The organism is Actinomadura decatromicini, from assembly GCF_008121305.1.
Classification (GTDB): Bacteria; Actinomycetota; Actinomycetes; order Streptosporangiales; family Streptosporangiaceae; genus Spirillospora; species Spirillospora syzygii.
This window is the reverse complement of the sequence record NZ_VSRQ01000006.1, coordinates 57,672-173,014: the sequence shown is the minus strand read 5'-3', so window position 1 is coordinate 173,014 and position 115,343 is coordinate 57,672. Positions and strand designations below refer to the sequence as shown.

The window sequence follows — 115,343 nt, the reverse complement described above, 5'->3', positions numbered from 1 at the left end:
CGGCCGCCCCCTCACCGAGACGCTCGCCGACGCCTTACGCGCCCCCGCCGCGCTGATCGTCCTCGACAACTGCGAGCACGTCGTCGAGGAGTGCGCCAAGCTCACCGGCATGCTGCTCGCCCGCTGCCCGCGGCTGCGGGTGCTCGCCACCAGCCGGGAGCCGCTGCGCATGGCGGGCGAGAACGTCTGGCGGGTGCCTCCCCTGGAGCCGGACGAGGCCGAGCGGCTGTTCGTCGAGCGCGCGAAGGCCGCCAGGCCCGGCTTCGCCGGGACGGACGCCGTCCACGAGGTCACCCGCGCCCTCGACGGGATGCCGCTCGCGCTGGAGCTCGCCGCCGCCCGCGTCCGCGTCCTGTCGGTGGAGCAGATCGCCCGCCGCCTCGCCGACCGGTTCCGGCTGCTCAGCGCCGGGGAGCGCACCGCTCCCGCCCGGCAGCGCACGCTGCGCGCCGCGATCGACTGGAGCCACGGCCTGCTCGACGAGCCCGAACGCATCCTCCTGCGCCGCCTCTCCGTCTTCGCGGGCTGGACGCTGGAGCAGGCCGAGCTCGTCTGCGCCGACGCGGCGCTGCCCGCCGACGACGTCCTCGACCTGCTCACCGCGCTGGTCGACAAGTCCCTCGTCGCGGTGACCGGCGAGCTGGCGGGGGAGGTGCGGTTCCGGCAGCTCGACAGCATCCGCGAGTACGCCGCCGAGCGGCTCGCCGACGCCGGGGAGGAGTCGTTCCGCGCACGGCACCGCGACGCCGTCCTCGACGCGGCCGAACGGGACGGCCGAACGGCCGTCGCCCACGACCCCGCCCCCTGGGCCGCGAGGGTGGCGCTGTTCAACTGGTACGACGTCGAGCTCGGCAACGTCGTCGCCGCGCTGACCTGGTCGTTCGACCACGGCGACATCGCGGAGGGCCTGCGGATCTGCACCGCGCTCCGCACCTTCTGGATCGTGCGCGGCCGGGTCGCCGAATGGGCCGACTGGACCGACCGCTTCCTCGCCGCCGCGCACGGTCTCGCCCCGGACGTCCTCGGCCCGGCCCTCGCCGGACGCGCCCAGCTCGCCGTCGGCGGCCGCGACTTCGCCCAAGCCGCCCGCTACGCGGAGGAGGCGCTCGCGCCCTGCCGCGGCTGCGGGGACGACTTCATGACCGCGACCGCGCTGATCACGAGCGCCGAGTGCCTGGTCCGCGCCGGGCGGTTCGCGGAGGCCGCAGAACGCCTCGACGAGGCCGACGCGATCGCCGCCGGGCCACGCCAGGAATGGAACCGCGCTTATGCGTCCGCCGCCCGCGGTTACCTGCTGATCCGCGGCTCCCGACTGCGCGAGGCCCGCGAGCACCTGGACGCCGCCGCGTCCGTCATGCGCGACATCGGCCAGCTCTGGGGCGCCTCGCACGCGATGATCGGCCTCGGCCGCCTCGCCGAGCTGCGCGGCGACGCGGCGTCCGCGCGCGGCCACTACGCCGAGGTCCTGCCGATCCTGGCGGAGATCGGCGCCCGTCCCGAGATGGCCCGCGCCCTCGCCGGGCTCGGCCGCGTGGCGCTGGAACAAGGGGATCCGTGCGCGGCCCGCGACTCGCTCTCGCAGAGCCTCACGCTGAGCCGCTCATCCGGCATCCGGCTCGACATCGCCCGGGCCCTGGACGCCTTCGCGGAACTGGTCGCCGTCGAGGGCGACGCCCGCGGCGCCGTGATGCTGGCGGGATCCGCGTCCGCCCTGCGTGAGGCGACCGGCCGCGAGCCGGGCTCGGGCGCCCGCCGCGAACGCACCCTGGAACCCATCCGCCGGAAGCTGGGCGAGCCCCTGGTCGCCCAGTTCTGGGGCGAGGGCCGCGCCATGCCCGCCGACGACGCCGTCGCCTACGCCCTCCGCGCTCCGGACGAAGCCTCCAACGGCGCGACCTCGCCCGTCGGCGTCCTTCCCGACGGAGTGCTGGCGGCGTCCGTCCCGTTGCCGCGCACCGCCGGAGTCGCCGAGCCGTCGACGCCGCCGAGCACGCTCACCCCGCGCGAACGCGAGATAGCCCGGCTCATCGCCCGCGGTCTCAGCAACCGGGGCGTCGCCGACGAACTCGTCATCAGCCCGGCCACCGTGGCACGCCACGTCACGAACATCCTGACGAAGCTCGGCTTCTCGTCCCGCGCCCAGATAGCCGCCTGGGCCGTCGACAACATCCGCGCGGAAGGCCCGTCCCCGCCATCTCCCTGACCACGAGGCGAGAGCGAGCGGAGAAGACTCTGCCGCCGCTGCCACTCCCGATGGTCCTGAGGATGTGTACATAGAGCGGCTCACCATCGCCGGTGCGAATACGACGGTGGTTGCACATTTCGGAGCATGTGCGGCCGCGACCACCGATCTAGCTTCGGCGACATGCTTTCCAGAGGTGTGGACCCGGCGGCCGCCTACCCCGCGGTGACGGTGACGCGCGCCGTACTGGGCGCGGCGGGCGCCGGTTCTGCACGGCCCGCGGTCATCGATGCCGTGTCGGGGAACGCGGTCTCGTACGCAGAACTGACCATCAGGGTCGAGGCCGCAGCGGCGGGCCTTCTCCGCGAGGGGATCGGACCGGGCGATGTCGTAGCGCTGCACCTGCTGGACGGTCCGGAGTTCGCCATCGCCCTGCACGCCGTCATCGCGATCGGCGCGGCGCCGTTCCCGACCGAGCCCGCCGAACCCCTGGATGCGGGGTTTGTGCGCGCAGTCATCACCCAACCTGGTCGGGGCACTGAGGCGGGGGAGGGAGTGCGCCTACTTCATCTCGATGACCTCTTGGCCAGCAACGCCGACCCCCAGGACGTCCACCCGGCGTCCGTGCAGCCCACAATGCTCCCACCTCCCTTAACGCTCCCACCTCCCTCAACACCTGGAACCCCCACGACCCTCGGTGACCGTCCGACACCTGCCGACCCCGGATCATCTGGGAGCCCCGCCTCGCCTGGCGGCCATTCGGGATCCGTCGGCCCCCGAGTACCCGAGGGGCGTCTGTCGCCCGGAGGGCGCTCGCTGTCCGGTGATGTTTCGGTGGCCGGTTCGAGCGCGGCCGACGACAGTGTCGCGGCGGTGGGCGATGACTCTGTGCTGGGCGCGGGTTCCGTGGCGGCCAGTTCTGTCCCGAGCAGTCGGCCTGCTGGGCCTGGCGAACAGGCGATAGCCGGAGGGCTTGCGGAGGGTGGCCGTCCGGCGGGGTCTCGTGGAGATGGCGTAGTCGGCTCTTCCGGCGGGGGCTCGGTTCCGGATGTAGATCTGTCGACCTCTCGGCCTGATCGGGATGTTGCATTGGTTGCTTGGGGGCGGGGCGAGCAGGGGCGGGCTGGGGATGTTGTTCGGCTTACGCATGCCGAGGTCGTCGCGGGGCTGGTGCGGGTCGCGGATTCCGGGCTGCTCGGTGGGTCCGACGTCGTGCTGAGCGCGCTGCCGTTCAGCGATGTGCTCGGCGTCAACGGGGTGCTCAATCCGGCGCTGCGGCTCGGGGCCACGGTCGTCGCGTGCGCGGGCACGAGACGGCCTGATCTGCTGCGCGCCCTGCGCGACCACCAGGTCACCGTCGCGGTGCTGCCGCCCCGGCTCGTCGAGGCGCTCGCGTACGACCGTGCGGTGTCGCGGTACGAGCTCGGGGCGCTGCGGGCGGTCGTCGCCGCGGGCGGTCCGCTCGCAGCGGAGGACGCGCGGGCCGCCGCCGCGCGGCTCGGGTGCCCCGTGCGGCAGGCGTACGGGCTGGCCGAGGCCGCCGGGTTCACCCACCTCAACCTGCGGGCCGTCGAGGAGGGCACGCTCGACTCCGTCGGACGCGGGCTCCCAGGCGTGACGTGGCGGATCGTCCACCCGCGGAGGGGCACGGCGCAGCCGTCCTACCAGCCGGGGGAGCTGTGCGTGCGGCTGCCGGTCGCGCGGACCGCGGCGGTGCCCGTCCGGTGGCTGCCCACGGGCGACTCGGCGTTCGCCGACGACCACGAGCGCGTGTTCATCCTCGGGCGGCTCCCGGCCGTCCGGTCCGAGCCGCCCGGCGAGCCGGAGCCGGTGCTGGCGGCGCATCCCGCCGTCGAGGACGCCGTGGTCGCGCCCGCCCCCGACGACGACCTCGGGCTCGCGCCGCACGCCTTCGTCGTCCTGGCGGAGCGGGCGTCCGAGGACGATCTGCTCGCGTACGTCAACAAGCACGTCCACCGGACGCGGATGGTGTCCGCCGTGCACGTCGTCGACGAGATCCCGCGCGCGCCGGACGGGCAGGTGCGGCGGCGGGCGCTGCTCGAACGCGCCGGGCTCGCCCCGTGAGCTACACATCCGCCTACACAGTTCTTCGGATGTGGCCCGGGGTGCGCGCGGCGTACGTTCGGCGCATGCCCGAGGGAACCAGCGCCCCGGTCACGCTCGCCGGGACGACGATCACCGAGGCCGTCCTGGTCGCGGCCGGGGCCGACGCGGTCCGGCACGGCGACCGGGCCGCCCTCGTCGACCCCGGGAAGCGGCTCGGCTACGCGGAGTTCGCCGACACGGTCACGGCCGCGGCGCACGGCCTGCGGCGGCACGGCGTCCGGCGCGGCGACGTGGGCGCGATCCATGTCTCGGGCGTCTGCGACCTCGCGCTCGCCGTCCACGCGGTGGGCGCGGCGGGGGCGGTCCCGGCTCCGCTGCCGCCGGTCGCGGAGCCCGCCGAGGTCGCCCACCTGATGAACGCCTCGGGCGCCCGGTTCCTGCTGACCGGCGCGGGCACGGCGGCGCGGGCCCTCGCGGGGGCGGAGCGGTCGTACGTCCGGCAGGTCTTCGCGTTCGGGGACGTCCCGGGCACGACGCCCTTCGCCCGCCTCGTGGAGACGGGGCCCGCCGCCGCGTCGCCGCCGCCCGACCCGCTCCGCGACCCGGCGCTGCGGCTGTGCGTCCCGCCGGAGGAGATCACCCACGCCGACCGGCTCGCCGACCTTTACCGGCTCGGCGGCGCGCTGGGCCTGGGCGACGGCGACGTCCTGGTCCTCCCCGGCCAGGACGTCCCCGTTCCCACCTGGGTCGGTCTCGTTGACCTGTGCCTCAGCCAGGGCGTCACCTTGGTCGGCGTCCCCGGGGCCGAGCCCCGCGACGTGCTGGAGGCGATCCGCGAACACCGGGCGACCGCGGCCGTCGTCACGCCCGCCAAGCTCCGCGCCATCGCGTTCGACCCCGCCCGCGTCCCCGTGCCGGACGTCCGCCTGCTCGCTACCGCCGCACCCGCCCCCGAGGCCGTCCACGCCTGCCGGACCCGCCACGGCTGGACGGTCGCCCCCCTGCCCTGAGCCAGGGGCCAAGAGCCCGCCCCAGCGCATCCGCCGCCCCGCGGCGGATGCTCTGGGGCGCGGGACGAACCGTCGACCTCAGAACGCCGTGGCCCGGGGGTGCGGCTGGCGCTAGACCCAGGCGGATGCTCTGGGGCGCGAGGGGCGAATCTTCGGCCTCAGAGTGTGTAGCCCGATGGCGAGGGCGGTGCTCAGGTAGGGAGAGGCTGGGCGCGGGGGCTGACCCCTGGCCTCAGAACGCCGCGGCCCCGGGTTGCTGGGGTCAGGCGGAGGCTCGGGGACGTGGGGGCACCATCGACCTCGGAACGCGGTCGTCCGGGGTGTGGGTCAGGGGGCTGGGGTTGGGCGGGGGATTGATTTGTGTTCCAGGTAGGCGTGGAGGCCCTCTGGGCCTAGTTCGCGGCCCAGGCCGCTGTTCTTGTAGCCGCCGAACGGGGTGTTCGGGTCGAGTGTGTAGAGGTTCACGCCGCAGCTTCCCGTGCGGATGCGGCGGGCTACGTCGACGCCGTGGTCGACGTCGGACGTCCAGACGGAGCCGCCCAGGCCGTAGTCGCTGTCGTTGGCGATCCGCACGGCGTCGTCCTCGTCCTCGTAGGGGATGAGGACGAGGACCGGGCCGAAGATCTCCTCACGGGCGATGCGCATGTCGTTGCCGACGCCGCCGAACACGGTCGGCGCGACGTACCAGCCGCGGTCGTGCGGACGGTCCAGCCCGCCCGTGATCAGCTTGGCGCCCTCGTCCTGCCCGATCCGGATGTAGTTCTCCACCCGCTCCTGCTGCCGCCGGGCGACCAGCGGGCCGATCTCGGTGCCGTAGTCGGACGGGTCGCCGACCGCGAGGCCGCCGACCATGGCCGCGAGCGCGTCCGCGACCTCGTCGTAGCGGCGGCGGGACGCGAGGATCCGGGTCTGCGCGGCGCACGCCTCCCCGTTGTTCATCAGCGACGCCAGCTTGAACCCCTCGATCGTGCTCGCGAGGTCGGCGTCGTCCAGGACGATCGCGGCGGACTTGCCGCCCAGCTCCAGCGTGACCCGCTTGAGCTGCTCCCCGCAGACCGCGCCGATCCTGCGTCCGGCGGCGGTGGAGCCGGTGAAGGAGACCTTGTCCACGTCCGGGTGCGCGACGAGGTGGGCGCCGACCTCGCGGCCCGCCGGGACGATGTTGACGACGCCCTCCGGGATCCCCGCCTCCTGGATCCACTCGCCGAGCAGGTAGCTGTCGAGCGGCGTCTCCGGGGACGGCTTCGCCACCACCGTGCAGCCCGCGATCAGCGCGGGCGCGAGCTTCAGCATGAGCGTGAACTGCGGCACGTTCCACGGGACGATCGCGGCCACCACCCCCACCGGCTCCTGCGTCACGGTCACCGGGCCGAGCATGCCCGGACGCTCGTCCTCCCAGGCGTAGGCGGAGGCGAGGTCGACGTAGTACTGGAGCACCATCTGCGGGATCGCGGCCTGCCCGAACACCGAGAACATGATCGGCGAGCCCATCTCGGCGGTGACGAGGTCGGCCATCTCCTGCTGCCGCTCGGCGTAGATCGCGGACAGCCGTCCGACGATGTCGGCGCGCTCGGCGGGCGCCATCCGGGGCCAGGGGCCGTGGTCGAACGCGCGCCGCGCCGCCGCGACCGCCGCGTCCATGTCGGCCTCCGTACCCTCGGGGACGCGCCCGATGACCTCCTCGGTGTGCGGGGAGACGACGTCGATCGTCGCGGTGCCTGCCGGGGCGGTCCACCCGCCGCCGATGAACAGCCGATCGTGCTCGCGCATGCTGCCGTGCCTCCCTGCCCGACGGGGCCGAACCCGGGTAACCGAATGCTTGCTTGGGCACAGCATCGCACGGCGTCCCCCGGCGTTGGCAAGGGGAATGAGACTCGCGTCTCACGCGGCGGGCGTCAGAGCAGGTGCGCGTTCGGCTCGCGGGCGCGTCCGGCCAGCCCGGGCAGCTCGACGAGTTCGACGCCCGCCGCGGCGAGGACCTCCGCGCCCGTCCCGGCGACGAACAGGGACGGCTCCCGCCAGGCGAACACCACCCGCCGGACGCCCGCCGCGACGATCAGCTCGGCGCACGTCCGCGGCCGCGACGCCCGCTTCCCGCACGGTTCGAGCGAGCTGTACACGGTCGCCCCCGCGAGGTCTCCGGCCGGGAGGGACGCGGTCTTCGCGAGGGCGGCCTCCTCGGCGTGGTCGTGCGGGTCCGACTCGCGGGAGTAAGCGCGGGCGATCTCGCGCCCGTCCGCGCCGACGATCACCGAGCCGACCGAGAACGCGGTCCGGGACGGCGGGCACAGCGCCGCGAGGTCGCAGGCCAGGGACAGCCAGCCGAGGTCATCCACGCCCGGCCCCGACGAGGTAGCGCAGCAGCGCGAGGTCGCCGATGCGGGTGACCTCCGCGAGCCGCATCGGACGCTCCGGCGACTGCGGGAACACCCCGGACTGGACGAACCGCGGCGCGGACGGGTCGCCGACGAAGAACGGCGCGACGACGAGTTGCAGCTCGTCCACGAGCCCGCTCGTCAGGAACAGCGTGTGGACGGCGCCGCCGCCTTCCACCATCAGCCGCCGGACGCCGCGTCCCGCGAGGTCGGCGAGCAGCGCGTCGAGGGAGAGCGGGTCTCCGGCGTCGACGACCTCGGCGACGCCGTCCAGCCTCGGCGCCAGCTCGGCGGCCGTCCCGGACGGCGCGTACACCAGCTTCGGCGACTCGCCCGTGGTGAAGAACCGCGCGCCGGGGTCGAGGTCGCCGCTCCAGGTCAGCGTCACCTTCGTCAGGTCGGCGGGGAGCCCGCGCGCGACCCGCTTGTCGCGCCGCGCGGCCGACCTGACCAGCAGCCGCGGGTCGTCGGCGCGGATCGTCCCGGCGCCCACGAGGATCGCGTCGCAGCTCGCGCGCACCCCGTCCACCCGGTCCCAGTCGGCGGCGCTGGACAGTCGCAGCCGCTCCGGGGTCGCGTCGTCGATGTAGCCGTCCGCCGACATCGCGCAGCTCAGCAGGACGTAGGGTCGCGCGCTCATGCGTCCGTCCCGCGCGGGACGAGCCCGCCGCGCCGGACCCCCGGGCTCACTCCGCTCACGCGATCACCCTACGCGAGCCCCACCCGCGCCCTCACGCGAGCGCCCGCCCCATGACCCCCGCCCGCGTCCCCGCGCGAGTGCGCCCCCGCGCCAGGCCGTCGCGCGGGGTCGAAGATTCGTTCGGGGCTGTGCGGCGTTTCTGCGCGGGATGTGTCGGACGGGGTGCCTATGGTTGCTGCGACATGCGAATCCTGCACACCTCCGACTGGCATCTCGGCAGATCGTTCCATCGTGAGGATCTGCTCTCCGCGCAGGCGGCGTTCGTCGACCACCTCGTCGAGACCGTGAAGGCGGAGCGGGTCGAGTGCGTGCTGGTGTCCGGGGACGTCTACGACCGGGCGCTGCCCGCCGTCGACGCCGTCAAGTTGTGCGACGAGACGTTGCGGCGGCTCGCCGGGCACGCCCGGGTCGTGATCATCGCGGGCAACCACGACTCCGCCCGCCGCCTCGGGTTCGGGTCGGCGCTGATGGACGCCTCGGGAGTGCACGTCCGCACCGACTTCGCGACGGTGGGGGAGCCCGTCGTGGTCGGGGACGCGGCGATCTACGGCGTCCCGTATCTGGAGCCGGAGCTGGTCCGGCACGAGTGGGAGCTGGACGACCGCAGCCACGCCGCCGCCCTCTCGGAGGCGATGCGCCGCGTCCGCGCCGACGCCGCCCGGCGCCCTGAAACGCGCACGGTCGTGCTGGCGCACGCGTTCGTCACCGGCGGGGAGGCCAGCGAGAGCGAGCGCGACATCTCCGTGGGCGGTTCGGCGCACGTTCCCGCGTCGGTGTTCGACGGCGTCGACTACGCGGCGCTCGGCCACCTGCACGGCCGCTGGCGGATCACCGACCGCGTCCGCTACTCGGGTTCGCCGCTCACGTACTCGTTCTCGGAGGAGAAGCACGTCAAGGGCTCCTGGCTGATCGACCTCCGCGCGGACGGCATCGCGTCGGAGTTCGTGGAGGCGCCCGTCCCGCGCCGCCTCGCCCGCGTCCGCGGACGGCTCGACGACCTCCTCGCCGACCCCGCCCTCGACCGCTGCGAGGACCGCTGGCTCCAGGTGACGCTGACCGACGCGCGCCGTCCGTCCGCGGCGATGGAGCGGCTGCGCCGCCGGTTCCCGCACACGCTCGTCCTCGGGTTCGAGCCGGAGGGCGGCGCGGCGGACGCCGTCCGCACCTGGTCCGGCCGCGTCCGCGAGCGCTCCGCGCAGGACATCGCGGGAGACTTCGTCGCCGAGGTCACCGACGGCCCCGCGACCGACGCCGAGCGCGCCCTGCTCGACGAGGCCTTCCAGGCGTGCCGCCGCAAGGAGGCGATGGCGTGAGGCTCCACCGGCTGGAGATCACCGCGTTCGGCCCCTTCCCGGGCACCGAGGAGATCGACTTCGACGCGCTGTCGGACGCCGGGCTGTTCCTTATCCAGGGCCGGACGGGCGCCGGGAAGACGAGCGTCCTCGACGCGGTGTGCTTCGCGCTGTACGGGCAGGTGCCGGGCGTCCGCAATGCGGTGAAGGGCCTGCGCAGCGACCACGCCGCGCCCGGCGCCGTGCCGCGCGTGGTGCTGGAGACGACGATCCGGGGCCGCCGCCTGCGCGTGTCCCGCTCGCCCGCGTGGGAGCGGCCGAAGCTGCGCGGCTCCGGCACGACCGTCGAGCACGCGAAGGTCGTCCTGGAGGAGTTCGAGCACGGCGGCTGGACGGGCCTCACCACGAGGCTGGACGAGGCGGGCGACCTCGTGTCCCGGATGCTCGGGATGACGGCCGTCCAGTTCTGCCAGGTCGCGCTGCTGCCGCAGGGCGAGTTCGCGGGGTTCCTGCGGTCCGGGGCGGACGACCGCCGCCGCGTGCTGGAGCGCCTGTTCGCCACCGAGGTGTTCACCCACGTCGAGAAGTGGCTCGCGGAGCGGCGCGCGGGCACCGGACGGGAGGCCGCCGACCTCGCCGCGCGGGCCGCCGCGCTCGCCGACCGCGTCGCCGAGGCGACCGGGGCGCCGCCGCCGCGCGGGGACGGTCCGCTCGTCCCGCGCCCCCGCCCGGCCGACCGCGGGGCGTCCTCGCGGGACGCCGCGGAGGCCGGGCCGCTGGACGAGGTCGAGACGCTGCCCGCGTGGGCCGCCGAACTGGCGCGCGCCCATGAGGACATCCGCGCGGCCGTCGAGACGCTGCGCGACGAGGCCGCCGTGACCCTTTCCGGGGCCCGTGCCGCCTTGGACGAAGGCCGCGCGCTCGCCGAACGGCAGGACCGCCACGCGCGGGCCGCCGCCCGGCGCGACGCGCTGGCGGAGCGGGCGGAGGAGAAGTCGGCGCTGGCGTCCCGGCTCGACGCCGCCGCGCGTGCCGACCGGGTCGTCCCGCTGGTCAGGGACGTGCGGGCCCGGCACGACGAGGCGGTGCGGGCGCGCCGCTGGGCCGACGAGACCCGTGCCGGGGTGTCCGCGCTGGTGCCGCCGAAGGCGCCGGAGGACGTCCTCGCCAAGGCCGAGCGCGACCGCCGCGACGAGGTCGCCGCGCTGGAGGGCCGCCGCGCCACCGCCGCCCGGCTCCGCCGGGTCGAGAGCGAGCGGGCGGGACTGGAGGAGGAGCTGCGCCGGTTGGAGCCCGCCGACGCGCGCGTCGCCGCCGCGCTGGAGGACCTCCCCGGCGTCGTCGCGGCCCGCCGCGCCGAGCGGGACGAGGCCGTGGTCGCCGCCGCCGCGCGTCCCGGGGCGGCGGCCGCCGTCCAGGACGCGGGCCGCCGCCTCGACGCCGCGCAGCGCCGCGACCAGGTCGAACAGGCCCTCACCGAGGCGGAGGCCACGTACCGGACGGCGGTCGACGCGGCGCAGGACGCCCGGGAGCGCGTCCTCGACCTCCGCCGGGCGCGGCTGGACGGGATGGCCGCCGTCCTCGCCGGGGAGCTGGCCGACGGGGAGCCCTGCCGCGTCTGCGGGTCGTCCGACCACCCGGACCCGGCCGTCGCGCCGGGCCCCGTCCCGTCCGAGGACGAGGTGGACGCCGCCCAGGACGCCGCCGACGACGCGCAGCAGGCCCGCGAGCAGGCCGGGACGGCGCTCGGCGAGCTGCGCACCGAACGCGACAAGCTGATGGAGATCGCGGGGGAGGCACCCGCGCCCGCCCTCGCCGCCGAACTGGCCGAGGCCCACCGCGCGCTCGACGCGGCCGACGCGCGGGCGGCCGACGCCGAACGCCTGGAGGAGATCCTCCACCGGCACGAGCAGGAACTTGAGCGTGTCCGCGTCGAACGCGACGAGGTCTCCCGCGCGCTCACCGAGCACCGCACCGAGGACGCGAGACTCGCCGACGAGCAGGCGCGGCTGTCCGCCGAGCTGGCGGAGGCGCGCGGCGGCGACCCGACGCTGGAGGCGCGGATCGCCCGGCTCGGCCGGGAGGCGGGCGCGCTGGCCGAGGCGGTCGAGGCGCTGCGCGCGTCCGGCCGAGCCGAGGCCGAGCTCACCGCCGCCCGCGCCCGCCTCGGGCAGGAGGCGGCGGCGCAGGGGTTCCGCTCCCCGGACGAGGTCCTCGCGGCGGAACTGGCGGACGAGGAGCAGGGCGTCCTCCGCGACCGGATCCGGCGGCTCGACGACGCCGAGGCCGAGGTCCGCGCCCAGCTCACGGATCCGGCGCTCGTCGCGGCGGCGGCCGAGCCCGCACCCGACCTGCCCGCGCTGGAGGCCGCGCTGCACGCGGCCGACACCGCGCACGCCCACGCCGTCAGCGCCGCCGACCGCGCCGCGCACCGCTGCGACCGGCTCGCCGAGCTGCGGGGAAGGCTCGGCACGGCCGTCCGCGACTGGCGCCCGGCGGCGGAACGGCACGCGGTGGCCGAGCGGCTCGCCGGGCTCACGTCCGGGAAGCACCCGGCGAACCGGCACGCGATGTCGCTGTCGGCCTACGTGCTCGCGGCGCGCCTCGAACAGGTCGTCGACGCGGCGAACGAGCGGCTGCGCCGCATGTCCGGCGGGCGGTACGCGCTCGTCCACACGACGGAGAAGGCGGCGGGCGACCGCACGAAGGGCGCGGGCGGGCTCGGCCTCCGCGTCGCCGACGCCTGGACGGGCCTCGACCGCGACCCCGTCACGCTGTCCGGCGGCGAGTCGTTCATCACGTCGCTGTCCCTGGCGCTGGGTCTCGCCGACGTCGTCACCGCCGAGGCGGGCGGCGCCGAGATCGGCACCCTGTTCGTCGACGAGGGCTTCGGCACCCTCGACGAGGACACGCTCGACGAGGTGATGGACGTCCTCGACGGCCTCCGCGACGGCGGCCGCGCGGTCGGCGTGGTCAGCCACGTCGCGGAACTGCGCGCCCGGATCCCCGCGCAGCTCCGCGTGACCAAGGACCGCACCGGCTCCACCGTGTCCATCACCGTCTGACCGCACCGCCCGTCACGGCCGCGACGCCGCCCGGCGCGGCGGCGGGGGACGGGGCGGGGCGGCCGGACGTGCCGAGTCCGGCCAGCGCGGCCGCCACCGCGAGCCCGGCGATCACCCAGGTCGCGGGGACGAACCCGGCCGCGAAGTCGTCCGGCGAGCCGTAGCCCCCGGACGCGGCGAACACGGCGGCGGTCACCGCGATCCCGAACGCGCCGCCGAACTGGCGCAGCGTGTTGAACGTCCCGGACGCGACGCCGATCGCGGGCACCGCGCCGATCACCGCGTTCTGCGCGGCGGGCATCGCCAGCGACACCCCGATCCCGGCCAGCACCAGCGGCGCGACCATCTCCGGGTAGGCCATGTCAGGCGAGGCGACGACCGCGATCCAGGCGAACCCGGCGGCCTCCAGCAGCAGCCCGCCGGTGATCAGCGGACGTTCCCCGACCCGCGCGACCAGCCGTCCGGCGAGCGGCGCGACGAGGAACAGGGTGACCGTCCAGGGGGCGAGCCGCAGCCCGGTGCCGAGCGGCCCGTACCCGAGCCCGTTCTGCAGGAACTGCGCGAGGAAGAACGCCGCCCCGAAGATCGCGGCGTACAGCAGGAACCCGGCCGCGTTCCCGGCCGCGAAGGCGCGGACGCGGAAGAACCCCATCGGCAGCATCGGCGCGGCGGCGCGCCGCTCCCACCCGGCGAACGCCGCGAGCAGCACGGCGCCCGCGAGCAGCGCCCCGGCGACCTCCGGCGAGTCCCAGCCCGCCGCGTTCCCCCGGACGAGTCCCCACACGAGCCCGAGCGCCGCCGCCGTGACGAGGACGACGCCGCCCGGGTCCATCCGCCGCGCCGCGCCCCTGCTCTCCGGGACGCCGGCCCGGACGAGCGGGATCAGCGCGAGCCCCAGCGGCACGTTCAGCCAGAAGATCCACTGCCAGGCGAGCCCCTGCACGACCGCGCCGCCGACGAGCGGCCCGCCGAGCGTGGCGAGCCCGGTCACGCCGCTGAAGATCCCGAGCGCGCGGGCCCGCCGCTCGGCCGGGTACGCGGCGGCGAGCAGTGCCATGGCGTGCGGCATGACCAGCGCGGACCCGGCGCCCTGCACGGCCCGCGCGGCGATCAGCGCGCCCACGCTCGGCGCGAGCGCGCACGCCGCGGACGCGAGCGTGAACACCGCGAGCCCGGCGATGAGCATCCGGCGGCGGCCGTACCGCTCGCCGAGCGCGGACGCCGTCATCAGCAGCGCCGCGAACGGCAGCGCGAAGGCGGCGACCGTCCATTCGAGGGTCTCGACGGAGGCGCCGAGATCGGTTCTGATCGTGCTGAGCGCGGTGGTCACGACCAGCGCGTCCAGCAGGATCATCAAAGCGGACACCGAGGTCAGGGCGAGTACCCGGCCCTCGGGGGACATCCTGCGCATGTGGCCTCCCGGCCGTCCGGTGACGGTGAGGGCGGTGCGCCCTCGCCGTAGGTACCGGGCGGACGGCCGGAACTCATCGGCCGCGCGGAAACCAGTGCGAAAGTCAGCGTGAGATGAAGTCCAGGATCACGTTGTGGACGTGGTGGCTCTTGTCGCTGCCCCGGAACTCGATCTCGTAGGTCTGCGCGCCGACGTTGATCGCGATCGACCCGGTGGAGAAGTACGATCCGGCCCACGACTTGTTGCTGACCACGCTCACCGAGGTGATCTTCGAGTAGGGCACGCTCGTGATGGCGTACTTCTTGCCCGCGAAGCTCTTGTCCTGGATGATCACGCGGCGGTCGGTGAGGCCGATGAACCCGGTGCCGGTGCCGACCGCGTCGTAGACGGCGACGATCTGCTCGCCGGGCAGCAGCCCGCTCTCGATCTGCTTGAGCTGGCCCGACCTGTCGTGCTGGATGTCCTCGCCCATGCGTCCTCCCTCGGTGCCGCGCGTCCGTCTTGGACGGCCTGGCCGGTCATGCCGGTTCCGTACCGGCCGTCCGCAGGGAGTGTCTCAGGTGCCGCGCGCGGACCGCGACGCTTCCAGGAACCCGACGCAGCGGCCGAGCAGCTCGACCAGCGTCGCGCGCTCGTCCTCGGTGAACTCGGCGGCGAGGCCGCGCTCGACCCGCACGGCGCGGACGTCGGCGTCGGTCAGCACGCGCTCGCCCTCGGCGGTGAGCCGCGTCTCCAGGATGTTGCGGTGCCACTCGTGCGGGGTCCGCTCGATCAGGCCGCGCTCCGCGAGGTTCTTCAGGACGGTGTTCATCGTCGGCGGGGTGACCGCGCAGGCGCGGGCGAGCGCGGCGGCCGACATGCCGGGGTTGTCGGCGAGGTGGAGCAGCGCGGCGTACTGCGGCACGGTGAGCCCGCTCGGCTTGACCGCCGCCTGCTTCGCCCCGCTGAGCGCCTGCTCGGCGCGCTTGAGGTGCGAGCCGAGCCGCTCCTGGAGGGGCATCTCAGTCATCTCCGCATGTTATCGCCGGTCGAAGGAAAAGCCGTTGACGTCTATTAGGACTCTAACTAGCGTATGTGTGCGTTCTAAGCATTCACCTCGAACGGAGATGTGATGTCTCGCTTTGTGATCTCGGCGCGGCTGCGCCGTCCCGCCGCCGTCGCCTCGGCCGTCGCCTCGGCCGTCGCCTCCGCCTCCGCCGTGGCGGTGGCCTTACTGCCCGCGTCGGTCGCCACGGCTCCGGCGGCGGGTGCGGCCGTCCACGCGGCGGCGACGGCGCGGATCTCCCCGGCCTTCGTGCTGCCGGGCGACCGCGTCTACCCGGAGGGGATCGCCGCCGATCCGCGCCACGGGGACCTGTACGCCGGGTCGTTCCAGGACGGCACCGTCTACCGCATGCACCCCGGTCACCGCGTGGCCGAGGTGTTCCTCCCGGCGGGCGCCGACGGGCGGAACACGGCCAACGGGCTGAAGGTCGACGGCGCCGGACGGCTGTGGGTGACCAGCTCCGCGTCCGGTGTCGCCGTGTACGACACGCGCACGCGGCGGCTCCTCGCCCGCTTCGACGTCCCCGGCCCGGGGACGGACGCCCGTTTCGTCAACGACCTGGCCATCACGCCGGACGGGACCGCCTACCTGACCGACAGCTTCCGCTCGGTCGTGTACCGCGTCACGTCCCGCGACCTCGCACGGGCGCGGGCACAGGGCGGGCGCGGCGCGCTGTCCGTCGCCTTCGACCTGGACGACGTCCTCGACCCGCACAAGACCGGCGACTTCACCCTGAACGGCATCGTCGCCGATCCCACCGGGCGCTTCCTGCTAGCGGCGGACGCGCACGGCGGCGACCTGTACCGGCTCGACCTCGCCACCGGCGGGAACAGCAGGACCGTCCTGCATGGGGCCGACATGCTCCACGCGGACGGCCTCGAACTCCAGCACGGACGCCTGTGGACGGTCCACAACGTGGACAACCGCATCGTCCGCTGGAGGGTCGCGCCGGACGGCCGCACCGCCCGCCGGGAGGCGAGCCTGACCGACACGTCCCTCCAGCTCCCGACGACGCTCGCCCGCCTGCGCGGGACGCTCTACGTCGTGCGCTCGCAGTTCGACAAGGGCGGCCCGCTCGGCGACGGGACGCCGGAGCTGCCGTTCACCGTCGCCGCCGTCCGGGGCCTCTGACCCCGGCGGCTCACTCGACGGTGTAGCGGAACGCCGGGACCGCCCGGCCCTGCGCGGCGCGCAGGGCCGGGCGGTCGGGGGCGCTGAGCAGCACCTCCGCGGAGAAGTTCTCCCGGTTCAGGCTCGTGACCTCGAAGCCGTCCGACTCGTAGCCGAACACCACGCCGTCGATCTTCCGCAGCTCGGACGGCGCCGTCCCCCCGGTCACCCGGCCGCTCTCGTGGATCTCGAACGGCAGGAGGCCGTAGAGGCGGCGGGTTTACGGAAACGCGGCGGTGTAACCCGCCCCGCTGGCACGCCGCGGGCGCGGAAGGCAGCCGGAGCACGGGTTGAGCGTCGGGCCCGTCAGGGGTAGGGGCCTGCCAGAGGTAGGGGCCCGTCAGAGGTAGGGGCCCGTCAGAGGTAGAGGCCGGTGCCGTGCTCGGGGCGTTCGCTCGCGATGGCGTGCAGGTCCCGTTCGCGCATGACGAGATAGTTCTCGCCCTGGATCTCGACCTCGTACTGGTCGCCGGGATGGAACAGCACGCGGTCGCCCGGCTTGACCATCCGGACGTGGTGGCCGACGCCGCAGACCTCGCCCCAGACGAGGCGGTTGGCCTGCTCGACCGTGGCGGGTATGACGATCCCGCCGGTGCTGCGGCGTTCCCCGCTGTCCTTCTCGACCTTGATCATGACGCGGTCGGTGAGCATCTGGACTTCGAACTTCGGCTGGGACACGGTGGGGAGTTTATCCGTCTTCGCGGGTCAGGGCGTTCCAGGCGGCGGCGATGATCTCGGGCAGCGCGGACCGCTCCGGCCGCCAGCCGAGCTCGGCGCGGATCGCGCCCGCGTCGCAGACCAGGACCGGCGCCTCCGGCGCGGCCGGGCGGCGCAGCGCCGGGACGCGGCGCCCGGTCACCGCCTCCACGGCCGCGACCACCTCGCGGACGGCGACGCCCGCGCCGCTGCCGACGTTGTAGACGCGGTCCTCGCCCGGCCGGACGTCGGTCAGGGCCAGGACGTAGGCGGCGGCGAGATCGTCCACGTGCAGGTACTCGCGGACGGCCCGCCCGTCCCCGTTGATCTCCAGGTGCGGGGCGCGCCCGGCGGCGACGGCGAGCGCCTTCGGGATCAGCCGGGTCCCGTCCGGGTCGGGCCGGCCGTCCACGGACCCGGCGACGTTGAACGTGCGCAGCACGACGGCGCCGACCGCGCCCGTCCGCGCGTGGAACCGGACGGCCTGCTCGGCGGCGAGCTTCGACGCCCCGTAGGGGCTGCCGGGCGCGGTGTGCTCGGTCTCCGGGATCGGCTGGAGCTCCGGCGTCCCGTACACGGCGGCCGTGGAGCCGAACACGACGCGGGGCGCGTCCACCGCCTCCAGGAGGTTCACGGTGCCCTGCACGTTGGCGGTGAAGTAGCGCAGCGGCGCGTCGAACGACTCGCGGACCCGCGTCAGCGCCGCGAGGTGGCACACGCCGTCGTAGGGGCCGCGCGGCAGCCCGCCGGGGTCGAGGAGGTCGCCGCGGACGGGACGGACTCCCTCCGGTACCACGGCGTCCCGCCGCACCAGCCCGTCCACGTCGTGCCCGGCGGCCGCGAGGCGCCGTCCGACCGCGTACCCGATGTAACCCGCCGCACCCGTCACCAAGACCCGCACCGTCCAAGCATCGCGGCGGGGGAGCGGCGCGGCAACGCCGCCTAGGGCAGCGACCCGAGCCGCGCGTAGACGCCGGGGTACCCCGGACGCGCGCAGCCGTACCCCCAGGAGGTCAGCGCGACGACCCGGCCGCGCACGAGCAGCGGCCCGCCGCTGTCGAACTCGCACGAGTCGGACGTGGCCGATCCCGCGCACAGCATGTCCGCCCCGTCGAACGAGTCGCCGTACGCGCGCTCGCACACCGCGTTCCCGTGGACCGGCACGCCCGCGGCCCGCAACCGGGTGTTGAACAGGTCGTTCCCGGACGTCCCGCCCCATCCGGCGATCTCCCCGACGCGTGCGGAGCCGGGCCGGTCGAGGACGGCGACGCCCCTCAGCACCGGACGCGCCAGCGTCAGCACGGCGAGGTCGTGGTGGCCGACCGTCTCGCCCTTGAAGGAGGTCTCCCGGTAGCCGGGGTGGATCCGGACCGCCTTCACCTGAACGGTCTCGCCGCCCGTCCCGCCGAGGTCGTCGCGGCCGAAGGTGGCCGTCAGCAGCCACGGCACGGCCCGGAACAGGTCGACGCAGTGCGCGGCGGTGAGCAGCCGGTCGGGCGCGGTGAGGACCCCGCCGCAGAACTGCCCGGACGCCCGGACGAGGAACACCGGCGATCCGACGGCGGCGAGCCACGGATACCGCGCGGCGGGCACGGGCGTCCCGCCGACGACCGCCGACGCGGGCGTGGGCAGCGCCCCGACCAGGGAGAACAGGAGGGTGAGGAGCAGGGAGAGAAGTAGGGCGGCGGCGAGCGGGGCCGAGCCGAGGGCCCGGCGGACGGGGAGGGCCATCACGGCAATGTACGTGATCATGACGCGGCGCGCACGCCCTTCCCAGGCCCCATTTCCGGGACCCCGCGCCGGGCCTCCCGGCCGCCCCGCCCGGGTCGGGCCGTGCTCCCTGACCGTCCGCCTAATCGTATTTACGGCCGGTAGTGGACGACATCCGGGAGACCAGCGCGCGCGGCAGCACCCGGGTGAGACCGATGATCGCCTTGTACTGCGGACCCGGAATGCTGACCTGGACGCCGCGCCGCAGATCGCGCAGGGCGGTGTCGACGACGTCGTCCTTGTCGAGCCACATGAAGCCGGGGACGTCCGACATGTCCATCCCGGCGCGGTCGTGGAACTCGGTGTGCACGAAACCGGGGCACAGCGCCATCACCCGGACGCGGCCGCCGGACCGCCGCGCGATGTCGGCCGCGACGCCCTGGCTGAAGTTCACCACCCACGCCTTGGACGCCCCGTACGTGCCGCGCGTCGCGAACGCCGCCGCCGACGACACGTTCACGACGCCGCCCCGGCCGCGCTCCAGCATGCCGGGCAGGGCGGCGTGGGTGAGCCGCAGGACGGCCTCGCAGTGCACCCTCAGCATGGTCAGCTCGTCCGACACGGGAACGTCGAGGAACACGCCCTTGTTGCCGAACCCGGCGTTGTTGACCAGCAGGTCGACGTCCGTGCGGACGCGCTCCTCGGCCGCCGCGAGCCCCTCCTCGGTGGACAGGTCGGCGGGCAGCGGCTCGGCGCGGACGGCGTACTCCTCGCGCAGCCCGGCGGCGGCGCGCTCCAGCCGCGGGGCGTCGCGGGCCAGCAGGACGAGGTCGAATCCGTCGGAGGCGAGGCGGCGGGCGAACGCGGCGCCGATCCCCGCGGTCGCGCCGGTGATGAAGGCGGTCGGCATGGGACCGAGCCTAGATCGCGGGGGCTACCCGGCGGTAGCGCGCCGCGCGCGGAAATGCCGCGGGTCGGGGCGGCGGGTCGCGCGCCGGTAGGCGAACGTGAACCCCGGCCAGTTGTTCACGACCTTGCCGTCCGCCGTCATGTACCAGCTCCGGCAGCCCTTCGCCCACACCGTGGAGCGGAGCCGCTCGCGCATGTCGCGGGTGAAGGCGTCCTGCACGTCGGGGCGGACGTCGATCCAGGCGAGCCCGGCCCGGCGCAGCGCGTCCACGCAGCCGAGGACGTACCGGAACTGCGACTCCAGCATGTAGATGATCGAGTTGTGCCCGAGGTTGGTGTACGGGCCGTAGAGCAGGAACAGGTTCGGGAACCCGCTGACCGTGATGCCGAGATGGGCGTGCGCGCCGTCCCGCCACGCCTCGTTCAGCTCCCGGCCGTCCCGTCCGACGATCTTCATGGGGGAGAGGAACTCGGTGGTGCGGAACCCGGTCGCGTAGACGATCACGTCCACGTCGTAGTGGCGGCGCGCCGTCCGGACGCCGGACGGCGTGACGCCGGTGATCGGGTCGGTGACCAGGTCGACGTTCGGCCGGGCGAGCGCCGGATAGTAGTCGCTGGAGATCAGGATCCGCTTGCAGCCCATCGGGTAGCCGGGGATCAGCGCGTCCCGCAGCCGCGGGTCGTCGACGCCGTCACGCAGCGTGTTCTTGAACCGCTTCTCCAGCAGCGCCAGGAGCCGCGGGTACTTGATGAAGCCGAGCGCCCGCGCCTCGTACAGCGCGTAGATCCGTGCTCGGCTCAGCCCGTAGAGCCCCGGCACGTGCCGCAGGGCGGCGCCCTCCCACCGCCGGTACGCCCGGTCCGGCTTGTCGATCACGTACGGCGCGGACCGCTGGAACAGCCGCAGCTCCGCCGCCTCCGCCGCGACCTCCGGGACGAACTGGACGGCGCTCGCGCCCGTCCCGACCACCGCGACCCGGCGGCCGCGCAGGTCGACGCCGTGGTCCCAGCGGGCGGAGTGGAAGCTCGGCCCGGCGAACGTCTCCCGCCCCTCGACCGGCGGGAGGGCGGGGCGGTTGAGCTGCCCGCACGCCGACACGAGCACCCGGGCCTCCAGCCCGCCGGACGTCGTGGAGATCCGCCAGAGCGCGGCGTCCTCGTCGAAGCGGGCCCCGGTCACCTCCGTCCCGAACCGGACGCACTCCAGCACGCCGTACTCGCGGGCGCAGTGCCGCAGGTAGTCGAGGATCTCGGCCTGCGGCGGGAAGCGGCGCGACCAGTCGGTCTTGGGCTCGAACGAGAACGAGTACAGGTGGGACGGGACGTCGCAGGCCGCGCCGGGGTAGGTGTTGTCCCGCCAGGTGCCGCCGAGGCCGTTCGCCTTCTCCAGGACGACGACGTCGCGGATCCCGGCCTCCCGGAGCCGGATCGCCATCCCGATCCCGCCGAACCCGCTTCCGATGATCACCACGCTGTGCGCCATGGCCGCCCCGAACCTCGTTCTGCCGCGGTACGTCCCGAGCGTAGGCGGCCGTGCGCGCGGTGACCAGGACGCCCCCGGTCTCGTCGGCGACGCCTGCCGCCACGAGTCCATCCCCCGACCTCGTGTCCATCAAGCTCGTCCCGCTGGTCGGGGGTGACGGGCGGGCTCAGGTGAGGAGGCCGAACTCGTGGGCGCGGAGCCCCGCCTGGAAGCGGGAGTCGGCGTCCAGCAGGACGAGGATCTCCGCGACGCGGCGCCGGTAGGTGCGCAGCGACATGCCGAGCCGCCGCGCCGCCGCCTCGTCCTTCAGCCCGCCGCCGAGCAGGGCCAGGATGCGGCGGCTCTCCTCCGACAGCGCGGGCGGGCGGTCGCGCCGGTAGTCGGCCAGCTCGGTGGAGGTCTCCCAGGTCGCGCGGAACAGCGACACGACGCCCCGCACGACGCCCGGCGACCGGACGACCGTGTACTCGCGGACGCCGCCGGGGGCGGCCGGTCCGGCGAGGATCGCGACCCGGCCGTCCACGATGATCGTCTCGTGCGGCAGCGGCGTCGGGCAGATCCGCACCCGCGCCCCGGCCCTCGCGAGTTCCACGAGGTGCCGCTCGGACTCCTCGTCCGCGAGCGCCGCCGGGCCGTACAGCTTGCGGACGGCGGGCCCCGGCCGCGCCCGGCGCCGCTCGGCGACGATGCGCTCCCGCGCCCCGGGCAGCGCCCAGGTGCGCGTGTCGGCCGCCGCGCAGGCGAACTCCTCGCTCGCGAGGAACAGCGGCCCGGCGCGCTCGACCAGCTCCGCCTCGCCGCGGAGCACGACGTTCCGGTCCAGGTCGACGCTCATCGCACCCCAGTCTGCCACCTGGCAGCAAGCTGCCAGCCGGTCGTCCCGGACGTCCCGCCGCAGCACAGTAGGGCCCATGACAGAGGATTTCGACGCAAGCGGTGCAGAACGCGGGCCGGGACGGTTCGACCTCGGCGGCGGCCGGAGTGTCTCGCGGCTCGGCTTCGGCGCGATGCGGCTGCCCGCGAGCCGCCGCGGCGTCCCGCCGAACGACCGGGAGACCGGACTCAAGGTCCTGCGCCGGGCGGTCGAGCTCGGCGTCGACCACATCGACACCGCCGCGTTCTACTACCACCAGGACGGACCGGCCGCGAACGAGATGATCCGCGCGGCGCTCGCCCCCTACCCGGACGACCTGGTGATCGCCACGAAGGTCGGCCCGTACCGGGGGCCGGACGACCCGTTCCCGTCCGGCCAGCTCGACGCGTCGGGGCTGCGCGCCGAGGTGGAGCGGAACCTGACCGAGCTCGGGCTCGACCGGCTCGACCTCGTCTACCTGCGTCCCGGCGGGCTGGAGACGCCGCAGGACGAGCCGATCGGGGAGCGGTTCGCCGTCCTCGCCGGGCTCCGCGAGGAGGGCCTCATCCGGCGTCTCGGGCTCAGCCACGTGAGCGCGGCCCAACTCGAAGAGGCGCGGCGGATCGCGCCGGTCACGGCGATCCAGAACCGGTTCGACATCACCCTGCCGCAGGACGCCGAGCTGCTCGCGATCTGCGAGCGCGACCGCATCGCCTACGCGCCGTACTTCCCGCTCGGCGGGTTCGGCATCCCGGACGACGCGCGGGTGAACGCGGTGGCGGCCCGGCACGGCGCGACCGTCCCGCAGGTGCTGCTCGCCGGGCTGCTGGCCCTCTCGCCGGTGATGCTCGCCATCCCCGGCACCGGCTCCCCGGACCACCTGGCCGAGAACATGGCCGCCGGGCGTCTCGCGCTCACCGAGGCCGACCTCGCCGAGCTGCGACAATAGCCGTACTTCGCCGCTTGTCCCCGGCACGGCCTACGCTGATGCGCACGTTGCGATCAGGGGGAGCGATCAGGGGGAGTGCGATGTCGGCGACGCGGCTGCTGGTGCTCGGCGGCGTGCGGCGGGCCGGGCGGGCCCACGGATACGAGGTCCGCCGCGATCTGATCTCGTGGGGATCGGACGAGTGGGCCCACGTCAACCCGGGTTCGATCTACCACGCGCTGAGGCAGCTCGCCAAGGAGGGCATGCTGCGGGCGCACGACGTGGAGGAGAGCGACGCCGGTCCGCCGCACACCGACTACGAGATCACGGACGAGGGGCGGGAGGAGTTCCTCCGGCTGCTGCGCTGCGCCCTGTCCACCGTCGACGTCCGGCACCCGGAGATGCTGACCGCCGGGCTCGGCTTCCTCACCGAGCTGCCGCGCGCCGAGGCGATCGCGCTGCTGCGCCGCCGGCTGGACGGCCTCGCGGGCTGGCGCTCGTCCGTCGCCCCCCACCTCGCCGAGCAGGACCCGGACGACCATCACCGGGAACTGCTCGGCTGGTGGGTGCACTCGGCCGACGCGGCCACGGCGTGGACGCGCCGGCTGATCGAGCGGCTCGACTCGGGCGCCTACGTGATGGCCGACGACCGCGGCCCGTCGCCGTCCGCCTCCGCCCCGCCGTCCGAGTCGGCGGGGCCGTCCGAGTCGGCCGGTTCCGTGACCGGGTCGGCGGGGTCGCCGGTGAGCCTCCAGCCGCCGCGGCGGCGCAGGACGAGTATGAAGTAGGCCGCCGCCACGACCACCACCGAGACGGTGACGTAGAGGCTCGGCCGTCCGATCTCCGGGTCCTTCGCGTTCTGGTAGATCACGTAGACGAGCGCGAGGAGCGCGGCGACGGGCGCGACCGGGAACCACGGCATCCGGTACCCGGCGTGCGCGGTGGTGCCGTTCCGGCGTCCGGCGATGACCGCGACGCACAGCGCGCCGTACACGACGACGAGGGACGTCCCGGTGACGACGAGCAGGAACTTCTCGTCCAGGAAGCAGGCGGCGGCGCTGAGCGCGCCGGTCAGCAGCGTCGCGATCCACGGCGTGCCGAAGCGCGGGTGGATCGAGGTGAGCGCCCGGTCGACCTTCGGCAGCCAGGTGCCGTCCCGGCCCGAGCTGAAGATCAGCCGCGCGGTGAGCAGCATGATCGCGATGACCGCGTTCAGGATGGCGAGCGCGATGGCGAGGCTCATCACGGTGTTGAGGGTGTCGCTGCCGCGCGCGGTGACGAAGTACTCCAGCATGTTCTCCGAGTGGAACAGCTTGTCGAGGTCGGGCGCGCCGAGCAGGACGGCGGTGACCGGGATCAGCTCGGCGGCGACCGTGATGCCGAGCGCCCAGAGGACCGTCCGCGCGATCGCCTTGTGCGCGTCGTGCGTCTCCTCGCCGAAGTACACGGCGGAGCCGTAGCCGTTGTAGGCGAAGATCGCGACCGCGGTGGCGGCGGCGATCAGCCCGGCGGACGCGGCGGTGACGCCCCCGCCGTCCACCCCGATGACCGGGTCCGTGATCAGATCGGTGATCGGGCGCTCGACGTGCAGGAAGCCGAGCGCGGACAGCACCACCAGCGCGATCATCTCGATCGCGAGGAAGATCCCGGTGACCACCGCGTTGACCTTGATGTCGAAGATCGCGATGACGGTGGCGACGGCGACCGTGATCGCGGCGATCACCGGCCCGTTCAGGCCGTCGATGATCACCCCGAGGTAGGTGCCGACGCCGAGCGCGATCACCGCGAGGATCAGCAGTTGGGTGATGAGGATCAGGCCGAGCACCACGAAGCCGGGCAGCCGGCCGAGGGTGCGGCCGACGATCGCGTACTCGCCGCCGGTCAGCGGGTACGCCGACGCCAGCTCGGCGTAGACGAAGGCCATGAACACCCCGACGACGCCCGCCGCGGCGAAGCTCAGGAACGCGCCGGTGCCCGCCTGCGAGATCACCCCCGGCGCGATGATGAACACCGACGACGCGGGCGTGACCGCGGACAGCACGATGAGCAGCGCGCCGATCGTGCGGAGCCCGCGGTGCAGCGCGGGCGGACGGCCTGCGGCGGCCGGTTGACGGACCTCTGGAGCGGCCATGACGGGCACCTCCTGGGCTGGAAATTCCTTGAATGAGTATCAAAGAACGTCCCGATGCCAGGTCAAGGACCAGGTGTGTTACAAGTTGGTTTCGAGTTTTCCTGCGAAGACTCTGACTTGCATTGTCTGAACGATCTTCGGAGAATGTCGGCATGGCACGACCCAGCAGGGCCCACGAGCGGCGCGCCGACCTCGTCGCCGCCGCCCGCCGAGCGGTGCTCGACCGCGGCATGCTCGACCTGCGGCTGCGGGACGTGGCGGCGGCGGCGGAGATGTCGCCCGGATCCGTCCTGTACTACTACCCGACGCTCACCGACCTGCTGCGGGACGTGCAGCGCGAGGCCGTCGACCGGTTCTGCGCCGCGCGGGAGGAGGCCGTCCGCGACGAGCCCGACCCGCGCCGCCGGCTGGCCGCGATGGTCCGCAGCGGGCTGCCGTCCGGGCCCGGCGACGAGCTGTGCGTGCTGCTGTACGAGCTCGGCACGATCGCCCGGCGGGACGCCTCCTACGCCGCCGAGCACATCCGGCTGTACGAGCGGCAGGTCGGCATCTACGCCGGGATCCTGGAGGTCGGCGCCGCGACGGGCGCGTTCACCCTCAGCCGCGACGCGGGCAGCATCGCCCGCAACCTCGTCGCGCTGGAGGACGGCTACGGCCTGCACATCGTCATGGCCGTGCCCACCGTCGACACCGCGCGGGCCGAGGCGCTGCTGCTCGCCGCCGCCTCCGACGCGACCGGCTGCGACCTCACCGCCGCCGAGGCCCCCGAACCCCTGTCACAGCCCGGAGCCCTGTCACAGCCCGGAGCCTTGCCACGGCCCGGAGCCTTGCCACGGCCCGAAGACCAGTTGGACTAACTCGCCTAGCCGGAGGGGAAGCGATGACCCGTGCCCGCTCGTTCGGACTGCCGCTGCCAGGCACGCCCGGACCGCACAACGCGATCACCGACGTCCCCGGCGTCGAGGTCGGCTACACCACGCTGATCAGCGGCGACGGCCCGCTCCGGCCCGGCGCCGGGCCCGTCCGCACGGGTGTGACCGCGCTGCTGCCGCGCGGCCGGGACGGCGTCCTCGACCCGTGCGCCGCCGGGATCCACGCGCTCAACGGCAACGGCGAGATGACCGGCTCGCACTGGATCGCCGAGACGGGCGCGCTGAGCCTGCCCGTCCTCGTCACCAACACGCACGCGGTCGGCGCCTGCCACCGCGGCGCGATCGACTGGACGCGCCGCGAGCACCCCGAGCACCGCGAGTGGATGCTGCCCGTCGTCGCCGAGACCTGGGACGGCTACCTCAACGACGTCGGCGGCGACCACGTCCGGCCCGAGCACGCCGTCGCCGCGATCGACGCCGCGCGCCCGGGGCCGGTCGAGGAGGGCTCCGTCGGCGGCGGGACGGGCATGAACTGCTACTCCTACAAGGGCGGCAGCGGGACGTCCTCGCGCGTCGTCCCCTACGGCTCGGACGCCTACACGGTCGGGGCGTTCGTCCAGGCCAACTTCGGGTCGCGCGCCCAGCTCGCGGTGTGCGGCGTCCCGCTCGGCACCGACCTGGCGGACGACAACCCGATCGAGGACACCGACTGGCTCGCCCCCGCCGGAGCGGGCTCGGTCATCGTCGTCATCGGGACGGACGCGCCGCTGCTCCCCGGCCAGTGCGCGGCCCTCGCCCGCCGCGTCCCGCTGGGCCTCGCCCGGACCGGCACCTACGGGCAGCACTCGTCCGGCGACGTCTTCCTCGCCTTCTCCAACGCCAACCCGGGCGCGATCAGCGGCGGTTTCCCCGACCCCGAGCCGGGCTACGACACGATGACGTTCGTCCAGTGGAACCAGATCGACCCGTTCTTCGAGGCCGTCGTGCAGACCGTCGAGGAGGCCGTGCTGAACGCGCTGCTCGCCGCCCGCCCCATGACCGGGCGGGACGGCCACCGCTCCCCGGCCCTCCCGCACGACCGGCTCCGCGACCTGCTGACCGCCCGCGGGGTCCTGAAGTAGGGCTCAGGTGTCGACGAACGTGCGCGGGACGATCACCCGCAGCGCGTTGCCGCGCAGCTTGATCGACACCGGGGTCCGACCGCGCACCTCGCCGTCGACGTCCACCCGCATCGGCGGGTCGGTCTCGATCTCCACGTGGTCGGTGGTGAGGAACGCGTCCTCGTCGAGCGACCGCCACGGGCCGGTGAGGACGTGCCGCGCCGTCGCCGACGCCAGCCGCAGCCGCCGCTCGTCGCCCAGCCGGTAGACGGCGAGGAGCCGGTCGTCGGGGCTCGCGTCGCGGGCGATCCGCTGCCCGCTGTGGTGCGCGCCGTTCGCGACGTTGAGCTGGTGCGTGACGAGCTCGCGCGTCTCGCCGTCGATCGTGATCCGGGCGGTGAACGGGGTGTGCCGGGGCAGGATGCCGGCCGCCGTCAGCGCGTAGGCGGGGCGTCCGACGATCCGCTTCAGCGCGTGCGGGACGTGCTCGGCGACCTGCACCGAGATGCCGAGGCTCACCATGTTGGCGAAGATGTGCTCGCGGTCGGCGCCCGGCCCCTCGCCCTGCGGGTCGCCGGTGCTCTCGAACCAGCCGACGTCGACGTCCGCGACCTTGCCGCCGTCGGGTGTCCCGACCGCGAGGGTGCGGATCGCGCCGGGCAGGTCGAGCGGCAGCTCCAGGCTCCGCGCGAAGTTGTTGGTGGTGCCGAGCGGCAGCACGCCGAGCGCGATGTCGCGGTGCGCGAGGTGCCCGACCGCCTCGGCGACCGTGCCGTCCCCGCCGCCGACGACGACGAGGTCCGGCTCCAGGGCGAGGACGTCGGCGAACAGCTCGCGCAGCCGGGACGGGTCGGTCACCGGGAACACGTGCACGAAGTCGATCCCCGACTCGCGCAGCAGGCGGCGCGCCTTGCCGTACAGCCGGCGCCCCCGCCGGGACCGCGAGTTGATCACCAGGACGGCGCGCCCGCCGGCCGCGATCGCCGACTCCAGCTCCGGCTTGCTCCGCATCTCACCGCTCCGTGTTCCGGGCCGCACTGCCCTCCTCGTCCCGCCGTATCGCCAGGCCACCTCGTCCGCGTCACCCTACAAGGGAGGTGAACGAGGCTCTCCAGACCGATATTTCATAAACCCGATACGCGCCGTTGAAACACGCCCGTAAGCGGGGAGCATTACCGGTGACGCACTTTCCATGAGCCACCGGGACGGGACGATGCGGCTGCGCGCCTTGGCTGAAGCGGGACTCATGATGGGGGTGGCCGGGCTCACCGCGTGCATGGCCGCGTCCCTGTCCTCCTCGATCGCCACCTCGATCGCACCGGGCGGCGCGCCGCTCTGGCCCGCGCCCGCCGACGACGGCGCTGCCGTGGTCGGCGAGCGGCGGCCGGGCCGCCGCGTCCTCGACCTGGCGGTGCGCTCGCCCGCGCTGGGCAGGGTCGCGCACGTCCGGCTGCTGCTGCCCCGGCGCTGGTCCCGGGACGCCGCCCGCACCTGGCCCGTCCTCTGGCTGCTGCACGGCGCGCTCGCCGGGCCGGACCGCCACACCGCCTGGAGCGACCACACCGACATCGAGGAGCTGACCGAGGACGCCGACGTGATCGTCGTCATGCCGGACGGCGGCCCGTCCGGCACCTACACCGACTGGTGGAACCGCGGCGACGGCGGCGGCCCGCGCTGGGAGACGTTCCACCTCGCCGAGCTCCGGCAGATCCTGGAGCGCGGCTACCGCGCCGGGCCGGACCGCGCCGTCGCCGGGAACGCGATGGGCGGGCTCGGCGCCCTCGCCTACGCGGCCCGGCACCGGGGGCTGTTCCGGGCGGCGGCGTCGTTCAGCGGGCCCGTCCACACGCTGTACCGCGACCCGTCCGGGCTCGACGTCGCCGACCTCGTCGAGCTGGGCGTCGCGACCGGCGCGCCGTCCCTCGACTGGACGGACGTCTGGGGCGACCCCGGCGAGCAGCGCGTCGTCTGGCGGCAGCACAACCCGTACGACCTGGCCGACCGGCTGACGGGCGTCCGCGTCCACGTGAGCGCGGGCGACGGCGTGCCCGGCGCGTACGACCTCGCCCGCGGACGCTCGGGCGGAGATCCGGTGGAGCGGCTCGTCCACACCGTGTCGCAGGAGTTCGCGGGCAAGCTGCGGAAGATCGGCCTCCCGGTCTCGACGCACTTCTACCGCGGCACCCACACGTGGCCGTACTGGCGGCGCGAGCTGCGCGCCGCGCTGCCCGCCCTGCTCGCGGAGATCGTCTGACCCGTCCGCCGGGCGCGGCTAGGGTCGGGGACGTGGTAGAACCTCGTTCTGATTCGGCCGTCCCGGCGTTCTGGCAGGGGCTCGGGCTGCCCGGCCTCATCGACGCGCACGTCCACTTCATGCCGCAGCGGCTGATGAGCGCCGTATGGGACTACTTCGACGAGGCAGGTCCGCTGATCGGCGCCGAGTGGCCCATCCGGTACCGGGACTCGGAGGAGGAGCGGCTCGCGTTCCTGCGCGGCCTCGGCGTCCGCGCGTTCCCGTCGCTGCTGTACCCGCACCGGCCGAAGATGGCGGAGTCGCTGAACGAGTGGGCGGCCGGGTTCGCCGCCCGCGTCCCGGAGTGCGTCCAGACGGCGACGTTCTTCCCCGAGCCCGACGTCGAGGAGTACGCCGCGCGGGCCGTCGACGCGGGCGCCCGCGTCTTCAAGGTCCACCTCCAGGTCGGCGGGTTCGACCCGCGCGCCAAGGAACTGGACCCGGTGTGGGGGACGCTCGCCGACGCCGGGTGCCCGCGCTCGTCCACGCCGGGTCGGGGCCGGTCGCCAACGGGTACACCGGGCCGGGGCCGTTCGGGGAGGTCCTCGCCCGGCATCCGCGGCTCACCGCGATCGTCGCGCACCTCGGCGCGCCCGAGTTCGAGGGGTTCTTCGCGCTCGCCGACCGGTACGAGCGCGTCTGCCTCGACACGACGATGATCTTCACGAGGTTCGCCGCGCTGGCGCCGTTCCCGGACGCGCTGCTGCCCCGCCTCCGCGACCTCGGCCTGGCCGGGCGCGTCCTGCTCGGCACCGACTTCCCCAACATCCCGTACGAGTACGCGCACCAGCTGGAGTCCCTGGCCGCGCTCGGCCTCGGCGACGACTGGCTCCGCGCCGTCTGCTGGCACGGCCCCGCCCGCCTGTTCGGCCTGACCTGATCACCCGGCCGCTCAGTGGCCGCTCATCGGTCGCGGGGCGTGTCAGCGGGGTGGGTCAGTGGTCGCAGGGCTTGCCGCCCGCGTGCTCGTGCGGGTCGTCGCCGTCCGCCACGTGGCGCGGGCCGTGCGCGTCGTCGCAGTGGACGTGCCCGCCGCCCGGCACCGCGCCGACGTGGTCGACCTCCAGCGTGGTGTGGGTGATCCCGTACGAGGCGCGCAGCAGCTCCTGCAGGTCGCGGCGGACGGCGTGGCAGTCGCCCCCGGTGTCGACGAGCACGTGCGCCGACAGCGCCGGATAGCCGGAGCTGACCTCCCACACGTGCAGGTCGTGCACCTCCTCGACGCAGGGCCGTCCGGCGAGCCTGCCGCCCAGCTCGGACGGGTCGATCCCGGCGGGCGCGGCCTCCATCAGGACGCGGCCCGCGTCGCGGAGCAGCCCGTACCCGGCCTTGAGCATCAGCGCCGCCACCACCAGCGAGGCGATGGCGTCGGCGCGGGCGAAGCCGGTCGTCCACACGACGAGCCCGGCCACCGCCGTGGAGATGAACGCGAACAGGTCGTTCAGGATGTGCTGGAACGCGCCCTCGACGTTCAGGCTGCGCCGGTCGGCCCGGCTGATCAGCACGGTCGCGGCGACGTTGACGGCGATGCCCGCGAGGGCCGTCCAGAACACGAACTGGCCGTGCACCTCGGGCGGCTCGATCAGCCGCCGGACGCCCTCGTACAGGAAGTAGACGGTGAGCAGGATCAGCGTCACACCGTTGAGCTGCGCGGACAGGATCTCGGCGCGGCGCAGGCCGTAGGTGTAGCCGCCCTTCGGCGGGCGCGCGGCGATGCGCATCGCGACCAGCGCCAGCGCGATCGCGAACGCGTCGGTCATCATGTGCGCCGCGTCGGTGATCAGCGCCAGCGACCCGGCGAGGACGCCGATCACGACCTCGCCCGCCATGTAGACGACGATCAGCGCGAGCGCGCCGCCGAGCAGCCGCCGGTCCGCGGTCGGCGAGACGGCGTGCCCATGCCCATGCCCATGCCCGTGGCCGTGCCCGTGCTGCCCCGCTTCGGCCTGCCGCGCCCCGGTCACGAGGCCCCGCTCCTCTGGAGGACGGCCCTCGTGGAGGCCGCCGAGGACCGCCGCATCGCTCCGGTCATCGGGAGTCCTCCCCGTGGCCGATGTGGGTGAGGGCGAGGTCGAGCAGCATCCGGACGTGCGAGTCGTCCAGCCGGTAGTAGGCCATCCGGCCGGACCGGCGGACCCGCACGACCCGGTTGGCGCGCAGCAGCCGCAGCGCGTGCGAGACCGCCGACTCCGAGTGCCCGCAGGACGCGGCGATGTCGCACACGCACATCTCGCCGCCTTCGAGCAGCGCGATGATCACCCGGAGCCGCCCGGGGTCGGACAGCAGCCCGAACACCTGGGCCAGCTCGTTGATCGTCTCCCCGGCCGGGAGCGCGGCCGTGACCAGGGCGACCTTCGCGGGGTCGACGACCCGGACCGCGCACGCGTCCGCCGCGACGACCTCCGGCGCCGCCGCGGCGGGAGCGCCCGAGGTCTCGGGGGCGATATCTGAAGCACTGCTCATATGAGCAAATATACTCCAGGATCGCTCAGGAGACCGTCGGGGCGGGCTCCTCGGACGGCGGCAGCGACACCGGGCCCTGCGTGGCACCGCCGGGCTGCTCGATCCCGCCGCCCGTGCCCGGGTCCCCGCCGCCCGTACCCGGATTCTCGGACGGAACGCCCGGCGAACCCGACGAGACCTCGGGGCTCGGCGTCTCCGTGCCCGGCGACCCGGTTCCGGGCGACTCCGGACCCGGCGAGTCGACGGTCGGCGAGTCCAGCCCGGAGTCGGTCGGCGCCGGCGAGTCGCTCGTCGGGACCTCGGTCTCCGTGGCCGGCAGCTCGGTGGGCGGCCCGTCCGACTCGCCCTCGGTGGCGCGCGGCCGCTCGAACCCCATCGTCGCCTCCGGGTCGACGAGGACGAAGCTCTCGATCGTGCCCTTCCGCGAATCGCGGGGCTTGATCTCCGTCACATTCCGCTTCGTGAATCCCGGCCAGGATCGGCCAGTATAGGACACCTTGCCGGAAGAGATCTTTTCCTTGGGGCGGGTCAGCGGATTTCCGCAATTGCACTTGACCGTGGGCACTCCGTAACCATTGATCAAAACGCCCATTCCGGCCTGGAGGACGGCGGGCGCGGCCGTCGCCTTCCCGTCGTGGTACCCGTGGTTCGTGACCAGCGTGTCGGTGCGCAGCAGGACCGGCGTCAGCCGCGACACGTACCGCGGGATGTCGCTCACCGGAATGCCCTGCACGGCCGCCCAAGCCTTGGCCTTCTCCGGGTTGGCCTGCAAGAACGCCACCAGCTTCCGCTGGTCGCAGGTGGACGTCTGGCGCGTCCCGCCGTACAGGCCGGGGGAGTCGCCGGTCTTCGTCCCGCCCGCCTGGGGCCGGTGCTTGACGTCCGTCTTGTCGGTGTTGGCCACCAGCGTGTACGGGTCGGGGCCCGGCGTCCCCACGGTCAGCCTGGTGATGGTGGCGCCCGCGTCCCCGCAGGCCGACAGCGCGGTCGCCGCCAGCGCCAGGGCCGCCGCGGCCACCGCCGCCGACCGGACCCGGCCCCGGCGCCGCGCAATTCTCGAATGGATCTCAGGCATGCGTCATGTCTCCCGCTGTCTCCCGCCTCGGGCCAGCCGAACCTATACTCTTTGATGCCGGGCGGAGCGGATTTGTGCTCGGCGGAATGCTGGAATTTCCACGGCCGGCCGCGGAGCCGGTGTCGGGGGACCCGACGGGGGTGCGAATGGCGGGTCCGATTCCCCTCTCCGCCGCCGATCCCGTCCGGCTCGGCGGCTGGGAGCTGCTCGGCAGGATCGGCACCGGCGGGCAGGGCGCGGTCTACCTCGGCCGCCCCGTCGAGCCGGGGGCGGGGCCGGCCCGCGTCGCGGTCAAGCTGCTGCACGCGCAGCTGCTCGCCGACGCGGGCGCGCGGGAGCGGTTCGTCCGCGAGCTGGCGCTGCTCCAGCGCGTCGCCGGGTTCTGCACGGCGCAGATGCTCGCCGCCGACATGGCGGGCGACCGGCCCTACATCGTCAGCGAGTACGTCCCCGGGCTGTCGCTGCGGGCCCTCGTCCAGGAGGAGGGGCCGCGCACCGGCGCCGACCTCGACCGGCTCGCGATCAGCTCGGTGACGGCGCTCACCGCGATCCACCGCGCGAACGTCGTGCACCGCGACTTCAAGCCGCAGAACGTCCTGATGGGCCCGGACGGCCCGCGCGTGATCGACTTCGGCATCGCCCGCGCGTTCGACGCGGGCGCCACCATGACCAGCCAGGTCGTCGGCACCCCCGCCTACATGGCGCCCGAGCAGTTCGCCGGGCGCGTCGGGCCCGCCACCGACCTGTTCGCCTGGGCGAGCACCCTCCTGTTCGCCGCCACCGGCCGCGACCCGTTCGCCGGGGGCGCGCTGCCCGCCGTGATGTACCGGATCATGCACGAGACGCCCGACCTGAGCGTCCTGCCCGCCCCGCTCGCCGACGTCGCCGCCGCCTGCCTCGCCAAGGACCCGAAGGCCCGTCCGACCTCGGAGGACGTCCTGCTCTGGCTCCTCGGCGAACGCGAACGCCACGCCCGCCTCGACACCGCCGCCCTCGACGGCGCGCGCCCCGGCACCGCCCGCCTGGACCCGGCGACCGAGCACATGCCCACCCCGCCCCAGCACCCCACCGCCCGCCTCCCCCAAGACACCCCGGCCACCCGCCCTTGGGAACACCCCGGCACCACGCCCCCCGGCCAGAACTCCTTGCACCTCCAACCGAACTCGGAACCGGCCCGGCCAGCTCCTTCCCCCGGCCCACCCGGCAGCGCGACCCCCGGCCAAGACGCCTGGTCGCCCCACCCACAACCACACCCCAGCCACCCGGCCCCCTCGCCCGCATCACCCAGCGAAGCTGTCCCGGGGCAGGACGCCTGGCACGGCCACGTGGAATCGCGTCCCGGGCAGGCGGGTCCTTCGGCCGGTGCGTCCGGCGGTGCGGGGTCCGGGCGGGATGCGTGGCAGCCGCAGGCGGAGCCGCGCTCAGGTCAGGCGGGGGCTTTCGGTGGGCCGTCGGGTGGTGCGGTGCCTGGGCAGGCCGACGCGTGGCGGGGGCAGGCGGCGGCTTGGGGCGGTACCGGGCAGGCGCCGGTGGCGGGCAGGGGGGTGCGGCGGGGGCCCGCGCTGGTGGCCGGGCTGCTGTTCGCCGCGCTGCTGGCCGCGCTGGACGTCCTCGTGCTCGCCATACTCATCGCCCAGCCGTCGCTGAGCCACGGCCGCCGGGGCGCCCTGATGCCGGTGGCGGCGTCCACGTACGTCCTGGTGGCGATCGTCACGCTGGTCGCGGTCATCCTGGCCTGGCGGGGCGGCCGCGCCGCCGTCTGGACGGTCATGGCGGCGCGGGTCGTCCGGGTCGCGATGTTCGCGGCGTGGGGCAAGGTGCTCACGGTCGGCGCGCCCGTGCTGGCCGGGTACGCCGTGCTGACCGCCGTGGTCGTCCTCCTGCTGACCCGCGGCCTGATGCGGTCATCCCGCTGACTCGTGGCGCTCCGACCACCGCTTGAGGTCGCGGCGCTCGATCGCGGCGGCCATCAGGTCGGGGAAGGCGTCCGGGGTGCAGGCGAAGGCGGGCACGCCCATCGCCGCCAGCGCCGCCGCGTTCTCGTGGTCGTAGGCGGGGGCGCCCTCGTCCGACAGGGCGAGCAGCACCACGACCTGGACGCCCGCTCCCGTCAGCGCCGCCACGCGGCTCAGCAGCTCCTCGCGCACGCCGCCCTCGTACAGGTCGCTGATCAGCACGAGGACCGTGTCGTTCGGACGTGTCACGAGGCCCTGGCAGTACGCGACGGCGCGGTTGATGTCGGTGCCGCCGCCGAGCTGCGTGCCGAACAGCACCTCCACCGGGTCGTGGAGCTGGTCGGTCAGGTCGACGACGCTGGTGTCGAAGACCACGAGGGACGTGCGCAGGGACCGCATCGAGGCGAGCACCGCGCCGAACACGCTCGCGTACACCACCGACGCCGCCATCGAGCCGCTCTGGTCGATGGCGAGGACGACGTCCCGCTTGACGGCCTGCTGCCGCCGCCCGTACCCGATCAGCCGCTCCGGGACGAGCGTGCCGTGCTCGGGCAGGTAGTGCCGCAGGTTCGCGCGGATCGTCCGGTCCCAGTCGACGTCGGCGAGGCGGCGCGGCCGGGACGTGCGGGCGGCGCGGTCGAGGGCGCCGCCGACCGCCGACCGGGTCCGCTGGGCGAGCCTGCGCTCCAGGTCGCGGACGACGCCGCGCACCACCGCCCGCGCCGACTCGCGGGCCCGGTCGGGCAGCACCCGGTTCAGCGACAGCAGGGTGCCGACGAGGTGGACGTCCGGTTCGACGGCGTCGAGCATCTCCGGCTCCAGCAGCAGCCGGGTGAGGTCGAGGCGCTCGATCGCGTCCTTCTGCATGACCTGGACGACGCTCGACGGGAAGTAGTCGCGGATGTCGCCGAGCCACCGCGCGACCGAGGGCGCGGAGTCCCCGAGCCCGGTGCTGCGCCGCCCCGGCCGGGGACGGCCCTCCTCGCCCGCGCCGTAGAGCTTCTCCAGGGCGCCGTCCATGCGGACGTCGTCGCCGGTCAGCGTCACGCCGGTGCCGTCGGCGTGCTCCCCGCCGAGCACCAGCCGCCAGCGCCGCAACCGCTCGTCGGTCATCGGGTCTCCGTCCAGCCGAGGATGTGCAGGGTCGTCGCGACGGCGGCGGCCGCGCGGGCGTCGTCGACGTCGTCGTCCGCCGGGCGGGACGGCCCGGACGGCGACCGGCCCCGGCGGCGGAGCCGCTCGCCGATGGCGCGCCGCTCGGCGGCGGCGTACGCGCCGAAGGTGCGCCGCAGCAGCGGCAGGACGTCGGTGAACGAGTCGGCGGGCAGCCCCGAGACCCACTGGTCGACGAGGCGGAGCAGGTCGTCGTCATGGACGAGCAGCAGCGCCCCGCCCGACAGGAAGCCCTCCACCCACGCGGCCGCCCGCGCGGGCGCGGCCCCGACCGACACCGCCCGCGCCATCCGGTCGGGGACGTCGTCGAGGCGGCCCGCGTCCAGCAGCAGGCGGGTGAGGCGGCCCTCGATCAGGCCGTGCAGGGTGTCGGGACGCGCGAGCAGGCCCTCCAGCGTTCGCCGCCAGCGCTCGGTGTGGCCGTCGTCGCCGAGAAGGGCCAGCGCGCCGTGCACGGCGTCGATGTGGGTGAGGAACTCGCGCGCCGCGTCGTCGTCGAGATTCGTCACCGCGGGCGGCAGGCCCACGCAGACGCGGACGATCAGCCCGTCGACCACCGTGCGGAGCGGGCCCGTCGACGTGCCGCGGACGTCGCCGTAACGCAATGCACGCACGAGCGCGGGCAGCGCGGACATCAGGTGCGCGACGTCGGTGTCGACGGCCGCCCGGTCGGCGAGGGCGCGCATCACGTCGGGCAGCGCGTCGCCGAGGTCGGCGAGCAGGCACCGCTCCGCCACGGACGTGAGGTCGGCGAGCGCGGTGGCGTGCGCGGCGGCCGCCTTCGCCCGCGCCGTCGCCGCGCCGCGCACGGTCGTGCCCCACGCGCCCGCCTCGATCAGCTCGACGTCGAACTCGGGACGCCACATCAGCGTCCACGTCTCGCGGAACGTGCCCTTCGACCGGCCCGTGTCGGACGGGACGCCCCAGTCCACGTCCAGCAGGCGGAGGCGGTGCAGCAGGCGGCTGCGCTCCAGGTCGGTGGGCTTGCGGAGGTCGAGGTCCTGCTCCTTGTCGAGCGCGGACGGCTTGAGCCGCAGCCGCCGCTGCTCGGCCTGGAGGTCGCGCTGGAGCGGCACCATCGGCGTCCGCTCGGGGACGGCGCCGAGCCGCTCCCCGACGACCATCCGCCGCTGGATCAGCTCGACGGGCAGGTCGGCGCCCTCGCACAGCACGGCCCGGGTCGCCTCGGTGACCTCGTCCAGCCCGGCGAGCGGGCGGCCGCGCAGCGCGGCGAGCGCCTCCGCCAGCCGGACGGCCTCGATCACGTGCGCGGACGAGACGTGCAGGTCCTCCTCGCGGAGCACCCGGGCGGCGGCGGTGAGCCAGCGCTCGATCGGCCGGTCGGCGGCCGCGAACAGGTGGTGGTACCAGCCGGGGGAGCGGACGCCCGCGCCGTAGCCGGAGCGCCCGGCGAGGCGGCCGTGCGTCCACGGGACCCAGGTCATCGCGACCTTGGCCTTGGGCAGGCCGCGCAGCGTCCGGTCGTCGTGCGCGGCCGGGACCTTCGCCGTCAGCGCCGGGACGTGCCACGCCCCGCACACCACCGCGACCCGCTCGTGGCCCGCCTTCAGGGTGCGGCGGAGCGTCCGGCGCATGTGCGCCTCGCGCTGCTCCTCGCGCCGCGGGTGGCGCGCCGCGTCCATGCGTTCGCGCAGCTCGGCCATCGCCTCCGCGATGGCGGGAAACGGCGACGGGCCCGCGCCGCGGTGCTCGACGACGTCGTCCCACCAGCGCTCGGCGTCGTCGTACCCGGCGGCCTCCGCGAGCCGGCCGAGCGGGTCGAGCCGGACGTCCGCCTCGTCCGGCTCATCGCCCTCGTCCGGCGGGGTCTCCGCCTCCTCGGACGGGACGAGCTGCTGCGCCGCCGGCAGGTCGCAGAACCGGACCGGGACGCCCGCGCCCAACCCGTACTTGATCGCCTGCCACTCCGGGCTGAACTCGGCGAACGGCCAGAACGCGGCCTTGCGGCCGTCCCCGCCCTCCTCCGGGCCCTCCGGCGAGCCCTCCTTCGCCGCGCCGCCGGACGCGGGCGCGTAGGCGAGCAGCGCGACCGGCGGCACCATGCCCGGGTCGCCCGCGAGCTCCACGATCGCGTCGGCCTCGGGCGGGCCCTCGATCAGCACCGCGTCCGGCTTGAACTCCTCCAGGGCGCCGCGCAGCGCCCGCGCCGAGCCGGGACCGTGGTGCCGGATCCCGTAGACCTCGACTCGGCTCAAGACACCTCCCGGCACGCGCGGTAGAAGTCGCGCCACTCGGGCCGGTCGCGGACGACGGCCTCCAGGTACTCCTGCCACACGACGCCGTCGGACACCGGGTCCTGGACGACGGCGCCGACGATCCCGCCCGCGACGTCGGCGGCGCGCAGCACCCCGTCGCCGAAGTGCGCGGCGAGCGCGAGCCCGCTGGTCACGACCGAGATCGCCTCGGCGGTGCTGAGCGTCCCGCTCGGGGACTTGAGCTTGGTGCGCCCGTCGCTCGTCACCCCCGACCGCAGCTCGCGGAACACGGTCACGACGCGGCGGATCTCCTCCAGCCCGGCCGGGGACTCGGGCAGCTCCAGGCCCGCGCCGATCTGGTCGACGCGGCGGGAGACGATGTCGACCTCGTCCTCGACGGTCTCCGGCAGCGGCAGCACGACCGTGTTGAACCGGCGGCGCAGCGCGCTGGACAGCTCGTTCACGCCGCGGTCGCGGTCGTTCGCGGTGGCGATCACGGTGAAGCCCTTGCGCGCCTGGACCTCGGTGTTCAGCTCCGGGACGGGCAGCGTCTTCTCCGACAGGACGGTGATCAGGGCGTCCTGCACGTCGGACGGCATCCGGGTCAGCTCCTCGACCCGGACGACGGAGCCGCGCCGCATCGCCCGCATCACCGGGCTCTCGACCAGCGCCTTCTCCGACGGCCCCTCGGCCAGCAGCCGGGCGTAGTTCCACCCGTAGCGGATCGCCTCCTCGGCCGTGCCCGCCGTCCCCTGGACGAGGAGCGTCGAGTCGCCGCTGACGGCCGCCGCGAGGTGCTCCGACACCCACGTCTTCGCGGTGCCGGGCACGCCGAGCAGCAGCAGCGCCCGGTCGGTGGCGAGCGTCGCGACCGCCACCTCCATCAGCCGCCGCGGCCCCACGTACTTCGGGCTGATCGCGGTGCCGTCCGGCAGTTCGCCGCCGAGCAGGTACGTCGTGACGGCCCACGGCGACAGCCGCCAGCCGGGCGGGCGGGGTCGGTCGTCGTGCTCGGCCAGCCGCGCCAGCTCACCGGCGTGCTCCTGCTCGGCGTGCGGCCGCAGGACGGCGTCTTCGGTCACGTGCTCAGCTCCTTCAGCATCTCGTCGCGAAAGCGCAGGGTGGCGATCAGTTCGGGGACGGCGCGGGGCGCCGCCGCGTCGGGCGCGGCGGCGAGGTCGTCGAGCCGGGCCGCGGCGGACGGGTCGAGCCGCAGGTCGGCGAGGCGGCAGAGCTGGGTGACGAGGTGCTCGTCGCGGCGCGTCGGCCGCTCGGCGGACGCGGCGAGCGCCGCCAGCACCGCCGCCGCGAGCGGCCCCGTCCAGGGGCCGGGGACGTGCTCGAGGACGCGCAGCAGGTCGGGCTGCCCCTCGACCCAGCGGATCAGGTCGGCCGCCGCCGCGTCGCGCTCGCCCTCCGGCAGGACGGACAGCAGGTCGGCGAGGGCCTCCGGCTCGTCCACCATCACGCCGCCCTTGAGCAGCGCGCGGGCCCAGTCGGCGTCGCGCTGGGCGAGCGCGGCGCGGGCCCACCCGATGTGGACGTCCCGCGCGTCCGACGCCCACTCGTTCTGCGCGGACGACCCCCCGGACCCTCCGGGAGCACCGCCGAGGGGCAGGCAGACGATCTCCATGGGCGGGAGGCCGAACAGGTCCGTCCAGGTGGCGAGCGGGGTGCGGGCGAGGATCTCGCGCAGCCACGCCGCCCGCGTGCCCACCGGGCGCCCGCCGCCGCGCGGCGCGAACGACCCGCTCGGATGGAACGGGACGCCGTCGCGCGCCATGTCCTCGTCGTGGGCCCGCGGCGGCTCGACCCGGATCCACGTCTGCCGCCGCCCGCGCGCCGAGCGGCGCTCGGGGACGAGGCAGTCCCGCGCCCGCGCGGCCATCCGCTCCCCGTAGGCGGAGCCGGGCACGCGGGCGAGCAGGTCGGACGCGATCTGCCTGACGTCCTTGCCGCGGTCCTCCAGCGCGGCTTCGAGGAACTCCTCGTCGTCGAGCGACAGGCCGTGCGCGAACGTCGCGAGGAACGCGGCCCGGTCGGGCGCGGGTTCGGCGGCCCACGTCCCGCGCAGCAGGTCGCGCGCCCGCGCCGGGTCGGACCCGCGGAGCATGGTCAGGTAGGCGACGCGCCTGTGGCGCGTGCCCGTCTCCCATACCTCGGCACCGCCGCCGGGGTCGTCGCCCGCGCCGACCAGGTAGGCCCAGTCGGTGTTCTGCAGCGCCAGCCAGACGCCGCGCCGCCCGGCCGCGCGTGCGATCGGCGGCCGCAGCATCCGGTCGGTGCGGCCGCGTTCGAGCAGGTCGGGCAGCGACTGCGCGGGAACCCGGAAGCCGCGGAAGGCGGCGGCGTCCAGCCATTCGGGCAGGACGCGGATCTGCTCGCCCGCGAGGATGCGCCGCAGCCGCGCCGCCGCCGGACCAGGCACGACCGGCACTTCCTCCTCCGGGGCGAGAGCGATCGGCTCCGGCGCCGCGCCGGACGGAACGAGCCCGGCCCGCCGCCGCACCGCCAGCAACGCCGCCGCATCCAGCAACCGCCCCGCCTTGTCGGACGCCCCCGCCCCCTCCTGACCGGAGGGCTCACCAGCCGCCCCGCCGGACGCCCGACCGGCCGCGTCGTCGGGCGTCTCGCCCGGCGTCTGACCGGCCGCCCCGCCGCCCGCCCCGCCGGGCGTCCGACCGGGCGCCTCGCGAGGCGCCTCGCCGGATGGTTCGCTGGGGGCGTATGGCAGGGCGGGCGGGTCGCGGCGTTCGGTGCCCAGTAGGGCGGCGGTGACGAGTTCGTTCCAGGTGCTCTCGTTCAGCCCGGTCACAGGACCACCGTCCCCTCGTCGTCGTGCCAGGCGGCGAGCGGGCGCAGGCCGCGCGGGCCCCATTCCCCGGCCAGCGTCACCGGTCCGCCGCCGGACAGCGCGAGCAGCCGCCACGGGTCGCCCAGCCGGAGCGGCAGCGCGTCGCCGGACGGGTCGGACGCGAACAGCTCGCCCCGCTCGCCCCGCGCGAGCCGGACGCCGGCCAGCACCGCGGGCCAGCGGTCGAGCCACGGGTCGTCGGCGATGGCGGCGGCGTGCCCGTCCAGGAAGCCCCGCACGGACGTCCCGGCGGGACGGGCCGCAGCGGCGGCCCCGTGCCGCTCGGCGACCAGCGCCCGCAGCGGTGGCGACCCCGGATAGAAGGCCAGCTCGGCGTCGACCTCCGTGCCCACGACGAGGGACGCGTCGAGCGACGTGCCCGGCGCGGCGAACGACAGCACCAGCGCCGGACGCCCCGTCCGCCGCCCGAGCAGCCAGACCCGCCGCGTCGTCAGCAGGTCCTGCGCGGTGTCGCGGGCGCCCGTCACGCACCACAGGTCGCGGGCGCGCTCGCCCTCGGCGAGGACCTCCTCCTGCGGCACCGTGAACCCGACCCGGGAGCGGACGGTGCCGCGCAGCCCCGCGGGCAGCTCGTCGCGCCGCCGGTGGGCCCGGACGAGCAGCCGCAGCAGCGCGTACTCCGCCAGTAGAAGGCCGGGCCAGCCGGGCTGCCGGGTGATCGCCGCGCAGCCCCGCACCTGGCCCGCGAGCGCGCCCGCCTGCGCGTCGACGAGCCGCCTGGCCGCGTCGTCCCACATCCGGTAGGGGGCCTTCTCGGCCTGCGCGAGCCCGTGCGCGACCTGGTCGCGGAGCCACTGGTCGAGCTCGGCGAGCCCGTCGTCGACGCGCCGCTCGCGGCGCTCGACCGTGCGCGGGTCGCGGGCCTTGGCGGCGGACGCGGCGCGCCGCTCGGCCGCCTTGTCGGCGCGGGCGCGGCGCTCCTCCAGCCACTCGGCGGCCCAGCCGGGACGCGGCCCCTCGTCGACGGCGGGACGGCCCCCCGCACCCCCCGGTGCGCCTCCGGCGTCCACCCGGCCCTCGCTCCACAGCAGCAGCAGGCCGAGGGCGTGCTTGCAGGGGAACTTGCGGCTCGGGCAGGAGCACCGGAAGGCGGGCTCGGTCAGGTCGGCGCACGTCCGGTAGACGGACGAGCCGCTGCCCCGGCACTCGCCCCACACCGCCTCGCCGTCGCAGCCCGTCGCGCCCCACTTGGCGGGCCTGGCGACGCCGCCCGCCGCCTTCGCGGACGCGGCGTCCGGCGCGAGGCCGAGCACCTGCTCCCGCTCCCATCGATCGCTCACACGTCCGAAACTATCCGCCCCCTCGGACATTCCCCGCGTGACGATCTACCAGCGCCCCGACCAGGCGGGGTCAGGGCGTGGGAAGCCCGGGGAGGTCGGGGAGCGACACGTCCGGGACGAGCAGCGCCCCGCCGGTCACCAGCGCGAGCAGCGCGACCGCCCCGAACAGGCTCACCCAGGCCAGGCCGGGGACGCCGGTGAGGTGCGCGAGCTGGTCGGCGTCGGAGCTCGGCGCCATGTGCCGGGCGCGCATCCGCTGCAGCTCGACCACCGGCCGGACCGCGGCGAGCAGCAGGAACGACGCGGCGAGGTAGGCGAACCCGGCCTGCACCTCGGCGCTGCCCAGCCACGACACGGCGAAGACGACCGCGCCGGTCGCGATCACCGACAGCGCGCCGTAGGCGTTGCGGATCATGACGAGCATCCCGCCGAGCAGCGCGAGCGAGAACCACAGCATCAGCGTGATCCGCCCGCCCGCGAGCAGCAGCGCGAAGAACAGGCCGAGCAGCGGCGGGGTGAGGTACCCGGCCAGCGCCGTGAGGATCATGCCGGGGCCGTGCGGCTTGCCGCGCGAGACGGTCACGCCCGAGGTGTCGGAGTGCAGCTTGATGCCGTCCAGCTTGCGGCCGGTGAGCAGGGCGACGAGCGCGTGCCCGCCCTCGTGCGCGATCGTCACCGTGTTGCGCGCGACCCGCCAGGTGGGGCCGTGGGCCACCGCGCCGAGCGCCACGACGCCGACGAGCAGGACGAGCCACCACGGGGGGTCCGGCTGCGTTCCCGTCACGCGGTCCCACAGGTCGGCGATGCTCACGTTTTCCACGTCCACCTCGGAGTCGTCCTCGCGCTGCCCGAATCGCGCTGCCCAACCTTAGGACGCCGGGGATAACGTTCGCGTTCGGTTCACCATGGTCGCAACGCACGCGAGGCCGGGGGACCGGACACGACCGGACGTGACGGGAGTGACCGGACGCGCCGGGAGGTGTCCGGAGATGTGATCAATGTCATTCCGGTCCGCCCGTAACCGGCAGTGTCACCGTGGATCACCAGGTGAGATCTTCGCGGATCTCGATACGGCGCGCCCCGTGCACCCGTTATGGTGCCCTTCGCACCGGGGATCGCGGCTCCCGATCCCGGCGCGATCGAGAGGGTGTGACGGGGATTGAACGGGGACCGATCCTCCGCGCGGGCCAGGGGGCGGCGCGGAGTCATGGGGTTTTTCCGGCGTGACCGGCTGACGGGGCAGGTCACGGCGGGGCTCGTCGGCGTGCTCTGCGTGGGCGCGCTCGTCTACGGGGTGGGCACGGCGAGTGCCAGGTACAAGTTGTCGGACGTCGGCGCCTGGCTGAGCGCGGGCGCGAAGGGCCTGGTCGTCCACGCCAACGGGCTGGCGGGCAAGGTCGACGGAAAGGCGGCCGTCCCGGCGCAGCTGCGCGGCCACCATATCAAGATCGTTCAGGACGGCACGACCGTCCTGCTCGTGGACGAGGACACCGGCGTCGTCAGCCGGATCGACCCGTCCCAGCTCACGATCACGGGCAGCCGCCCGGTCGGCGGGCCGGGCCTCCAGGTGCTCGCCGGGGCGGGGGCCGCGTACACGGTCGACCTGGTCAAGGGGGTCGTCCAGCAGATCGACCCGGTGCGGCTTACGCCGCTCGGCGCGGCCACGACGCTCGCCGCGCCGCTCGGCCAGGCGGGCATCGACGCCGACGGGATCCTGTGGGTGCCGGAACCGCGGACGGGCAAGGTCGTCCCGTTCCGCGGGTCCGGGCAGGGCGCGCCGGTCGGCGCGGGCGGGCCCGGCGACCGGCTGGCGCTCACCATCGCGGCCGGACGTCCCGTGGTCGTCGACGGCACGTCCGCGACCGCGCTGGTCGTCAAGCCGGAGGGCACGCAGCGGATCACCCTGCCCGCGCCGGTCGCGCGGGCGCGCGACGGGGTCAAGGTCCCGGCGGTGGCGGACGGCCAGCTCGTCCCGATGCTCGGCGACGGCGGCGCCCTGTACCTGCTGAACACCGGCGTCGGCCGCGTCGACTCGGTCGCGCTGCGCATGCCGGATCACGCCTTCGAGCCGCCGCACGTCCTCGGCTCGCGCGTGTACCTGCCCGACCGCACGTCCGGCCGCCTGCTGGTCTTCAACGTCGACGGCAACGCCTGGGAGCGGCCCATCGCCGCGACCCGGCCCGGCGGGACGATCGAGCTCCTCGTCCGCGACCACATGCTCTGGGTGAACGACCCGAACGGCGCGATCGCCCTCGCGTTCGACCCGAGCGGCGGCGTCAGGCGGATCAAGAAGTACGACGACCGCGTCCCGGGCGGCGCGCGGCGGCCGCTGCCCGTCCAGGCGGAGCCGGGCGGCGGGCGCGGCAACCGCAACGGCGCGGGCGGCGGGCCCGGCGGGTCCAGCGGCGTCCCGCCGCGGGGCAGGCCGCCGAAGGCGCCGGTGAAGAAGGACCCGACCGCGCCCGACCCGCCGACGCCCGCCGCGTCCGGCGACGGCGGGTCGGTCAAGGTGCGGTTCACGCCCGCCGCCCAGCCGCCGGGCGTGTACCCGGTGACGCGGTTCGTCCTGCTCGACCAGGCGGGCGCTCCGGTCGCCGGGGCGAGCCCGGCGCGGTTCCCCGCGAACACCCGCGGCGGGACGTTCACGGTCGGCGGCCTCACCTGCGACACGACGACCCACATCTACAAGGTCGCCGCCGAGTACAGGGGCAAGGACGGCAGGGCCGCCTACAGCGAGTCCGGCGCCGTCGGCGCGACCGCGTGCACGGCCCCCGGCCCGGCGACGGCGCTCGCCGCGACCGGCGTCAACCACGGCGCGAACCTCACCTGGGGCGCGTCGTCCGGCTACGACGTCACCTACGACATCGCCTGGGACGGCGGCACGGCCACGTCCAAGGGCACCTCGAAGTCGGTCACCGGGCTGGCCAACGGACGCACCCACACGTTCACCGTGACCGCCCGCAACGGCGCCGGGTCGTCCACGCCGGTGAGCGTCTCCGAGACCCTCGACCCCGCCGCCCACGCCCAGACCTACAACGGGCACCACAACGAGACCACGAACACCTACCTGCACACCGGCCCGGGCACCACGACGCCGCGCGACGGCTCGTTCCCCAAGGGCTTCACGGGAGCGGTGAAGGTGATCTGCCAGGAGACCGGCGACCGGGTCCAGGACCAGCAGGACGGCAGCCTCGTCAGCACCGTCTGGGACAAGATCGAGTACGGGGGCCGGGTGCGCTGGGTCAGCGACATCTACGTGACCACCCCCGGCTCCGACTCCGGGACCTTCTCCTCGACGCTCTGGGGGTGCAGCTGATGACCGAGAACGGGTCGATGAACGGGGCCATGGACGCGGAGGCGCTGGTCGCGCGGTTCGCGCAGATGTTCGCGGCGCTCGCGGGCAACGTCGAGCGGGTGGTGCGCGGCAAGCGGGAGAAGGTGGAGCTGGCGCTCGTCTGCCTGCTCGCCGAGGGGCACCTGCTCATCGAGGACGTCCCCGGCGTCGGCAAGACGACGCTCGCCCGCGCGATCTCGGCGTCCGTGGACGCCAAATGGACCCGCATCCAGTTCACCCCCGACCTCCTCCCGAGCGACATCACCGGCGTGTCGATCTTCAACCAGGGGACGAGCGCGTTCGAGTTCCACCCCGGCCCGATCTTCGCGAACATCGCCGTCGCGGACGAGATCAACCGCGGCTCCCCGAAGACGCAGTCGGCGCTGCTGGAGGTCATGGAGGAGCGCCGGGTCAGCGTGGAGGGCGCGCCGCACCCGGTGCCGCGCCCGTTCATGGTGATCGCGACGCAGAACCCGGTCGACATGGACGGCACCTACCCGCTGCCGGAGGCGCAGCTCGACCGGTTCCTGATGCGGATCTCGATGGGCTACCCCGACCACCAGGCCGAGGTGGCGCTGCTCGCGGGCGCGCCGACCGGCGCGGCGCTCGACCAGATGCCGCCGGTGATGGCCCGCGAGGACCTCGCCCGCATGATCGACTTCGCGCAGCGGCTGCACGTGGCGCCGCCGCTGTTCGACTACCTGGTGCGGGTCGTCGCGGCCACCCGCGAGCATCCCGACCTGCGGCTCGGCGCGTCGCCGCGGGCGAGCATCGCGCTGCTGCGCGCGGCGCGGGCGCGGGCGGCGGCGGCCGGGCGGTCCTACGTCGTCCCGGAGGACGTGAAGGCGCTCGCCGTCCCGGTGATCGCGCACCGGCTGATCGTCACGCCGGAGGCGGAGCTGCGCGGCCGGACCGGCGCGGACGTCGTCGGGGAGGCGCTGCGGAACGTGCCGACGCCGCAGGCCGCCGGTGTCTAGCGGCGGAGTCTGACGTGCTGACGCCGCTCGGATGGGGGACGGCGGCCGGGTCGGTCCTGCTCTACGCGGCGGGCTGGTGGCTCGGCTACCCGGAGCCCGCGATGCTCGCGGTCGCCGGGCTCGTCGCGGTCGGGGCCGCCGCGCTGTGGACGCTGCCGCGCCCGAAGCTGGACGTCCGCCGGGAGATCGCGCCCGCGAAGGTGGAACGCGGCGAACCGGCGGTCGGCGTCCTGCACGTGACGAACCGGGGGCGTTCCGCGCGGGGCTTGAGCGCGCATGACGCGGCGGGGGCGGCGTCGGTGGCGGTGGACGTCCCGCGCCTGCGCCCCGGCGGCACCCGCTCGGTCACCTACCGGCTCCCGACGGACCGGCGCGGCGAGATCCCGGTCGGCCCGCTGCGGCTGGTGCGCGCCGACCCGCTGCGGCTGGCGCGGCGCGTCCGCGAGTACGGGGAGCCGCGGGTGCTGCTCGTCCGGCCGAGGACGGTGCGGCTGCCGCTGCTGCCGTCCGGCCGCGCGCACCATCTGGAAGGGCCGACGAGCGACCGGTCCCCGGCCGGGACGGCGACGTTCCACGCCCTCCGCGAGTACGTGATCGGGGACGAGCTGCGCCACATTCACTGGAAGTCCTCGGCGCGGACGGGCACGCTCATGGTCCGCCAGCTCGTCGACGCGAGCCTGCCGACGACCACGGTCGTGCTGGAGGCGCGCCCCGGCGCGTGGGCGGACCCGGACGACTTCGAGCTGGCCGTCGACGCCGCCGCGTCGGTCGCGGTGGGCGCGGCGGCGGCGAACTTCCCGGTCCGCGTCCTGACCGGCGGCGGGCCGCTCGCCGACACGCGCGGCGGGCCCGACGACGTGGAGGCGCTGCTCGACCGGCTCACGACCGTCGCGCCGAAGGAGGGGCCCCGGTCGGCGGTGGACGCGCTGCGCCGCGTCCGCGCGGGCGGATCGCTCGTCGTGGTCGCGTCGGGCACGGCGGAGCTGGGGCGGATCGCGTCCGTCCGGAGCCGGTTCGACCGGGTCGTGGTGCTGCGGGTGCGGCCGTCCGGGCCCGCGTCCGCGCCGCCCGGCGTGCACGTGATCGACCTCGCCGGCCTGGACGGGTTGGCCGAGTCGTGGCGGCGCCTCGGGAGCGTCCGGTGACCCGCTACGTGACCCGCTACGCCTCCCTCGCCGTGACCGCCTGCCTGGCCGCGGTCGCCGGGCTCGCGTTCCACCGGGTGTTCGGGTTCGGCCCGGTGGCGCCGGTCGCGGCCGTGGCGGCGGTCGTGCCGACGGCGCTGTGCGCGCTGCTGTCCGGCCCTCGCGGCAAGCCGTGGCCGCTGTGGATCTCGGTGGTGCTGACGGTCGTGGCGTGGGCGGCGACCATCACCCTCACGGTGCTGCGCCCGGCGCTCGGCGACGGAACGCTCCCGCAGACGCTCCGCGAAGGCGTCCTCGGGTCGTGGAAGACGATCCTGACCACGCTGCTCCCCGCCCCGGCCGAGCCGGAGCTGCTCGTCCTGGTCAGCCTGGTGGTGTGGCTGGCGGCGTTCGCGTCCGCCGAGCTGGCGCTGCGGACGGCGCTGCGGGCCGTGCCGTGCGTGCCGTCCCTCGCCGCGTGGGCGGTCGCGCTGCTGCTCGGCGTGGACGGCCCCGGCTCCAACGTCCCCCTCGCCGCCGCGACCGTCGTGCTCATCGCGGTGCTCGTCCTGCTGCGCGCGGACGTGTCAGCCACGGGGATGGCGTGGCGTCCGCTGGTCGTCGGCGTCCCGGCCGCCGCCGTGCTCGGCGGGCTGGCGCTCGCGTCCGGGCCGGTCGTCCCGGTCGGCGCCGAGCCGTACAACCCGCGCGAGCAGGTGCGGGCGCCGCCGCCGCAGCAGCGCGACAGCGTCAGCCCGCTCGACCGGGTCGGCGGGTGGCTGCTGAGCCCCGACCAGGTGATGTTCACCGTCCAGTCCAGGCGGAGCGAGATCGAGCGGCTCGCCGTGCTCGACCGTTTCGACGGGGTGACGTGGTCGTCGACGGCACGGTTCGTCCCCACCGGGCGGCGCGTGCCGGAGGGGCCGAAGCCGGAGCGCGAGCACCAGGTCGGGCAGCGGATCACGATCCGCGACCTGCCCGGCGTGTGGGTGCCCGCGGCGGACCGTCCGCGCCAGGTGGACGGCCTGCCCGTCGTCGTCGACCCCGCCAGCGGGGCCCTCGCGGCGGCGCGGCCGCTGCGTCCGGGGCAGGCGTACCGGGTCGACTCGGTCGTCCCCGAGTGGACGGCCGACGACCTCGCGGACGCGACCGTCGCCACCGACGCCGAGGCGCGGGCGGCGCGCGAACTGCCGTGGGGGCCGGGGGCCAAGGAGCCGCCCGTCCAGATCGCGGAGTTCCGGCGGTTCGCGCAGGCGGCGACGCGGGGCGCGGTGTCGCCGATCCAGAAGGCCGCGATGCTCGCCCAGTACCTCAAGCGGTACGCCAGGTACGACGTGACGGCCCCGCCCGGGCACAGCTACCGGCAGCTCGACTACTTCCTCGGCGAGGGCAGGCGCGGGACGCCCGAGCACTTCGCGACCGCCTATGCGCTGCTCGCCCGGACGGTCGGCCTGCCGTCCCGCGTCGTGGTGGGCTTCGACGGCGGGAACCGCGTGGGTGACACCGTCCAGGTCCGCTCCGGGGACGTGATGGTCTGGCCCGAGGTCAAGTTCGGCGGTCTCGGCTGGATCCGCTTCAACCCGATGCCCGACAGCGCACGCCGCTCCAAGAACAACGACTCGGTCGCGGCGGGGGAGACGGAGCAGAAGCTGGAGGAGGCGCAGAAGAACGCGGCGTCCCAGCAGCGCGGGCAGGGGCCGGGGAACACGCCCCAGAAGAAGGCTCAGACGACGGCCGCGTCCGAAGAGGGCTCGCCCATGCCGTGGTGGGTTTTCGCGTCGATCGGGGTCGCCGTCCTTGTGCTCGGCTATGTGCTCGCCGTCCTGCTCGCCCCGGCCCTGCGCAGGCGGCGGCGCCGGACGGGCACGCCCGCAGCGCGCGTCACCGGCGCCTGGCACCAGGCCCTCGACGACCTCGCGGACGTCGGCCTGTCCACCGTCCGGACGCTGACCGCGCACGAGGTCGCGCAGTTCGGCGCGTCCAGCGTCGGCGCGGACGCCCACGGCCATCTGCGCCCGCTCGCCGACCTCGTCAACCGCAGCCGGTTCGCCGCGTCCGGTCCCGCCCCGGACGCCGCCGACCTCGCCTGGCGGCACACCGACGAGCTCGGACGCCTGGTCACCGCGAAGGCCGGGCGGCTGCGCCGGCTCCGCCGCCGCCTCCACCCGCGCTCCCTGCGGGACCGTTCCGTCAGAGACCGCCGGGACGTCACTTCGCCGGGAGGCTGACGGCGATCTCGCCGCCGAGCGCCGCGCCCGCCTCCAGCTCCAGGTCGTCGCCGCTCCAGAACCGCCCCGGGTCGAACCAGTTCGGGCGGCGGCCCTTCCTCAGCAGCCCCATCGCCTGGTACGTCACGGCGACGATCTCCGCGCAGAACGCCGTCTCCAGGGCCTGCTCCCGCTCGGCCGGACGCCGGATCGGCACGCGCCCGCGCACCCACCGCGTCGCCAGCCGGGACGTGGACGGGAACGGCGTGCCGTCGAGCCGGGCCACCGCGCGGAGCGCCGCGTCCTCCATCTCCCGGGTCGGCGGCGGGTCGAGCTGCCGCAGCCACGCCCGCTGCCCGTACCGGTTCCCCCAGACCAGGACGGCGTCGCGCAGGTCGTGGAGCTGCGCGCCGCGGTGCCGCCCGCCCGACCACATGTCGGGGAGGGAGCGGCCGAGCTCGGCGTGCCACATGAGCGGCGGCAGGTCGTCGACGACCAGCGCCATTCCCACGTGGTTGACCGGACTGTTGGTCGTCACTTGGATGGCGCGGTCGGCGACCGTCCGGCCGCGGAAGAGCCACACGTCACCGGTGCGGGTCAGCTCGGCGGCCTCGTCGAGTGGGATGCTCGTACCAGGCATGATCGATACGGTATCCGTATGCGTCTGCTCAAATCCCCTGGTCTGTGGAAGGCACTGGGCGTCGCCGGGTTCCTCGGCGTCGCGGCGACCGGCGTCGTGGTGGTGCGGGCCGAGCGGCGGCGCCGCTCCTACACGCCCGACGAGATCCGGTCGCGCCTGCACCAGCGGGTGGCCGAAGGGGCCGACGAGGGATCCGGCGGAGGGCGCGGGTGAGCGTCCGCGACGTCCGCCCGCCCGACCGGGACGACCTCGACCGCGCCTGGCGCACCGTGTCCGCCGTGCTCCCGCCGACGCCGGTGACGCCGACCGCCCTCACCCCGGACGCGCTGCTCAAGCTGGAGACCTTCCAGCCCATGGGCGCGTTCAAGGTGCGCGGGGCGCTCGCCGCCCTCGCCGCCCTGCCGGACGGCGTGCCCGCCGTCACGGCGAGCGCCGGCAACCACGGGCTCGGCATGGGCTACGCGGCGGCCCGGTCCGGCGCGGACGTCACCGTCGTCGTGTCGACCCGCGCGTCGCGGGCGAAGGTCGAGAAGATCGGCGCGTTCCCGGTGCGGCTCGTCCAGCACGGGACGACCTACGACGAGGCCGAGGCGTACGCGAAGACGCTGCCCGGCCACTACGTCTCGCCCTACAACGACCCGGCGGTCATCGCGGGCCAGGGCACCGTCGGACGCGAACTGGACGAGCAGGCCGGCGACGGCCCGCTCACCGTCGTCGCGCCGGTCGGCGGCGGCGGGCTGCTCGCCGGGCTGGCCCTGTGGGCGCGCGAGCGCGGCGACGTGCGCCTCGTCGGCGTGGAGTCGGCCGTGTCGCGCGGCGTGTCCGCCTCGGTCGCGGCCGGACGGGTCGTCGCGGTCGAGGTCGGTGACACGTTCGCCGACGGCCTGCCCGGCAACCTCGAACCGGGCTGCGTCACCCCGTCCGTGATCGGCCGGGACGCCGTGCTGACCGCCGTCGACGACGACCGGATCCGCGCGGCGATGCGCTGGCTGTTCCGCGAGCACGGCCTCGTCGCGGAGGGCGCGGGCGCGGCCGGGGTCGCCGCCGTCCTCGCCGGGGCGGTCGAGGTCACGGGACGTCTCGTGGTCGTCGTCTCGGGGCGGAACATCACCGTCCCGACGTTCACCGCGGCGATCGCCGCGGACTGATCCGCGCCTTATCTCCCCAAATACCGGTCATTTCGGAACGGTTGCCGCTACGGTATCCCGTCATACGGGGACGGTGATCAAGGACAGTGCGGGCGGGCCTTCGGCGGCTGCTCCGGCGCGACCGGCTGACGGGCCAGGTCGCCGCCGGTCTCGTCGGCGCGCTCGCGATCGCCGCCGCCGCGTACGGGGTGGGCGCGGCGAGCGCCAGGTACCGCCTCGCCGACGTCGGCGCCTGGCTGAGCGCGGGGAGCCGCGGCCTCGTCGTCCACGCCAACGGCCCGGCGGCCAAGGTGGACGGGAAGACGAGCGTGATCCCGCAGATGCGTGGCCACGAGATCCAGGTCGTGCAGGACGGCGCCACCGTGCTGATCGTCGACCTCATCACCGGGGTGGTCAGCAGGCTCGACCCGGCGCAGCTCGACATCGGGCGGAGCCGCCCGCTCGGCCAGGGCATCCAGGTGCTCGCCGGGGCGGGCAAGGCGTACACGGTCGACTCGATCAAGGGCGTCGTGCAGCGGATCGACCCGGTCTCGCTGTCCCCGGTCGGACCGGCGGCGACGCTGCCGCCGCTGCTCGGCCAGGCCGGGATCGACGCCCGGGGCGCGCTGTGGGTGCCGGTGTCGCGGAACGGCGAGGTGTCGGCGTTCGCGGACGGCCGCCTCCAGCCGCCCGTCAAGGTCGGCGGCGCGGGCGACAGCCTCGCGCTGACCATCGCGGGCGGCGACCCCGTCGTCACCGACTCGACCGCCGCGACCGCGACCGTGCTGAAGCCGTCCGGGGCGCGGCTGACCGTCAGCCTGCCGACGACCGTCCGGCGGTCCGGGCGGGGCGGCGTGCTCGCCCCCGCGCGCACCGAGGGGACGACCGTCCCGCTGCTCGTGCCCGGGACCGGCTCGCTGGTCACCGTCGACACCGGCACCGGGCGGTACTCCAGCACCCGCCTCACGATGCCGAGGCACCGCTACCGGCCGCCGCAGATGCTCGGCCCGAAGGTCTACATCCCGGACGAGACCGCGGGCGCGCTCGTCGTGTACGACGCGGCGGCCAACCGGTTCGAGGCGCCGGTCCCGGTGTCGGGACGCCCGTCCCGGCTGGACGTCTTCGTCCGGGACGGCCTGCTCTGGGCCAACGACCCGGGCGGCCCGCACGCCGTCGTGATCGACCGGGGCGGCGCGTCCAAGGGCATCGACAAGTACCGGGACCGGGTCGCGGGCGGCCCGCGGCGCACCGAGCTCCCGCTGCCCGGCGATGTCGGCGACCCGGCGCCGCCGCGCCGGCCCTCGACGCCGCCGCGCCCGCCGCGCCCGGGCGAACCGCCCGCCGCGCCGGCGAACGTGACGGTCACGCCGGGCGCCGGGACGATGCGCGTCGACTACCAGCCCTCGCGCGGCGACGGCGTGCTCGGGTTCGTGCTCAAGGACGTCCCGTCCGGGCTCCGGGCCGCTCCGGCCGCCGCCGGGCCGGGCGGCGCGCCGTTCACGGTAACCGGCGGCGACTGCGCCCGCGAGTACCGGTTCCGCGTCGCCGTCCGCTACCGGGACGCCCGCGGCCGGACGCGCGAGCTGGCGTCCGCGCCGAGCGACCCGGTCCGGCCGTGCGTGACGCCGGGCGCGCCGACCGGCCTCACGGCGCAGGCGACGTCGTCCGGGACGAAGGTCGCCTGGACGCCCCCGCCGGGCGCGGACGCGCCCGCCGCCTACAAGCTGAGCTGGGACGGCCCCGTCAAGGGCAGCCGGACGGTCTCCGCCGCGTCCGCCTCCCTCGGCGACGTGTGGACGAACGGCCTCTACACCTTCACCGTGTCCGCCGTGAACGGAGCCGGCGCCGGCTCCGCCGCGAAGCTGAACACGAGACTCGCCGGCCCCATCGGCAGATATCCGGTCGAGCGCAACGGGAAGTCCACCTCCTACGTGAGGGACATTCCCGACGTCGAGAACGGCAAGACCATCGTCACCATGAACGACAACAACGGCGAGATGGTCGACGTGCACTGCCAGGTGAAAGGCGCGTACTTCGACCGCAACGCCACGCTCAAGGGCGACAAGTACGCCTACATCACCTATCAGGGCAAGCTCGGCTACGTGATCGGCTACCTGGTCGACACTCCGGGCGACTGGAACAGTTTCGCCGGGCCCGCGGTGTGGACGTGCGAGCCGTAGGGGCCGTCCTGCTCAGACCTTCTGCTTCTTCTGCTTCCCCTTCGGGACGCACGCGGGCGCCGACCACGCCACGTCCGGCGCCCGGCCCTGGTTGAGCCGCAGCACCGCGCCGACCTTGAAGCAGTAGGCGGTGTTCGGGCGCAGGCCCGGCATCGTCGCCGAGCGGGACCCGGCCTTCACCGTCACGATCGGGGTCGTCCCGGCGGGCTGCTGCTGGATGAGCAGGGGCAGGTCGCGGGCGGCGGGCGGGAGCGTCCAGATCAGGGCGGCGGCCCGGCCGACCGGCCTGGCGACGACCTTGCGCGGGCGCGCCGCGGCGAGCTGCGCGGGCGTGACCGGCTGCGCCGGGACGTCCGTGGACTGCCCCTGCGGGGCCGGTTCGGAGGTGCCCCCGTTCGGGGACGTCCGCGGCGGGTCTCCGTTCCCGGTCAGCGCGAGCGCCCCGACGCCGAGGCCGAGGCCGCCGACGAGCGCGACGCCCGCCGCGACGATGAGGCCCCGGCGCGGCCCGTCGTCCGCGCGGTGGTCCTGGCCGAGCCGCCGCGGGTCGGCGTGCGGCGTCGTATGGGGGGTCGTGTGGGGCGTTGTATAGGGGTTCGTGTGCGGGTCGGCGTGCGGCGTCGTGTACGCGCCGCTCGCGCGCGGGTCGCCCTGGACGGGCGGCGCCTGCTGGAGCGCGGCAGCGTGCCGCATCGGGGCGTCGTGGGGGAGGAGGGCGTCCGGCGAGCGCGGCGGGGCGGCGGCGTCCGGATGCCACGGGGACGGCGGCGCGGGCGCGGACGGTCCCTGCGCGGTCGGCGCCCACTCCGGGACGCGCGGCGGGCCCGTCCCGGCCGGGGGCGGCGACGGCTGGGAGGTGTCGGGGAACGTCAGCCGTGGCGTGTGCGCTCCCGACGACGAGTACCCGCCGGACGGGAACCCGCCGGACGACGAGCCCGGCCCGCCGTCCACCGGCGCGACCGGCAGGACGGCCCCGCTGCTGTGCGCGACGTCCGTGACCGGGAGCCCCAGCTCGGCCTGCACCCGCTGGAGGTCGCGCGCGAACTCCACGGCGGTCGCGAACCGCTGCTCGGGCGTCTTCGCCATGGCGCGCCCGATGACGTCCGCGACCTGCGGCGGGACGTCCCCGCGCGGGATCGGCGGCGGCGCGTCGTTCAGGATCCGCAGCATCAGCAGGGCGATGCCCTCGCCCGGCGGGCCCTTGAACGCGGGCCGCCCGGCGAGGAGCTGGTACAGCGTGGAGCCGAGCGAGTAGATGTCGCTGCCGACCCCGGGCTGCCTGCCCTCCAGGATCTCGGGCGCCGCGTGGTGCGGGGTGAACGCCTGCGTGTGGGTGGCGTCGAAGCTGTCGACGAGGCGGGCGATGCCGAAGTCGGCGAGCGCGGGTTCCCCGTACCGGGACAGCAGCACGTTCTGCGGCTTGACGTCGCGGTGCAGGACGTCGGTCTCGTGCGTGGCGGCGAGCGCGCCCGCCATCTTCACGCCGATGCGGAGGACGTCCGCGACGGGCAGCGGGCCCTCCCGCGCGAGCCGGTCGGTGAGCGCGCCGTGCTCGAAGTACTCCATCGCGATGTAGGGGCGCCCGGACCGGGTGGTGCCGGTGTCGAGCACGGTCACGATGTTCGGATGGCCGGACAGCCGCCCGGTGATCTTGCTCTCCCGCTGGAAGCGCCGCATCGCCGCGTCGTCGACCGAGCCGATGGACAGCACCTTCAGCGCGACCATCCGGTCGAGGCGCTCCTGGTGCGCCCGGTAGACGACGCTGAAGCCGCCCTCGCCGACCTGCTCCAGCACCCGGTAGCCGGGGACGTCCTCGGTCATGGGCAGGCGGGTCCCTCTCGGTGGCTCGGTCCGGGTCGCGGCGGGGGGCGCGATCTTTCGATGTCAGGCGGCCCGGGGAGGTTCCCCGGCGCTCGACAGCGTAGTACGGGGACGAAACGGGCGCGGCTGATCCCGGTGCGCCGGCCGCCGCCCGGCCGGCCGCCGGCGTCCGCTTCGTCCGAGGGAAACGGGCGGCGATTCCAAGGGCTGATTAATCAGTGTCCCAATTCCGTTCCGGGCCCCGCCGGGCGCGGCCTAGCCTCTGGTTTCGCGACGAAGGAACGGCCCGGAGGGAGCGGCCCGCCGTGACGGAGGACGTCCTGACGCATTCGGCGACGGAAACGCCGGCGGCGAAATCGGTTTATGGAGATCTTGTCCGGATGGCCTATTTCGTGCTGCCGGGACGGGGAAAGCGCGTCTACCGCCTCGCGGTCGCGCGCCGAATTGTGGACGGCACCGCGCGCGGCGCCCGCGACCGCTCGCCCGCCGGGTACGCGCGCCGCCGCACCCGCGTGCTGCGCCGCGCGATGCGGCCGTCCCGGCGGCTGCGCGTCGGGCTCGGGCCGTGGCTGCGGGCGCTGCCGCCGCGGCTGCCCGACCCGGCGCTGACCGCCGCGCTGGCGCGGCTCGACCCCGAGGTCCGGGTCGCCTACGTCCTGCGGCACGTGGAGGGGCTGCCGCGGTACGCCGTCCGCGACCAGCTCATCGAGCTGCGGGTGCGCGACCCGTGGGCGGCGATCCGGGCGGCGGACGCGACCCGGCCGCCGGGCGGACGGCGCCCCGAGCGGTTCGAGCCGGTGCTGCGCCCGGTCCGGACCCGCTCGGCGCTGCCGCTCGTCACCGCCGTCTTCCTCACCGCGGGCCTGGTCGCCGTGCTGGTCTCGACCGAGCACCACGCGCCCCGGCCGCGCGGCCCGCGCGTCGTGGCGGCCGCGCCGGACGCCTGGCGGCACGTCCGCGCGCTCGACGCCTGGCCCGCGCGCGGCGACCTCGTCCGCGACCCGGCGTTCACCGCCCGCGCCGCCCGCGCGTGGGCGGCCCCCGACGACCGGCGCGGCGTCCAGCTCCTCTACGCGGGGCACGTCGACGGGGTGCCCTTGGCCGTGCTGCGGCGCGGCGACCGGCTGGTCCGGTACGCGCGCGGCGACCTGGACGCCGTCGCCGCGCCCGCCGATCCGTCCGCGCCGATCCCGCTCGGCGGCGGGCGCTACCTCCTCGCGCCCTGGGACCCGCGTCCCGAGGCCCTGACCGGCGGCCCGCTCCCGGTCGCGGACGGGGTGACCGCCCCGGCCCGCGCCGCCACCGGCTGCGGGCGCGGCCCGCTCTTCCACGTCGGCGCGCGGACGGTCGGCGACCTCGGCGGCCCGCACCCCGCCGTCCTCGCCTACCACGGGCCGGACCATCGGCCGAGGGATGGGGAGCGTCCCGCCCGCCTGGGCGCGCACGGCCGCCGGGTCTGGAGCCGCCTCGCCTGCCTCGTCCGTCCGGACGCCCGGCCGGTCACCGAGGCGACGGCCTGGAACTTCTGGACGGGCACGCTCCCCGACAGCGGGAAGAAGGCCGACTGGGTGTGCACCCGCCTCGCCTCCTCCGGCGGGGCCGCCACCGCCCGCGCGACGCTGCTCGGCGCGGGCGACCGGGACACCGGGCCCTGCGACGCGCGGCGGCCGGTGAGCGGGACGCGGTGGCGGTCCCCGGCCGGCCGCTGGTACTACCTGGCCGCGGCGGGGCGCGGGCTCGTCCCGCACGCGAAGGGCGTCGCCCGCCCGGACACGCGGAACCGGCTGCTCGTCGCGCCCGGCCCGCGCGGCGCCCGCGTCACCCTGACCGCCCGCTGACGCGGCCCTCTTTCCGGCGCGGCCCCGGATCAGGGCGCGCTTACCGCGATCGGGCACACTAGGGGGACCGAACGAGATTCAGGGAGTCGCAGATGGGCAACGGGCCCCTCGCCGGAGTACGGGTGATCGAGCTGGCCGGGATCGGGCCGGGCCCGTTCGCCGCGATGCTGCTGGCCGACCTCGGCGCCGACGTGATCCGCGTGGACCGGGCGTCCACCGTCCGGGAGGGGGCGGCGTCCGGCGGCACCGACTTCACCAACCGCGGCAAGCGGTCGATCGCGGTCGACCTGAAGAACGACCTCGGCCGGGACGTCGTGCTCCGCCTCGTGGAGAAGTCCGACGTCCTGCTGGAGGGGTTCCGGCCCGGCGTCACCGAGCGGCTCGGCGTCGGCCCGGACGCCTGCCTCGCCCGCAACCCCCGCCTCGTCTACGGCCGGATGACCGGCTGGGGCCAGGACGGCCCGCTTGCCCACACGGCGGGCCACGACGTCGCCTACATCGCGGTCAGCGGCGCCCTGCACGCGATCGGCCGCGCCGGGGGACCGCCGCAGGTCCCGATCAACCTGCTCGGCGACTTCGCCGGGGGCAGCATGTACCTGGTCGTCGGCGTCCTCTCCGCGCTGCTCGAGGCGAAGCTCAGCGGGCGCGGCCAGGTCGTGGACGCCGCCATCGTCGACGGCGCGGCGCACCTTTCCACCTTCGTTCACGGCTTCCTCGCGGGCGGCCTCTGGGAGGACCGGCGCGGCGTCAACATGCTCGACACCGGCGCCCCCTGGTACGACGTCTACGAGACGGCGGACGGCGGACACATGGCGGTCGGCGCCATCGAGCCCCAGTTCTACGCCGAGTTCCTCCGCCTCCTCGGCCTTGCTGACGAGGACCTCCCCGCCCAGCATGACCGCGAGGGCTGGCCCGTCCTGCGCGACCGGTTCGCCGCCGAGTTCCGGACGAGGACCCGCGACGAGTGGACGGAGGTCTTCGTCCCGAGCGACGCCTGCGTGGCGCCCGTCCTGTCGATGACCGAGGCGGCGGAGCACCCGTACAACACGTCCCGCGACGTTTTCCCCGAGCTCGCCGGGCACCGCCAGCCCGCCCCGGCCCCGCGCTTCTCCCGCACGCCCGCCGGGACGGACGGCGTTCCCGTCCTGCCCGGCGGGCAGACCCGCGCCGTCCTGGAGGACCTCGGCTTCGAGGACGCCGAGACCCTCCTCAAGGAAGGCGCCGTGGCCCAAGCCTGATCCGTGTCAGGCCGCTTAGCGCGTTCTTTCCAGTCGAGGTTCCGCGACCACGGAAGCTGAGCCTTCGGCGGCGCGGCGGGGGAGTGCCACGGCGACGAGCGCGGCCAGCACGAACAGGCCCGCGCCGATCGCGAGGCTCAGGGTGAAGCCGTCGTTGAGCGCCGCCGGGGACGTGCCCGTCCCGGTGCGGTGCGCGGCGACGGTGGCGAGCGCGGCGACGCCGACGCATCCGCCGAGCTGCCGGGAGCTGTTCAGCAGGCCGGACGCCATGCCCGCCTCGCGCGCCGCGACGCCGGTCGTCGCGGCGGCGGCGACCGGCGCGAGGACGAGCCCGATGCCGACGCTCCCCACCGCCGACGGGCCGAGGACGTCGGTCAGGAAGCTCCCGTCCGGGCTCGCCAGCGCGAACCAGCCGAGCCCCGCCGCCGCGAGGACCGCCCCCGGGACCAGCGACGCGCGCGGCGACCGCGCCGCGCCGATCCGGGTGGCGGCGACCGTGCCGAGCACGACCCCGGCGGAGAACGGGAGGAAGGCCGCGCCGGTCGCGGCGGCGCCCATCCCGAGCACCTCCTGCATGTACAGCGACACGAAGTAGAACCCGGCGAACTGGCCCGCCGCCGCGAGGAAGACGATCACGTTCGCGCCGCCCACCCAGCGGCTCCGCAGCAGGCCGAGCCGGACGAGCGGCGACCGCGTCCGCGCCTCCACGGCGACGAACGCGGTGAGCAGCGCGAACGCGGCGGCGAGCGTCCCGAGGGTCGCGGCGGACGTCCAGCCCCGGACGTCGGTGCGGACGACCCCGAACACCAGCAGCCCGATCCCGGACGTGGCGAGCACCGCGCCGAGGACGTCCATCCGCTCCCGGGGCCCGGGGTCCCGCGACTCGCGCACGCCCGCCGGGACGAGCGCCAGCGCGACCGCCACGATCGGCAGGTTGACGAACATCACCCACCGCCAGCCCGCGTACTCGGTGAGCACGCCGCCCGCGAGGACGCCGAGCGCCCCGCCCGCCGCGTTCACCGCGCTCCACACGCCGAGCGCGCGGACGCGGGCGCGGCCCTCGGTGAACGTGGTGGCGAGCATCGCGAGGGCGGCGGGCGCGACCGCCGCCGCGGCGAGGCCCTGCCCGGCGCGGGCGGCGATGAGCTGCCACGGCGCCTGCGCCAGCCCGCCCGCGAGCGAGCAGAGCCCGAACAGGGCGAGCCCGCCGACGAACAGGCGGCGCCGCCCGTACAGGTCGCAGGCCCGGCCGCCGAGCAGCAGGAACCCGCCGAAGGCGAGGGCGTAGACGTGCACGACCCACGCGAGGTCGACGGGCGCGAAGCCGAGCGAGGCCCGGACGGCGGGCAGCGCGACGTTGACCACGGCCATGTCCAGCGCGACGACGAACTGGGCGGCGGACGCGGCCGCCAGCACCGCCGCGGGCCGTCCCCGATTATTTTTATACATGTAAGAAAAGTAGCCCGGCCCACCGCCGGTTGTCGAGCGGGAATGATGGAGCGCATGCCGCAGCCGCCCGTCCAGCCGCCGTCCGCGCCGCGCGGCAGGCCGCCGCGCATCTCCCGCGCGGAGATCGTCGCGGCCGCCCGCCGGATCGTGGACGAGGAGGGCGTGGACCGCCTGACCATGCGCCGCCTGGCCCGGGACGTCGGAAGCACGCCCATGGCCATCTACCACCACGTCCGCGACAAGGAGGAGCTGCTCGTCCTGCTGCTGGACGACTACGCCGCCCGGTCGCTGCGCAGGCCCGAACTGCCCGCCGACCCGCGCGAGCGCGTCATCGTCCTCGCCACCGCGATCCGCGACGTCCTCGCCGCCTACCCGTGGGTCGTGGAGCTGCTGTCCGCCGACGACCTGATGGCGCGGTCGGCGCTCTGGTACGTCGAGCGGATCATCGACGCGCTCGTGGAGTGCGGGCTCGGCGTCGAGCGGGCCGTCCACGCCTACCGGGCGATCTGGTACCACATGGCGGGGGAGCTGATGATCCGCGCGTCGTCCGGCCGCAGGCGCGACCGCGACGGCCGTCCCACCTACCGCGACCGCGTGTTCGCCGACCTCGACCCGGACGAGCTGCCCAGGCTGGCCTCGCTCGGCGGGCGCTGGGCGTCCCTCACCGCCGAGGACACCTACCTCGACGGCCTGCGCGCCCTCGTCGACGGGCTGGTCCGGGCGGGCTGAGACCCGGTTGCACGCCGGAAAGGCGGACGCCGCCTCCCCGGCCCGTGCTCACAGCGGTGGCACGGAGTGGGAAGGCGGCGTCGCACCCTCGGGCGGTGTCAGCCGACCGCGTCGGAGACCGCCGCGGACCACAGCCCGAGAGCCTCGTCGACCTGCTCCGCGGTGACGATCAGCGGCGGGATCATCCGCACGACGTTCCCGTACGCGCCGCAGGTCAGCAGGAGGAGGCCGCGCTCGGCGGCGGCCTTGTGCGCGCGCTGCGCGGCGGCCGCGTCGGGCTCGCCGTCCGCGCCGGTGAACTCGCTCGCCTGCATCAGCCCGAGCCCGCGCACGTCGCCGATCACGGGGTGGTCGGCGGCGACCTTGCGGAGCCCGTCGCCCAGCCGCGCGCCCTGCCGGGCCGAGTTGCCGACGAGGTCCTCGTCCTGGACGACCCGCAGCGTCGCGAGCGCGGCGGCGCAGGACACCGCGTTGCCGCCGTAGGTGCCGCCCTGCGAGCCCGGCCACGCCTTCTCCATCAGCGCCGCCGGGGCCGCGATCGCCGACAGCGGGAACCCGCTGGCCAGCCCCTTCGCGGTGATCAGGACGTCGGGGCGCGCCGCCGAGTGCTGGTGGCCCCAGAAGCGCCCGGTGCGGCCGAAGCCGGTCTGGACCTCGTCCACGATCAGCAGGACGCCGTGCCGGTCGGCGCGCTCGCGCAGCCCTTCGAGGAACGCGGGCGGCGCCGGGATGTAGCCGCCCTCGCCGAGCACCGGCTCGACCATGAACGCGGCCGTGTCGGACGCGGGGCTCACCGTCGCGAGCAGGTAGTCGAGTTCGCGGAGCGCGAACCGGACGGCCTCGTCCTCGGACCAGCCGTACCGGTACGCCTGCGGGAACGGCGCGACGGCGACGCCCGGCATCAGCGGGCCGATCCCGGCGCGGAACTTGGTGCCGGCCGTGGTGAGCGCGGCGGCGCCCATCGTCCGGCCGTGGAAGGAGCCGTGGAAGACGACGATGTTCTGCCGTCCGGTGGCGTGCCTGGCCAGCCGGATGGACGCCTCGACCGCCTCGCTTCCGCTGTTGAGGAAGAACAGGGAGTCGAGGCCGTCCGGGAGCACCTCGCCGAGCGCGTCGACGAGCCGCAGCAGCGGCTCGTGCATGACCGTCGTGTACTGGCCGTGGATCAGCTTCGCGACCTGCTGCTGCGCCGCCTCGACCACGCGCGGGTGGCAGTGCCCGGTGTTGGTGACGCCGATGCCCGCGGTGAAGTCCAGGTGGCGGTTGCCGCCCGTGTCGTAGAGGTACACGCCCTCGCCGCGCTCGGCCAGGACGGGGGTCGCCTGCTTGAGCAGGGGTGAGAGCGTCGCCATGCGTCCCTCCGATGATCAGGTCTGGCGGTAGATTGTCGACAATCTGCAATGTAGGTGGTCGGTCGGCCGACTGTCCAGTGGCCCGCGCGCTAGGTGACGCGGAGCCGGTCGATGGAGTCGGTCATGTGCTCCTCGATGAGCTTCAGCAGCCGCTCCTCCTCGCCGTCGCCGATCGCGTCGACCAGCCTGCGGTGCTCCTCGACCAGCTCGGACGGCTCGGGATAGGTGTCCTGCAGGGCGTTCAGGCACATCCGCGTCTCGACCAGCAGCGTGTGCGCCATCCGCTCCAGCCGCTGGCTCCCGGACGAGCTGACCAGCACCTCGTGGAACGCCTGGTCGGCGTCGCTCATCGCGACCCGGTCGCGCTGGCTCGCGGCGTCCACCAGGGCGTCGAGGGCGTCGGTGAGGCGGGCCACCGCCTCGCCCCGGTTCCGCTCCATGATGAGGCGGCACGCCTCCCGCTCGATCGCGAGCCGGGCGAGGTAGACGTCCTCGACGTCGCCCTCGTCCAGCGTGATCACGAAGAGTCCGCGGTGCGGCTCGCTGACCAGCAGCCCCTCCTGGACGAGCCGCTGCATCGCCTCGCGCAGCGGGCCGCGGCTGATGCCGAGCCGCCCGGCGAGCTCGGCCTCGCCGAGCTGGGCGCCGGGCGGCAGCGAGCCGTACATGATCGCCGAGCGCAGCTCGTCCGAGACGATCTCGACGGTGGACTTCCGGGGGACAGGTTCCAGCTCACCCAACTGGCCCATTGCTGCGGGCCCCTTTCGTTTTATCGCTGCGGGGTACTGCTTCCCCGCTCGTCATCAGACGCGGCGCCGGGGACGGGGGCGGGCACCGCGAACAGCCTGCCGAACCCGGTGCGCGGCGCGAGCCCCGCCGGGCCCGCCGCGAGGCGCAGACCCTCCCACACGCTCACCTGGTTCGCGGTCAGCACGGGCTTGCCGACCCGCGCCTCCAGCTCGTCGAGCCAGGACACGGTGTGCAGCGCGGTGTCGGGCACCAGCACCGCCTCGGCGTCCGGGTGGTCGTTGGCCGCGACGAAGTCGAGCACCTCGTCCCGGCCGAGGGTGCCGACCTCGGCGGCGGTGACGATGCCGCGGCAGGACAGCGCCACGACCTCGATCCCGGCGTGGCCGAGGAAGGCGACGAACCGCTCCGCGACGTCGGCCGGGTAGGTCGCGGCGACCGCGACCCTCGTCAGGCCGAGCGCCTGGGCGGCGTGCACGAACGCGAAGGACGTGCTGGACGCTGGCACCCCCGCGGCCTCCGCGACGCCCGCGACCTGCTGGGCCGCGCCGTCCCAGCCGAAGACGAAGCTCCCGCTGGTGCACGCCCACACGGCGGCCTGGACGCCGGTGCCGCGCAGCGTCCGGGCCCCGTCGCCGAGGACGTCGGCGCCGCCGATGTCGAGCAGCGCGTCGACGCGGTGGGCGTCCTCCCGCATGAGCGTGTGCACGACCGGCAGGCTCACCCCGCCGAGGGCGCGCTCGATGGCCGGGTAGTCGTCCTCGGCGCTGAAGCCGGGGTAGAGGAAGCCGGCGCTCAAGGAGTTCTGACGCATGGGATCGCTCATCCTAACGCTCGTGTCGATCATGCCGCGGTGGACGGGGCGAGCCGCACCAGCGACTGCCCGGGACCGGCCGCCGAGCGGCCCATCGCGCGCAGCGCCGTGCACATCGTCACCTGGTTGGCGGTGAGGACCGGCTTGCCGATCATCTGCTCCAGCGGCGCGATGATGTCGTAGGTCGGCACGTTCGTGCAGCTGATGTAGACCGCGTCGGCCTCCGGTCGGTCGACCGACGACACCGCTGAGACGATCTCGCCGTAGCCGACCTTCCAGATGTGGCTGAGCAGCCCCATCCCGACCGACGACACGACCTCGATGCCGTACTCGTCGAGAAACGACACCAGCCGCTCGGTGACGGCGTCGATGTACGGGGTGACGACCGCGATCCGCCGGACGTCGAGCAGCCGCAGCGACTCGACGAGCGCCCCGGACGTCGTCGTCGACACGGGCGCGCCCGCGGCCGTCATGGCCTGGTTGAGCTGCAGCTCGCCCGCCTTGCCGCGGATGAAGCTGCCGGACGCGCAGGCGTAGGCGACCGCGAGCGGCTCCGGGGCGAGCACGTCCCGGGTCGCCTGCCGGACGATGGACTGGTCCGACAGCGCGGACGCCATCTCCACCGTGACCGGCACCGGCACGTAGGGGAGGCGGGTCATGAAGAGGGACACGTCGTCGGGAGTCCACCGCCACAGCTCGCGGTCGAGGGCGAAGTCGAAGGGCGCGACCACGCCGATGCCGTGCTGGGCGAGCAGCTCGGGGCCGACGACCAGCGTGGGGTCGAATGCCATCTGCGGGGCCACCGCTCTAGGACTCGGCGCGGCTGTAGACCAGCCGCTCGCCGACGCCGCCGGACCGCCACACGTCGTTGCACGCCTCGGCCATCCGGTCGAGACCGTCCACGATCGTCGCGTAGACGTTGCCGGGCACCCAGCCGACGTCCCCGTTGAGCAGCAGGTTGTTGCGCCCGTAGAAGATCGCGAGATCGATGACGCCGGGCAGCCCGTGGATGCCCTTCTCCTCCTTGAACCGCCGGTCGAGCATGCCGCCGGCGAACGAGAAGAACACGACGTCGCCGGGGATCGGCGTGACGGTGGGGTTCTCCAGGCCGACCTCGTCCTCGGTGAACCGCTCGACCATCGTGTAGACCTCGTTGCGGGCGTACTTGGCGTGGTAGGCGTCGCCGCCGAGGGGCAGGGAGCGCCACACGGCCTCGCACGTCCGCGGCGCGTCCTTCTCCAGCAGTTCCGCGACGCATGAGACGCCGCGGCGCTCCAGAGTGATGGTCATGAGCTTGGGCATGCTGGGACCTCCCCGTGCACAGGGGTGGGCGAGAGCGTCGCCACCCGAAGGACTCTCCGTGTTTCGGTGGGGGAGATCCCCCACGGCAGTTAGAGCGCTCTGGGATCCGTCCTGGCCTCATGGCAGCGGTTGCGACGGTCTTACAGCACACGATCTCGTTGCGGTGACCGGGGCTGGCGGGGCACCGCGCTGATTGTTGACAATCCTACGAACGCTTCCTAGCGTGTCAATGCCTCCCCGAGTTGCCTTCACGTAAATTCACCACTCCCTGAAAGTGGCGCCGATGGAGCATGCCCTGCCCACACCCGCCGCGCCGCCCCGCGTGGTGGTGCTCACGGGGGACGTCCGGCCCCGCGAGATGGCCGAGGCCGAGCGGCTCGGCCGCGTCCGCTACGTACGCGAACCGCAGCTCGCGGACGCCCTGCCGGACGCCGACGTGTTCTTCATGTGGGATTTCTTGTCCGACGCGGTGGCCGGTTCGTGGCCGTCCGCGGGCGGCCCGTCCTGGGTCCATATCGCGAGCGCCGGGGTCGACCGGCTGGCCTTCCCCGCCCTCACGGAAAGTGATGTGGTTGTCACCAACTCGCGAGGCGTCTTCGACGAACCGATCGCAGAATACGTCCTCGGGCTGGTGCTCGCGTTCGCCAAGGACCTCGGCACGACCGTCCGGCTCCAGGGGGAGCGGCGCTGGCGGCACCGCGAGACCGAGCGGATCACCGGCGCCCGCGCGCTCGTCGTCGGCACCGGGCCGATCGGCCGCGCGATCGCCCGCCGGCTGTCGGCGGCGGGCCTCGCCGTCTGCGGCGCGGGCCGCACCGCCCGCGACGGCGACCCCGACTTCGGGGTCGTGAAGTCGGTGGCGGCGCTCGGCGAGGCGCTCGCCGAGGCCGACTACGTCGTGCTGGCGGCGCCCCTGACCGCGCAGACCCGCGGCATGGTCGACGCCGCCGCGCTGGACCGGATGCGGCCGTCCGCCCGGCTGATCAACGTCGGGCGCGGCGGGCTGGTCGCCGAGCCCGACCTCGTCAAGGCCCTGTCCGCCGGGCGCATCGCGGGCGCGGCGCTCGACGTGTTCGAGGACGAGCCGCTCCCGCCCTCCTCTCCGCTGTGGGACATGCCGAACGTGATCGTCTCCCCGCACATGTCCGGCGACGTCGTCGGCTGGCGGGACGAGCTGGTCCACCTGTTCACCGAGAACCTCGGCCGCTACGTGTCCGGGCGTCCGCTCCGCAACGTCGTCGACAAGCGGCTCGGCTACGTCGGCTCCGACGCCGGACCGAACCACGGGGGACCGAACCACGAGGGTCAGAACCAGAGGGGGTAGCCATGACCGACGCGGCCGACCTGACCGCGACCGAACTGCTCGCGGCGTATGAGGCGGGGGCGCTGTCCCCGGTCGAGGCGGCCGAGGCCGTCCTCGCCCGGATCGACCGCGACGATCCGGAGCTCGACGCCTTCTGCCTGGTCGACCCGGACACCACCCTCGACATGGCCCGCGCGGCGGCCGACCGGAGGCGGCGCGGCGCGGCGCTCGGCGCGCTGGACGGCGTGCCCGTCTCGATCAAGGACGTCTTCCTCACCCGCGGCTGGCCCACCCTGCGCGGCTCCACCACGATCGACCCGGCGGGCCCCTGGGACGAGGACTCGCCCGCCGTCGCCCGCCTCCGCGAGCAGGGCGCCGTGTTCGTCGGCAAGACGACCACGCCCGAGTTCGCGTGGAAGGGCGTCACCGACGGCCCGCTGACCGGCGTCACGCGCAACCCGTGGGACCCGTCCCGCACGCCCGGCGGGTCGAGCGGCGGCGCGGCCGCGGCCGTCGCGGCGGGCATGGCGCCGCTCGCGCTCGGCACGGACGGCGGCGGCTCGGTCCGCATCCCGGCCGCGTTCACCGGCACCTTCACGATCAAGCCGACGTACGGGCGCGTCCCGCACTACCCGGTGAGCCCGTTCGGCACGCTCGCGCACACCGGCCCGATGACCAACACCGTCGCGGACGCGGCGCTGCTCCTCGACGCGATCTGCGGCGCGGACGGCCGGGACTGGTCGGCGCTGCCGCCGCCGGACGTCCTGTTCGCCGAGGGCGGACCGGACGACCTGACCGGCCTGCGCGTCGCGTTCAGCCCCGACCTCGGGTTCGCGCGGGTCGACCCCGAGGTCACGGCGTCCGTCGCGGCGGCGGCCGAGGCGTTCGCGGCGCTGGGCGCGAAGGTCGAGCAGGCCGATCCGGGCTTCGCCGACCCGGTCGAGGCGTTCGAGGTGCTCTGGTTCGCGGGCGCGGCGAAGGTCGTCGAGCACCTGTCCGCGGCGGAGCGCGAGCGGCTCGACCCGGGGCTGCGGGAGATCTGCGAGCAGGGCGCGCGGTACTCGGCCGTCGACTACCTGACGGCGACGGCCCGCCGGATGGACCTCGGCCGCCTGATGGGCCTCTTCCACGAGCGCTACGACCTGCTGCTCACCCCGACGATGCCGATCGCCGCGTTCGAGGCGGGCGCGGAGGTCCCGGCGGGCTCGCCGTCCCCGCGATGGACGAGCTGGACCCCGTTCACCTACCCGTTCAACATGACGCAGCAGCCCGCCGCGAGCGTGCCCTGCGGCTTCACCTCGGAGGGACTGCCGATCGGCCTCCAGGTCGTCGGCGCCCGGCACGCCGACGCCCTGGTCATGGCCGCCTGCGCCGCCTACGAGCGGGCCTACCCGTGGAAGCGGTTCAGCCGAACGTGATCACGGCGCGGCCGCCGCGGTGCGCGCCCTCGTCCATCGCGGCGAGGACGCGCGGCGCGTCGTCCAGCGTGACCGGGGTCACCTCGGGGACGATCCCGTGCGCCACCGCGAACGCGAGCGTGTCCCGCAGGTCGTGCGGCGAGCCGGACGGGACGCCCATGATCCGCTGCCGGTTCATCACCAGCGCGACCGGCGGGACGCTGATGTTCTCGGCGCCGACGCCGAGGAAGAGCAGCGTGCCGCCGGGGCGCAGGCCGCCGAAAGCGGCGAGCCCGGCGGCGGTGTCGGGCGTGGTGTTGACCACCACATCGGCGCCGCCCCAGCCGTTCAGCGCGTCGGCCGGGTCTTGGTCGGCGGTCGCGACGAACAGCTCGGCGCCCGCGTCCAGCGCGGCCTTCTCGGCGCGGTCGGAGCGCGAGACGACCGCGACCCGCGCGCCCATCGCGGCGGCGAAGCGGAGGGCCATCGTCCCGACGCCGCCGGTGCCGACGACGGCGACCTTCGACCCGGCCGCGACGCCCGCCTGCCGCAGGCCGTTGAAACCGGTGATCCCGGCGCACATCAGCGGCGCGCCCGCGACCGGGTCGAGGCCCTCCGGGAGCGGGGTGACGAAACCGGCGCGGGCGACGAAGTACTCGGCGTAGCCGCCGTCGGTGGTGACGCCCGTGATCTGCTTCGGCGCGCCCGTGCACAGGATCTGGTCGCCGCGGACGCACTGGTCGCAGTGCCCGCAGGACCCGTGGATCCAGGCGGCGCCCACGGGCGTGCCGACCCCGGGCCAGTCGACGCCCGTGCCGAGCGCGGCGACGACGCCGCTTATCTCGTGCCCGGGGACGGCGGGGAACGCCGCGAACGGGTAGTGGCCCTGGAACTGGCTCACCTCGGAGTAGCACATCCCGCAGGCGGTCACCTTGACGAGGATCTCGCCGGGGCCGGGCTCGGGGACGTCCCGCTCGACGATCTCAAGCGGCTTGCCGGGGGCGGAAAGCACAGCGCTGCGCATGGCGCATCCCTCTCGGTCGTCAGGTGTGGTGCCGCTGTCTTTAACGGCGGTATAGCAACGACTATAGCTCTGCTAATCACGATTGCAAACGGCGCTCGACCGATGTCTGTAACATTGATTTCGTGACCGCTCCGAAGGACCCCGACACGCGCGCCCGGATCGTCCGCGCCGCCGCGCGGCTGCTCGCCGAGGCGGGCGGCGGGGACGTCTCGACCCGCGCCGTCTGCGCCGCCGCGGGCGTCGGCGCGCCGACCCTCTACCACCACTTCGGCGACAAGGCCGGGCTGCTCGACGCGGTCGCCGCCCACGGGTTCGAGCGGTACCTGGCGAGCAAGCGCGCCCAGGCCCCGACCGGCGACCCCGTCGACGACCTGCGCCAGGGCTGGGACGTCCACGTCGAGTTCGGCCGGACGCACCCCGAGCTCTACACGCTGATGTACGGGACGCCCCGCCGCCCGCCCATCGCGAAGGAGGCGCACGCCATCCTGCTCGGGCTGGTCGAGGCCGTCGCCCGCGCCGGGCGGCTGCGCGTGCCGGTCGGCACCGCCGCCGGGATGATCGGCGCGGCCGGGGCCGGGGTCACGCTCCTGCTCATCTCCGGCGAGGGCGGCGCGGACCTCTCCGAGCGGACGCGCGAGGCGGTCCTCGCGGCGATCACCGTCCCGGCGGGGGAGCCGGAGGAAACGGCGGCCTCGTCGGCGGCCCAGCGCGCCGTGGCGCTGCGGGCCGCGCTGCGGGCGGACCCGCCGTCGCGGCTCAGCGGTCCCGAGGCGGCGCTGCTCGGCGAATGGCTCGACCGGATCGCCGCGGGCGAGCCCTAGCGGACGTCCGGGGAGCTACTCGTCGCCGGAGTCGCGCTCCAGTTCCTTCTGCCGCTTCGCCAGCTCCTTCTGCTGCTTCGTCCGGCGGCGCTTCACCCCGACGCCGCCCCAGAACGCGAAGCCCCTGACGACGACCGTGGGCGCGCCGGGCACGCCGGGGCCGCTCGCCCGCTGGTCGAACCCGCCCATGATGCCGATGCCGTTGACGTGCACGGTCACGTCGTCCGGGACGATGATCTCGAACCCGCCCATCAGCGCGAGCGCGGTGATCGTGGTCACCGGCTCGGTGAACCGCGCCTCCCGCAGGTCGATCTTGCCGCCGCCCCAGAACGCGAACGCGCGGAACCGCCGGGGCACGTTCCACACGCCCGACCTGCGGAAACCGCTCATGACGCCGATCCCGGTCGACCAGGACGGGGCGCCCTCCACCGGCCGCCGGTCCGGGGCGCCGGACACCGGGGCGGACGACGGCGGGACCGCGTCGCCGGGCGACGGCAGGTCGCGGGTGATCGGCGCCAGGTCCGCGTAGGTCTTGGCCGCGTACACCGCGTCCAGCCGCTCGTCGAGCTCGGCGAGGGTCAGCCGCCCGTCGCCCGCCGCGTCCCGCAGCACCTGGGCGACCCGCTCGCGGTCGGCGTCACCGGCCCGCATCTCCGGCGTCCCGGACGCGCCGGAGGGCTCGGGGAGGTTCGTCATGCGCCGAGCCTAGACCGCCCCCGCACCGCCCGGCGAGCCGCTCTCCAGACGGACGACGACCGACTTCGACGTCGGCGTGTTGCTGACGTCGGCGGTGCTGTCGAGCGGGACGAGGACGTTCGTCTCCGGGAAGTACGCCGCCGCGCAGCCCCGCGCGGTCGGGTACGACACGACGCGGAACGACGGCGCCCGCCGCTCCACGCCGTCCGACCACTCGGAGACGAGGTCGACCACGGCGCCGTCGTCCACGCCGAGCGCGGACAGGTCGTCGGGGTTGACGAACACGACGCGGCGCCCGGCCTTGATGCCGCGGTACCGGTCGTCCAGGCCGTAGATCGTGGTGTTGTACTGGTCGTGGCTCCGGACGGTCTGGAGCAGCAGCCGCCCCTCCGGGACCCGCAGCACCTCCAGCTCGTTCACCGTCATGTTCGCCTTGCCGGTCGCGGTCGGGAACCGGCGCTCGTCGCGCGGCGCGTGCGGCAGCGTGAACCCGGCCTTCCCCCGGATCCGGGGGTTGAAGCGCTCGAAGCCGGGCACGACGCGTGACACGTGGTCGCGGATCACGTCGTAGTCGCGCTCCATCGCGTCCCAGCCGATGCCCGAGTCCGGCAGCGCGGCCTTCGCGAGGCGGCAGACGATCGACACCTCCGACAGCAGGTCGGCGGACGCGGGCGCGAGCCGTCCCCTCGACGCGTGCACCATGCCCATCGAGTCCTCGACGGAGACGAACTGCGTCCCGGAGCCCTGCTCGTCGCGTTCGGTGCGGCCGAGCGTCGGCAGGATGAGCGCCATGTCCCCGGTGACGGCGTGCGACCGGTTGAGCTTCGTCGACACCTGCGCGGTCAGCCGGCAGGAGCGCAGCGCCGCCTCGGTCACCGCCGAGTCGGGGGTGGCGCGGACGAAGTTGCCGCCCATCCCGAGGAACACCTTCGCCCGGCCGTCGCGCATGGCGCGGATCGCGTCCACCGTGTCGAGGCCGTGCTCGCGCGGCGGCTCGAACCCGAACTCGGCGGCGAGCGCGTCCAGGAACTCGGGCTTGGGCTTCTCCCAGATGCCCATCGTCCGGTCGCCCTGGACGTTGGAGTGCCCGCGCACCGGGCAGACGCCCGCGCCGGGGCGCCCGACGTTGCCGCGCAGCAGCAGGAAGTTGACGACCTCCCGGATCGTCGGGACGGAGTTGCGGTGCTGGGTGAGGCCCATCGCCCAGCACACGATGATCCGCTTCGCGCCGAGCACGTCGCCGAGCACCGCCGCGATCTCGCCGCGGGTGAGGCCGGTCGCCTCCAGCACGTCGTCCCAGTCCAGGCCGAGGACGTGCTCCCGGAACGCCTCGAACCCGTGGGCGTGCTCGTCGAGGAACTCGTGGTCGACGGCGTCCGGCGCGTCCGATTCGAGGAGCAGCCGGTTGAGGGCCTGGAACAGGGCGAGGTCGCCGTTCAGGCGGATCTGGAGGAACCGGTCGGCGAGCGGGGTGCCGCGTCCGGTCACGCCGGACGGGCGCTGCGGGTTCTTGAACCGCATCAGCCCGGCCTCGGGGAGCGGGTTCACGGCGATGATCCGCGTCCCGGCCCGCTTCGCCCGCTCCAGCGCGGACAGCATGCGCGGGTGGTTCGTCCCCGGGTTCTGGCCCACGACGAAGATCAGGTCGGCCTTGTCGAGGTCTTCGAGCAGGACGGAGCCCTTGCCGACGCCGATCGTCTCGCCGAGCGCCGACCCGGACGACTCGTGGCACATGTTGCTGCAGTCCGGGAGGTTGTTCGTGCCGAACGCCCGGACGAAGAGCTGGTAGGCGAACGCGGCCTCGTTGCTCGTCCGGCCAGAGGTGTAGAAGACGGCCTCGTCGGGCGAGTCGAGCGCGGTCAGCTCGGACGCCAGCAGGCGGAACGCCTCGTCCCACGGCACCGGCTCGTAGTGCCCGGACCCGGCCCGCTTGAGCATCGGCTCGGTCAGCCGGCCCTGCTGCCCGAGCCAGTGGTCGGACCGCTCCGCCAGCTCCGCGACGCTGTGCCGGGCGAAGAACTCGCGGGTGATCCGCCGGGTCGTCGCCTCCTCCGCGACGGCCTTCGCGCCGTTCTCGCAGAACTCGGCGACGTGCCGCCGTTCGCCCTCCGGCCACGCGCAGCCGGGGCAGTCGAACCCCCGCTTCTGGTTGACGCGCAGCAGCGCGAGCGCGGTGCGCCGCACGCCCATCTGGTCGTAGGACTGGCGCAGCGCGGCCGTCACGCCGGGCACGCCCGCGGCCCACTCCTTCGGCCGGGAGACCCGGATTCCGGTGTCGTCGAAGTCGTCGTCGGGCGCCTTGCGGCTCATCGCACACATCCTCGCGGTCGGCTGGGCATGCCCTACTTTCGCATGCCGCCGCACGTCACTGCGGGGGGCCTTCCGTCAGGCGGACCGGTGCGACCGCCCGGACGCCCTGCCGGTCGGCCCATTCCAGCTGGACGACGTCCCCCGGACGGCGCGCGAGCATCAGGTCGGTGAGCGTGCCGGGCGAGTCGACGACCTGCCCGCCGAGCCCGAGGACGACCCCGCCGACCGGCACGCCCGCGGCGTACGCGGGCGTCCCCGGGACGACCTCGGCGACCAGCGCGCCGGACGACCGCCCGTTGGCCCGGACCTTCACGCCGAGCAGCGCCGTCGGCCCGATGTGCACGGTCGCCGACGCCTCGCCGCGCTCGATCCGCCGCGCGACGGCGAGGGCCCGGTCGGACGGGATGGCGTAGCCGCGGTGGTCCTTCTTGCGCTCGCCGCCGTCCATCGTGAACCCGGACGACGCGGCGGTGTTGATCCCGATGACCTTCCCGGACGTGTCCAGCAGCGGCCCGCCCGAGTCGCCCGGCTTGATCGGCGCGTTCGTCTCGATCAGGCCGGTGAGCCGCTCGGACGTCCCGGTGCTGTCGTCGCGCGCGGTGACGGACTGCTCCAGCGCCGTCACCAGCCCGGTGACGACGGTGGGCGTCCCGCCCTTGCCGCCCGCGTTGCCGACCGCGGTGACCGGGTCGCCGACCGCCACGCCCCCGGCCGACGCGAACGCGGCGGGCTCCAGCCGGGCCGCGCCGGTCAGCCTGATCACCGCGATGTCCCCGGCGCGGTCGTAGCCGACGACCTTCGCGGCGTAGCCCCGCCGGTTGTCGGTGTCGGTGCCCTTGATCTGGGTGGCGCCCTGGATGACGTGGTTGTTGGTCAGCACCAGGCCGTCCGGGGTGAGGACGAGGCCCGTCCCGGCGGCGCGGGTGCCGTCCAGGGACTGCTCGGTCTCGATGTTCACGACGCCGGGGCGGCGGCCGCTGGGCTTGCCGTGCTTGGTGGCTGTGGCGGTGCCGGGCGGCGGGGCGTCCGCCGGGCCGGCGCCCTCGGTCAGCCGGCAGCCGGGGACGAGCAGGGCCAGCAGCGCGAGCAGGAGCATCGGGATCGCGGCCCGGGCCGCGCGGCGCACGGGGTCCTCGCTCACCTCGACCTCCTCCTGGTTTCCCCCAATGATTCCCGATTCCCCGGGATTAGTCCGGACGACGGCGCAGCCTGGTTCGATGGCCGAACCGACAGGGCGCGATTCTCCCCGGCCCGAGGCCATACCGACCGGTCGGTCCCTGGCAAGCTAGGGGGGTCGGGACGGGAATGAGGAGGCGGCGGATGAGCGAGCGGGCGGTTGCGGAGTCCGTGGCGCCCGTCCGGCGGAGCGCGGTGGAGCGGCGCATCCTCGCCGCCGCGCTGCGGCTGTTCGCCGAGCGGGGCTTCGACGGGACCTCCGTGCAGGGCATCGTGGACGCCGCCGAGGTCACCAAGGGCGCCCTCTACCACTACTTCGACTCCAAGCACGACCTCCTGTACGAGATCCACCACTCGCTGATCGCCCGGCAGCTCGCCGACCTCGGCGCCGTCCTCGACCGGGGGCTGCCGCCGCGCGAGGCGCTCCGCGCCGCGCTGACCGGGCTGATCGTCAGCACCGCCGAGCACATCGACGAGGCGAAGGTGTTCACCCGCGAGATGCACCGGCTGGACGACGCCCGCATGCGCTCCGTCCGCGAGGACCGCCGCCGGTACCACCTGACGTTCCGGACGCTCGTCGAGCGCGGCCAGCGCGACGGGGCGTTCGGCCGCGCCACGCCCGCCGACACCGTCACGATCGTCGCGCTCGGCATGGTGAACCAGATGCCCGCCTGGTACCGGGCGGACGGGCCGAAGTCCGCCGAGCGGCTCGCGGACGAGGTCGCCGACTTCGTCCTCGCCGGTCTCGGCTAGCCGCGCGCCTGTTTCGGTCGACGGGGCGCGCGTCCGGCGGACACGGTGGCGGCGCCCGCGAGCAGCGCCACGACGGCGATGGTCAGGGCCATCGGGACGGCGGTGTCCGGCCCGGCGATCCCGGCGAGCGGCGCGGCGGCCCCGCCGAGCGCGAACGTCGCGACGCCGAGCAGCGCGGACGCGCTCCCGGCGACGCGCGGCGGGCGCCCGGACAGCGCCAGCGCCGTCGCGTTCGGCCCGATGAGCCCCTCCCCGAACGCGACGAGGAACAGCGCGGGCAGCACCCCGCGCAGGCCCAGGCCCGCGAGCACCGCGACGAGCAGCCCGGCCCCGCCGAGCGCCACGACGACGAGCCCGGCGGCGAGCAGTCTGCGCAGCGCCACCCGTCCGGCGAGCGTGCCGCTGAGCTGCCCGGCCGCGACGATCCCGAGGGAGTTGACGCCGAAGACGACGCTGAACTGCTGCGGGGACAGCCCGTAGATGTCCTGCAGCACGAACGGCGACCCGGAGATGTAGGTGAACAGCGCGGCGAACGCCATGCCGAGCGTGAGCGCGTACCCGACGAACGCGCGGTCGGCGGCCAGCTCGCGGAACGTCCGCGCGGTCGCGCGCAGCCCGCCCGTCTCGCGCTCCCCGGGCGGCAGCGTCTCGCGCAGCCCGAGCAGCGCGCCGAGGAACAGCGCCACCCCGATCCCGGCGAGGACGGCGAACACGCCCGGCCACGGCATCAGCCGCAGCAGCTGCCCGCCGATGACCGGCGCGAGGATCGGCGCCAGCCCGTTCACCAGCATCAGCGCGGCGAAGAACTTGGCCGCCGCGACGCCGTCGTAAAGATCTTGGACGATCGCCCGCGCGATCACGATCCCGGCCGCGCCCGCGAAGCCCTGCACCAGCCGGAGCGCGATCAGCGTCTCCACGGTCGGCGCGGCGGCGCACAGCAGCGACGCGGCGGCGTAGGCGGCGAGCCCGATCAGCAGCGGCCGGCGGCGGCCGAACGCGTCGCTCAGCGGTCCCGCGACGGCCTGCCCCGCGGCCAGCCCGACGATGCACGCCGTCAGCGTGAGCTGCGTCTGCGCCGCGCCGGTGGACAGGTCCGAGGTCAGCCGGGGCAGCGCGGGCAGGTACATGTCGATCGACAGCGGCGCGAGCGCGGTCAGCGCCCCGAGCACGCCGATCAGCACCAGCCGACGGTCCGCCGGACGGCCCTGCGAGGTCTCGGACACCGATCCGGCGGTCTGCGTCATGGGGGGTCTCCAGATGTGGGCGAGCGCGCTACAAACCAGTAATCCAATGACACACCGTTATCTTCCACGTCAGGGAGTGGTGTGCGTCACACTTCGCTCCGCGAGCGGATCAGAACGGGAATCGCTGGGCCGCCGCGACGACGGCGCCCGTCAGGGTGGCCGCCGTCAGCACCGACAGGCCGGAGAGGACGGCCCAGCGGCCTACCGTGTAGCCGACCGGGACCCGGGACGAGTCGCGGCCGCGTACCGGCCAGGGGGCGCGCAGGGGCGCGGTGCCCGGTGGGTCGGGCGGGACGTCGGCGACCGTTCCGGCGCCGTTCGCGGCGAGGCCGGTCACCCAGCCGAGCAGCTCGGCGACGTCGGCGGGCTCGGAGCCGAGGCCGGACGCGAAGTACCGGACCTGCCCGGCGACCTGGTCGAGCGTCCGGACGGTGTTGCCGAGCCCGACGCGGCCGAGCCATTCGCGCAGGTCGGCGTCTTCGGCGAGGCAGCGGCCGATCTCGGTGCGGGCGAGCAGGTCGGTCTTCGTGACGATGACGGCGACGCGCTTCTGCCGTCCCTGGTCGGGACGCGACCGCAGCTCGTTCAGCACCCGCTGCAGCGTGTCGGCCGGGTCCTCCTCCGACGACCCGGCGGACCGCTCGACGAACCGCCGCTCGTCGCCGGTCAGCGCCCGGCGGAGCTGGGGGAGCGCGAACGGGTCGACGACGAACAGCAGCGCCTCGCCGTGGTCGAGGTAGCGCAGCGACTCGACCTCCGTCGCGCCCGTGTAGTGCTCCCCGGCCGGGTCGAACAGGTAGAGGATGCGGCGGGCGCGGCCGGGCAGCTCGACGTCCACCATGGTGGCGAGCGGCAGCTCCGGGCCGGTCTTGGCGAGCCGCCCGCCGCGCTGGAACTCGCGGATCGCGCCCGCGTACGCCTGCGCGTGCCGCCGCTCGACGAACGCGAGCCGCCCCTCGACGGCGCGGACCCGCGCGTGCAGCGCCCGGATCCCGAGGACCATGAACGTGGTCTTCCCGGCCGCCGGGCCGCCGACGAACGGCAGCGGCTCCACGCGGACCCGCCCGATCCGCTCGGGGAGCCGCCCGCCGCAGTGCGGGCAGTAGGCGGCGAGGCGGAACCGGCCGAGCGGGACGGTCGTCGGCAGCCGCGCCCCGCACCGGCACACGTGCCGGAACGCGCCGCCGGACCCCGGCGTGAGACGCGGATGGCGCGCGCCGCAGCCGGGGCACTCGTACTCGGGCAGCCCGATCCGCTCGTAGCAGAACGGGTGCGGGCAGGTCTGCAGGATGCGCCCGTACATCATGAACAGGCGCTCCACGGCGGCGAGGACGAGCACGCACGCCAGCCACACGGTGAGCCCGCTCGCCGCGGCCACCCCGTACAGGACGGTCAGCGCCAGCACGAACACCGCCGCGGGGACGGCGGCCGCGACGATCCCCGCGCACAGGCCCAGCCAGACGGGGAAGAGGAAGAACCCCCAGAAGCCGCCGAGCAGGACCCGCGTCAGCCTGACGACGACGCCCCGCGCCGTCCGGTACACCTGCGGGACGACGGTGCGGCTGATCGTCCACCAGTCGCGCCACACCTGGCCGAGCAGGTAGTGCCGGTAGGAGATCGTCGGCTCCGCGACCGGGGACGGCCCGTCCAGCGTGGACGGCGCGAGCGTCCGGCAGGCGTGCAGGTAGTAGAGGCCGAGCGCGGCGGCTCCGGCGGCGACGATCGTCCCGGCGAACAGCACCGGGAACACGTAGATGAACCCGAGCCACATGGCGGCGGCCCAGACGACGATCAGCAGGACGACGATGACGGGGTTCACCGGCTCACCCCCCGCCTTCGGCGAGGAGGTCGCGCAGCTCGGCGCGCAGTTCGGGGCTGCGCGCGAGGTGCGCGTCGAGCTGCTTCGCGGCGAGCCAGCGTCCGGCGGCGGTCCGCGTCCACGCCTCCAGGCCGGGGTCGCGCGCGCCGCGCGCCCGCAGCCGCAGGACGACCTCGACCAGCTCGTTGCGCCGCTCGGCGTCGGCGGGGCGCAGCGGGGCGCGGCCCGCGCGGGCGCGGCCGGGCAGGTCGGCGGTCCACCGCGCGCCGAGCCGGGCGCGGACGGGCGCGGGCAGGGCGGCGAGCAGCTCCGCCCGGAACGCCGGGGGCCGCTCCGCCAGCCGCTGCGCGGCGCCGATGAACGCCTCCCCGGCGAGCTGCGGGGTGGCGCCCGCGTCCGCGATCTCCGCCAGGGCGCGCGCGGCGCGGGCCGGGCCGGCGGTGATCGCCGCCGCGTACGCCTGGACGGCGGCGGCGTCGCGTCCGGCGCGGCCGTCCGGGAGCAGCTCGCGGACGCGTCCGGCGAGCCGCAGCGCGGCGGGCTCGGCGAGCCGGTCGCCGCCGGGGAAGGCGAGCCTGGTCAGCGTCCGGGACGGCAGCCCGGCGAGCGCGGGATGCGCGGCGAGCGCGGCGCCGTGCGCGTCCAGCAGCGCGGCGCACTCGTCGACGGTCGGCGGCGCCGCCCACACCTCGCGGAGGGGACGGTCGAGGTCGGCGCCGTCCAGCCGGAGCAGCTCGCCGGTGACGGGGACGCGGCGCGCCGGGTCGCGGCGCCCGACGGACGCCAGCACGGCGCACGCCACGCCGGGCGCGGCGCGGGCGAGCCCGGCGCGCTCGTACAGGAGGTCGCAGTTCGCGGGCGTGAGCACCGTCGCCCGCTCGCGCTCCCCGGCGTCGGAGAGGCCCTTGAGCACGCCGCCGAGGAGGGCGCCGCGCAGCCCGTCCGGGCAGCGGGACAGCGCCGCGCCGACGTCGGCCGCGCCGTGCCGCGCGCAGCGCGCCGCCCCGGCGGCGACCCGCGCGGCGTCGAGCGGCAGCCCGGCTCGGTCCGCGACACGTGCGGCGGCGGCCACCGCGGAGAGGTCGCGGGCCGTGGACAGCGCGTCCGAGAGCCGGTCGGCGACGCGCACCGCGCACTGCCGCGCGACCTCCGCCGCGCCCGCCTGCCGCGCCCGCTCGTGCACGGCCAGCGCCAGGTCGAGCCCCATGGACGGGACACCCGGCACGAGGTCGCGCCACACCCACTCCGGGATCCCGGAGCCGCGCCGCGACAGCAGTTCGGCCGCCGCGCCCTCCTCGTCCGGCGTGACCGTCGCGTCGCCCCGGCACAGCGCGAGCAGCGCGCCCGCGCCCTCCCGCGCCGGGTCGCTCGGCGGGGCCAGCTCGCCGAGGGCGTCCAGGCCGCCGAAGTCGGCGTCGCGCCAGCACCCGGCGACGGTGCGGGCGAAGCGGCTCGGCGGCCCGTCCGGGACGCGCCCGCCCAGCCGGAACGCGCGGGCGTGCGACGCGCGGTGCCGCACCGCCGCCCAGATCGCCGGGGTGGTGCCGACGAGGCGCTGCGCGGCGCCGTCCGGGTCGCCGGTGTAGGTGACGAACGACAGCCGCGCCGCCGCCGCGACCGGCAGCGAGTACGACACGACCGCGATCCACCGGGCGATCAGCTCGACGTCGTCGGCGACCAGCACGACCCGGCCGTGGCCCCGGCCGAGGACGTCCGCGACCGCGTCCACCAGGTGCGCGAGCAGCGCGTACGGGTCACCGGGACAGGACGCGAGCCACGCCGCGAGCGCCTCCGGGTCGAGCGCCGCGCCCGGCGTCAGCTCGTCCAGGGCGTCGAGGACGCTCTCCGGCGCGGGACGCTGCGTCCAGTGCGGGGCGTGCCACAGCTCGGCGGGCCGCAGCCCCTCCAGCTCGTCGGGCTCGGCGACGACCGCGTGCGCGAAGAAGTTGCCGAACCGGCCCGAGTAGTCGCGGCCGAGGTAGCGACAGCGCAGCAGCAGCGGACGGCCGTCCACCTGGTCGTAGAGCAGCGACACCGGGAACTCGCCCAGCTCCGCGTCGCCCGGCGACGGCGGCGCGTCCGGCGGCGGGCGGTACGACAGGTACGGCGTCACCCCGGCCCGGACGCCGTCCGGCAGCCCCGGCGTCTCGGCGACGAACTGGAACCCGGCCCGCCCGGTCGGGCCGCGCCGCGCCGACGTGTAGTGCAGCTGCCAGGCCATCGCTAGGCGTCCCCAGCGCGGACGCCGTCGAGCATCCCGAACCGGTACAGCAGCCACAGCAGCGGGTCTTCGGCCCGGTAGGGGCGGACGCCGCCCGCGCCGACGCGGTCGCCGTCCGGGACGCCGCCGAGCGCCGACAGCCCGAACAGCGCGTGCTCGGCGTACTGCTGCCCGAGGTAGGTGTCGAGCTGCCCGGCCTGCCAGTCGTGCAGCAGCGCGCGGACCTGCTCGTTCACCGCGTCCCTGTCGTCCAGGTCGAGCACCCCCTGCCCGGACCGGGACCGGTGCAGCGCCGACTGCCTGAGCAGCCCCGGACGCAGCACGTCGATCTTGGTGAGCGCGACCGCGACCGGGACGGGCAGCGGCTCGCCGGGCCGCGTCCCGTGCCGCTGCCGCAGCGCGTCCGTCACGCGCGCGATGACGTTGAGCGGCTCGCTGTCGGGGTCCTCCCCGGCGCCGCGCGGCGCGGGCACCGCCTCGCGGACCCCCGCCCGCGCGCCGGGCAGCTCCAGCGGGTCGACGAGGAAGACGATCGCGTCCGCCGCCTCCAGGTACCGCAGGTGCAGGTCGGTGACCTCGCGGCTGCGCAGGTCCTCGCCCGCGGTATCGAACAGGACGAGGGCGAGCGAGTCGTTGCGGGCCCGCGCGAAGCGTCCCCGGCGGGTGCGGGTCAGCAGGTAGACGAGGGGCTCGCGGGGCCCGGTCGCCGCGCTCGCCGTCGTCGGCAGCAGCCGCCGCTCCTCCAGCAGCGGCCGCGCGAAGTCGCGCTTGTACCGCTCGATGGTGCGGTCGTCGCAGGCGACGAGGGAGGCGTCCAGCTCCGTCCCGACCCGGTTCATCAGCTCGTGCAGCAGGACGGCGATGTAAGTGCTCTTGCCCGCGTTCTTCGCGCCGACCAGCGCGACGATCCGGCCCGGCGAGTCGCAGTACGCGGACGGCAGCGGGTTGTGGCACTCCGGGCAGGCCCGGTTGCCGGTCGGCACCCCGCAGCCGGGGCAGTCCGCGCGGCCCCGCCGCCCGGACGAGCGTCCGGGCGCGGCGAACACCGGCGGCAGCGACGCGCCCGCCGTCGAGCCCGTGTACTCGGCGAGGGCCTCGTCCAGGACGGGCGCGCAGCCCTTCCGCCGCCCCGCCTGGCCCCGGCAGCGGAACAGGATCCGCGAGGGCGCGACCGACGCGAAGCAGTACGGGCACGTCACGCCCTGCCGGGACGCGCCCCGGCCGGACGCGCGCTGCCCGGACGCGATGCGCGGGATCGCCACCCGGGCGAGCGGCCTCGTCATCACGGCACCCGCAGCCGGCGGACGGGCGGGTCGCTCAGCTCGACGACGTCGTCGTCGGCGAAGCAGCGCAGCCAGTACGGGCCGGACGCGGCCGGCGCCGCGAGGGACAGCTCGCCCGGCACGGGCACCTGCTCCCACGCGCCGAGCGTCTCCCCGTCGGCGGCGCGGTGCGGCATGACCCGCCCGGCGCGCAGCACCAGCGACAGCCGCGCCACCCGCAGCGGCCGGGACGAGGTGAGCCGCACCGTCAGCGACCGCCGCCACGGCGGCCCCGCCCGCAGCACGTCGTACCGGACGATCGCGCGGGCCGCGACCGCGGCGCTCACCGGCGGCCCGGTCACCCGCGCGCCGCCGACGGTCCCGGCGGCGGCGACCGTCAGCTCGACCGGCGCGTCCTCCGGGGCGGGCACCCGGATCCCGCCCTGCGTGTCGTAGGCGGCGCGGGTCACCACGGCCTCCGCCGGCGGCTCGCCCATCCGGATCGCCTCCCCGCCGACCCGGTAGGCGAGCGCGACCTCGGCGACGTCCGGCGGCCAGTCGAACCCGACGTGCACGTGGTCGCCGCGCCGCTCCGCGACGAGGCGGCGCGGCGGCGGCAGGTTCACGTGGTGGTGGTAGCCGCCGATGGCGGCCGTGTCCTCGGCGACGGACACCGCGAGCAGCCAGCCGCTCGCGCCCGGCCGCACGTCGAGCCCGCCGGGGACCGGCGCGCACGCCAGCCGCCGCGTCTCGCGCCGCACCTCCGCCAGCGGGACGAGCGCGCTGCGCGGCCACGGCGGCGGCGTCTCGGACAGGACCAGCTCGGCCGTCCCGGTCCCCGGCGGGACGAACCGGACCCGGACGAGGCCCGGGTCGTCCGGCGCGGTCTCGGCGGTCAGCTCGAACACCGGCTCGGGCGGCGCGGTCGGCGTCACCGAGGCGGGCACGCCGTCCGTCACGGTCTCGGCTCCCGCCGCGTCGACGTAGACGGCGGAGACCCGGTAGTGCAGGGTGCGGCCGTTCGGGACGCGCTCGCGGAACCCGTCGCGGCCGCCGGGCACGGGCGTCCCGTCCCGGACGACGACGACCCTGGCGGCCTCGGGCGGGCACCGCCACCGGCCGGTGACCTGGCCGTCCCCGGCGACGAGCACGACGTCGGCGGGCTCGGGCCGCACGACCACCGGCTCCGCCACGGCGGGCGGGGCGGCGGCGTCGCCGCGCGCCGCCACGACCGCGTAGTACAGCGGGACGTTCACCGGCGGCCGCCGGTCGCGCGTCCCGGCGACGGGCGCGCCGTCCCGCGCGTCGCGCGGCGGCCGCCCCTCCCGCCGCACCGCGTGGTAGGACACCTCGCCCTCGGCGGACGGCGACGGCTCCCACGACAGCCGCACGGCGGGCCCGTCCGCGTCCGCGTCGACGTCGGCGCGCACCGCCGGGACGGGACGCGGCGGCAGCCGCCGCTGGTGCGCGCGCGCCCCCGGCAGGTCGCGGACGAGCCGCAGCGCGTCGTCGAGCAGCCGGTACGCGCGGTCGGGGTCGGGCTCGGCGGCGGCGGACTCGCGCAGCCGCAGCGCCGTGTCGAGGCGGTGCCGCGCCTCGGCGGCGAGCACCTCCTCCTCCGGCGGGCCGGCGTCCCCGGCGGGCCGGGGCGCGGCCGGGCGCGGGACGCTCGCCGCCTCGGCCAGCTCCGCCGCCGCGTACACCTCGCCCGCGTCGAGCAGGGCCCGCAGGCGTCCGGCGAGGCCGCCGCCGCCCGCGGGCCCCGTCTCGCGGACGACCGCGAACACCATGCGCCGCGCGTCGCCCTCGTCGACGCCGAGGTCCTCGGTCGCGAAGCGGAGCAGCGCCCGGTCCGACGCGCGCTGCCGGAGCCGCTCGCGGAGCCGGTCGACCACGTCGAACAGCGCCAGCGCCGACAGGTCGGCCCCGGAGCGCAGGGCGGCGAGGACGGTGTCGGCGTGCGTGGTGCTGGTGTCGCGTCCCCGGCGGGCCCACTCGGCGCCGACGGCGGCGACCGCGTCCGCGTCGAGCCGGGGCCCGCCGCCGGGCGCGGCGAAGCCGTCCAGCAGCCGGACCGGGCCGACGAGCCGGCCGCCGAACACGAACGCCGCGAGGTGCCTCTCGCCGAGGACGTCCAGCGACTCCCGCACCTTCCGGTAGGCGGGGTAGGGCGCGGCGGCGGGCAGCGGGTCCGGCTCGCGGACCTCGACGCCGTCGGCGGCGGCGACCCGCTCCAGTTCGGCGCGCGGCACCCCGCAGGTGCGGGCGATGCCCTCGATCTCGGCGGGCGTCGCCATCCGCAGCGCCCCGGCGGCGTCGGCGAGCCGCGCGCGGGCCTCCGCGGCCCGCCGCTCGGCGCGCTCCCGGCCGCCGCGCAGCCGCGCGGACAGCGGCCGCAGGTCGCCGCGCTCGGCGGCGGCGAACAGCGCCGCCAGCTCGCGGTGCTCGGCCTCCAGCCGGTCGATCAGCTTGCGGTACTTCAACTGGCCGCGGGCCCGCCGCCAGCACTGCCGCACCTGCCTGACCCGCGCCGCGACCGACTCCGCGGTGAGCGGGTCGGCCAGCGCGTACCGGACGCGCAGGTCCTCGGGAGGCTGGTCGCCCGCGGCCCGCGCGGGCTCCAGCACCTCCCGCCGGTAGTCGTCGTCGAACGCCACGGGCGCCTCCCGGCTCAGCTCACCTGGACCCGGGAGAGGGTCTTCCGGGAGCGCTCGACCTCCTCCTCGGACATGCCGCCGACGTCCACCTTCAGCTCGAGCCGCTCGCCGGTCTCCTTCTCCACGGCCGTGACGTTCAGCAGCCCGGACGCGTCGAGCTCGAACGTCACCCGGATCGGCCAGCCCGCCTTCTTCCCGTGCGGGACGCGGATCTCCCCGGTCGCGATCTCGGTGTTGTCGGGCAGCTCGGCGGACTCCACCACCCCGGCCTGCTCCATGACCCGGATGTCGGCGGACGCCTGGTCGTCGTAGACGGTGAAGAAGTCCTCGGTCCGCGCGGCGGGCAGCGAGTCGTTGGTGTGGACGAGGTGCGCGACGCCCTCCGCGCCGCTCTCCCGGTCGACCACCACGATCCCGAACGCGTGCGACGCGACCGTCTTGATCTGCCGCGCGGCGATCTGCTTCTGCTGCTCGGCCGACAGCCCCGCCCGGTTCGCCATCTCCACGGCCCGCTCGGCCGCGCCCTCCCGGACGAGCCGCCGGTAGGTCTCCTCGAACGCGTACAGGGCCGCGCCCTTCGCGACCGCGAGGTCGGGGTCCTGGAGGCGGGGCGCGAGGCCGAGCTCGGTCTCCAGCCGCGCCGCGACCACCGGCATCTTCGTGGACCCGCCGACGAGGACGAGGTCGTCGTAGTCGTCGACGCCCTTCTCCGCGGCGGTGGACAGCGTCCGGCCGGTGATCTCCACCGTCCGGTCGAGGAGGTCCTTGGTCAGCTCCTCCAGCTTCTCGCGCGTCACCTCGACGGCCGCGACCCGCCCGGCGTGCATGACCCGGACGGTGTGCGAGGTCCGCGTGGTGAGGGCCTTCTTCGCGTCCTCGGCGTCGCGGCGGAGCTGCTGCTCGGTCTGCTTGTCGTCCAGCGGGTCGCCCGCGTCCGGGTGCTCGGCGCGGAACCGCTCGGCGAGGTGCTCGACGAGCCGCGCGTCCCAGTCGGCACCGCCGAGCTCGTGGTCGCCGTCGGTGCACACCACCTCGATGTGGCCGCCGCGCAGCGAGATGACGGTGGTGTCGAACGTCCCGCCGCCGAGGTCGTAGACGAGGATCGTCCGGTCGGCGTCGGGGTTCAGCACGCCGTAGGTGATCGCGGCGGCGATCGGCTCGGACACGATGTCGATGACGTTCAGCCCCGCGATCCGCCCGGCCTTGCGGGTGGCGTCGCGCTCGGCCGCGCCGAAGTACGCCGGGACGGTGATCACAACGTCCCTGGCCTCCTCGCCGGTCGTGGTGCGCGCGTCCGTCGCGAGCTTCAGCAGGATGAACGCCGACAGCTCCTCGGGCGTGAAGTCGATCCCGTGGATGGGACGGGTCACGTCCCGGCCCATGTCGCGCTTGACGAGGCTGACGACGTTGTCGGGCTCCAAAACCGCGGTGTCCTTCGCGGTGGCGCCGACGACGACGTTCTCGCCGCTCTCGAAGTACACGACGGACGGGGTGGTGTCGGTGCCCTCCAGGTTGCGCAGGACCGCCGGGCGCCCCACGTCGTCGATGGAGGCAATGCAGGAGTACGTGGTTCCCAGGTCGATCCCGTAGACAGCCATGTCCCTCTCACCCATCGGTGTTCGTCGTCGTCTCGCCGCCGCCCGTCCGGCGGCGGGCGTGACCCGAGCCGTTCGCGGCGTGCTCCGCCGCCGCGCCCTCCTCCGCGTTCCCGCCGGTGCGCCGCGCCCCGCCCGCCGACGGGCCCGCGGACAGCCGCCCGACGCCGACCTCGGCCTTGCGAAGCACCTTCCCGCCCTGCTCGAACCCGTCCGACTCGACGGCGGTGACCGTGTCGGCCCGCAGCGGGTCGTCGACGGGCGTGACCGCGACCGGGCGGTGCCGGGACGCGTCGTACGGCTGCCCCGGCTCCACCGTGAACCGCTCGACGCCGAGCCGCGCCAGCGCGTCCGCGACGTCGTCGGCGACCGCCGCGAGCAGCAGCGCCGTCCGGCGCGGATCGGGCGGGTCGGCCGGGTCGGGCGCGGCGAGCCGGCGGGACTCGCGGCGCGTCCGGTCGTGCAGCCGGTACAGCGCGGCGCGGACCGGCTCCAGCATCGCGTCCAGCTCGCCGCGGCGCAGCCGCTGGTTCTCCGCGTGCAGCCGGTCGATGACGGCCTCGCGGTGCGCGGCCCGCTCGTGCTCGCGGTCGAGGCGCGCGGCGAGCCCGGCGAGGGCGTCCAGCACCCCCTGCCGGGAGGCTCGGGCAGGCTCCGCGGGCGTCTCCGGCACGGACTCCGGCTCGGCCGCGGAGTCCTCGCTGACTCGGGGTTCCCCGTCCCTCGACACGTGCAGTCACCTTAATGCTGGGCGGCAAGAGGCGATAGGTCGGCTGATGACCTTCACTGGACTCTAGTTTGACCCCCGCCCCCCGTTCCAGCACCGACGCAGGCAGCGTTTTCTCCGTCCGACACGATTGCGTAACACGGTGGAAACGGCTTTCGCCGACCCTGGGGGGAACGTGGGGGAACGGGAGGTGGCGATGTTGCTGCGGATACGCGTCCGGCTGCCGGACCGTCCCGGCTCGCTGGGCCGGGTGGCGCGGACGATGGGCGCGGCGGGCGCGGACGTCGTGCAGATGGCGGTGCTGGAGCGCGGCCACGGCCGGGCGCTGGACGACTTCACCGTCGCGTGGCCCGCGGGCGCGGCCGTGGACCGGCTGGCGGACGGCCTCGGCTCGGTGCCCGGCGTCGAGGTCGTCGCGGTCTGGCCGACCGCCGAGCCGCTCGGCGCCCACCCGGACGCCGCCGTCATCGGGCAGGTCGCGGCCCTCCCGGAGCGCGGCGCGGAGATCCTCGCGGACGCCGTCCCGGCGATCCTCAGCGCCGACTGGGCGTGCCTCGCCCAGCCGGGCCCCGCCGGTGAGGCGGTGGTCGTGCACGCGAGCACGTCCGCCGTGCGGGCCGTCCTCCCGCCGGAGCTGCCGCCGCTGCGCCCGCGCGCCTTCACCGGCCCGGACGGCGTGCACTACGCGCTCTGCCCGCTGGCGAGGGGCGCGCTCGCGCTCGTCGTGGCGCGGACGTCCGCGCCGCCGTTCCACCGGTCGGAGGTGTCGCGGCTGGAGCAGCTCGCGGGCGCGGCCGACGCCGTCCTCGCCGGGGCGGTGCCGACCGGGGGCCGGGCGGTCTGACCCGCCGGGTCAGTTGAGGAGGGCGAGCACGGCGTCCAGGCCGGTGAGGCAGGCGTCGGAGCCGAGGCCCTGCGCGACGGTCGCGGCGGCGGCCGTGCCCCAGCGCGCCGCCTCCAGGACGTCGCGCCCGTGCGCGAGGCCCGTGATGAACCCGGCGCAGTAGGCGTCGCCGCAGCCGGTGGTGTCGACGACCTCGACGGGCAGGGCGGGCAGCCGGTGCGCGCCCGCGGCGGTCGCGACGATGCTGCCCTCCCCGCCGAGCTTCACGACGACCGTGGACGGGCCGCGCGCGAGCAGGGCGCGGGCGGCTTTCTCTGGGTCGTCCTCGCCGGTCATCGCCGCCGCCTGCTCCTCGTTCGGCAGGAAGTGGTCGACGTGGGGCAGGAACGAGGCGGCACTCTGGAGCAGGTCGGGACGGTTGGACAGGAGGTCCAGGGTGACCACGGTGCCGGACTCGCGGGCCGCCGCGAGCATCGCGAAGAACGCCGGGTCGTTGAGCCCGGCCGTGACGTCCGGCCCGCCGACGTGGACGACGCCCGCCGCGCCGAGCAGCCCGGGCCCGACCGAGCCCGCGGTGAGCGTGAGGTTCGCGCCGGGCAGGTGGAGGCTCGGCCGCCCGCCGTCCGGCCGGATCGGCAGCACGGACGCGCTCGTCGGGTCGGCGGTGCGGCGGACGAGCCCGCGCACGTCCACCCCGTTCCTGGTCATGATGGCGACGAGCAGGTCGCCGAGGTCGTCGTCGCCGATCGCGCCGACCGAGATCACGTCGTTGCCGAGCCGGGCGAGCGCGACGGCGGTCCCGGCGGCGGCGCCCGCCGCGGTGACCCTGATCTCGTCCACCACGACGGCGTCCTGCCCGTCCGGGATGCCCCGCACGGGGCGGGCGAGCACGTCGAGGATGTGCGCGCCCACTGTCACGACCGTCATGACCAGACCTCTCGAAGATCGTCAGGGCCGTAGCCTAACCGGCGGGTAAGTTGAACGTGAAAGGCATTCGTATGCTCTTGGCGCAGGAAAGGGACGAAATAGTCGCGACCGGGAGGCGGCTGGCCGAAACCGGTCTGGTCGCCGGGACGTCCGGCAACGTCAGCGTCCGCGCGGGCGACCTCGTCGCGGTCACGCCGGGCGGGATGATGCTCGACCGGATGGAGCCCGCCGACTGCCCGGTCGTGTCGCTGTCCGGCTGCGTCGTCGAGGGGGAGCGAGCGCCGTCATCCGAGACGCCCATGCACCTCGCCCTGTACGAGACGACCCCGGCGGCGGCCGTCGTCCACACGCACTCGACCTACGGCGCGGTCGTCGCGACGACGATGACCGAGCTGCCGCCGATCCACTACAACACGCTCCTGCTTGGCGGCGTGGTGAAGGTCGCCGAGTACGCCACCTACGGGACGCCGGAGCTGGCGGAGAACGTCCGCGCGGCCATGGCCGGGGGCAGGCGGGCCGCGCTGATGGCGAACCACGGCGGCGTCGCGATCGGCCGCGACCTGGCGGAGGCGTTCGAGAACGCGCGCCTCCTGGAGTGGCTGTGCGGCGTGTACGTGCGGGCGAAGGCGATCGGGGAGCCGCGCGTCCTGACGGAGGACGAGCTGGCGAAGGTGGTGGAGCGGGGCCTCGCCCCGCCCGGCCCCTGGTGATCGTCGGGGCCGGGCGTGGCACGCTGGGGACGTGCCGAAGCTGTCGTCCGGCGAGGCGCGCCGGCTGCTGACGACGGTCCCGGTCGCGCGCCTCGCGACCGTGGCGGAGGACGGGCGGCCGCACCTCGTCCCGGTGACGTTCGCCGTCCACCGCGGGGCCGTCTACACGGCCGTCGACCACAAGCCGAAGGGCACGCGGGACCTGCGGAGGCTCGCCAACATCCGCGCCAACCCGCGCGTCGCGCTGCTCGCCGACCACTACGAGGACGACTGGGACCGCCTCTGGTGGGTCCGCGTCGACGGGCACGCCGCCGTCGTCGACGACCCGGCGCGGACGGCCGAGCCCGTCCGCCTGCTCGCCGACCGCTACCCGCAGTACCGGGACCGCCCGCCGGACGGCCCGGTCATCGCCGTCACCATCGACGCCTGGACCGGCTGGACGGCGTCTTCGTAGCCGTCTCAGTCCCAGGCCGCGCCGATCCTCGCGAGGTCGTCGGCGTACTCGATGCGGGACGCCCACTCCTCCGGCCAGGCGGCGAGGCCGAGGCGCGCGCCCGCGAACGCGCCCGCCAGGCAGGCGATCGAGTCGGAGTCGCCGGAGCTCGCCGCGCCGCGCCGGATCGCCTCGACCGGCTCGTCCGGGAAGAGGAGGAAGCAGAGCAGGCCGGTGGCGAGGGCCTCGTCCGCCGTCCAGCCCGCCCCGGTGATCTCGCACGGGTCGGACGACCGGTCGGCGCGGGCGAGGGCCGCGTCCAGGGCGTCGAGGCGGCCGAGGCACTCGTCCCAGCCGCGCGCGGCGAACGCCTCGGGGGAGTCCGCGCCGGACCGCCGCCACAGGCCGCCGAGCCACCGCTCGTGGTAGACGCCGCGCTGGTCGTGGCAGCGTTCGCGGAGCGCGCCCGGCAGGTCGGACGGGTCCATGCCGTCCGCCAGCCACCGGACGGCGAACGCGGTCAGCTCGCTGGCGGCGAGCCCGGTCGGATGCCCGTGGGTCAGCGCCGCCTGGAGCTGGGACGCGCCCGCCCGCGTCGCGTCCGACAGTCCCGGCGCGAGGCCGACCGGCGCGACCCGCATGTTCGCGCCGCAGCCCTTCGACCCCGCCACGGTGGCGTCCACCCACGGCTTCCCGGCGGCCAGCCCGCGGCAGGCCCGCAGGCAGGTGTCGCCGGGCGCGCGGTCGTTGTCCGGGCTGTTCAGCCAGTCGACGAACCGCCGCCGCCACATCGGCGCGATCAGGTCCGGGGTGAACGGCGGGTTCTCCAGGGCGTCCAGGAGCGCGAGGCCGACCGCGATCGCCATCTGCGTGTCGTCGGTGACGAGCGCCGGGTCGCCGTCGAGCCGCGCCGGGCCGTGCTCGCCGAAACGCTTCCGGATCTGCTTCATGGTGAGGAACTCGGTCGGCGCGCCCAGGGAGTCGCCGTACGCCAGCCCGAAGATCGCCCCGCTCGCCCGTCTCATGGGCGGCATTCTTCCTTAATCGCCTGATCGCCTAGTCGGTACGAGCGCCCCGGAAGCCGCCGGGCGTCATGCCGTAGCAGCGGACGAACCACCGCGTCAGATGGGCCTGGTCGGCGAACCCCGTCGCGGCGGCCACGTCGCCGATCGCTTCGCCGCGCGCCAGCAGCCGCCGCGCCGCGCGGAGGCGGAGCTGGCGCCGGTAGTCGCTCGGCGCCATCCCGTACGCGCGGCGGAAGCCCCGGTACAGCGCGAACCGGCTGCATCCCGCGGCCCGCGCGAGGTCGTCGGCGCCTACGTCGTCCAGGTAGGAGTCCTCCAGGCGCCGCCGCGCCCGCTCCACCGCGCCGGTCGCGGCCGACGCGCGCAGCCGCCGCGTCGACGCCCGCGCCGCCATCGCGCCGACCGTCGCGGTGAGCAGCTCGTCCCTGCGCAGGGCGGACGCCCCGTCAAGCAGCGCCGCGTGCAGCCCGCGCAGGTTCCGCGCCAGGACGGGATCGGCCACGACGGGCGAGTCGAACAGCGGCAGCCCGGCCGGACGGTCGGAGATGTCGGCCAGCACGTCGGTCACCAGCTCGGGGCCGATGTGCACGATCCGGTAGGTGAAGCCCAGCTCGTCGGCGGGATGGCCGTCGTGCGGGTCGTCCGGGTTGAACGCGATGACCATCCCGGCCGCGCTGGTGTGCGCGCCGCCCCGGCAGCGGAACGCCTGGTAGCCGTCTTCGGTGACGCCGAACGAGTACGTCTCGTGGCTGTGCCGGTGGTAGGCGTGCCGCTCGAAGCGCGCGTGCATCGCCTCCAGCGGGCGGTCGGCCGACCGCCAGTACCTGCTCCACTCCACTACCCGCTCCATTCCACGCCGTCCAGTCTGGCGCACGAGCGTTCAAGACGGCCCGGCGGGCGCGGCGCGACCCTGGACGGCATGCGTTTCGACACCAAGATCGGGATCGTCGTCCGGGACGACCTGGCCGCCTGGCAGCGCCTCAACGTGACGGCGTTCCTGGCGAGCGCGGTCGCCGGGGGCGTTCCCGGGATCATCGGCGAGCCGTACGAGGACGCCTCCGGCAACGCCTATCTCGCGATGTTCCGGCAGCCCGTCCTGGTCTACGAGGGCGCCGCCGACGCGATCGCGGCCGCCCACGCGCGGGCCCGCGCCCGCGAACTGCCGACCGCCGTCTACATCGAGGACATGTTCAAGACCGGGCACGACGACGCGAACCGGGAGGCCGTCCGCGCCGTGCCCGGGGACGCGCTGCCGCTCGTCGGGTTCGCCGTCCACGGCCCGAGGAACGGCGTGGACAAGGTGCTCAAGGGGCTGCGGCTGCACCCGTGAGCCCGGCCAGCGCGGCGAGGCGCTCCCGGTGCTCCGCGGGCGCGCCGAACAGCTGCCGGGACGCCTGCGCCCGCTTGAAGTAAAGGTGCGCGTCGTGCTCCCACGTGAACCCGATGCCGCCGTGCAGCTGGATCGCCTCGCCCGCCGTGTGGAAGAAGGCGTCCGAGCAGTACGCCTTGGCGAGCGCGGCGGCGGCGGGCAGGCCGTCCGGGTTCTCGTCGGCCACCGCCGCCGCGTTCAGCACCGCCGACCGCGCCGACTCGACCTGCACGAACATGTCCGCGCAGCGGTGCTTCACCGCCTGGAACGATCCGATGGGACGTCCGAACTGGTGCCGCACCTTCGCGTACTCCACGGTCATGTCGAGGGTCTTCTGCGCGCCGCCGAGCTGCTCGGCCGCGAGCGCCACGGCCGCGACGTCCAGGGCCCGCCGGACGGCGTCCCGCGTCCCGACCTTCCGGGCGGGGACGCCGTCGAACGCGACCCGGGCGAGCTTGCGCGTCTGGTCGACGGTCGGCAGCAGGCTCCGCGTCACCCCGGCCGTCTCGCCGTGGACGGCGTAGAGCCCGACGCCGTCCTCGGCGCTGTCCACGTCGCGGGCCGCGACGAGGAGCAGGTCGGCGATGTGGCCGTCCAGGACGAAGTCCTTGGCGCCGCGCAGGCGGCCGTCCTCGACCCTCGTCATGAGGCCGTCCAGGTCCCAGGAGCCGTTCTCGGCGACGGCGAGGGTGGCGATCGTCGTCCCGTCCGCGATGCCGGGGAGCAGGTCGCGGCCGCCGTCCCCGGCCTCCAGCGCCGCCGCCGCCGTGATCGCCGCGAGGAACGGGGCGCACACGACGGCCCGTCCCATCTCCTCGAACACGACCGCGAGCTCCCGCATCCCGAACCCGGCGCCGCCGTGCTCCTCGGAGATCGCGAGCCCCTGGAGCCCGAGCTGGTCCGCCATCAGCGACCACAGCGCGGGGTCGTACCCGGCGCGCGTCCCCATCAGCCGCCGCACCTCGGCGGACGGCGACCGCTCCGCGAACAGGCGCCGCAGCGCGTCCCGCAGCTCCCGCTGCTCCTCGGTGGGCTTCATACCGGGACATCCTGCCGCACGCCCGTCGCCCCACCGGCGGGCTCCCACCCAGCGGGACGGCTCAGGGCGCCCAGTCGTGCGGCCCGAGCACGTACCCGTCGCTGGTCGAGTGGACGTGGTTGATCGCCACGAGGTGCCCGAGCGCGGCCCACAGGTCCTCCTCGGGCCCGCCTACCAGCCGTCCGATCGTCTCGAAGTCCGCGGCCCCGCCCTCCTTGTCGATCTCGGCCACGGTCTCGTACACGATCAGCTCGAAGTCCGACAGCTCCTGGACGTCCCCGCGACGTTCCTCTCGCTCCTCCATAAGACGAGCGTGCCCGCTCCAGAACGTTCTATCTGCCTGAGCCGGACACGTCGGAGGCCGGTGGAGTGTCACGCCGGGTGAATGGTGCATCGTCTTCCTAAGGGCTGTGCACCTACGTATGAACGGATACTCCATGAGAGCTGTACGGATTCATGAGCGCGGCGGCAGCGACGGTCTCGTGCTGGAGGACGCACCGACGCCCTTCGTCGCGACCGGTGAGGTGCTCGTTCGGGTGCGGGCGGCGGGGTTCGTCCCGGACGAGCTGGAGTGGCCCGGCACCTGGGTCGACCGGGCGGGACGCGACCGGACGCCGTCGGTCCCCGCCCACGACGTGGCCGGGGAGGTCGCCGAGGTCGCGTACGGCACGACCGGGTTCGCCGTGGGCGACCGCGTCTTCGGCCTGACCGACTGGCACCGCGACGGGGCGGCGGCCGAGTACGCGGCGATCGAGGCGCGCGACCTCGCGCCGATACCGCCGTCCCTGTCGTTCGCGGAGGCGGCCGCGCTGCCGCTCGCCGGGCTGACCGCCTGGCAGGCGCTGTTCACGCACGGCGGCCTGACCGCCGGGCAGACCGTCGTCGTGCACGGCGCGGGCGGCGGGGTGGGCGTCCTCGCCGTCCAGCTGGCGCGGGAGGCCGGGGCGCACGTCATCGGCACCGGCCGGGGCCGCGCCGCCGACGTCGCGCGGGAGATGGGCGCGCACGCCTTCGTCGACCTCGAACGGGAGGCGTTCGAGGACGCCGTCGACCCCGTCGACCTCGTCTTCGACACCGTCGGCGGCGAGCTGCTCGCCCGGTCGGCGGGCAGGGTCAAGCCGGGCGGCGCGCTCGTGTCCGTCACCGCGCCGCCCCCGGTCGAGCCCGAGGGCGGACGCGCCGTCTTCTTCATCGTCGAGCCCGACCGCGCCCAGCTCGCCGAACTCGCGGAGCGCGCCGGGTCGGGCGCCCTCCGCGCCCACGTCGGCGCGGTCTACCCCCTGGCCGAGACGCGCGAGGCGTTCCAGGCCAAGCACAAGGGCATTCCCGGCAAGGTCATCCTGGAGACCTGAACGTCGGCTCGTTCAGGAGATGGGGATGCACACGGCGTAGACCGTGTAGGTCCCCGTGGTGCCCGCTGAATTGTTGAAGGACACGGTCCACGTGCTCTCGGTGGACGGGAAGGACTCGTACTGCTGCGCGGTGAGGTTGTTGCCCCCAAGGGGCGTCACCACGCCACCGCCCGTGATGACGGTTCCGGCCGGGCAGGTCGCGGTTCCCGTGTTGAGCCCGGACGTCAACGTGTAGGTCTGCCGGACGATCTCGGTCGGCTGGGTCGGTCCGGCGGGCCCCGTCGCACCTGCCGGACCGGTGGCACCCGTTGCTCCTGCCAGCCCTTCCGGGCCGGTGGGGCCAGTTGCTCCCGCCTGTCCTTCCGGGCCGGTGGGGCCCGTCGCTCCCGCGGGTCCCGTCGGTCCCGTGGGCCCGGGCTTTCCCGGCGGGCAGCCGTGCTTGCAGGGGTGCCTTCCGTCACCGCCGCCGGCCACCGCCGCGTGGGCCGTCGACGCGGCTCCCGCCAGCAGCGCGGCGGTCACCGCCGCCGGTACGGCGACATGTCTCAGAAAGGCTGTGGGCTTCCGTCTCATTTCCGTCCCCCGTGGATTGTTCGGCTGAATGCGGACGAACCCCCTCGTCCGCATGCGGATGACGGGGTGCGTCGTTGATCAACACGGTACGGATCCAGCCGACCTATGTCACGGTCAGTGACGACGGATTGACGCACTGAGCGAAGAGATGACCAAAGGTTCGGCGCGGGTTGGTCCGTCGAGGGCACGGCCGGGTGGTCATTGGGCCGTCCAGCCGCCGTCCACCGCGAGCAGCGCGCCGGTGATGAAGCTGGACGCGTCCGAGGCCAGGAAGGCGACGGTTTCGGCGACCTCGTCCGGGCGGCCGATGCGGCCGATCGGGTGGGCGGGGCCGAAGGAGGCGAGCATCTCGCGGCCGTTCTCCACGACGCCCTCCATGATGTCGGTGTCGATCACGCCGGGCAGGACGGCGTTGGAGCGGATGCCCTTCGGGCGAACGCCTCGCGGGCCTGGACGAAGTCGCCGCCCGCGTTGACGCGCAGGATGCCCTCGAAGTCGTCGACGCTCGTCTCGGTGATCGGCTTGTTGAGGGTGCGCCCGGCGTTGTTGACCAGGATGTCGAGGCGTCCGAAGCGGTCGCGGGCGAGGCGCATGGTGGCGCGGGCGAGGTCCTCGACGGCGGGGGAGCGGTCGGCGACGACGCCCGCGGCCACCTGTTCCGGCTGGCCGGGCTCAGCCCCCGCGTCCGCGCCGCCGCCGCCGACGACCGCGTCGACCCGAGCCTCCTCCAGCTCATGGACGCCTGGCCCGGCAACCCGGCGATCGTCTACAACCGGGCGTACGACGTGCTGGCGTCCAACGCGATCGCCGACGCGCTCTTCCACGACTGGGCGCACTCTCGCAACCTGATGCACGTCGTGTTCACCGACCCGGCGGCCCGGACGTTCTACCGCGACTGGCACGAGGTCGCCCGCAACAGCGTCGCCGGGTTCCGGCTCGGGCACGGCGAGGCGCCCGGCGATCCGCGGATCCGGCGGGTGCTGGCCGACCTGCTGGCGGACGGCCCCGAGTTCGCGGAGCTGTGGGCGCGGCACGACGCGCGCGGCAAGGCGCTCGAACGCAAGCGGTTCCGGCACCGCGAGGCCGGTGACGTCACGCTGACGATGCAGACGTTCGACGTCCGGTCGAGCCCGGGGCAGGAGCTGGTCGTCTACCACGCGGAGCCGGGCTCCGCGAGCGCCGGGGCCCTCGCCCTCCTCGGCGCCCTCAGCGCGACCGCGCGTCAGCCGTAGCGGGCCATGTCGTGGAAGAAGCCCGGGATGGTCTGGAGTTCGCCTGAGGCAGCGACCTCGTCGTAGACGTGGCGGGCCACGGCCAGGTCCAGGACGCCCAGGCCGAACGGTGAGAACACGACCGGGCGGTCAGGGGGCGGGGACGTCTTTCCGGTGAGGACGTCGTAGAGCGTCCCGGCGACGAAGCCGCGGTGTCCGACCCGCTGCTCGGCCAGGTGCGGGGACGTGTTCGCCTTCAGGCAGTGCTCGACGTCGTCCACGATGTTGTACGCGGCCAGGACGACCTCGGGGGACAGGTCGCGCAGGGACACGTGCAGCACCAGCGGGGCGTGCGCGAACCAGCCCGGGTCGGCGACGTGCGGCTCCCCGGCGACCGTCGCGAACACGACCAGGTCGGACGACCGGATCAGCGCCTCCGCCGACCCGTGCACGGTGACCGGCCCGTTCTCCGTGCGCTCCAGGTACCCCTTGAAGCCGTCGGCGTGCTCGGCGGACAGGTCGTGCACGCCCAGCTCGTCGAACGCGAAGCCGTTCGCGGCAAGGTAGGTGTGGACGTAGCGGGCGATCAGCCCGGCGCCGACGAACCCGACCCGGCGCGGACGGTCCCCGCGCCGGTCGGCGAGCGCGGCGGCGGCGAGCGACGCGGACGCGGCCGTCCGGGCGGCGGAGATGATCGAGCTCTCCAGGCACGCGAACGGGTACCCGGTCCCGGCGTCGTTGAGGATCAGCACGGCGGACGCGCGCGGGATCCCGGCCGCGACGTTGCCGGGGAAGCTGGAGATCCACTTGACGCCGTGCACGCCGACGCCGCCGTTCACGCCGCCCTTGATGGAGGCAGGCAGCGCGATGATCCGGTCGGCCGGACGGTCCGGGAACCGCAGGAAGTAGGAGTCCGGGTTGACGGTGAGCCCCTCGCCGTGGAGCCGGTAGGCCGCCTCGACGATCCGGACGACGCGCGCCTCCCGTCCGGCGAGCGCCGCGTGGACCTGGGCGCCGGGGATCACGGCGAATGCGGGGGCCTGGCTCATGAGGGGACGCTCCGGATGATCAGTGGCGGTGGATTTCGGCGAGGCCGGGCAGCAGTTCGGGGAACAGCTCGCGGAGCCAGCCGTCCTCGTAGATGGAGTCCAGATAGCGCTCGCCGAGGTCGGGCGCGATCGCCACGGCGACCGGGTCCTCGCCGGGGTACTTCGCCTCCAGCCAGCGGGACGCGCCCGACACGACGGTGCCGGTGGAGCCGCCGAACAGGAACCCGCGCGCGGACAGCGCGTGCGCGGTGCGGATCGTGTCCGGCTCGGCGACGTGGACGACGTCGTCGACGAGGGACTCGTCCACCAGGTCGGGCCTGCTGCTCGTGCCGAGGCCCGGCACCATCCGGCGCTCCGGGAGGCCGCCGAACGTGACCGACCCGACCGCGTCGACCGCCACGATCGTCACCGGGCGGCGGCGCTCGCGGAAGTACCGCGCGCAGCCCATCAGCGTGCCGGTCGTGCCCGCCCCGACGAAGAGGATCTCCAGGTCGGGGAAGGCGCGGTCGATCGCGGGGGCCGTCTCCCGGTAGTGGGCGAGCCAGTTGTTCCGGTTGGCGTACTGGTTCAGCCACACGTACCCGGGGTCGGACGCGCACAGCTCCCGGACGTACCGGACGCGGGCGCCGAGGTGGCCGCCGTTCGCGTCCGTCTCCGCCACGACGCGGACGTCCGCGCCGAGCGCCCGCATCACCCGCATCGACGCCGGGTTGCAGCGCGGGTCGGTGACGCACACGAACCGCAGCCCGCGGCTCGCCGCGATCAGGCCGAGCGCGATCCCGAGGTTGCCGGACGACGACTCGACGAGGGTCGAGCCGGGGGTGAGGACGCCGTCCGCGGCGGCGGCCTCGACCATCGCGGCGGCCGCCTTCAGCTTCACCGACCCGGCGAAGTTGAAGCCCTCGCATTTCAGGTAGAGCGGCCGGTCGATAACCTGCCTGAGATCGACGTAAAGGTCGTCGACATTGAATTCCTGCGGCGAGGTGATTATCGGCACGCTGGCATCCTGAAAGGAAGATTCAATTCCCTCAACGTCTCCCGTGCATCGTCCCACGAGTTGTCCGCGGGCTGCGCGCCGGAGCCGTGGCGGAGCTTCACCGTACCCGCGCGCATCTGCCAGCCGCAACCCCCCGACTTACCGTCTGGTAGCGAAGAATGCGAGAAGGTTCGGCAAGGCGCTGTATAAGCTATGCGGTCCGCTTGTTTCGGTGATGACAGCGGATAAGTCTCAGCTCACGGAGAGTAATGATGGACGCTCGCGGCCCCGCCGCCGACCGGCTGCTCCCGACCGCCGGACTGCCCGCCCTGGACGTGCCGCCGGAGCAGGCGGCGCGGGCCCGGGAGCTGGCCGCCCGGCACGGGATGCTCCGCGAGCACCCCGTCGACCTGGACGATCCGGTCATCGCGCGGGTGGAGCGGTTCGCCGCCGAGCGGGACCGCCCGGCCGTCACGGACGCTGGCCGGACGCTCGGCTACGCCGGGCTGGCGGCGGAGGCCCGCCGGATCGCCGCGCTGCTGGTCGGCGAGGGCGTCGAGCCGGGCGCGGTCGTCGGCGTCGGCGGCGGGCGGAGCGCGTCGGTGATCGCCGCGTTCCTCGCGACCGAGCTGGTCGGGGCGCTGTACGTGCCCGCCGACGAGAGCTGGCCGGCCGGGCGCGTCCGGGACGTGCTCGCGCGGGCGGGGGCGTCCGTCCTGGTCATGGCGGGCGCGCCGGGCCCGGCGCTGGCGGCGGGCGCCGCCGAGGCCGGGTGCAGGGTCGTCGACGCCGCGCGGGCCGACGGCCTCGCGCCCTGGACCGGCGCACCCCGTCTCGACTCCCTCGACCAGCCCCGGTACGTGCTGTTCACGTCGGGCTCGACGGGACGTCCGAAGGGCGCGGTCGTCGAGCACCGGGGCATGCTCAACCACCTCTGGGCCAAGATCGTCGACCTGGGCCTGACCGGCGGCGACGTCCTCGCGTTCACCGCCCCGCTCGGCTTCGACATCTCGATCTGGCAGATGCTCTGCCCGCTGCTGGTCGGCGGCCGGGTGGACGTCGTCGGCGACGACGTCGCGCACGACCCGGCGGCCTTCGCGCGGCGTTGCGACGCGAACGGGACCACGGTCGTGGAGCTCGTCCCGGCCATGGTCGGGCACCTGCTGGACGGCCTGCCGCCCGGCGCGCTGCCCCGGCTCCGCTGGATGATCGCGACCGGCGAGGAACTGCCCGCCGAGCTCGCCCGCCGCTGGCTGGACGCGATGCCGCACGCCCGCCTCCTCAACGCCTACGGCCCGACCGAGTGCTCCGACGACGTCACGCACCACGTCGTCGCGTCCGGCGACCTGCGGCTCACGCGGCTTCCGATCGGCACGCCGATCGTCAACGCGTGCCTGTACGTGCTCCGCGAGGAGGACGACGGGACGTGGTCCGCGTGCGACGCGGGCGAGCCGGGCGAGCTGTTCGTCGGCGGCGTGGCCGTCGGCCGCGGCTACCTCGGCGACGCCGAGCGCACCCGGCGGGCGTTCTACCGCGACCCGTTCGCCGCGTCCCCGACCGGGCGGCTCTACCGGACGGGCGACGCGGTGCGCCTGCTGCCGGGCCGGTCCCTCTCGGCGGGCGTGGGGCCCGCGGGAGACCGCCCGGTGCTCCAGTACCTCGGACGGGTCGACCGGCAGGTCAAGATCGCCGGGGTGCGGATGGAGCCGGGCGAGGTCGAGGCCGTCCTGCGGCGGCATCCGGGGGTGCGGGCGGCGGCGGTCGTGGTGCACGAGTACCCGGCCCGCTAGACGGTCACCCTGCGTAATTGCGCGAACAGAATGCGTCGCCGTTTTTTGTCGTGCGGTGCGCGTCCCGTCCCGCGAACGGCTGAGGACCGACCGATGGTTTTGTCACTTCCGTGAGCAATGCCGCGGTCCAACTTCTGCTTTTGAGGGGATTGCGGGCCCCTGGGCGGGCTGGTTGACTGTGGCTTCGCTACTCCCGAGTAGAACATGGTGAGTCCCGGGTGCGCGCGGGCCGATCGCGGTCCCGGTCGGAACTGAGGGCGAAAGGGGACGGGGAACGGCCCGATTCGCTGTGGCGGTCCGTTTTCCGGACGTCGCGGCCGGGCGTGCAGGAGACCATCTTCGACCGGGAAAGTGCCGTTTGATGTCCACCGAGTTCGTCCCTCTTTCGGCCGCGCAGCGGAGCGTCTGGTACGCGCAGCAGCTCGCCCCGGAAACGCCGATCCACATGGCGCAGTTCATCGAGATCGAGGGCCCGGTCGACCACGGGCTGCTCGACCGGGTGGCGCGGATCGCCGCGCACGAGGCGCTCGGCATGAACGCCCGGCTGGCCGAGCGGGACGGCGTCCCCGGCCAGCTCCTCGACCCGGCGGCGACCGCCACGATCCCGCTGGTCGACCTGTCCGGCGCGGCCGACCCGGACGCCGCGTCCCGCGCGTGGATGCGGGAGCGGACGGCGGCGCCGCTGCCCCTGGACGCCGACCCGCTGTACGTCACCGCCCTGCTGCGGCTGTCGCCCGTCCTGCACCGCTGGTTCATCCGCGCGCACCACGTGATCCAGGACGCCTACAGCGGCTCGCTGATCAGCCGCCGCGCCGCCGAGGTCTACACCCTGCTCGCGGGCGGCGGCGAGTACGAGCCCGCCGAGCTCGGCGACTACCGCGCGGTCCTCGCCGAGGAGGAGGCGTACCGGGCGTCGGAGCGGTTCGAGCGCGACCGCGCCTACTGGACGGAGCGGTTCGCCGACCGCCCGCTCGCCGTGTCCCTCTCCGACGGGATGGCGGAGCCGACCGCCGACTACCTGAGACTCGGCACCCTCGTCCCGCCCGAGGAGGCCGCCGCGCTCGCGACCGGCGCCCGCCGCCTGCGCACCGCGACGCCGGGCCTCGCGATCGCCGCGACCGCCGCGTACGTGGCGCGGATGGCCGGCACGGGCGACGTGATCCTCGGCCTCGCCGTCTCCGGCCGGACGACGCAGGTCGCGCTCGGCACCCCGGCGATGCTCGCGACGGTCCTGCCGCTGCGCGTCCGGGTCGGCCCGGACATGACGGTGCACGACCTCGTCCGCGCCGCGACCCGGGCGAGCGCGCGGGCGCTGCGCCACCAGCGCTACCGCCGCGACGACCTGGTGCGCGACCTGCGCCTGCTCGGCGAGCCGCGCCGCCTGTACGGGCCGGTCATCAACATCATGGCGTTCGACTACCGGCTCGACTTCGCGGGCCTGCCCGCGCGGATGCACCCCCTCACGACCGGCCCCATCGACGACCTGTCCATCAACATCTACGACAACTTCGACGGGGCCGGGATGCGGGTCGACTTCGACGCCCACCCCGACCTCTACACCGAAGGCCAGGTCGGCGCGCATCTCGACCGGTACGTCCGGTTCCTGCGGGCGCTCGGGGACGCCGACCCGTCCACGCCGCTCCGCGACGTCGACCTTCTGGACGACTCCGAGCGCGCCCTCGTCCTGGAGAAGTGGAACGACACGGCGTCGCCGGTCGACCCGGCCGCCGTCGTCCCCGAACTGGTCGAGGCGCAGGTCGCGCGCACTCCGGACGCCCCCGCCGTCACGCACGACGGTTCCACGCTCACCTATCGGGAGCTGAACGAGAGGGCCAACCGGCTCGCGCGCCACCTCGTCGGGCTCGGCGTCGGCGCCGAGGACTTCGTCGCACTCGCCCTGCCGCGCGACGCCGGGCTGGTCGTCGCCGCGCTGGCCGTGCTGAAGGCGGGCGCCGGATACCTGCCGCTCGACCTGGCGTACCCGGCCGACCGCGTCGCCTACATGATGGCGGACGCGGCTCCGGCCTGCGTCATCACCACCCGGTCCGCCGTCCTGCCCGGTGGGACGCTTCGCGTCGAACTCGACGGCCTGTCGCTGGACGGGCTGAGCGGCGCGGACGTCACCGACGCCGAGCGCGTCCGGCCGCTCCGTCCCGGCAACCCCGCGTACGTGATCTACACGTCGGGGTCGACGGGACGGCCCAAGGGCGTTGTGATCTCGCACGCGAACGTCGTCGACTTCTGCGCCCAGGCGATGGCGGACTACGGGCCCGCGCGGCTCGCCCGCGTGCTGTTCTCCACCTCGCTGAACTTCGACGTGTCGCTGTTCGAATGGCTGGCACCGCTGACGGCGGGCGGCGAGATCGAGATCGTGCGCGACCTGCTGGAGGTCGCCGAGCGCGGCGGCTGGTCCGGGACGCTGGTCAGCGGCGTCCCGTCCGCCGTGTCGGCGCTGCTCGCGCGGGGCGGGCCGCGCCTCGACGCCGGGGACGTGGCGCTCGGCGGGGAGGCGCTGCCGCCGCAGCTCGTCCGGGACGTCCGCGCGCTGCTCCCGGACGCGCGGATCTCCAACATCTACGGCCCCACCGAGGCGACGGTCTTCGTCACCGGCTGGTACGACGACGGCAACGCCGAGGGGCGCGCCCCGATCGGCCGCCCGATGGCCAACACGCGGGCCTACGTGCTGGACGGCGCGCTCAAGCCCGTCCCGGTCGGCGTGCCCGGCGAGCTGTACCTCGCGGGCGACGGCCTCGCGCGCGGCTACCTGAACCGCCCGTCGCTGAGCGCCGAACGCTTCGTGGCCTGCCCGTACGGCGGGCCGGGCGAGCGCATGTACCGGACGGGCGACCTCGTCCGCTGGAACCAGGACGGGCACATCGAGTACCTCGGCCGCCTCGACCACCAGGTCAAGGTGCGCGGCTTCCGGATCGAGCTCGGCGAGATCGAGGCAGCCCTGGCCGAGCACCCGGACGTGACGCAGAGCGTCGTCGTCGCCCGCCGCGACGCCGCCGGGGACACCGTCCTCGCCGGGTACGTCGTCGGGTCCGCCGACCCCGCGGCGCTGCGCGCGTTCGCGGCGCGGACGCTGCCCGGCCACATGGTGCCGTCCGCGATCGTCGTGCTGGACGCGATGCCGCTCACCCCGAACGGCAAGCTCGACCGGGACGCGCTTCCCGAGCCGGAGTTCACCGCGTCGTCCGCCGCCCGCGCGCCGCGCGACGCCCGCGAGGAGATCCTCTGCGGGATCGTCGCGGACGTCCTCGGCCTGGACCGGGTCGGCGTCGACGACGGCTTCTTCGACCTCGGTGGCGACTCCCTCAAGGCGACCCGCGTCGCCGCCCGCGCCCGCGCCGCGCTGGGCGTGGAGCTGCCGGTCCGCGCGCTGTTCGAGACGCCGACCGTCGCGGGGCTCGCCGGTTTCGCCGCGTCGGCGGGCGGCGCCGCGCGTCCGGCGCCGCGGGCGGGGGAGCGGCCGGCGCCGCTGCCGGTGTCGCCGGCGCAGGAGCGGCTCTGGTTCCTGAACCGGCTCGAAGGGCCCACCGCGACCTACACCATGCCCATCCCGCTGCGGCTCACCGGCGCGGTCGACGCGGACGCGATGCGTTCCGCCCTGCGGGACGTCGTCGCCCGGCACGAGTCGCTGCGGACGCTGTTCGCCGACGCCGACGGGGAGGCGTGCCAGGTCGTCCTCCCGCCGGACGAGGCCGACCCCGTGTTCACCGTCGCCGAGACCGGTGACGTGCGGGGCGCGCTGTTCGCCGACGCGACGCGCGGCTTCGACCTGGCGCGCGAACTGCCCGTCCGCGCGCACCTCTACCGGCTCGGGCCGGACGAGCACCTGCTGCTGATCGTCCTGCACCACATCGCCGGGGACGGCTGGTCGATGGCGCCGCTCGCCCGCGACGTCATCACCGCCTATCTCGCGCGCCGCGACGGGCGGGCGCCGGAGTGGGCGCCGCTGCCCGTCCAGTACGCCGACTACGCGCTCTGGCAGCGGGAACTGCTCGGCTCCGAGGACGACCCCGGCAGCCTCGCCGCCCGCCAGCTCGCCTACTGGACGCACGCCCTCGCCGGGCTGCCCGACGAGATCCGGCTGCCGTCCGACCGGCCACGCCCCGGCCGCGCGTCCTACCGGGGCGGCCAGGTCGCGTTCGACGTCCCGGCCGGGGTCGCGGACGGGCTGCGCGCCCTGGCCCGCGACCACCAGGTCAGCGTGTTCATGGTGCTCCAGGCCGCGCTGGCCGCGCTGCTGACCCGGCTCGGCGGCGGCACGGACGTGCCGATCGGGTCGCCCGTCGCGGGCCGCACCGACGCGGCGCTCGACGACCTCGTCGGCGTCTTCGTCAACACGCTGGTGCTGCGCACGGACACGTCCGGCGACCCGGCGTTCGCCGAGCTGCTCGCCCGCGTCCGGGAGGCCGACCTCGCCGCCTACGCGCACCAGGACGTGCCGTTCGAGCGGGTCGTGGAGGCGCTCAACCCGGCGCGGTCGCTCGCGCGGCATCCGTTGTTCCAGGTCATGCTGACGTTGCAGAACAACCCGGAGGCGTCCGTCGAGCTGCCGGGCCTGGACGTCGCCGTCGAACCGGTGGACGCCGGGGTCGCCAAGTTCGACCTGGAATTCCTGCTGGAGGACGCCGGTGGCGGCGGGTTTTTGGGAACGCTCGAATACGCCCTCGACCTGTTCGACCGGGAGACCGCCGACCGGCTCGCCGGGTGGTACCGGGGGACGCTTGAGGCGGTGGTCGCGTCCGGCGGGTCGGTCACCGTCGAAGGACTCGACCTGCCCGGCGTGCCTGAGATCGTGGACGGGCCGGTGGAGAAGCGGCTCGTCGCGTACGTCGTCGCCGCGCCCGGCGAGATTCTGGATCCGGAGGAACTGCGCGCCCACGTCCGGGAGAGCCTGCCCGAGGCGATGGTGCCCGCCGCCGTCGTCGTCCTGGACGCGCTGCCGCTCACCCCGAACGGGAAGGTCGACGTCAAGGCCCTGCCGAAACCGGAACTGGCGGCCGTCCCGGCCGCCGCGTACCGGGCGCCGTCCGGGGCGGCGGAGGAGGCCGTCGCCGCCGTCTTCGCGGACCTGCTCGGCGTGGACCGGGTCGGCGCCGACGACGACTTCTTCGCCCTCGGCGGCAACTCGCTGGTCGCGATGCGGGTGGTCAGCCGCGTCCGCCGGGCGCTGGACGCGGAGCTGCCGGTCCGCGCCCTGTTCGAGGCGCCGACCGTGGCGGGTCTCGCCGCGCTCGTCGGCGGCGCTCGGCCGGGGCGTCCCGCGCTGGCGCGGCGGGAGCGGCCCGGCGCGGTCCCCCTGTCGTACGCGCAGCAGCGGCTATGGTTCCTCAACCGGTTCGAAGGGCCGTCCGCCACGTACAACATGCCCGCGGCGCTGCGTATCCGAGGCGCGCTGGACGTCGCCGCCGTACGGGCCGCCGTCGGGGACGTCGTCGCCCGGCACGAGTCGCTCCGCACGATCCTGCCGGACGACGGCGGAGTCCCGAAGCAGGTCGTGCTGGACCCGGCCGCCGCACGTCTGGAACTGGAGTTGACGGAGACGACGGAGGCGGAGCTTCCGGCGCGGCTCGCCACGGCCGCCGGGTACGCGTTCGACATCTCCGCCGAGCCGCCGCTGCGCGCCCACCTGTTCCGCGTCGCGCCTGACGAACACGTCGCGCTGCTGCTCATGCACCACGTCGGCGGCGACGGCTGGTCGATGGCGCCGCTCGCCCGCGACTTCATCACCGCCTACGCGGCGCGTGCCGAGGGGCGGGCTCCGGGGTGGGCGGAGTTGCCCGTTCAGTACGCCGATTACGCGCTCTGGCAGCGTGAGCTTCTGGGGTCGGAGGACGACCCGGAGAGTGTGATCTCGCGGCAGATCGCGTATTGGCGAGGCGCTTTGGAGGGGTTGCCGGAGGAGCTTCGGCTTCCGGCGGACCGGCCGCGTCCGGCGCAGGCGTCCTACCGGGGCGGGACCGCGCGGTTCCGGCTCGGCCCGGACATCCGGACGGCCCTGAACGACCTCGCGCGCGCTACAGGCGCGAGCCCGTTCATGGTCGCCCAAGCCGCGTTCGCCGCGTTGCTTTCCCGTTTGGGCGCCGGGACGGACGTGCCGATCGGTTCCCCGATCGCCGGTCGGACGGACGAGGCGCTCGACGACCTGGTCGGCATGTTCGTGAACATGCTCGTCCTGCGCACGGACACGTCCGGGGACCCGTCGTTCCGGGAATTGGTGGGACGGGTGAAGGAGACCGATCTCGCTGCTTATGCCCACCAGGATGTTCCGTTCGAGAGGCTCGTGGAGGTTCTGAATCCGCCGCGCCATCTGGGACGGCATCCGCTCTTCCAGATCGGCCTGACGTTCCAGAACAATCCGGAAGCGCGATTGGATATGCCCGGATTCAGCGCGGAGTTGGAGCCGCTCAGCGCCGGGGTCTCGCGCTTCGATCTGCTGATGGTCCTCACCGAGCGGGAGGACGGGCTCGACGGCGAACTGGAATACGCACTCGACCTTTACGACCCGTCCACGGCCTGGCAGTTGGTCGGACGATTCGAGCGGTTCCTCTCAACCCTGCTCGCCGACCCGGACGCACCCATCGGCACCGCCGAGATCCTTTCTCCGGACGAGCGCTCGAAGGTGCTCGAAGAATGGGCCGGAGGGCGTGCGGCTCCGGTGGAGCGGACGACGATTCCGGCGTTGTTCGAGGCGCAGGTGGCGGCGCGTCCGGGCGCGTTGGCGGTGACGTTCGAGGGTGTGTCATGGACGTATGCGGAGGTGAACGCCAGGGCGAATCGTTTGGCGCGGCGGTTGGCCGCTGAGGGGGTTGGTCCGGAGCAGTTGGTGGCGTTGGCGTTGCCGCGTTCGGCTGATCTGGTGGTGGCGGTGCTTGCGGTGTTGAAGGCCGGTGCTGCCTATGTGCCGATCGATCCGGACTATCCGGCGGATCGGATCGCGCACATGCTGAAGGACGCCAAACCTGCCTTGACGCTGGGCCCGGATGACCTGGACGCGTCCGGCTACGACGATTCCAACCTTGGGGTGGAGATCTCTCCGGATAATCCGGCGTATGTGATCTACACCTCTGGGTCGACGGGGCGGCCGAAGGGCGTGGTGGTGCCGCATCAGAACGTGGTGCGGCTGCTGCGCTCCACCGAGGACTGGTTCGGGTTCGGCCCGCACGACGTGTGGACGCTGTTCCACTCGTACGCTTTCGACTTCACCGTCTGGGAACTGTGGGGATCGCTGCTTTACGGTGGTCGTCTCGTTGTCGTGCCCTATTTGACGTCTCGCTCGCCCGCCGAATTCCTTCAACTCTTGGAGGCGGAGCGGGTCACCGTCCTGAACCAGACGCCATCTGCGTTCTATCAATTGATGGCTGCGGATAAGGACGCTCCGGGGTCCGATCTGGCGCTGCGGTATGTCGTGTTCGGCGGCGAGGCGCTGGATCTTGGGCGGCTTGAGGATTGGTATTCGCGGCATCCCGAGGACGCTCCAACGCTGGTCAACATGTACGGCATCACCGAAACCACAGTGCACGTCTCCCATCTGACGTTGGATCGCGCTCATGTCGCAAGTGCATCTGGCAGCGTCATCGGTGTCGGCATTGCCGACCTGCGCGTGTACGTGCTGGATTCGCGTTTGCAGCCCGTCCCGCCCGGCGTTGTGGGTGAGCTGTTCGTGGCGGGTGCGGGGTTGGCGCGCGGGTATTTGAACCGTCCAGCCCTGTCGGCTGAGCGGTTCGTCGCCGATCCGTTCGGTGCGCCCGGCACCCGCATGTACCGCACCGGCGACCTTGGGCGCTGGCTGAACGACGGCACGCTCGAATACCTCGGACGCGCTGACCAGCAGGTCCAGGTGCGCGGCTTCCGAATCGAGCTGGGCGAGATCGAAACGGTCTTGGCCAGGCACGAGACGGTCTCCGATGTCGCCGTCATCGTCCGCGACGAGCGCCTGATCGCCTACGTGACCGGCACCGATATCGACCCGGCGGAACTGCGCCGCAGCGCCGCCAATGTCCTCCCCGATTACATGGTCCCGGCAGCCGTCGTAGAACTGGACGCCCTCCCGCTCACCGTCAACGGGAAGCTGGATCGCAACGCGCTACCCGATCCACGCAAGACCGCGAAAGTGTCGTCCCGCGCACCACGCACCACCGAAGAAGAGATCCTCGCAGCGCTGTTCGCTGAGGTTCTCGGCCTGGAACGAGTCGGCGTCGACGACGGTTTCTTCGACCTCGGCGGCGACTCCATCATCGCGATCCAACTCGTCTCCCGCGCCCGCCAATCCGGCTTGGTCATCACCCCACGTGACGTCTTCCAACACCAAACAGTCGAAGAACTCGCCGCAACAGCCAAACCCATCGGCGAAGCGAACACGATCGAACCGGAATCGCCGGGCGCCGGGATCGGGCCCGTGCCGGTCACGCCGATCGTCGCGTGGCTGCGCGACCGAACCGGCGGCGACGCCTCGCTGATCCGCGGCTTCCACCAGGCGATGCTTCTCCGCACCCCGCCCGACCTCGGCGTGGAGAAACTGACGGCGGCGCTTCAAACCGTCCTTGACCACCACGACATGCTCCGCCTCCGCCTGGACGTGGACGCGGACGACTGGCGTCCCGTCGTCCGGCCGCGCGGGTCAAGCGACGCCGCCGGCCTGGTCACCAGGGTGGACGTCGCCGGGCTCGACGCCGACAAGCTCCGCGCCGTGATCGCCGAGCAGGCCGCGAACGCCCGCGACCGGCTCGACCCGGCCGCCGGGACGACGGCACAGCTCGTCTGGTTCGACGCGGGCCGCGAGCAGGGGCGCCTCCTCGTCGTCCTGCACCACCTCGTCGTGGACGGCGTCTCGTGGCGGATCCTGCTGCCCGACCTGGTAACGGCCTGGGCCGGGGGAGACCTTGACCCCGTCTCGACCTCGTTCCGGCGCTGGGCGCAGAAGCTCACCGCCACCGCCGTGGACGCCACCGAGCTGGACGAATGGCTCGACATCGTCGAAGGCCCCGCCCCCGACCTCGGGAGTCGCCCGCTCGACCCGCGCGTGGACATCGCGGCCCGCGCCCGCTCCGTCACCCTCGAACTCCCGGCCGACGTCACGAACCCGCTGCTCACCGACGTCCCCGCCGCGTTCCACGGGCGCCTCAACGACGTCCTCCTCACCGGCCTGGCGCTCGCGGTCGCGGCGTGGCGGCGCAGGCGCGGCGGACGCGGCACCGGCGTCCTGATCGACCTGGAGGGCCACGGCCGGGACGCCGGGGTCCCGGGCGCGGACACCTCCCGGACGGTCGGCTGGTTCACCTCCATCCATCCCGTCCGGCTGGACGCGGGCAACGCGACCGGAGGCGCGGCCATCAAGAAGGTGAAGGAGCAGCTCAGAGCGGTGCCCGGCACCGGCATCGGCTACGGCCTGCTCCGCTACGGCGGCGACGGCGCGGCGGCCGCCGAACTGGCCGAGCCGTCACCTCCACAGATCGCCTTCAACTACCTCGGCCGGATCGACCCGGGCGGAGAGGGCGGCGACTGGACGCTCGCCCCCGACGAACTCCCCGCGGGCGAGGACCCGCGGATGCCGATGGCGCACGTCCTGGAGATCAACGCGGTCACCCGCGACCTTCCGGACGGTCCCGTGCTGTCCGCGACCTGGACATGGCCCGGCGGCGTCCTCGACCCGGACGACGTCCGGGAGCTGGCGGAGGGCTGGTTCACGGCGCTGCGCGGACTCGCCGCGACCGGCGCCGCCGGGACGGACGCCGGGTTCACCCCGTCCGACCTGCTCGTCGACCTGGACCAGAGCGAGATCGACGGGTTGCAGGACGCCTGGAGGCGGCGGTGAACCGGGGGGACATCGACGACATCCTCCCGCTGTCCCCGCTCCAGCAGGGGTTCTTCTTCCACGCGGTCGTCGACGCCCGGGACTCCGACGTGTACACGGCGCAGCTCGTCCTCGACCTGGACGGGCCGCTGGACGCCGCCGCGCTGCGCGCCGCCGCCGAGACGCTGCTGCGCCGCCACGCCAACCTGCGCGCCGCGTTCTGGCACGAGGACCTGTCGCGTCCCGTGCAGGTCATCCCGCGCACGGTCGAGCTGCCGTGGACGGAGGTCGACGCGGACGATGCGGAGGCGGACGCGATCGTCGAGCGAGAGCGGGCACGCGGGTTCGATCTCACCTCGCCGCCGCTGCTGCGGTTCGTGCTCGTCCGGACGGCCCCCGGGCGCCACCGGCTGATCCTCACGAACCACCACATCCTGCTGGACGGCTGGTCCACGCCGCTCCTCGCGACCGAGCTGTTCCTGCTGTACGTGCAGGGCGGCCACGACACGGGGATGCCGCGCGTCACCCCGTACAAGACCTACCTGGCATGGCTCGCGAAGCAGGACCGCGCCGCCGCCGAGGACGCCTGGCGCCGCGCCCTCCACGGCCTGGACGGGCCGAGCATCGTCGCCCCGCAGGCGGCCGGACGTCCCCCGCGCCCACCGGAGCGCACCGCCGTCGAGCTGGACGAACGCGCCACCCGCCGCCTCACCCGCGCGGCCCGCCGGCACGGCGTCACGCTGAGCACCGTCCTGCAAGGCGCGTGGGGCCTGGTCCTCGGACGGCTGCTCGGCTCGGGCGACGTCGTGTTCGGCGCGACCGTGTCCGGACGCCCGCCGGAGCTGCCCGGCGTCGAAGAGATGATCGGGCTGTTCATCAACACGCTGCCGGTCCGCGTCCGGTACCGGCTGGACGAGCCGCTCGCCGCCCTGGTGGAACGCCTCCAGGACGAGCAGACCGAACTCCTCGCCCACCACCATCTGGGCCTCACCGACATCCAGCGGATGGTGGGCCACGGCGGCGCGCTGTTCGATACGGTGACCGTTCTGGAGAACTACCCGTTCGACCCGTCCTCAATGGACGGCTCTCTCAACGGCGTCCGCATCGCCGCGACCGACTCTTACGACGCGACCCATTTCCCTTTGTCCTTCGTGGCCGTTCCTGGGGAGCGGCTGTCGCTGCGTCTGCATTACCGGCCGGACGTTTATGAGCGTCCCGTCGTGGAGGCGCTGCTCGGACGTGTCCGCCGTTTCCTGGAGGCGTTCGCCGACGATTCCGGGCGCCTGATCGGCGCCGTCGGCCTAGCGAGCGACGCCGAACGGGCCACCCTCGCCGCCTGGAACGACACTGGCAGGAGCGAGCCGTCCCGTTCGATTCCCGAGCTGTTCGAGACGCAGGCCGCCCGTACCCCGGACGACGTCGCGCTCGTCTGCGGCGACGCCCGCCTCACCTACGCCGAGCTGGACGAACGCGCCGACCGGCTCGCGCGCGAACTGACCGCGCGCGGGATCGGCCCGGAGGACCGCGTCGCGCTCGTCCTGCCGCGCACGCCGGAGATCGTCGTCGCGATCCTCGGCGTGCTGAAGGCGGGCGCGGCGTACGTGCCGATCGACCCGGAGCTTCCGGCCGAGCGCGTCCGGTTCATGCTGGACGACTGCCGGCCCGCACTGACCATCACGGAGGGCGGCTTCCCGGCCGGCGCCGGAGGGCACGCACACGACCCGTCCGGCGCCGACCGGGTTCCCCCGTCCCGCCCCATTCATCCGGGGAACGCCGCCTACGTCATTTACACGTCGGGTTCCACCGGGCGTCCGAAGGGCGTGACCATTCCGCACGGCGGCGTCCTGACCTATTTCGAGGCGCACCGGGAACGGTTCTTCGATCCCGTCGTCGAAGCCGCCGGTGGACGCCGCCTGCGCTTCGCGCACCTCGCGTCGTTCTCGTTCGACACGTCCTGGATGGGCCTGCTCTGGATGATGTACGGCCACGAGCTGCACCTCGTCGACGACGAGACCCGCCGCGACGCCGCCGCGTACACCGCGTACGTCGCGCGGGCCCGGATCGACCTGGTGAACACGACGCCGTCGCATTTCGCGTCCCTGCTCGAAGCCGGCCTCCTGGACGACGACGGGCGGCACCGTCCGGCGCAACTCCTCCTCGGCGGCGAAGCGATCCCCGACGCGCTGTGGGAGAGGCTCCGCGCCGTTCCCGGCGTCACCGCGCGCAATTTCTACGGGCCCACCGAATCCACCATCGACACCATGAGCCAGGTGGTCGCGGACCGCGACCGGCCGTCCGTCGGCGGGCCGTACCGGAACGTCCGCGCCCACGTGCTGGACGCCGCGCTCCAGCCCGTCCCGGTCGGCGTCCCCGGCGAGCTGTACCTCGCGGGCGCGCAGCTCGCCCGCGGCTACCACGACCGGCCGGGGCTCACCGCCGAGCGGTTCGTCGCCGACCCGTCCGGCGCGCCCGGCGACCGCATGTACCGCACCGGCGACCTCGCCCGCCTGCTCCAGGACGGGACGGTCGAGCACCTCGGCCGCGCCGACGACCAGGTCAAGATCCGCGGCTTCCGGGTCGAGCCCGGCGAGATCGAGCACGTCCTCGCCGGGTGCCCGGACGTCGCTCGGGCCGCCGTGGTCGTCCGCGAGGACAGTCCCGGCGACCGGCGGCTCGCCGCCTACGTCGTCGGCGGCCCCGGACTCGACGCGGCGGCGGTCCGGCGGTACGCGGCCGAGCGGCTGCCCGGCCACATGGTCCCGGCGGTCGCCGTCCTGGACGCGCTGCCGCTCACCGTCAACGGCAAGCTCGACCGGGCCGCGCTGCCCGCCCCCGGCGGCGCCGCACCGGGGGCTTCTCGTGCGGCGCGGACGCCTCGGGAGGAGATCCTCTGCGGGCTGTTCGCGGAGGTGCTGGGCGTGCCGCGGGTCGGCGTCGACGACGGGTTCTTCGCGCTCGGCGGCGACTCGCTCACCGCCACCCGCCTGGCCGCCCGCGTCCGGTCCGCGCTGGGCGTCGAGATGACCGTCCGCACGCTGTTCGAGGCGCCGACCGTCGCGGGCCTCGCGGCGCGGCTCGCGGACGCCTCCGGCGACGTGCGGCCGCCGCTGGTCCGCGCGGACCGCCGTCCCGCCGTGGTCCCGCTCTCGTACGCGCAGCGGCGGCTGTGGTTCCTCAACCGGTTCGAGCGCGCGGCGGCGACGTTCAACCTGCCGGTCGCGCTGCGGCTCACCGGCGCGCTCGACCTCGACGCGCTGCGCGACGCCCTCGGCGACGTCGCCGCCCGGCACGAGTCGCTCCGCACGATCTTCCCGGACGCGTCGGGGAGCCCGCGGCAGCTCGTCCTCGAACCGGGCGACGCGCGTCCCCGCCTCGACGTCGCCGAGATCGGCGGGGCGGAGCTGCCGATGGCGCTGGCCGCTATGGCGGGGGAGGGCTTCGACCTGTCCGTCGAACCGCCGGTCCGGGCGCGGCTGTTCGTACTCGGCGGCGGCGTCCACGTGCTGATGCTCGTCCTGCACCACATCGCGGCGGACGGCTGGTCGATGGCGCCGCTCGCCCGCGACGTGATCCGCGCCTACGCGGCGCGTTCTGAGGGACGGGAGCCGGGGTGGGCGGAGTTGCCCGTTCAGTACACCGATTACACGCTTTGGCAGCGGGAGTTGCTGGGGTCGGAGGATGACCCGGAGAGTGTGATCTCGCGCCAGATCGCGTATTGGCGGGAGGCGTTGGAGGGGTTGCCGGAGGAGCTTCGGCTTCCGGCGGACCGGCCGCGTCCGGCGGAGGCGTCCCATCGGGGGCGCACGCACGTCTTCGAGTTGGACGCCGACCTGCACGCCGGGCTGCTCGCCGTCGCCCGGCAGAGCGGCGCGACCCTGTTCATGGTCATGCAGGCCGCGTTCGCCGCGCTGCTTTCCCGGTTGGGCGCCGGGACGGACGTGCCGATCGGCTCCCCGATCGCGGGTCGGACGGACGAGGCGCTCGACGACCTGGTCGGCATGTTCGTGAACATGCTCGTCCTGCGCACGGACACCTCCGGGGACCCGTCGTTCCGGGAATTGGTGGGCCGGGTCAAGGAAACCGACCTCGCTGCTTATGCCCACCAGGACCTTCCGTTCGAGCGGCTTGTCGACGTTCTCAACCCGGCCCGGTCCATGGCACGGCATCCGCTGTTCCAGGTCGTCCTTTCGTTCCAGAACAATCCAGAAGCGCGGCTGGAACTCGACGGGCTCAGCGGAGGCGCCGAGCCACTCGGATCCGGGATCGCGAAATACGACCTTTCTCTGTATCTGGAAGAACGGCACGGCGACGACGGAACGCCGGACGGGATACAGGCGGCGCTCGAATACGCCCTCGACCTCTTCGACCCCGGCACGGCGGAATCGATCGCGGGACGGTTCGAGCGCCTCGTCCGCGAACTCGTCACCGACCCGGACGCGCCCATCGGCGCCGCCGACATCCTCGACCGCCGGGAACGCCGCACCCTCCTGCGCCAATGGGCCGGAGGGCGTGCGGGTCCGGTGGAGCGGGCGACGATTCCGGCGTTGTTCGAGGCGCAGGTGGCGGCGCGTCCGGGCGCGTTGGCGGTGACGTTCGGGGGCGTGTCATGGACGTATGCGGAGGTGAACGCCAGGGCGAATCGTTTGGCGCGGCGGTTGGCCGTTGAGGGGGTTGGTCCGGAGCAGTTGGTGGCGTTGGCGTTGCCGCGCTCGGCTGATCTGGTGGTGGCGGTGCTTGCGGTGTTGAAGGCGGGCGCCGCGTATGTGCCGATCGATCCGGACTATCCGGCGGATCGGATCGCGTACATGCGGGAGGACGCCAAGCCCGTTCTGACGCTGGGCCCGGACGATCTGGACGCGTCCGGCTACAACGATTCCAATCTTGGGGTGGAGATCTCTCCGGATAATCCGGCGTATGTGATCTACACGTCTGGGTCGACGGGGCGGCCGAAGGGCGTGGTGGTGCCGCATCAGAACGTGGTGCGGCTGCTGCGCTCCACCGAGGACTGGTTCGGGTTCGGCCCGCACGACGTGTGGACGCTGTTCCACTCGTACGCTTTCGACTTCACCGTCTGGGAATTGTGGGGATCGCTGCTGTATGGCGGTCGTCTCGTCGTCGTGCCCTATTTGACGTCTCGCTCGCCCGCAGACTTCCTTCAACTCTTGGAGGCGGAGCGGGTCACCGTCCTGAACCAGACGCCATCTGCGTTCTATCAATTGATGGTTGCGGATAAGGACGGTCCGGGGTCCGATCTGGCGCTGCGGTATGTCGTGTTCGGCGGCGAGGCGCTGGATCTTGGGCGGCTTGAGGATTGGTATTCGCGGCATCCCGAGGACGCTCCAACGCTGGTCAACATGTACGGCATCACCGAGACCACGGTGCACGTCTCCCATCTGGCGTTGGATCGCGCTCATGTCGCAAGTGCATCTGGCAGCGTCATCGGTGTCGGCATTGCCGACCTGCGCGTGTACGTGCTGGATTCGTGTTTGCAGCCCGTCCCGCCGGGCGTTGTGGGTGAGCTGTTCGTGGCGGGTGCGGGGTTGGCGCGCGGGTATTTGAATCGTCCGGCCCTGTCGGCTGAGCGGTTTGTCGCCGATCCGTTCGGTGCGCCCGGCACCCGCATGTACCGCACCGGCGACCTCGGACGTTGGCTGAACGACGGCACGCTCGAATACCTCGGACGCGCTGACCAGCAGGTTCAGGTGCGCGGCTTCCGGATCGAGCTGGGCGAAGTCCAAGCCGCACTGACCAAGCACGAATCCGTCCGGGACGCCGCCGTCATCGTCCGCGACGAGCGCCTGATCGCCTACGTGACCGGCACCGATATCGACCCGGCTGAACTGCGCCGCAGTGCCGCCAATGTCCTCCCCGATTACATGGTCCCGGCAGCCGTCGTAGAACTGGACGCCCTCCCGCTGACCGTGAACGGCAAACTGGACCGCAACGCGCTACCCGATCCCCGCAAGACCGCGAAAGTGTCGTCCCGCGCACCCCGCACCACCGAAGAAGAAATCCTCGCAACGCTGTTCG

88 protein-coding genes and 2 pseudogenes (2 of these 90 cut by a window edge) are annotated in these 115,343 nt (G+C 74.6%); 37 read left to right on the top strand and 53 right to left on the bottom strand.

What is annotated here, in order from left to right; translation table 11 throughout:
* The 3 genes from FXF68_RS27065 to FXF68_RS27055 form a co-directional block, all read left to right on the top strand.
* On the top strand, nucleotides 1–2,203 hold the 3' portion of the coding sequence (locus tag FXF68_RS27065; RefSeq protein ID WP_246178963.1) for a helix-turn-helix transcriptional regulator. It extends 347 nt beyond the left edge of the window; the window shows 2,203 of its 2,550 coding nt (coding positions 348–2,550); its start codon lies beyond the left edge, outside the window; it ends in the stop codon at nucleotides 2,201–2,203.
* A 126-nt stretch (nucleotides 2,204–2,329) separates the two neighbouring features.
* Nucleotides 2,330–4,267, top strand: coding sequence for a class I adenylate-forming enzyme family protein (locus tag FXF68_RS44545; protein WP_148763985.1), 1,938 nt, complete (start codon nucleotides 2,330–2,332; stop codon nucleotides 4,265–4,267).
* 65 nt (nucleotides 4,268–4,332) lie between these two features.
* Entirely contained in the window at nucleotides 4,333–5,259 is a 927-nt protein-coding gene (locus FXF68_RS27055; RefSeq protein ID WP_246178961.1) for an AMP-binding protein, read from the top strand.
* A gap of 327 nt (nucleotides 5,260–5,586) precedes the next feature.
* Here FXF68_RS27055 and FXF68_RS27050 read toward each other — a convergent pair whose 3' ends face one another.
* The 3 genes from FXF68_RS27050 to FXF68_RS27040 form a co-directional block, all read right to left on the bottom strand.
* Nucleotides 5,587–7,029: an aldehyde dehydrogenase gene (locus tag FXF68_RS27050; RefSeq protein WP_148763981.1), complete on the bottom strand. Its 1,443-nt coding sequence runs from the start codon at nucleotides 7,027–7,029 to the stop codon at nucleotides 5,587–5,589.
* 125 nt (nucleotides 7,030–7,154) lie between these two features.
* Nucleotides 7,155–7,595 (bottom strand): deaminase, encoded by a 441-nt coding sequence (locus FXF68_RS27045; RefSeq protein ID WP_148763979.1) that lies wholly within the window; start codon nucleotides 7,593–7,595, stop codon nucleotides 7,155–7,157.
* Entirely contained in the window at nucleotides 7,588–8,274 is a 687-nt protein-coding gene (locus tag FXF68_RS27040; RefSeq protein ID WP_148763977.1) for a RibD family protein, read from the bottom strand. The genes FXF68_RS27045 and FXF68_RS27040 overlap by 8 nt, the downstream gene beginning before the upstream one ends.
* 242 nt (nucleotides 8,275–8,516) lie before the next feature.
* On the opposite strand from FXF68_RS27040, the gene FXF68_RS27035 reads away from it, so the two are divergent.
* Entirely contained in the window at nucleotides 8,517–9,647 is a 1,131-nt protein-coding gene (locus FXF68_RS27035; RefSeq protein ID WP_148763975.1) for an exonuclease SbcCD subunit D, read from the top strand.
* Nucleotides 9,644–12,691: an AAA family ATPase gene (locus FXF68_RS27030; protein ID WP_148763973.1), complete on the top strand. Its 3,048-nt coding sequence runs from the start codon at nucleotides 9,644–9,646 to the stop codon at nucleotides 12,689–12,691. Before FXF68_RS27035 ends, FXF68_RS27030 begins: the two co-directional genes overlap by 4 nt.
* Here the strand turns inward: FXF68_RS27030 and FXF68_RS27025 are convergent.
* The 3 genes from FXF68_RS27025 to FXF68_RS27015 all read right to left on the bottom strand — a co-directional run bounded on the left by FXF68_RS27025 (nucleotide 12,681) and on the right by FXF68_RS27015 (nucleotide 15,111).
* Entirely contained in the window at nucleotides 12,681–14,102 is a 1,422-nt protein-coding gene (locus FXF68_RS27025; protein ID WP_148763971.1) for a DHA2 family efflux MFS transporter permease subunit, read from the bottom strand. The genes FXF68_RS27030 and FXF68_RS27025 overlap by 11 nt on opposite strands.
* A 103-nt stretch (nucleotides 14,103–14,205) precedes the next feature.
* Complete coding sequence (locus FXF68_RS27020; RefSeq protein ID WP_067889934.1) at nucleotides 14,206–14,574, bottom strand: PH domain-containing protein; 369 nt, start codon at nucleotides 14,572–14,574, stop codon at nucleotides 14,206–14,208.
* 84 nt (nucleotides 14,575–14,658) lie between these two features.
* The gene (locus FXF68_RS27015) at nucleotides 14,659–15,111 is read right to left on the bottom strand and encodes a MarR family winged helix-turn-helix transcriptional regulator (RefSeq protein WP_222870112.1); all 453 of its coding nucleotides are present in this window, start codon (nucleotides 15,109–15,111) and stop codon (nucleotides 14,659–14,661) included.
* A 102-nt stretch (nucleotides 15,112–15,213) separates the two neighbouring features.
* Here FXF68_RS27015 and FXF68_RS27010 point away from each other — a divergent pair, with 102 nt between their 5' ends.
* Nucleotides 15,214–16,278 carry an SMP-30/gluconolactonase/LRE family protein gene (locus tag FXF68_RS27010; protein ID WP_148763969.1) on the top strand — a complete coding sequence of 355 codons (1,065 nt, stop codon included), beginning with the start codon at nucleotides 15,214–15,216 and terminating at the stop codon, nucleotides 16,276–16,278.
* Nucleotides 16,279–16,288: 10 nt separating this feature from the next.
* Here FXF68_RS27010 and FXF68_RS27005 read toward each other — a convergent pair whose 3' ends face one another.
* The 7 genes from FXF68_RS27005 to FXF68_RS26975 all read right to left on the bottom strand — a co-directional run bounded on the left by FXF68_RS27005 (nucleotide 16,289) and on the right by FXF68_RS26975 (nucleotide 21,950).
* Entirely contained in the window at nucleotides 16,289–16,486 is a 198-nt protein-coding gene (locus tag FXF68_RS27005; protein WP_148763967.1) for a hypothetical protein, read from the bottom strand.
* Nucleotides 16,487–16,674: 188 nt separating this feature from the next.
* Complete coding sequence (locus tag FXF68_RS27000; RefSeq protein WP_148763965.1) at nucleotides 16,675–16,995, bottom strand: GroES family chaperonin; 321 nt, start codon at nucleotides 16,993–16,995, stop codon at nucleotides 16,675–16,677.
* Nucleotides 16,996–17,005: 10 nt separating this feature from the next.
* Nucleotides 17,006–17,914: an NAD-dependent epimerase/dehydratase family protein gene (locus tag FXF68_RS26995; protein WP_148763963.1), complete on the bottom strand. Its 909-nt coding sequence runs from the start codon at nucleotides 17,912–17,914 to the stop codon at nucleotides 17,006–17,008.
* A gap of 41 nt (nucleotides 17,915–17,955) precedes the next feature.
* Nucleotides 17,956–18,744 (bottom strand): serine protease, encoded by a 789-nt coding sequence (locus tag FXF68_RS26990; RefSeq protein ID WP_148763961.1) that lies wholly within the window; start codon nucleotides 18,742–18,744, stop codon nucleotides 17,956–17,958.
* 121 nt (nucleotides 18,745–18,865) lie between these two features.
* Nucleotides 18,866–19,633 (bottom strand): SDR family NAD(P)-dependent oxidoreductase, encoded by a 768-nt coding sequence (locus FXF68_RS26985; protein ID WP_148763959.1) that lies wholly within the window; start codon nucleotides 19,631–19,633, stop codon nucleotides 18,866–18,868.
* Between the two features lie 24 nt (nucleotides 19,634–19,657).
* Nucleotides 19,658–21,115, bottom strand: coding sequence for a flavin-containing monooxygenase (locus FXF68_RS26980; protein WP_148763957.1), 1,458 nt, complete (start codon nucleotides 21,113–21,115; stop codon nucleotides 19,658–19,660).
* A 166-nt stretch (nucleotides 21,116–21,281) separates the two neighbouring features.
* Entirely contained in the window at nucleotides 21,282–21,950 is a 669-nt protein-coding gene (locus FXF68_RS26975; protein ID WP_148763955.1) for a helix-turn-helix domain-containing protein, read from the bottom strand.
* Between the two features lie 76 nt (nucleotides 21,951–22,026).
* Here FXF68_RS26975 and FXF68_RS26970 point away from each other — a divergent pair, with 76 nt between their 5' ends.
* Nucleotides 22,027–22,917 (top strand): aldo/keto reductase, encoded by an 891-nt coding sequence (locus FXF68_RS26970; protein WP_148763953.1) that lies wholly within the window; start codon nucleotides 22,027–22,029, stop codon nucleotides 22,915–22,917.
* 80 nt (nucleotides 22,918–22,997) lie between these two features.
* Entirely contained in the window at nucleotides 22,998–23,684 is a 687-nt protein-coding gene (locus tag FXF68_RS26965) for a PadR family transcriptional regulator (RefSeq protein ID WP_222870111.1), read from the top strand.
* A 23-nt stretch (nucleotides 23,685–23,707) separates the two neighbouring features.
* On the opposite strand, the pseudogene FXF68_RS44085 reads toward FXF68_RS26965, so the two are convergent.
* Nucleotides 23,708–25,027: pseudogene (locus tag FXF68_RS44085) on the bottom strand (APC family permease); the annotation flags it as partial.
* A gap of 152 nt (nucleotides 25,028–25,179) precedes the next feature.
* Between FXF68_RS44085 and FXF68_RS26955 the strand changes: the two are divergent.
* Complete coding sequence (locus FXF68_RS26955; RefSeq protein ID WP_148763949.1) at nucleotides 25,180–25,884, top strand: TetR/AcrR family transcriptional regulator; 705 nt, start codon at nucleotides 25,180–25,182, stop codon at nucleotides 25,882–25,884.
* A gap of 23 nt (nucleotides 25,885–25,907) precedes the next feature.
* Nucleotides 25,908–27,020: a DmpA family aminopeptidase gene (locus FXF68_RS26950; protein ID WP_148763947.1), complete on the top strand. Its 1,113-nt coding sequence runs from the start codon at nucleotides 25,908–25,910 to the stop codon at nucleotides 27,018–27,020.
* Between the two features lie 3 nt (nucleotides 27,021–27,023).
* On the opposite strand, the gene FXF68_RS26945 is transcribed toward FXF68_RS26950, so the two are convergent.
* Complete coding sequence (locus tag FXF68_RS26945) at nucleotides 27,024–28,010, bottom strand: diacylglycerol/lipid kinase family protein (protein ID WP_148763945.1); 987 nt, start codon at nucleotides 28,008–28,010, stop codon at nucleotides 27,024–27,026.
* Nucleotides 28,011–28,191: 181 nt separating this feature from the next.
* Here FXF68_RS26945 and FXF68_RS26940 point away from each other — a divergent pair, with 181 nt between their 5' ends.
* The 3 genes and pseudogenes from FXF68_RS26940 (at nucleotide 28,192) to FXF68_RS44905 (ending at nucleotide 30,172) form a co-directional block, all read left to right on the top strand.
* A complete protein-coding gene (locus FXF68_RS26940; protein WP_246178960.1) occupies nucleotides 28,192–29,253 on the top strand; it encodes an alpha/beta hydrolase in 1,062 nt (353 codons plus the stop codon).
* Between the two features lie 119 nt (nucleotides 29,254–29,372).
* A pseudogene (locus tag FXF68_RS44910) lies at nucleotides 29,373–29,720 on the top strand (amidohydrolase family protein); the annotation flags it as partial.
* A gap of 17 nt (nucleotides 29,721–29,737) precedes the next feature.
* On the top strand, nucleotides 29,738–30,172 hold the full coding sequence (locus tag FXF68_RS44905; RefSeq protein WP_483902917.1) for an amidohydrolase family protein: 435 nt from the start codon (nucleotides 29,738–29,740) through the stop codon (nucleotides 30,170–30,172).
* 55 nt (nucleotides 30,173–30,227) lie between these two features.
* Here FXF68_RS44905 and FXF68_RS26930 read toward each other — a convergent pair whose 3' ends face one another.
* The 3 genes from FXF68_RS26930 to FXF68_RS26920 form a co-directional block, all read right to left on the bottom strand.
* On the bottom strand, nucleotides 30,228–31,256 hold the full coding sequence (locus FXF68_RS26930; RefSeq protein ID WP_148763943.1) for a cation diffusion facilitator family transporter: 1,029 nt from the start codon (nucleotides 31,254–31,256) through the stop codon (nucleotides 30,228–30,230).
* Nucleotides 31,257–31,320: 64 nt separating this feature from the next.
* Nucleotides 31,321–31,755, bottom strand: a complete 435-nt coding sequence (locus FXF68_RS26925) for an ArsR/SmtB family transcription factor (protein WP_148763941.1) — start codon at nucleotides 31,753–31,755, stop codon at nucleotides 31,321–31,323.
* A 25-nt stretch (nucleotides 31,756–31,780) separates the two neighbouring features.
* Nucleotides 31,781–32,830, bottom strand: a complete 1,050-nt coding sequence (locus FXF68_RS26920; RefSeq protein WP_148763939.1) for a DUF6777 domain-containing protein — start codon at nucleotides 32,828–32,830, stop codon at nucleotides 31,781–31,783.
* Between the two features lie 146 nt (nucleotides 32,831–32,976).
* Between FXF68_RS26920 and FXF68_RS43190 the strand changes: the two genes are divergently transcribed.
* Nucleotides 32,977–34,746 carry a serine/threonine-protein kinase gene (locus tag FXF68_RS43190; protein WP_222870110.1) on the top strand — a complete coding sequence of 590 codons (1,770 nt, stop codon included), beginning with the start codon at nucleotides 32,977–32,979 and terminating at the stop codon, nucleotides 34,744–34,746.
* Here FXF68_RS43190 and FXF68_RS26910 read toward each other — a convergent pair.
* From FXF68_RS26910 to FXF68_RS26885, 6 genes are all read right to left on the bottom strand, one after another.
* Nucleotides 34,735–35,898 carry a VWA domain-containing protein gene (locus FXF68_RS26910; protein WP_148763937.1) on the bottom strand — a complete coding sequence of 388 codons (1,164 nt, stop codon included), beginning with the start codon at nucleotides 35,896–35,898 and terminating at the stop codon, nucleotides 34,735–34,737. The two genes, FXF68_RS43190 and FXF68_RS26910, sit on opposite strands and share 12 nt — an antisense overlap.
* Nucleotides 35,895–38,174: a DUF5682 family protein gene (locus tag FXF68_RS26905; protein ID WP_222870109.1), complete on the bottom strand. Its 2,280-nt coding sequence runs from the start codon at nucleotides 38,172–38,174 to the stop codon at nucleotides 35,895–35,897. The genes FXF68_RS26910 and FXF68_RS26905 overlap by 4 nt, the downstream gene beginning before the upstream one ends.
* Nucleotides 38,171–39,256 carry an ATP-binding protein gene (locus FXF68_RS26900; protein WP_148763933.1) on the bottom strand — a complete coding sequence of 362 codons (1,086 nt, stop codon included), beginning with the start codon at nucleotides 39,254–39,256 and terminating at the stop codon, nucleotides 38,171–38,173. The genes FXF68_RS26905 and FXF68_RS26900 overlap by 4 nt, the downstream gene beginning before the upstream one ends.
* Nucleotides 39,253–40,989: a DUF5691 domain-containing protein gene (locus tag FXF68_RS26895; RefSeq protein ID WP_187438132.1), complete on the bottom strand. Its 1,737-nt coding sequence runs from the start codon at nucleotides 40,987–40,989 to the stop codon at nucleotides 39,253–39,255. The genes FXF68_RS26900 and FXF68_RS26895 overlap by 4 nt, the downstream gene beginning before the upstream one ends.
* A complete protein-coding gene (locus FXF68_RS26890; protein WP_246178959.1) occupies nucleotides 40,986–42,329 on the bottom strand; it encodes an SWIM zinc finger family protein in 1,344 nt (447 codons plus the stop codon). The genes FXF68_RS26895 and FXF68_RS26890 overlap by 4 nt, the downstream gene beginning before the upstream one ends.
* Before the next feature lie 70 nt (nucleotides 42,330–42,399).
* Complete coding sequence (locus tag FXF68_RS26885; RefSeq protein WP_148764852.1) at nucleotides 42,400–43,149, bottom strand: M50 family metallopeptidase; 750 nt, start codon at nucleotides 43,147–43,149, stop codon at nucleotides 42,400–42,402.
* 387 nt (nucleotides 43,150–43,536) lie between these two features.
* Here FXF68_RS26885 and FXF68_RS26880 point away from each other — a divergent pair, with 387 nt between their 5' ends.
* From FXF68_RS26880 to FXF68_RS26865, 4 genes are read left to right on the top strand one after another with little or no spacing between them, the layout of a single operon-like run.
* A complete protein-coding gene (locus FXF68_RS26880) occupies nucleotides 43,537–45,645 on the top strand; it encodes a fibronectin type III domain-containing protein (RefSeq protein WP_148763929.1) in 2,109 nt (702 codons plus the stop codon).
* Nucleotides 45,636–46,640, top strand: a complete 1,005-nt coding sequence (locus FXF68_RS26875) for an AAA family ATPase (RefSeq protein WP_425458618.1) — start codon at nucleotides 45,636–45,638, stop codon at nucleotides 46,638–46,640. Before FXF68_RS26880 ends, FXF68_RS26875 begins: the two co-directional genes overlap by 10 nt.
* Before the next feature lie 14 nt (nucleotides 46,641–46,654).
* A complete protein-coding gene (locus FXF68_RS26870; protein ID WP_148763927.1) occupies nucleotides 46,655–47,785 on the top strand; it encodes a DUF58 domain-containing protein in 1,131 nt (376 codons plus the stop codon).
* Nucleotides 47,782–49,992, top strand: coding sequence for a transglutaminase TgpA family protein (locus tag FXF68_RS26865; RefSeq protein ID WP_148763925.1), 2,211 nt, complete (start codon nucleotides 47,782–47,784; stop codon nucleotides 49,990–49,992). Before FXF68_RS26870 ends, FXF68_RS26865 begins: the two co-directional genes overlap by 4 nt.
* On the opposite strand, the gene FXF68_RS26860 is transcribed toward FXF68_RS26865, so the two are convergent.
* Nucleotides 49,973–50,611 carry a hypothetical protein gene (locus tag FXF68_RS26860; RefSeq protein WP_148763923.1) on the bottom strand — a complete coding sequence of 213 codons (639 nt, stop codon included), beginning with the start codon at nucleotides 50,609–50,611 and terminating at the stop codon, nucleotides 49,973–49,975. The genes FXF68_RS26865 and FXF68_RS26860 overlap by 20 nt on opposite strands.
* 18 nt (nucleotides 50,612–50,629) lie before the next feature.
* Here FXF68_RS26860 and FXF68_RS26855 point away from each other — a divergent pair, with 18 nt between their 5' ends.
* From FXF68_RS26855 to FXF68_RS26845, 3 genes are all read left to right on the top strand, one after another.
* Entirely contained in the window at nucleotides 50,630–50,824 is a 195-nt protein-coding gene (locus tag FXF68_RS26855; RefSeq protein ID WP_148763922.1) for a hypothetical protein, read from the top strand.
* The gene (locus tag FXF68_RS26850) at nucleotides 50,821–51,759 is read left to right on the top strand and encodes a threonine ammonia-lyase (RefSeq protein WP_148763919.1); all 939 of its coding nucleotides are present in this window, start codon (nucleotides 50,821–50,823) and stop codon (nucleotides 51,757–51,759) included. The genes FXF68_RS26855 and FXF68_RS26850 overlap by 4 nt, the downstream gene beginning before the upstream one ends.
* Before the next feature lie 86 nt (nucleotides 51,760–51,845).
* Nucleotides 51,846–53,918, top strand: coding sequence for a fibronectin type III domain-containing protein (locus tag FXF68_RS26845; RefSeq protein WP_148763917.1), 2,073 nt, complete (start codon nucleotides 51,846–51,848; stop codon nucleotides 53,916–53,918).
* Between the two features lie 12 nt (nucleotides 53,919–53,930).
* On the opposite strand, the gene FXF68_RS26840 is transcribed toward FXF68_RS26845, so the two are convergent.
* On the bottom strand, nucleotides 53,931–55,739 hold the full coding sequence (locus tag FXF68_RS26840) for a serine/threonine-protein kinase (protein WP_148763915.1): 1,809 nt from the start codon (nucleotides 55,737–55,739) through the stop codon (nucleotides 53,931–53,933).
* Nucleotides 55,740–56,119: 380 nt separating this feature from the next.
* Between FXF68_RS26840 and FXF68_RS26835 the strand changes: the two genes are divergently transcribed.
* Nucleotides 56,120–57,577: a hypothetical protein gene (locus FXF68_RS26835; RefSeq protein ID WP_148763913.1), complete on the top strand. Its 1,458-nt coding sequence runs from the start codon at nucleotides 56,120–56,122 to the stop codon at nucleotides 57,575–57,577.
* Between the two features lie 92 nt (nucleotides 57,578–57,669).
* Nucleotides 57,670–58,815, top strand: a complete 1,146-nt coding sequence (locus tag FXF68_RS26830; RefSeq protein WP_148763911.1) for a CaiB/BaiF CoA transferase family protein — start codon at nucleotides 57,670–57,672, stop codon at nucleotides 58,813–58,815.
* 15 nt (nucleotides 58,816–58,830) lie between these two features.
* On the opposite strand, the gene FXF68_RS26825 is transcribed toward FXF68_RS26830, so the two are convergent.
* Nucleotides 58,831–60,264: an MFS transporter gene (locus FXF68_RS26825; RefSeq protein WP_148763909.1), complete on the bottom strand. Its 1,434-nt coding sequence runs from the start codon at nucleotides 60,262–60,264 to the stop codon at nucleotides 58,831–58,833.
* A gap of 54 nt (nucleotides 60,265–60,318) precedes the next feature.
* Between FXF68_RS26825 and FXF68_RS26820 the strand changes: the two genes are divergently transcribed.
* Entirely contained in the window at nucleotides 60,319–60,993 is a 675-nt protein-coding gene (locus tag FXF68_RS26820; RefSeq protein WP_148763907.1) for a TetR/AcrR family transcriptional regulator, read from the top strand.
* Between the two features lie 98 nt (nucleotides 60,994–61,091).
* Here the strand turns inward: FXF68_RS26820 and FXF68_RS26815 are convergent, their stop codons facing one another.
* From FXF68_RS26815 to FXF68_RS26795, 5 genes are all read right to left on the bottom strand, one after another.
* Nucleotides 61,092–62,345, bottom strand: coding sequence for an aspartate aminotransferase family protein (locus tag FXF68_RS26815; protein ID WP_148763905.1), 1,254 nt, complete (start codon nucleotides 62,343–62,345; stop codon nucleotides 61,092–61,094).
* Nucleotides 62,346–62,434: 89 nt separating this feature from the next.
* Nucleotides 62,435–63,094 carry a GntR family transcriptional regulator gene (locus tag FXF68_RS26810; RefSeq protein WP_148763903.1) on the bottom strand — a complete coding sequence of 220 codons (660 nt, stop codon included), beginning with the start codon at nucleotides 63,092–63,094 and terminating at the stop codon, nucleotides 62,435–62,437.
* 20 nt (nucleotides 63,095–63,114) lie between these two features.
* Nucleotides 63,115–63,906, bottom strand: a complete 792-nt coding sequence (locus tag FXF68_RS26805; RefSeq protein WP_148763902.1) for a maleate cis-trans isomerase family protein — start codon at nucleotides 63,904–63,906, stop codon at nucleotides 63,115–63,117.
* A 29-nt stretch (nucleotides 63,907–63,935) separates the two neighbouring features.
* The gene (locus FXF68_RS26800; RefSeq protein ID WP_148763900.1) at nucleotides 63,936–64,697 is read right to left on the bottom strand and encodes a maleate cis-trans isomerase family protein; all 762 of its coding nucleotides are present in this window, start codon (nucleotides 64,695–64,697) and stop codon (nucleotides 63,936–63,938) included.
* A gap of 16 nt (nucleotides 64,698–64,713) precedes the next feature.
* The gene (locus FXF68_RS26795) at nucleotides 64,714–65,196 is read right to left on the bottom strand and encodes a DUF3830 family protein (RefSeq protein ID WP_222870134.1); all 483 of its coding nucleotides are present in this window, start codon (nucleotides 65,194–65,196) and stop codon (nucleotides 64,714–64,716) included.
* Between the two features lie 295 nt (nucleotides 65,197–65,491).
* Here FXF68_RS26795 and FXF68_RS26790 point away from each other — a divergent pair, with 295 nt between their 5' ends.
* Both FXF68_RS26790 and FXF68_RS26785 read left to right on the top strand, forming a co-directional pair.
* A complete protein-coding gene (locus FXF68_RS26790) occupies nucleotides 65,492–66,532 on the top strand; it encodes a D-2-hydroxyacid dehydrogenase (protein ID WP_148763896.1) in 1,041 nt (346 codons plus the stop codon).
* Nucleotides 66,533–66,534: 2 nt separating this feature from the next.
* Nucleotides 66,535–67,929 carry an amidase gene (locus FXF68_RS26785; RefSeq protein WP_148763894.1) on the top strand — a complete coding sequence of 465 codons (1,395 nt, stop codon included), beginning with the start codon at nucleotides 66,535–66,537 and terminating at the stop codon, nucleotides 67,927–67,929.
* Here the strand turns inward: FXF68_RS26785 and FXF68_RS26780 are convergent.
* Nucleotides 67,916–68,932 (bottom strand): alcohol dehydrogenase catalytic domain-containing protein, encoded by a 1,017-nt coding sequence (locus FXF68_RS26780; RefSeq protein ID WP_148763893.1) that lies wholly within the window; start codon nucleotides 68,930–68,932, stop codon nucleotides 67,916–67,918. The genes FXF68_RS26785 and FXF68_RS26780 overlap by 14 nt on opposite strands.
* A 122-nt stretch (nucleotides 68,933–69,054) precedes the next feature.
* Here FXF68_RS26780 and FXF68_RS26775 point away from each other — a divergent pair, with 122 nt between their 5' ends.
* Entirely contained in the window at nucleotides 69,055–69,753 is a 699-nt protein-coding gene (locus FXF68_RS26775) for a TetR/AcrR family transcriptional regulator (protein ID WP_148763891.1), read from the top strand.
* A 15-nt stretch (nucleotides 69,754–69,768) separates the two neighbouring features.
* Here the strand turns inward: FXF68_RS26775 and FXF68_RS26770 are convergent, their stop codons facing one another.
* The 3 genes from FXF68_RS26770 to FXF68_RS26760 are packed head-to-tail and all read right to left on the bottom strand — an operon-like array spanning nucleotide 69,769 to nucleotide 73,900.
* Entirely contained in the window at nucleotides 69,769–70,449 is a 681-nt protein-coding gene (locus FXF68_RS26770) for a DUF1707 SHOCT-like domain-containing protein (protein ID WP_246178958.1), read from the bottom strand.
* A 9-nt stretch (nucleotides 70,450–70,458) separates the two neighbouring features.
* A complete protein-coding gene (locus FXF68_RS26765; RefSeq protein WP_148763889.1) occupies nucleotides 70,459–72,759 on the bottom strand; it encodes an FdhF/YdeP family oxidoreductase in 2,301 nt (766 codons plus the stop codon).
* 55 nt (nucleotides 72,760–72,814) lie between these two features.
* Nucleotides 72,815–73,900 carry a S1C family serine protease gene (locus FXF68_RS26760; protein WP_246178957.1) on the bottom strand — a complete coding sequence of 362 codons (1,086 nt, stop codon included), beginning with the start codon at nucleotides 73,898–73,900 and terminating at the stop codon, nucleotides 72,815–72,817.
* Between the two features lie 179 nt (nucleotides 73,901–74,079).
* On the opposite strand from FXF68_RS26760, the gene FXF68_RS26755 reads away from it, so the two are divergent.
* Nucleotides 74,080–74,688, top strand: a complete 609-nt coding sequence (locus FXF68_RS26755) for a TetR/AcrR family transcriptional regulator (protein WP_148763887.1) — start codon at nucleotides 74,080–74,082, stop codon at nucleotides 74,686–74,688.
* Here the strand turns inward: FXF68_RS26755 and FXF68_RS26750 are convergent.
* From FXF68_RS26750 to grpE, 7 genes are all read right to left on the bottom strand, one after another.
* Nucleotides 74,685–75,932, bottom strand: a complete 1,248-nt coding sequence (locus tag FXF68_RS26750) for a multidrug effflux MFS transporter (protein WP_148763885.1) — start codon at nucleotides 75,930–75,932, stop codon at nucleotides 74,685–74,687. The two genes, FXF68_RS26755 and FXF68_RS26750, sit on opposite strands and share 4 nt — an antisense overlap.
* 109 nt (nucleotides 75,933–76,041) lie before the next feature.
* The gene (locus tag FXF68_RS26745; RefSeq protein ID WP_148763883.1) at nucleotides 76,042–77,751 is read right to left on the bottom strand and encodes a TRAFAC clade GTPase domain-containing protein; all 1,710 of its coding nucleotides are present in this window, start codon (nucleotides 77,749–77,751) and stop codon (nucleotides 76,042–76,044) included.
* A gap of 4 nt (nucleotides 77,752–77,755) precedes the next feature.
* The gene (locus FXF68_RS26740) at nucleotides 77,756–79,972 is read right to left on the bottom strand and encodes a GAP1-N2 domain-containing protein (RefSeq protein ID WP_148763881.1); all 2,217 of its coding nucleotides are present in this window, start codon (nucleotides 79,970–79,972) and stop codon (nucleotides 77,756–77,758) included.
* Between the two features lie 2 nt (nucleotides 79,973–79,974).
* Entirely contained in the window at nucleotides 79,975–81,255 is a 1,281-nt protein-coding gene (locus tag FXF68_RS26735; protein ID WP_222870106.1) for a TRAFAC clade GTPase domain-containing protein, read from the bottom strand.
* On the bottom strand, nucleotides 81,255–83,891 hold the full coding sequence (locus tag FXF68_RS26730) for a SaeA-related protein (RefSeq protein ID WP_148763879.1): 2,637 nt from the start codon (nucleotides 83,889–83,891) through the stop codon (nucleotides 81,255–81,257). The genes FXF68_RS26735 and FXF68_RS26730 overlap by 1 nt, the downstream gene beginning before the upstream one ends.
* A gap of 14 nt (nucleotides 83,892–83,905) precedes the next feature.
* Entirely contained in the window at nucleotides 83,906–85,489 is a 1,584-nt protein-coding gene (locus tag FXF68_RS26725) for an Hsp70 family protein (RefSeq protein ID WP_148763877.1), read from the bottom strand.
* Nucleotides 85,490–85,496: 7 nt separating this feature from the next.
* A complete protein-coding gene (gene grpE / locus FXF68_RS26720; RefSeq protein WP_148763875.1) occupies nucleotides 85,497–86,216 on the bottom strand; it encodes a nucleotide exchange factor GrpE in 720 nt (239 codons plus the stop codon).
* A 193-nt stretch (nucleotides 86,217–86,409) separates the two neighbouring features.
* Between grpE and FXF68_RS26715 the strand changes: the two genes are divergently transcribed.
* A complete protein-coding gene (locus FXF68_RS26715; protein ID WP_148764842.1) occupies nucleotides 86,410–87,057 on the top strand; it encodes an ACT domain-containing protein in 648 nt (215 codons plus the stop codon).
* Between the two features lie 9 nt (nucleotides 87,058–87,066).
* Here the strand turns inward: FXF68_RS26715 and FXF68_RS26710 are convergent, their stop codons facing one another.
* Nucleotides 87,067–87,984: a carbohydrate kinase family protein gene (locus FXF68_RS26710; RefSeq protein WP_148763873.1), complete on the bottom strand. Its 918-nt coding sequence runs from the start codon at nucleotides 87,982–87,984 to the stop codon at nucleotides 87,067–87,069.
* A gap of 71 nt (nucleotides 87,985–88,055) precedes the next feature.
* Here FXF68_RS26710 and FXF68_RS26705 point away from each other — a divergent pair, with 71 nt between their 5' ends.
* Together FXF68_RS26705 and FXF68_RS26700 are read left to right on the top strand one after the other, a co-directional pair.
* Nucleotides 88,056–88,694, top strand: coding sequence for a class II aldolase/adducin family protein (locus tag FXF68_RS26705; RefSeq protein WP_148763872.1), 639 nt, complete (start codon nucleotides 88,056–88,058; stop codon nucleotides 88,692–88,694).
* A gap of 31 nt (nucleotides 88,695–88,725) precedes the next feature.
* Nucleotides 88,726–89,148, top strand: a complete 423-nt coding sequence (locus FXF68_RS26700) for a TIGR03668 family PPOX class F420-dependent oxidoreductase (RefSeq protein WP_148763869.1) — start codon at nucleotides 88,726–88,728, stop codon at nucleotides 89,146–89,148.
* A gap of 5 nt (nucleotides 89,149–89,153) precedes the next feature.
* On the opposite strand, the gene FXF68_RS26695 is transcribed toward FXF68_RS26700, so the two are convergent.
* Entirely contained in the window at nucleotides 89,154–90,152 is a 999-nt protein-coding gene (locus FXF68_RS26695; RefSeq protein ID WP_148763867.1) for an ADP-ribosylglycohydrolase family protein, read from the bottom strand.
* Nucleotides 90,153–90,183: 31 nt separating this feature from the next.
* Nucleotides 90,184–91,002: an AraC family transcriptional regulator gene (locus FXF68_RS26690; protein WP_148763865.1), complete on the bottom strand. Its 819-nt coding sequence runs from the start codon at nucleotides 91,000–91,002 to the stop codon at nucleotides 90,184–90,186.
* A gap of 69 nt (nucleotides 91,003–91,071) precedes the next feature.
* On the opposite strand from FXF68_RS26690, the gene FXF68_RS26685 reads away from it, so the two are divergent.
* Nucleotides 91,072–91,482, top strand: coding sequence for a DUF2000 domain-containing protein (locus FXF68_RS26685; RefSeq protein WP_148763863.1), 411 nt, complete (start codon nucleotides 91,072–91,074; stop codon nucleotides 91,480–91,482).
* Here the strand turns inward: FXF68_RS26685 and FXF68_RS26680 are convergent.
* A complete protein-coding gene (locus tag FXF68_RS26680) occupies nucleotides 91,457–92,560 on the bottom strand; it encodes an acyl-CoA dehydrogenase family protein (protein ID WP_148763861.1) in 1,104 nt (367 codons plus the stop codon). The genes FXF68_RS26685 and FXF68_RS26680 overlap by 26 nt on opposite strands.
* Before the next feature lie 61 nt (nucleotides 92,561–92,621).
* A complete protein-coding gene (locus FXF68_RS26675; protein ID WP_067890137.1) occupies nucleotides 92,622–92,864 on the bottom strand; it encodes a hypothetical protein in 243 nt (80 codons plus the stop codon).
* 133 nt (nucleotides 92,865–92,997) lie between these two features.
* Between FXF68_RS26675 and FXF68_RS26670 the strand changes: the two genes are divergently transcribed.
* Nucleotides 92,998–93,912 carry an NADP-dependent oxidoreductase gene (locus FXF68_RS26670; protein WP_148763859.1) on the top strand — a complete coding sequence of 305 codons (915 nt, stop codon included), beginning with the start codon at nucleotides 92,998–93,000 and terminating at the stop codon, nucleotides 93,910–93,912.
* A gap of 12 nt (nucleotides 93,913–93,924) precedes the next feature.
* Here the strand turns inward: FXF68_RS26670 and FXF68_RS43185 are convergent, their stop codons facing one another.
* From FXF68_RS43185 to FXF68_RS44535, 3 genes are all read right to left on the bottom strand, one after another.
* On the bottom strand, nucleotides 93,925–94,071 hold the full coding sequence (locus FXF68_RS43185; RefSeq protein ID WP_222870145.1) for a hypothetical protein: 147 nt from the start codon (nucleotides 94,069–94,071) through the stop codon (nucleotides 93,925–93,927).
* Nucleotides 94,072–94,683: 612 nt separating this feature from the next.
* Nucleotides 94,684–94,881, bottom strand: a complete 198-nt coding sequence (locus FXF68_RS44540) for an SDR family oxidoreductase (RefSeq protein WP_222870104.1) — start codon at nucleotides 94,879–94,881, stop codon at nucleotides 94,684–94,686.
* Nucleotides 94,878–95,138 carry an SDR family NAD(P)-dependent oxidoreductase gene (locus tag FXF68_RS44535; protein ID WP_222870103.1) on the bottom strand — a complete coding sequence of 87 codons (261 nt, stop codon included), beginning with the start codon at nucleotides 95,136–95,138 and terminating at the stop codon, nucleotides 94,878–94,880. The genes FXF68_RS44540 and FXF68_RS44535 overlap by 4 nt, the downstream gene beginning before the upstream one ends.
* Here FXF68_RS44535 and FXF68_RS26655 point away from each other — a divergent pair, their 5' ends adjacent.
* On the top strand, nucleotides 95,139–95,717 hold the full coding sequence (locus FXF68_RS26655) for an MmyB family transcriptional regulator (protein WP_222870133.1): 579 nt from the start codon (nucleotides 95,139–95,141) through the stop codon (nucleotides 95,715–95,717).
* Here the strand turns inward: FXF68_RS26655 and sbnB are convergent.
* The gene (gene sbnB, locus FXF68_RS26650) at nucleotides 95,708–96,745 is read right to left on the bottom strand and encodes a 2,3-diaminopropionate biosynthesis protein SbnB (RefSeq protein WP_148763855.1); all 1,038 of its coding nucleotides are present in this window, start codon (nucleotides 96,743–96,745) and stop codon (nucleotides 95,708–95,710) included. The genes FXF68_RS26655 and sbnB overlap by 10 nt on opposite strands.
* Before the next feature lie 19 nt (nucleotides 96,746–96,764).
* Nucleotides 96,765–97,742, bottom strand: coding sequence for a 2,3-diaminopropionate biosynthesis protein SbnA (sbnA, locus tag FXF68_RS26645; RefSeq protein WP_148763853.1), 978 nt, complete (start codon nucleotides 97,740–97,742; stop codon nucleotides 96,765–96,767).
* 251 nt (nucleotides 97,743–97,993) lie between these two features.
* On the opposite strand from sbnA, the gene FXF68_RS26640 reads away from it, so the two are divergent.
* From FXF68_RS26640 to FXF68_RS26630, 3 genes are all read left to right on the top strand, one after another.
* Nucleotides 97,994–99,511, top strand: a complete 1,518-nt coding sequence (locus tag FXF68_RS26640) for an amino acid adenylation domain-containing protein (protein WP_148763851.1) — start codon at nucleotides 97,994–97,996, stop codon at nucleotides 99,509–99,511.
* A 361-nt stretch (nucleotides 99,512–99,872) separates the two neighbouring features.
* Complete coding sequence (locus FXF68_RS26635; RefSeq protein ID WP_148763849.1) at nucleotides 99,873–109,334, top strand: non-ribosomal peptide synthetase; 9,462 nt, start codon at nucleotides 99,873–99,875, stop codon at nucleotides 109,332–109,334.
* Nucleotides 109,331–115,343, top strand: partial view of a non-ribosomal peptide synthetase gene (locus FXF68_RS26630; protein WP_148763847.1) — the 5' portion only. The gene runs 1,697 nt beyond the window's last position; the window shows 6,013 of its 7,710 coding nt (coding positions 1–6,013); its start codon is at nucleotides 109,331–109,333; its stop codon lies off the right edge, out of view. The genes FXF68_RS26635 and FXF68_RS26630 overlap by 4 nt, the downstream gene beginning before the upstream one ends.

Bases quoted from the DNA above. Each gene is read 5' to 3' on its own strand.
- FXF68_RS26805 (WP_148763902.1), bottom strand. From the start codon at position 63,906: ATGCGTCAGAACTCCTTGAGCGCCGGCTTCCTCTACCCCGGCTTCAGC.
- FXF68_RS27010 (WP_148763969.1), top strand. From the start codon at position 15,214: ATGTCTCGCTTTGTGATCTCGGCGCGGCTGCGCCGTCCCGCCGCCGTC.
- FXF68_RS26680 (WP_148763861.1), bottom strand. From the start codon at position 92,560: ATGAAGCCCACCGAGGAGCAGCGGGAGCTGCGGGACGCGCTGCGGCGC.
- FXF68_RS26950 (WP_148763947.1), top strand. From the start codon at position 25,908: ATGACCCGTGCCCGCTCGTTCGGACTGCCGCTGCCAGGCACGCCCGGA.
- FXF68_RS26780 (WP_148763893.1), bottom strand. From the start codon at position 68,932: ATGCGCAGCGCTGTGCTTTCCGCCCCCGGCAAGCCGCTTGAGATCGTC.
- FXF68_RS26985 (WP_148763959.1), bottom strand. From the start codon at position 19,633: ATGCCGACCGCCTTCATCACCGGCGCGACCGCGGGGATCGGCGCCGCG.
- FXF68_RS26695 (WP_148763867.1), bottom strand. From the start codon at position 90,152: ATGAGACGGGCGAGCGGGGCGATCTTCGGGCTGGCGTACGGCGACTCC.
- FXF68_RS26880 (WP_148763929.1), top strand. From the start codon at position 43,537: ATGGGGTTTTTCCGGCGTGACCGGCTGACGGGGCAGGTCACGGCGGGG.
- FXF68_RS26825 (WP_148763909.1), bottom strand. From the start codon at position 60,264: ATGTATAAAAATAATCGGGGACGGCCCGCGGCGGTGCTGGCGGCCGCG.
- FXF68_RS26685 (WP_148763863.1), top strand. From the start codon at position 91,072: ATGCGTTTCGACACCAAGATCGGGATCGTCGTCCGGGACGACCTGGCC.
- FXF68_RS26640 (WP_148763851.1), top strand. From the start codon at position 97,994: ATGGACGCTCGCGGCCCCGCCGCCGACCGGCTGCTCCCGACCGCCGGA.
- FXF68_RS27055 (WP_246178961.1), top strand. From the start codon at position 4,333: ATGCCCGAGGGAACCAGCGCCCCGGTCACGCTCGCCGGGACGACGATC.
- FXF68_RS26920 (WP_148763939.1), bottom strand. From the start codon at position 32,830: ATGCCTGAGATCCATTCGAGAATTGCGCGGCGCCGGGGCCGGGTCCGG.
- FXF68_RS26965 (WP_222870111.1), top strand. From the start codon at position 22,998: ATGTCGGCGACGCGGCTGCTGGTGCTCGGCGGCGTGCGGCGGGCCGGG.
- FXF68_RS26725 (WP_148763877.1), bottom strand. From the start codon at position 85,489: ATGGCTGTCTACGGGATCGACCTGGGAACCACGTACTCCTGCATTGCC.
- FXF68_RS26770 (WP_246178958.1), bottom strand. From the start codon at position 70,449: ATGACGAACCTCCCCGAGCCCTCCGGCGCGTCCGGGACGCCGGAGATG.
- FXF68_RS27025 (WP_148763971.1), bottom strand. From the start codon at position 14,102: ATGCGCAGGATGTCCCCCGAGGGCCGGGTACTCGCCCTGACCTCGGTG.
- FXF68_RS26990 (WP_148763961.1), bottom strand. From the start codon at position 18,744: ATGGCCCTCCCCGTCCGCCGGGCCCTCGGCTCGGCCCCGCTCGCCGCC.
- FXF68_RS26980 (WP_148763957.1), bottom strand. From the start codon at position 21,115: ATGGCGCACAGCGTGGTGATCATCGGAAGCGGGTTCGGCGGGATCGGG.
- FXF68_RS26810 (WP_148763903.1), bottom strand. From the start codon at position 63,094: ATGGGCCAGTTGGGTGAGCTGGAACCTGTCCCCCGGAAGTCCACCGTC.
- FXF68_RS27040 (WP_148763977.1), bottom strand. From the start codon at position 8,274: ATGAGCGCGCGACCCTACGTCCTGCTGAGCTGCGCGATGTCGGCGGAC.
- FXF68_RS26710 (WP_148763873.1), bottom strand. From the start codon at position 87,984: ATGACGGTCGTGACAGTGGGCGCGCACATCCTCGACGTGCTCGCCCGC.
- FXF68_RS26955 (WP_148763949.1), top strand. From the start codon at position 25,180: ATGGCACGACCCAGCAGGGCCCACGAGCGGCGCGCCGACCTCGTCGCC.
- FXF68_RS26940 (WP_246178960.1), top strand. From the start codon at position 28,192: ATGAGCCACCGGGACGGGACGATGCGGCTGCGCGCCTTGGCTGAAGCG.
- FXF68_RS26945 (WP_148763945.1), bottom strand. From the start codon at position 28,010: ATGCGGAGCAAGCCGGAGCTGGAGTCGGCGATCGCGGCCGGCGGGCGC.
- FXF68_RS26690 (WP_148763865.1), bottom strand. From the start codon at position 91,002: ATGGAGCGGGTAGTGGAGTGGAGCAGGTACTGGCGGTCGGCCGACCGC.
- FXF68_RS26675 (WP_067890137.1), bottom strand. From the start codon at position 92,864: ATGGAGGAGCGAGAGGAACGTCGCGGGGACGTCCAGGAGCTGTCGGAC.
- FXF68_RS26815 (WP_148763905.1), bottom strand. From the start codon at position 62,345: ATGGCGACGCTCTCACCCCTGCTCAAGCAGGCGACCCCCGTCCTGGCC.
- FXF68_RS26785 (WP_148763894.1), top strand. From the start codon at position 66,535: ATGACCGACGCGGCCGACCTGACCGCGACCGAACTGCTCGCGGCGTAT.
- FXF68_RS26795 (WP_222870134.1), bottom strand. From the start codon at position 65,196: ATGACCATCACTCTGGAGCGCCGCGGCGTCTCATGCGTCGCGGAACTG.
- FXF68_RS26790 (WP_148763896.1), top strand. From the start codon at position 65,492: ATGGAGCATGCCCTGCCCACACCCGCCGCGCCGCCCCGCGTGGTGGTG.
- FXF68_RS26925 (WP_148763941.1), bottom strand. From the start codon at position 31,755: ATGAGCAGTGCTTCAGATATCGCCCCCGAGACCTCGGGCGCTCCCGCC.
- FXF68_RS26840 (WP_148763915.1), bottom strand. From the start codon at position 55,739: ATGACCGAGGACGTCCCCGGCTACCGGGTGCTGGAGCAGGTCGGCGAG.
- FXF68_RS26835 (WP_148763913.1), top strand. From the start codon at position 56,120: ATGGCCTATTTCGTGCTGCCGGGACGGGGAAAGCGCGTCTACCGCCTC.
- FXF68_RS26755 (WP_148763887.1), top strand. From the start codon at position 74,080: ATGAGCGAGCGGGCGGTTGCGGAGTCCGTGGCGCCCGTCCGGCGGAGC.
- FXF68_RS26765 (WP_148763889.1), bottom strand. From the start codon at position 72,759: ATGAGCCGCAAGGCGCCCGACGACGACTTCGACGACACCGGAATCCGG.
- FXF68_RS26910 (WP_148763937.1), bottom strand. From the start codon at position 35,898: ATGACCGACGAGCGGTTGCGGCGCTGGCGGCTGGTGCTCGGCGGGGAG.
- FXF68_RS26830 (WP_148763911.1), top strand. From the start codon at position 57,670: ATGGGCAACGGGCCCCTCGCCGGAGTACGGGTGATCGAGCTGGCCGGG.
- FXF68_RS27015 (WP_222870112.1), bottom strand. From the start codon at position 15,111: ATGACTGAGATGCCCCTCCAGGAGCGGCTCGGCTCGCACCTCAAGCGC.
- FXF68_RS26860 (WP_148763923.1), bottom strand. From the start codon at position 50,611: ATGCCTGGTACGAGCATCCCACTCGACGAGGCCGCCGAGCTGACCCGC.
- FXF68_RS27035 (WP_148763975.1), top strand. From the start codon at position 8,517: ATGCGAATCCTGCACACCTCCGACTGGCATCTCGGCAGATCGTTCCAT.
- FXF68_RS26855 (WP_148763922.1), top strand. From the start codon at position 50,630: ATGCGTCTGCTCAAATCCCCTGGTCTGTGGAAGGCACTGGGCGTCGCC.
- sbnB (WP_148763855.1), bottom strand. From the start codon at position 96,745: ATGAGCCAGGCCCCCGCATTCGCCGTGATCCCCGGCGCCCAGGTCCAC.
- FXF68_RS26735 (WP_222870106.1), bottom strand. From the start codon at position 81,255: ATGACGAGGCCGCTCGCCCGGGTGGCGATCCCGCGCATCGCGTCCGGG.
- FXF68_RS26820 (WP_148763907.1), top strand. From the start codon at position 60,319: ATGCCGCAGCCGCCCGTCCAGCCGCCGTCCGCGCCGCGCGGCAGGCCG.
- FXF68_RS26970 (WP_148763953.1), top strand. From the start codon at position 22,027: ATGACAGAGGATTTCGACGCAAGCGGTGCAGAACGCGGGCCGGGACGG.
- FXF68_RS26800 (WP_148763900.1), bottom strand. From the start codon at position 64,697: ATGGCATTCGACCCCACGCTGGTCGTCGGCCCCGAGCTGCTCGCCCAG.
- FXF68_RS27020 (WP_067889934.1), bottom strand. From the start codon at position 14,574: ATGGGCGAGGACATCCAGCACGACAGGTCGGGCCAGCTCAAGCAGATC.
- FXF68_RS26975 (WP_148763955.1), bottom strand. From the start codon at position 21,950: ATGAGCGTCGACCTGGACCGGAACGTCGTGCTCCGCGGCGAGGCGGAG.
- FXF68_RS27050 (WP_148763981.1), bottom strand. From the start codon at position 7,029: ATGCGCGAGCACGATCGGCTGTTCATCGGCGGCGGGTGGACCGCCCCG.
- FXF68_RS26705 (WP_148763872.1), top strand. From the start codon at position 88,056: ATGCTCTTGGCGCAGGAAAGGGACGAAATAGTCGCGACCGGGAGGCGG.
- FXF68_RS26670 (WP_148763859.1), top strand. From the start codon at position 92,998: ATGAGAGCTGTACGGATTCATGAGCGCGGCGGCAGCGACGGTCTCGTG.
- FXF68_RS26750 (WP_148763885.1), bottom strand. From the start codon at position 75,932: ATGACGCAGACCGCCGGATCGGTGTCCGAGACCTCGCAGGGCCGTCCG.
- FXF68_RS43190 (WP_222870110.1), top strand. From the start codon at position 32,977: ATGGCGGGTCCGATTCCCCTCTCCGCCGCCGATCCCGTCCGGCTCGGC.
- FXF68_RS26740 (WP_148763881.1), bottom strand. From the start codon at position 79,972: ATGGCCTGGCAGCTGCACTACACGTCGGCGCGGCGCGGCCCGACCGGG.
- FXF68_RS26715 (WP_148764842.1), top strand. From the start codon at position 86,410: ATGTTGCTGCGGATACGCGTCCGGCTGCCGGACCGTCCCGGCTCGCTG.
- FXF68_RS44545 (WP_148763985.1), top strand. From the start codon at position 2,330: ATGTGCGGCCGCGACCACCGATCTAGCTTCGGCGACATGCTTTCCAGA.
- FXF68_RS26635 (WP_148763849.1), top strand. From the start codon at position 99,873: ATGTCCACCGAGTTCGTCCCTCTTTCGGCCGCGCAGCGGAGCGTCTGG.